Source organism: Aquimarina hainanensis (assembly GCF_042684685.1).
GTDB lineage: Bacteria > Bacteroidota > Bacteroidia > Flavobacteriales > Flavobacteriaceae > Aquimarina > Aquimarina hainanensis.
On record NZ_JBHULX010000001.1, the window covers coordinates 57,672 to 173,014 of the forward strand.

Here is a 115,343-nt window from a genome sequence, read left to right on the forward strand (position 1 = left end):
ATAGATTTTGTTATAGTGAGGTTATCCAATCTATAGGTAGTCGTCATACCTGAAGCATCCCCTCCAATATATCGAAACCCGATAACGATGTCTCCTTCTATACAGCCAATGGGAATTACTCCACTCGATTGATATGCTCCATATGCAGCATAAGGACCTATGGGAATATTGATATTTTGTAGTTTTTTCCAGGCAGTGGTCAGTGGATCCCCAGAATATTGATGGGTAATGAACACCTCTAGTAGCTGTCCTCTGTCATAACCAGCTGCAATATCAAAAAGCAATTGCGCCTTTTCGATTTCTCTAATAGCTATTTTGGGACTAATTAACCAACTGATGATAGGAGTTTCTCCACTTTTAAACCCGGAAATATTAACCCCTCTTGTTCCTTCTTTTCCATATCGGGAGCTTTTAAACAAAGTAGCACCTCCCAGAATGTTTTTTAATTGATACCCGGCATTCTCCAGATCTTCTTGTTTTTTATAAGTATTAAAATCATCCCGGAACAATACCTCCGTTTCATCCGATACCAAATCGCATATAAATGGTTCTGGGTCACAGCGATTTTCTTCTGTGAATAACATAGCAGTAGGGTCATTAATGATCAGATTAAACCGTTCTCCGTAAAAATCTTTACTTATAACACCATCAATAGCACCTCTTTGTAAGGGAAGGGATACTCCATTAAAATCTGCATATACACTGGTACTTAAAATAGCCAGCAGACCGGTTCTACAACTCTCTATGATGCGCTCTCCATTATAGACATCATAAGGTTCTGCAGCAAATGTTTTCCCTTTTTCTTGTTCATGAAACTGTAATTGAGAAATTCGTACATATCTAAGCAAGGTTTCTTGTCCAAATTTTTCTAAAGGGATCTCAAGAGGAGTAATTTCTTCCTTTTTGTTCATTCGTATCAATACTTCATCTTTTAAAAAAGAAGAAATTTTATCTATTTTGTTTTCGGATAGTTGTCCTAAAGTAGGCACCCCATTTTCTATTCCTATGACTAATCCATCTAATCGAACCAGTATTTTTCTGCCTATTTCATAACTGGTATATAAAGGATTCACATCAATAGAAATGACTATTCCTGCAGTGGGGGCTATTGTCTTATCTTGCAAAACAAGTTTTTTAAAAAAATTACCAGATTTATCGGTAGAAATGACATACCCTTCCATATAATTGTTTGTATCTGTAAAGAGAAGGGTAGCTGTTTCTCCTTGGAGAGATTGCTGTTGTGCAAGCATTCCCAGGACTGCTTTAATAGAAATTATATGTCCATCTATCACTGGTGTCGGTATGCTTGTTTCATCAGGGAGCTGGTATGAATTATCGGTAATACATCCCATCAATAGGATAAAGAACAAATTCCAGAAAAATGGAGGGTTTTTATAGCGTATCATGCTGATTTGTTTTTTTTTAAAAGCGTACATATAGGTTGATATAATAAGAAGTGCCATATCCGTAGTAGTATCGATTTCCGTATACCGGGGTAGTTGTTTCTGACGCGTCCAATAGTTGTCTGTAATTTCCTTTTCTAACTTGTTCGAATCCTCCTGTTTTATATAATGTGTTTAGCACATTGTTTATACTAGCAAAGCAACCTAACGTATATTTTCTTTGCCACTTCCATGATTTTCCTCCTATGATATTAACCAGAAAATAACTGCCTAATGTTTCTTGTTGCAACAGTTCTCTGGCGATAAGCGGGTCGTACTCATTAAAAGGCTGTCCATCGGTGTCCTGAATAAAATTAAGTGTCCTGGTAAAGGGACTGCTATTAATTCTTGCATTTGCAAAATAATTGGCAGAAATCCCAGTCCACCAGAATTGAGGATCCCGATAGGAGATTCCCAATTGTGCTGCAATTTCAGGACCAGTAGGGATATGATACCCTTTTAGGAATGATTTTCCCAATGATAGTGTTCCTCCCTGTTTTCTCAAAAAATCCCCAGTTCCGGTAATCATAAGGTTGGGGTTGTTTGTATAAAGAGCACTTCCTATAGAAGCGGCAGTTTTTAGTTCTAAACCAGAAAGGATCTGGCAAGAGGCTCCTATCTCTACTCCCATACTTTTTTGATCAGCATCTACCAGAACTTCGCGAATAAATTCTTGTGCCGTTCCTGCTAATGCTGTTGTATAAAAAGAAGATACGTTTGATGTATGTTGCAGTGTTGAATAAAAAGCAGTCAATTTTGTAGTAATACGATTTCCTCGGTATAAGTATTCTAGCTCAGTCGATAGTATTTGTTCACTTTTGAGAGGTTTTGAAGTAACTTCTTTTACTTGAATATTACTTTCTCTTGGAGAAATAAAAACCTGTCTCCATCCAGGGGCTTCTGTTCCGTACATTCCTGCTAGCCGAAACGAATGTTTCCCATAGATGTGAAAAGAAATTCCCCCTTTGATACCATAATTGACAAAATGTGCTTTATCGCTTTTACCCAGAGAAGCAACACCTTTAAATTTTCCATTTTCATAGGAACCTTCTCGTTGATGTGCAGTAGTGGAAAGCTGTCCTCCCAGATAAATATCTATTGTCTTGGAATTCCAGGAACACTGAGAAAACCCATTGATCGTTTCTGAAAACATAGTATAGTCGTATTTATAAGTATCTCCTTCTGTGACAAGCCTATTAGGTGTTTTTAGGTTGTTCTGGGCATAATGGATTTTTTCTTCATTAGAAAGTTCACTGTTGCTAACAAAAGCATCTACATCTAAAAATTGAGTTCCTCCCAATAGATCTCCGATTATTGCATAATAACGATTGTGTTCTTTTTTATAATTGACAGCCCCATTAAACTTCAGGTTATCTGTTGGTTTTATACGCCATTGACTCGCTCCATTCCATTGTGTTGCTTTTTCAATATCTTCCCGAATAGCATACGTAGCATTTTTTCCTTCTTGCCGCGTGATACTATTCGCTCGAATCAAATTATCCCAGTTAAGTTGTCCGTTTTCCTGAAATCTTTGAGTAGCTAAAAAGGCATTTTTGTAATTATGTCCTTTAGTTGTTTGTAAGTAATAACTTGGTAAATTTGCGGGATGCATGGGATTAGACCATCTGCTATTACCTCCACCACTTATAAATTGTATATTATCGGATATCTGTATGATATCAGTTCCTCCAATATCGATACTACTGTTTGTAGTTTTACCTGTTTGGAACGCAATATTAGTAAACAGTTGTACCTTATCAGATATTTTCCAATCGTGGGAGATGAATGCAATTGGCTTTTCAGTTTTTCTGACAGCAGCATTTCTAAATATTCCGTTTTGATATCCCCAATACGGATTGTAATATCTTCCTTTTAACCGAAAAACTTCTTCTGTAATAGCTGTATATTTTCCTCTTTTTAGAGGTGTATAGATTCCTGCTAATTGCAAGCTGTGTTTTTTCCATTTTTTTTCAGCTGCCAGAAAAAAAGAAATTCCATTATAATAGGTTCCTTCTATTAAACCTTCTTCCGTTTTTCTTTTGCTTAATGAAATGGTATAAGCTGTGTTTTTTGGAGATAGCCCTGTACTATAAGTCGCCATTAACCTGTTGCCAAATGTTCTGTTGGAATTGGCAAATGATATCTTTCCTCCTTTGGGGTGTGAAGAAGCACTCATGTTTATATTGGTTACTCCTCCCAAACTTCCAAACACGTATTCATTCGCAGTAATTCCGGTAGTAAATTCCTGATGCTTTGTAATATCATTTAACCCACCCCAACTACTCCATTGCGGACGATATGTAGCTAGTGAATGCAGGGATAAACCGTTGAGCAACACCTGTGTTTTTTGACTTCCAACGCGGCGATATCGATGAAATGTAGTACTAAAGTCATAAGCTAGTGCACTTAGAAAAGCATCTTTTGTAGCATGTAAAACATCAGGAGCGTCTAAAATATCATAAACAGGAGCTCCTATTTCTTCATCAGAGATGGTGATAGTTCCTATTTCATCATTGTAAAAGACCGCATCATATTCGATAAAAACAATTCCTAATGCAAGTATTTCCTTTGGATGAATAGTAATGGGGTATTTTTTCTTTTTGTACCCTTTTTTATAAAAAATGATGTAATGTTCCCCGATTGGAATCCGGATATTCTTAAGAGAAAAAGCACCCTGATTGTCAGATATGGTTCTGGAGGAAATCCCTTCTATGCTTACTATAACATCTTTTACAGCTTGATGCGTATGTTCATCTCGAACCTGCCCAGAGATACTGGTTACTTGTTGGGCAAATAGCTGTAAGTACATTCCGTATAGCAGCAAAAAAGAAAGTAGCCTTCTTCTAAGCTCAATACAATTCATACTGATATGGTTTTGCTTGAAAAGAAGTCCTTTTCAAGGTTTTAAGAGTCGCTGTTAAAAAGAAATATTCTGGGGAGGTGTACGTTGATATTCGCTATATTTAACTAAAAATCAAGTAAATATAAAAAAATTATGAAAAAACCATATGTTTTTTGCTCTCTTTTTATCATTCCATACTTCTTACTCTGGGGGCAACCCAAAAAAACATATCATATTCATACTCTGGGGTTTTATAATCTCGAGAATTTATTCGATACTATTAATAATCCCAATACGTTTGATGACGATCGTACACCCGATGGAGCAGACCACTGGACCAAGAAACGATATCAAAATAAACTAAAAAATCTATCTAAGGTTATTGCGGATATAGGTATAGACCAGGCTAAAAACACTCCGGTACTTCTGGGAGTAGCTGAAGTTGAAAACCTGTCAGTACTGGAGGAACTTATTGCACAACCTGCTTTGGCAGAAAAAACATACCGCATTATTCATTACGACTCCCCTGATAAAAGGGGAATTGATGTGGGATTATTGTATCAATCACATCATTTCAAACCTACTCATTCGCTTTCTTATGAATTGCTATTATATGAACATACGGACCCTTCGAAACGGGTATATACCAGAGACCAATTAGTAGTAAGTGGGTATCTCGACGGCTCACTTATTTATTTAATAGTCAATCATTGGCCTTCGCGAAGAGGAGGTAAAGAAAAAAGTAGTTATAAACGAAAACAGGCAGCATTATTGAATAAACGAATTACTGATTCCATCTATGGAATTGATCCTTATGCCAAAATTATTACAATGGGTGATTTTAATGATGATCCCGATGACGATAGTATAAAGAAGGTATTGGGAGCAGTATCCTCTCCTGATAAAGCTCCTCCCAAGACCTTTTATAACCCTATGGAACAACTTGCTGCCAAAGGAATCGGTTCTCTTGCTTATAGAGACCATTGGAATCTATTTGACCAAATACTTGTTTCTCCATCTTTGAGCAGACCATCTAATGAGGGATTGTTTTTATATAAAGCAGCGGTTTTTATAAAACCTTATTTATCGGTACAAGAAGGGGCTTATAAAGGATACCCTTATAGAACTTATTCCGGAGGGGTGTATACAGGAGGATATAGTGATCATTACCCTGTTTATATTCACCTGCTATATCCTGTAAAAGAATGAGGTATCAAAGTATTATATATTCGATGATTTATCAAATAATTTAAAATCAGGTATTTATGCGTAGTGTAGGGTTAGGAGGGTCATTGTATCTTATAGTTGCTACTGACCATAGGAAGTGTTTAGAAAAACAATTCTTATGAGATCTACAGTCAGTATAATAAACACGAACTAAATGATACAACTATGAATGAACATGGAATAAGTACCTATGAAGAAACAGAAACAATTTCTAGAGCAGTAGAACAGGTATCCCAAAAGCGATATAAGTATTTTAATATCAATGTCGGGTGGCTCCCGGAGAGAGGTAGTCCTAGCCTGCAAAAATACCTAAACAAGGTATTGACCAAAAAAAGAACGACATTGGCACCCTGTATCCAGGCATTGGACGATTTTATAGAATCTAATCCGGTAATTAAGTATTTGGTAGACAATGCCTGTAAGGAAAATGCTAATATTCTGGCATCCGGATTACCAGAGGTTACATCAGATAAGGTTCCGAGAATCCGGGATAAGGATGATTTACTCCATACATTTAATGCAATTCTTACAGAAGCACCACAATTTATTGATTACGATCTGGTAGGGCTTCCTTTTTCTGCATATGTGGTGGGGATTGATCCGACTCTGAGTGGAAGCACTTTATTTCGATTACCAATGTTCAATCAATATATGGCCAATATTCTCAATGAATGGAATACGTTTCTTGATTCTCCTGCGTCTAATGTAGGATTCAGGCATGAGAATGAGCAATGGCTTTCTACTACAGCAAAGGAGCAGTATGATTTTCCTATCTGGAAAAAAGACTCAGAAACACTTCCGTATTGGAAGTCCTGGAACTCCTTTTTTACCAGAGAGTTCAAGGACAGAAATAAAGAACGTCCGATTAGTGATCCGATGTCTAATCGTACACTGATATGTCCTAATGATGGATCTATGTACCGCTGGAGAGCTAACATTAAGAAGAAGGATGTATTCTGGTTTAAGGATATGCAATATTCCTTATCTGATATTCTTAGTTCTTCTGTTCCGGAACAGCAAGAGCTGATTGATCAACATGATTTGATCAATATTTTTAGTGGCGGGTACATATTCCAGACCTACCTGAATCCATATAATTTTCACCGATGGTGGTGCCCGGCAAACGCAACGGTTTTGTTTACTCCTTTTGTAGTTCCCGGATGCTTCTTTAATAAACTGGTGCTTCCGGATTTTGGAGGGGCTACCACCGCATCATTACCCTATCTGGCAGAGGTTAATGCCCGGGGGATTATCGTTTTCAAAACCAAAGAATATGGACATATTTGCTGTATACCATTAGGAATGAGTGAAGTTTCAACCATCTCATTTGATTCGAATTTAGTAGCAGGAGCTACAGTAACCAAGGGACAGGAAATGGGAATGTTTAATTATGGAGGATCTTCTTTTGCTGTTATTTATGAACGATTACCGGGTAAAAAATTGATTTTTGAAAACAGCGATGGGGTTCCTTATGATCAGGATCCGGTAGTAGCCAGCGGCAGTTCTGGTACAGGAGGAGAAGTCACTCTAATAGGGGCTAAAATAGGTATGTGGAAAACAGTCATTCTCAACCAATCTCTGGATCTTAGTGTTGCTGCCCCAATTCCTACATCACAGCTTTCTATCGCAGGATATACACATGCACAATATAATGAGACCTACGCTACCTGGGCATTGCTGCATAAGGGAGTCATCGATTTCCAATTGTATGTCGATGAACCGGTCTATTTTAACCTAAAAATGTCGGTCTGTGCAGCATTAGTAGATGGGGTTGCCAATGCCCCTGCGACCGTTCGGGTAAATGGAGTTGTAGTATGTAGGATAGCTCCCAAGGATGGAAACTTTAGCACTGCCACTCAGTTAGTAGCGGATTATTTACTGACAACCGGGCAGAATATTATTGCTATTAGTCTGGATGATCAGGCTACGGGACAGTTGTTTATCAATAACATAACCATAGGTGCATAAATCATATGCCTGACACTTGATCGGTGAACATACCTGGTTCTCAATGATCAGCCTTAGATAAGCAGAAATTATAACAATGGCTTTGATTTCTATAAAGAAGGCAAAGCCTGTTTGGACTATGGTTCGTTATACTCTGTTTTGTAGCTACCGGAGAAACCTTAAAACCAATTACAGAGACAATCATAAAAAAATATGTTTATAAAACGCCCTAATTAGAAAGCAAACCACTTTGGGACTGGTCTGCGAGGCATTCGTGGGAAACAAATTTTCAATTTCAAGGCAAGTCTCGGGGTATTGGTCTTTGACAGTGCCGTTGGAACACAAAAAAATACGGCTTTATTCTTAGTGCTACAGAATAAAGCCGTTTTTACTCCTCCATAGCATATTGCTATAAGAAAAATAAATTTGAAAATAATACCCAATCAACGTAGAACCTATGCAGTTACGTCGAATGCAAATATAACCGCTCTTATCATTCGCCGGATACTGCATAACAACAGGATTTTTATGGGTATTGATCTGAGCGTAGTTTTTACTAATATAAAGAGGCTCACTACCCGGATTTTATACGGTATATTTTTTAATTTTCAGATAAGAAATTCAGTGATAAAAAGTAAAATACCTCGGAGTATAATACCCCAAGGTAGTGTTGATAAAACAGCCCTCAATACCCGAGAGCTGTTTTTTATTCGATAATCAATATTTTCCCGTGGAGGTTATTTATTCTTCTTCTTCGACAAATTCTGGATATAGAAAATTGTTATAAGGAAATCGTGTGACATGAATTTCCCGAACTTCTTTATAGACTCTTTTTCTAAAAGTTTCCATGTTCTGTTTATTAATTGCCGAGATAAACAAGGCATTATCCCCGATACGACTCATCCAGGTTTGTTTCCATTCCTCTAAGGTATAATGAGCAGGAGTTCTTTCTGTGGTCAGATCATCTTCATCAATGGTTTCATGCTGATAGGCATCGATCTTATTAAATACCATAATTGTCGGTTTTCCCATACTCTCGATTTCTTTTAGAATACCATTTACCGACTCGATATGATCTTCGAACTGAGGGTGAGAAATATCTACCACATGAAGAAGGAGGTCCGCCTCTCGTACTTCATCCAGGGTACTTTTAAAACTTTCTACTAATTGGGTAGGCAATTTTCTGATAAACCCTACGGTATCACTAAGTAAAAAAGGAAGATTCCCGATCACCACTTTTCTTACGGTGGTATCCAGGGTAGCAAAGAGTTTATTCTCTGCAAATACCTTACTCTTAGCGATGACATTCATCAGGGTAGATTTCCCTACATTGGTATATCCCACCAGTGCAACACGAACGAGTTTCCCCCGGTTTCCGCGCTGAGTTGCCATTTGTTTATCAATAGTGAGTAATTTCTTTTTTAGCAAAGAGATACGATCCCGAACGATACGACGGTCCGTCTCGATTTCTGTTTCTCCAGGACCACGCATTCCAATTCCTCCACGCTGTCTTTCCAAGTGAGTCCACAGCCCGGTTAATCGGGGTAACAAGTATTGATATTGTGCAAGTTCTACCTGAGTTCTGGCATAACTGGTTTGTGCCCGTTGGGCAAAAATATCCAAAATCAAATTCGTACGATCGATAATTTTCGCTTTGAGAATACGTTCGATATTGCGCTGCTGAGCAGGACTGAGTTCATCATCAAAAACCACTGTACCAATATCGTGTTGCTCTACATATGCTTTTACATCTTCCATTTTCCCCGTACCGATAAATGTCTTGGAATTCGGAACATCCATCTTTTGGGTAAATCGCTTAACAACTTCTCCTCCGGCAGTATAGGTTAGAAACGCCAACTCATCCAAAAACTCATTTAGCTTTTCCTCATCTTGATTCTTTGTTATGATACCTATTAAAATTGCTTTTTCATAGGCAATATCCTTCTTTTCTAACATTGATTAACTTTTGTGCTTTCGATACTACGACAGTATATTTATACTACTTAATGTGCAAATGTACAATATTGTCTGCTCATGAATTTGTACTTTCAGTATTTGCATGTAATTTTACTGCTATGGCAACTAAATATTTTAAGAAGAAAGCAACCAATCTCCACACAGTGGCATTTTATAATCTGGAAAACCTGTTTGATACCATTGATGATACTAAAACTCTGGATGATGATTTTCTACCAGATGCAGAAAAAAGATGGAGCATAAAACGATATGAGAAGAAAATTACCAAATTAGGAACCGCTATTTCGAATATCGGATTTGCTTGTTCTGGAAAAGCACCGGTAATTGTTGGAGTAGCAGAAATTGAAAACAGGAAAGTACTGGAGGATCTTGTGGCGTCAAAACACTTAATGAATAAACACTACGGAATTGTACATTATAATTCTCCGGATGAACGAGGGATTGATGTAGGATTACTCTACCAGAAAGAACATTTCGAGCTGTTGCATTCCGAGAGTATAACTGTACTGGTATATAACGATAATGGTGAACGGGATTATACCCGGGATATCTTATGGGTTACCGGACGACTCCATGGCGAAGAAATACATATTTTGGTCAATCATTGGCCTTCCAGAAGAGACGGAGCAGCATCGACGGCTGATAAAAGGATTGTAGCAGCAGAAAAAAATAGAGAAGTAATTGATCGAATTAGAGAAGGTGATCCGGAAGCAAAAATTATCATCATGGGAGATTTTAATGATGACCCTTCCTGTGAGAGTGTAAAAGAACATCTGGTACAAGAAGATCTCTTTAATCCAATGGAGCAATTACTAACTAAGTACAGTGGAAGCCTTAATTATAGAAATCAATGGAACCTTTTTGATCAGATTATTTTTACACATAATTTTCATCGATACGAAAAAGGAAAACACAGTTTTTCCAAAGCAGCAATTTTTGATGATGATTTTCTAAAAATTTATAAAGGAAGGCATAAAGGAAGACCCTTTAGAACCTACTCAGGAAAACGGTATAAAGGGGGATATAGCGACCATTTTCCAGTCTATTTACAGCTAAAGCTTAATTAATTGCAAAAAAAAAGAGAAAAAAACTACTATAAAGTAAGATAAATTCAATCCGAAAGAGCAATAAACCTTTGTCTCATTCGGGTTTTTGTTTATATAATAACAAGGGGATCAGGTAATACTAGTATGGCATAGAAGTACAATTAATATTTTTTTTACAAAATATTAACATTTTCTTTCCTTAAAAGGCATACTTTCCACGCCTTAACAATGACACCTGGTATGACCTGAAATTACAAAACAACAAACACAATTTTATCAAATTATAAAAACGATAAAGAAGGAGTTTTTATCAGATTATGGCATGAAATTACTGAGAAAGGGCGGTTTCATACAGGGATTTTAATGCCTGATGATTTGTAGTGATAATTTCTATTCATACGAGGTATAACAAACACAAATCAGATATGATGAAATTAAAATTACTCGTGATGTCTTTGTTTATTTCTCTGTTAATGAGCAATTACAAAGCATACACGCAAGAGGTATTTATTAATGAAATACACTATGACAATACCAGTACAGATGTACAGGAAGCTATTGAGATTGCCGGACCGGCAGGAACGGATCTGTCAGGATGGAAAATATTGCTATATAACGGGTCTAATGGGACCGTATATAATACAATTACACTGACAGAAACTATAACAGATCAGCAAAACGGCTATGGTACACAGGTACAGATAGTACCAACCAACGGGTTACAAAATGGAGCCCCGGATGGAATAGCGTTAGTAGATAATACGGATCAGGTAATACAGTTTCTTAGTTATGAAGGCGTAATGACAGCCACTGACGGAGCAGCGTCCGGGATGAGTAGTACAGATATAGGAGTATCTGAATCGAGTAGTACTCAGGTCGGTTTCTCTTTGCAATTATCAGGGACAGGTGCTGTGGCAACTGATTTTTCATGGCAGCAACCCCAGGAACACACCTATGGAGCAATCAATACAGCACAGCAATTTATAGCTCCGATTACGACTCCAAGAATTAACGAGTTTGTCTGCAATCATACAGGCTCAGATACCGATGAGTTTGTAGAGGTTTTGGGATTACCAGCTACTGATCTAAGCAATTACTGGCTATTAGAAATTGAAGGGGATAGTAATGCAGCAGGTACTATTGATGAAGTAATTCAATTAGGAATGACAGATGTGCAGGGGTATTATACAACAGCATTTGGGAGCAATACTTTCGAAAATGGAACATTGGCCTTATTGCTGGTTAAGAATTTTACCGGAGCTATGGGTACAGATCTGGATACCAATGACGATGGGGTATTAGATATCACTCCCTGGGAAGCAATTGTCGATGATATAGGAGTGAATGATGGAGGAACAACGGATATCAACTACGCTAGTGTTAGTTTACTAAAATCATATGATGGTATTTCATTTACCGTAGGAGGGGCTTCGAGAATTCCTAATGGGATAGATACCAATACAGTTGCAGATTGGGTGCGAAATGATTTTGATGGAGAAGGACTGCCGAGCTTTCCTACAGCAGAAGCAACTAATGGTGAAGCTTTAAATACTCCGGGGAAAGAAAATAAAGTAGTGACCGGAAGCGATGAGGCACTGGTGTTCATCAATGAGGTAGATGCAGATACAGAAGGAACAGATACACGGGAATTTATAGAGTTATTCGATGGAGGAGTAGGAAACACATCGTTAGATGGGTATGTAATGGTATTGTATAATGGGTCGAATGATGAAAGTTATCAGGTGTATAATCTACAGGGATATACAACTTCTGCTACTGGATATTTTGTTATAGGTAATGCTGCAGTTCCCGGAGTAGGATTGGAAATTCCTAATAATACATTACAGAACGGAGCAGATGCTGTAGCTCTCTATAAGACAACAACTCCGGTTTCTAATGGAGCTGCTATTACAACAGAAGATTTGGTAGATGCAGTTGTATATGATACCAACGATGCAGACGATATTGCCTTGTTGGTATTATTAAACGAAGGACAACCACAGTTAAATGAAGATGACAAAGGAAATAAAAATCAACATTCCGTTCAGCGTTTTCCTAATGGAACAGGAGGAACCAGAAATACAAATACCTATACTCAGGCAATTGCCACTCCGGGAACAGCGAATACCAATGCTACTGAAGTGATTAGCCTTGTAATCAATGAATTGGATGCAGATACAGAAGGGACTGATACAAAGGAATTTGTAGAATTATACGATGGAGGAGCAGGAAATACCTCGCTGGATGGGTTTGTTTTGGTGGCGTATAACGGGAATACAGATCTTAGTTATCAGGCATTTGATTTAGATGGTTATAGTACTGATGCCGCTGGATATTTTGTCATTGGCAATGAAGGGGTCTCCAATGTAGATGTAATTATACCATCGAATTCTTTGCAGAACGGAGCAGATGCAATTGCCCTGTACAGGGGAGAAGCTACAGGCTTTCCTACAGGTTCTGAAATAACAACCAATCAGCTGATAGATGCAGTTGTTTATGATACAGATGATAGTGATGATACGGCTTTGTTACTATTGTTAAATGAAGGGCAGCCACAACTAAACGAGAATGAAAATGGTAAAAAGGATCAGGAGTCATTACAGCGAATACCCAATGGGGCTGGCGGTGCTAGAAATACAATAGCATTTGTACTTCAAACACCTACTCCAGGAGTTGACAATGATGCAATTGTACTTCCGGGAGAGTTGATTTCTATTGCAGAAGCAAGAGCTGCTACAGTTGGGAGTGTGGTAAAAATTACAGGAATATTAACTGCCACAGATCAATTTAGAGGTCCCGCTTTTATCCAGGATACAACCGGAGGAATTGCTGTTTTTGACGAGCAATTATATGCTAGTGAAACATTGAAAATAGGAGACTCTATTACAGTAACTGCGACAAGAGCTGTGTTTAATGATCAGATTCAATTAGGAACTGTGACAGAAGTAATATCTCATGGGAGAGCTCAGGAGGAAATTACACCCAAAGAAATCACTTTAGCCACTTTAGAGGCACATGCCGGACAATTAGTAAAAATTGTAAATCCGACATTTCCTAATCCAGGAGATCTCCTGTTTGGGAATGCGAATTACACATTGACAGATACGAGTAGTACCGGAGCCCTGCGAATTGATAATGATGTAGCAACCATTGTAGGTTTGGCACAGCCAAGTTTCTGCACGGAGGTCATTGGAATAGTCGGTCGCTTTAGAGAATTTTATCAATTGTTACCGAGACAAAAAACAGATATACCTTGTGCAGAAACATATATTCCTCCAGGGGATACTATTGGAATTCCCAAAGAGAGTACTTTTGATGTAGTCACCTGGAATATCGAATGGTTTGGAGATGAAAATAACTCCCCGGTAGGAACCAATCCATTATCAGATCAGATTCAGCGAGATAGTACTGCTTTGGTTTTTAGAAAACTACAGGCAGATGTATATGCTGTACAGGAAATTGCGGATGAGGTTTTACTGGGAGAATTGGTAAGTCAATTACCAGGATATGATTATGTCTTGTCAGATGCAGTATCGTATCCATCTTCTCCTGATGTAAAACAAAAAGTAGGTTTTGTATACAATACAGAAACGGTATCAGTAGTCGAGACCAAAGCGTTATTAAGAACGATACACCCATTATATAATGGAGGGGATTCTTCTGCAATTAGCGATTATCCCGGTGACCCTACCCGCTTTTATGCTAGTGGAAGGCTGCCATTTCTAATGACAGCAGATGTGACAGTAGATGGAGTAACTGAGCGGATTGATTTGATTGCACTTCACGCCCGGGCAAACAGAAGTACTGATGCCCAGAATCGATATGATATGAGAAAGTATGATGTAGAGATACTAAAAGATACACTAGATACGTATTATGCCGATAGAAATGTATTGTTGTTAGGTGATTATAATGATGATGTAGATGAAACAGTGGCAGATATTTCGTCTCCGCTTTCTAGTTTTGATGCCTATGTAAAAGACACTACTAACTATACAATCGTTTCTGCAGCATTGAGTGAAGCAGGACTTCGCTCATATGTTTTTAGAGAAAATATGATTGATCATATTATGATGACTAATGAGTTGGTCGATGCATATGTGGATACCTCCGTATCTGTACATTATGAAGTGTATGATAACGATTATGCCAGAAATACTTCGGACCACCTGCCGGTATCTGCAAGGTTCTTACTAGAACCTGCTATTGTAGATAATGATTGTTTAGGAGGAAACATTGCTGCCTTTAAACAAGGAAGAAGAAAAGATGGACGTCGTGTTCCCCGATATAGAAGTAACCCCAAAAAAGCTTTGGGAAAACCAAGGGAGAACAGATACTTTAATTTTGTGAGTCTCGGATTTGGAGGAGAAATCACTATAGAGTTGACCAATGAAATTTATGATAATAAAGATGCTAATGAATTTGCGGTATATGAATCGACAGGCTTTTTTGGTAATGTACCGTGTCAATATTTTCCAGAAAAAGCAGAGGTATTTGCTTCTGTAGACGGAGAACATTTCGTATCTCTTGGAACAACCTGTCAGGATGGAGAGTTTGATCTGGCAGCAGGAAAACTGCGATCTGCTAAGTTTATCAAAGTAGTAGATATAAGTGACAAGTCCTTGTTTCCATGGTTTGCAGATGGGTATGATCTGGATGCAATTGCATGCCTGGATACTGTACCGGCAAAAAGTAAAGCTGCTCCAATGACACAAACAAAGTCGGAATCATTATTTGCCAGTGAATTGCTGACAGAAGAAATCGCCTTAGAAGAAACGAATGTCACAATGGCTCCGAACCCTGTACAGCATCAGTTGACTCTTTCTTTTAAAACGATAACACAAGCAACAGTAATGGTAGTGATTTCTGACCTTACTGGCAAAGTAATCTACAGCAAAGAAGAGGTGTTGACAAAAGGAACAACAAAGGTGCAGCTTGATACACAAGCGTATGCAACAGGTACCTACATTGTTTCTGTAGTTGATGATAAAAACATATTCTCATATAAAGAGAAATTAATCAAGCGTTAATTTAATTCACGCGATAAAGAGAAAAGGAGAAGCGATATTCGCTTCTCCTTTTTTTGTAAATTATAAAAATAAGTATAGAACTTCTTTCTTATATCAAAGAAACTCGCAGGGTGTTTACCATCCCTTTTTCCGAGATAGGCATGGCTACTAAATTAATAAGCATATCTCCTTTTTGTACAAACCCTTTTTCTTTAGCCAGATTATTTACGTCTTCTACAGTTTCATCTGTAGTTACATATTTATCATAATAGAAAACCTTTACTCCCCATAACAAGCTGAGCTGAGAAAGGATTCTCTTATTACTGGTAAAAACGAGAATCTCTGCATCGGGTCTCCAGGCAGAAATCTGAAAAGCAGTATATCCACTATTGGTCAATGTAGAAATAGCTTTAGCTTCGATATCATTCGCCATATGAGCTGCATGATAGCAGATCGATTTGGTAATAAAACGATTGGTTCTGATATGTGGTGGATTTTGAGGCACCTGAATAAGAGAAGAATTCTCTACACTTCGGATAACCTTAGACATTGTTTCTATTACCTGTACAGGATATTTTCCTACAGAGGTTTCTCCGGATAACATGACAGCATCCGCCCCGTCCATAACAGAGTTAGCGACATCGTTTACCTCGGCTCTGGTAGGCGTTAGGCTATCGATCATCGTTTCCATCATCTGAGTAGCAATTATTACAGGAATTCGGGCTGTTTTTGCTTTAAGAACCAATTTCTTTTGGATTAATGGAACCTCTTCGGCAGGAATTTCTACTCCCAGATCTCCTCGGGCAACCATTAAGCCATCACAGTATGCTACAATTTTATCTATGTTTTCTACTCCCTCAGGTTTCTCGATTTTAGCAATAATCGGAATTTTATAATCTGATTCTTTAGCAATAAGATCCTGAAGTTCCATCAGATCTTGTGCATGCCTTACAAATGATAAAGCGATCCAGTCAACTTCCTGCTTACAAGCAAAAGTGGCATCTTTTACATCTTTTTCGGTTAGTGCTGGCAATGATATATTCGTATTGGGGAGATTCACTCCTTTTTTGGAACGAAGCGGTCCTCCTTGTAATACTTTTGCGGTAACAGTATCTTTTTTATTGGTAGATACAACTTCAAAGATTAGTTTTCCGTCATCCAAGAGAATACGTTCCCCTGTTTTGACATCTTTAGGAAAACTCTCATAATTCATATAGACCTTATCTGCGGTTCCTTCAAAAGGAGTACCGGTTACAAAATCTATAACATCTCCGTTATTGACAATAATATCCCCTTTCATAACACCGACCCGTAGTTTCGGACCTTGTAAATCTCCTAGAATAGCTGCATTGTACCCAAATTTTTCATTGAGTTCACGGATCATTTTTATGCGTTCTTTGATGTCATCATAATTAGCATGAGAAAAGTTTATCCTGAATACATTTACCCCGGCATCCAACATCTGTTTTAAGATCTTCTTACTGCTGGTAGCAGGACCTAGGGTAGCAACTATTTTGGTTCTTTTATGTTTTGACATTATTCGAATATTAAATTGTTCTTTGATTTTAGTTGGGAGTAATCTACTGTATAAGCTGTGATTACCTGTGGTATTTGTATGAGAGATGCAATGATGGATTTTGTATAAAAACTCAAATCCTCAGTCTCTATTTTTAAGAAAAAATCTACCTTCTTTAATTCGGGAATTAATCGTTTTGTGACATAGGTTTCTTCAGTAGTAACAAATAATCCTTCTTGTATCGGAGGTTGTGATACTGTTTTTGTCTTATAGGTGTTACCTAATAAACTATAGGTGCTGTATTGAAAGTGATCTTCGTATTGATACCAGGGAAAACTGGCGGTAATTTTTTCGTATTCGAAGATGATGTCTTCTTTTTTTCTATGCAGCCTGATATTCAGTGTTTTGTTGAGTAAAAAGGCTAAGCGATAAGGAGCAATAGAAGAGTGAATGGCGATTAATTCATAATCCTCATCCTCTATTGTATCTAAAACTAATCGCTGAACAGCCACGCGTCACTTGTTTTCTGAATTAATCCGAAATATACAAAATAAATCTCGCTGCTAACTTTAAATAAATATAAAGTCTTACACGAAAACGATTGAGTTAATATCTTTACTTTTTCGATTATTTATTGAAGAAGAACTGCTTTTTTCAGGAGGATAAAATGCAAGTTATTTTTGAGAGTTAATTTTGGATTGAAGGGCAAAGTATGCTCTTTTAGAGGCTTTTTCTTCTGCTTTCTTTTTAGAGGTTGCCCTTGCTTTGGCAACTACTTTTTCATCAATCCACAGTTTAACTGCAAAATGTCGGATTTCGTCTTTTCCGGTATCTTCGTAAATTTCGTAATTAAAATTATTTTTTTCTTTCTGACACCATTCGATAAGTAAGCTTTTATAGCTGATAATTTGCCCTTCCAGACTTTCGATATCTACATACGGATTAATTACGGATTCTTGTATAAATCGTTCACAATACACAAATCCTCTATCCAGATAGATTGCACCGATTAAAGCTTCGAATAAGTTCCCGTGTATGTTAATTCCAAATTGTGATTTGGGGATATTGGTACGGACAAGCTCGATGAGTTTTAGATCCTTTCCTAATTCATTGAGGTGTTTTCTACTAACTACTTTTGCCCGCATTTTTGTGAGGTACCCTTCGTTTCCTTCGGGAACTTCCTTGAACAGATGTGCAGCGATAACGCTACTGAGCATTGCGTCTCCTAAAAATTCAAGCCGTTCATAATTTATAGCATTTCCCTTTTTGTCTTTTAGATTCAGAGAACGATGTGTAAATGCTTTTTCGTAATTCGCAATGTTTTTGGGCTTGAATCCCAGTATTTTTTGAATTCTGATAAAAAAATTCCCGTTCTTTTCAGAGCGGGAATTTAATATGTTTCGAATAATATTCATGTATTACTCGTCTAGTTTCTTTAATAATACACAAGCATTATGACCACCAAAGCCAAAAGTATTACTCATAGCATACTTAATTTCGCGGTTTTGTGCTTTGTTTAAGGTCAGGTTTAACGAAGAATCTATGTTCTCATCTGCAGTAGTGTGATTGATGGTTGGCGGTACAACCCCGTGTTCCATCGCCAGAATAGAAGCAATTGCTTCAATAGCTCCGGCAGCACCAAGCAGGTGACCTGTCATAGATTTCGTAGAATTGATATTGATGTTCGGAGCGTGATCTCCAAAAACTTTAGTAATTGCTTTTAACTCGGCAACATCTCCTAAAGGAGTTGAAGTTCCGTGAGTGTTAATAGCATCTACTTGTTCTGGGGATACTCCGGCATCTCTTAAACAGTTAAGCATTACGCGTTCAACTCCGATACCTTCGGGATGAGGGGCTGTCATATGATGAGCATCACTAGACATACCACCACCGACCACTTCGGCATAGATTTTAGCGCCACGTGCTTTAGCGTGTTCGTATTCTTCAAGAATAAGTGCTCCACTACCTTCTCCTAGTACAAAACCATCTCTGGTAGCGTCAAAAGGTCTGGAGGCAGTTTCTGGACTGTCATTTCTTGTGGATAGAGCATGCATAGCATTAAACCCTCCCATACCAGCAATGGTTACAGCTGCTTCACTTCCTCCGGTAACAATGATATCACAATGTCCTAAACGAATGTAGTTTAAGGCATCGATTAATGCATTAGCCGAAGAAGCACAAGCTGAAACAGTAGTATAGTTAGGTCCCATAAAACCATTTCTGATAGAAATATGTCCTGGTGCAATATCGGCGATCATCTTAGGGATGAAGAAAGGATTAAAACGCGGTGTTCCATCTCCTTTTGCGTAACCAAGAACTTCTTCCTGAAAAGTTTCTAATCCTCCGATTCCAGCTCCCCAGATCACACCTACTCTAAATTTGTCAACTTTATCCAAGTCGATTGCAGCATCCTGTATTGCTTCTTGAGAAGAAACAATAGCATATTGTGCAAATCTATCTAGTTTACGTGCTTCTTTTCTGTCAAAATAATCTGTTGGGATATAATTTTTGACTTCGCAAGCAAATTTAGTCTTGAATTTTTCGGTATCAAAATAAGTGATAGGAGCGCACCCGCTCTTACCTTCTTTTAAAGCATTCCAATACTCATTAATATTGTTACCGATAGGTGTTAATGCACCTAGTCCTGTGACTACAACTCGCTTAAGATTCATATTCTGTTGTGAGGTTATTATTTTTTTGCGTCTTCAATATAAGATATTGCTTGACCAACTGTTGCAATATTTTCAGCTTGATCGTCTGGAATCTGGATATCAAATTCTTTTTCGAATTCCATAATCAGTTCTACAGTGTCTAATGAATCAGCGCCTAAATCGTTTGTGAAGCTAGCCTCGTTCACTACTTCGTTTTCGTCTACTCCTAGTTTGTCAACGATTATCGCTTTTACTCTTGATGCAATGTCTGACATAATGTTTGATTTTAATTTTTTAATTTGAGTGGCAAAAATAAAAAACTTTATTTTAAAACCCCACAATCGTATAAAAATGTGTTGTATTTTATCAAATATAGGAAAGTATTGCGTTTTTGCTAGTGATTGAATGAATAATAATTATTTTTTTTGTATTTTTTAAATCAATATCATCAACTACTATATGAAGCGTATTATCATTTTTGCTTCCGGATCGGGTTCTAATGCCGAGAATATCATCAAATACTTTGCAAAGAAGAAAAACGCAGAGGTTACTCATGTGTTTTCTAATAACCAACGAGCCAAAGTACTTCAAAGAGCGCACAGGCTTGGCGTAAAAGCCCTGCACTTTGATAGAGATTCATTTTATAACTCGAATGAAGTACTGCGAATCCTGAATGATGCTAAACCTGATATGATTGTTTTAGCCGGATTTTTATGGATTTTTCCTAAGAATATTATTGATGCTTTTACTAATAAAGTGATTAATATTCATCCTGCGCTCTTGCCTAAATATGGAGGAAAAGGAATGTATGGAAGTCATGTACATAAAGCTGTAGTAGATAATAAGGAGCAGGAAACTGGAATTACCATTCATTATGTCAATGAGTTTTATGACGAAGGAGCAATTATATTTCAGGCAACAACTCCGGTACAAGAGGGGGACACTCCAGAAGATGTAGCGATGTCAGTACATCAATTAGAATACAAACATTTTCCCGAAGTGATAGAGAATCTTCTTTTCTCAGTAGAAGCATAAAACAAAATGGCTAAAAAAAAAGAAAAGTTTTATGTGGTCTGGGAAGGGCACCGTCCAGGTATTTATATGACATGGGATGATTGCAAAGCCATGATCAATGGATATGCAAATGCCAAGTATAAATCGTTTGAGTCTTTTGATTTGGCAAAAGAAGCTTATAAAGGTGTTTATGAGGATTATAAAGGAACCAAGACTAAAAAGGTGCTTTCTCAGGATCTTATAGACCGTATAGGAGAACCTGATTTATATTCTATTGCTGTGGATGCAGCGTCTAGTGGCAATCCGGGTAAGATGGAATATAGAGGAGTGGATACACAAACAAAAGAACAGCTTTTTCATCAGGGACCTTTTAATGAGGGGACTAATAATATAGGAGAGTTTCTTGCATTGGTACATGGGCTGGCGTATCTGAAAAAGAAAGGAAGTGATCGTATCTTATATACAGATTCTAAAATAGCAATGGGCTGGGTACGAAAAAAACAATGCAAAACAAGCCTGAAAAGAACATCGAGAAACCAAGAGATGTTTACTTTGGTGGATAGAGCAATTCAATGGTTAAAGACGAATACCTATACAACTACGATTGTAAAATGGGAAACAAAAGTCTGGGGAGAAATTCCGGCAGATTTTGGACGAAAATAACTAGTTGATTTCTGACGTACAATAAAGATAGAAATAAAAAGCTCCGGTGATATGCCGGAGCTTTTTTTATGAATAATAAGATTTTTTAATCTGGCGTATTAAAATAATCCAGATACATGAATGCTTTTTATTAGCTACCACATGCACCAAGGTTATTCCATCCACTAACTGTTCTTTGGTATAGTGTTCCTCTATAGGTTACTTTATCACCTACATTGTATGATCTGTTTCCGTTATACTCTTCTACACCTGCACAAGGATCATTACTCACAGTTCCACATTGACCAAGATTATTCCATCCGCTACTTGTTCTTTGATATAGTGTTCCTCTATAGGTTACTTTATCACCTACATTGTAAGATCTGTTTCCGTTATACTCTTCTACACCATCGCAAATATCTCCTCCAGTATCAGGAAATGGGTATATGCTACCGATAAATGCTTTGTCTGTTTGTGATAGACGAGTATTAGAACCTACGGCTACTCTGTCCAAAGTGTGTTCGGCAGGAATAGGGTAATGCATAATAGATAAAGGATCGTACTGGCTATAGTTACTAATATTTGCTTCATAACGTCTGAAAAGGTTATGATCAACTTGTGCTCTTGACCAGTTGTTTGGTGGTCCCGCATAGTAAGCATATACAGCTTCTTTATCCCAGTTGATTCCTGCAACAGGGTTTTGGTGTTCGTGGATTAATCCAAGTGCATGTCCAAATTCATGAATAGTAGTTCGTCTAAATTCTGTATCAGAAGTAGAGTCATTAAACCATCCAAAATGCATACTGTGCGCATGATCATTAGAGTCAGTTCCTAAATAAGACCAAGAACCGGTTTCGTTAGCAAATTGCCCTTCTCTAAAACCAATTTTAATGTTCGCACTACTATTAGAAGAAACCCATTGAAACTTTAGGTTGGCATATTTCTCCCATTCTACGGCATATTGTCGTACTTTGGACTGAACATAATTGCTTCCATTTAAGAACTTTACACGAATAGTTTGACCAGGTTGCCATTGTTTTGCTTTTACACTGGCTGCTTTCCCGTTTCCAGGAGCATCCCATTTAGCAATACAAACATGAGCATTTTTAGAGCTGTCAATAGAATTATCTTCAAATACAGCTTCTGTATCCTTTTCACAGTTAAAGAATAAAATAGACAGGGAAGTAACTAAAGCTAGTTTAGTTAATTTTAATTTTTTCATAATTATTGAAAGTTTGTGTTCCTACAAATAACGTAAAAATTTTATGAAAAATTTAAGAAAAAAGCATTTTTTTCGTTCAAAAATTAACATTTATGCTTGTTTTTGTCTGATTCTTGTAAGAATTAAATAAGGTAAAACCCTTATAAAACAATGCTTTTAGGGTAAAAAGAAGTTTTAAATTATTTTTTGACTCAAAAAATATATAAAGCGGGAATTTTTGACAAAAAAACTACTTTCGATGCAAGTGTCGAAGAAATTTCAGGTTGATTATTGAGTAGAAAAACTATTCGAAAAGAAAAGAATAATGTCTTTTTTAAAGTAGAATGATTAAAAATAATATAGCATCAGACATCTGAATAGTACACTAAAATGCTAGAGTTGATATTGGTTGATTTTCAAGGGAGGTAAGCTTGTAAGCAAATCGCTTTCCTACTGAAAAGTAAAACGTATATTTGCAAAAAAAATAACGGCTGTTTTTATGAGTAAATTACTTATCGTAGGAAGTGTAGCTTTTGACGCTATCGAAACACCTTTTGGTAAAACCGATAAAATTTTAGGAGGAGCAGGGACTTATATAGGATTGTCTGCCTCTTATTTTAATACTTCTTCTGCAATTGTATCTGTAGTAGGAGAAGACTTTCCAAGTGAATATATAGAGATGTTTCAGAAAAAAGATATTGACACCTCTGCTATTGAAGTAGTAAAAGGGGGAAAAACTTTTTTCTGGAGAGGAAAATATCATAATGATTTAAATTCCAGAGATACGCTGGAAACCCAATTGAATGTATTAGCAGATTTTAATCCGGTTGTTCCTGATACATATAAAGATTCGGAAATTGTCATGTTAGGTAATCTACACCCGTTGGTTCAGTTAAGTGTTTTAGATCAGCTTACTGCAAAGCCAAAGTTAGCGATACTGGACACAATGAATTTTTGGATGGATAATGCATTGGAAGACTTAAAAAAAGTAATTGCCCGAGTTGATGTAATTACAATTAATGATGAAGAAGCGAGACAGTTGAGTGGAGAATATTCTTTAGTAAGAGCAGCAAGAGTAATTGCAGAAATGGGTCCTAAGTATATCGTAATTAAAAAAGGAGAGCATGGAGCATTATTATTCCATAAGGAACAGGTGTTCTTCGCACCGGCATTACCATTAGAAGAAGTGTTTGATCCAACAGGAGCAGGAGATACATTTGCAGGAGGGTTCTCAGGATATTTAGCCAAAACAGAAGATGTTTCTTTTGATAATATGAAAAAAGCAGTGATACACGGATCAAATTTAGCTTCGTTTTGTGTAGAGAAATTCGGAACAGAAAGAATTCAAAACCTCGATAAGGTAGAAGTTTATCAAAGATTGCAGCAATTTAGAGAATTGACGCAGTTCGAAATAGAATTAGCATAATCCCTTATAGAAAGTAAGGAGCAATATAACAAACACAACAACTAGAAATAGGAATACAATGAGTGATGCTTTAAAACACGAATGCGGAATTGCATTAGTTAGACTTCTAAAGCCGTTAGAATACTACAAAGAAAAGTATGGTAGTGCATTTTATGGAGTAAATAAAATGTACCTGATGATGGAAAAACAACATAACCGTGGTCAGGATGGAGCCGGTTTAGCGAGTATCAAATTGGATATGTCCCCGGGAGAGCGCTATATAAGCAGAGTTCGTTCTTGTCAATCAATGCCTATACAGGATATTTTTTCTCAGGTTAATGAACGAATAAACAAAGAGCTTACAGCAAATCCCGAATATACAAATGATGTAGCGCTGCAAAAAAAGAACATTCCATATATAGGAGAAGTGTTTCTTGGACATGTACGATATGGAACTTTTGGGAAAAATAGTGTAGAAAGTGTACACCCGTTTCTGAGGCAGAATAACTGGATGCATAGAAACCTTATTGTAGCCGGGAATTTTAATATGACGAATAATCATGAGCTGTTTAAGAACCTGGTTCGATTAGGTCAGCATCCCAAAGATCATGTGGATACTGTAACGGTGATGGAGAAAATAGGACACTTCCTGGATTCTGAAGTTGCAAAGCTATATAAGAAATTAAAGAAAGAAGGATTTAGCAAAGTAGATGCTTCCCCACAGATAGTAGAGCGTCTTAATGTAGCAAAGATTCTGAAGAAATCTTCCAAAGACTGGGATGGTGGATATGCAATGGCCGGTATGCTTGGGCATGGAGATGCTTTTGTACTAAGAGATCCTTCTGGAATTAGACCAGCATACTATTATAAGGATGATGAAGTGGTAGTAGTCGCTTCAGAACGCCCTGTAATACAGACTGTTTTTAATGTGCCGTTTGAAAAAGTAATAGAGCTGGATCCGGGAAAAGCAATTATTATAAAGAAAAGCGGAGAAACTTCTATAAAGAAGATTATAGAGCCTAGAGAACGAAAAGCCTGTTCCTTTGAGCGAATTTATTTTTCGAGAGGAAGTGATGCCGAAATATATGAAGAGCGTAAAAAACTAGGGAAATTATTGATGCCTCAGGTGTTAAAAGAGATAAATCACGATACGCTTAATACCGTGTTCTCTTTTATCCCTAATACAGCAGAAACTTCTTTTTACGGATTAGTAGAAGCAGCGCAGGATGAATTGAACAAGCAAAAGAACGAGACGATCCTTAAAGAAAAAGAAGGGTTGACGAATGAACGACTCAAAGAAATTCTATCTCATCGACTGAGAACAGAAAAAATAGCAATAAAAGACGCGAAACTCAGAACATTTATTACAGAAGACAGCAGCAGAGATGATCTGGTAGCTCATGTATACGATGTTACCTATGGAGTAGTAAAGTCAGAAGATAATCTGGTAGTTATCGATGATAGTATTGTTAGAGGGACTACACTAAAGAAGAGTATTATTAAGATGCTCGACAGGCTAAATCCAAAAAAAATAATTATAGTTTCTTCTGCTCCACAAATTCGTTATCCGGATTGCTATGGAATTGATATGGCAAGAATGGAAGGGCTGATAGCTTTTAAGGCAGCTATTGAATTATTAAAAGAAAACGGAAACTACGATTTAGTTGAGCAGGTATATGAACAATGTAAAGACCAGGAGAACTTACCAGATGAAGAAGTGAAGAATCATGTGACTAAGATTTACAATTCATTTTCGGATCAGGAAATAAGTGATAAAATCGCTGAAATGTTAAGTGATAGTACGGTAAAAGCCGAAGTAAAGATAATTTTTCAGACGGTAGAGAAGCTTCACGAGGCATGTCCTAAGAATTTAGGAGACTGGTATTTTACCGGAGATTATCCAACCCCAGGAGGAAATAGAGTTGTAAATAAGGCTTTTATAAACTTTTATGAAGGTAAAAATGAAAGAGCTTATTAGAAAAATATAAGTTGATTTGCGCTTAAATTACATAAAATTGTGTAGTTCAACAAGTATTTTAGCCGTTTGTCTAAAATATTTTTTAAGTAGGAAATAACGCTCTATATTAGCAGAGCCATAGCATAAGTAGGTTAAGTTCATGGTAGATTTGGGGCAAAAAAAGGTGGTTCATCCACCTTTTTTTATTTTACAGCGATTTCAAAAAAATAGATATAAAAAAAGAGGAGTATTGCACTCCTCTTTTTTGCTTTATGATATTCAGATATTACTTGTTCTGAGCAAATCTTTTTGATACTTCATTCCAGTCAATTACATTAAAAAATGCAGCGATATAATCTGGTCTTTTATTTTGGTAGTTAAGGTAGTATGCATGTTCCCAAACATCAAGACCTAAAATAGGAGTTCCGCTGCACCCAACATTAGGCATTAATGGATTGTCCTGATTAGGAGTTCCGCAAACTTCTAATTCTCCACCTTCTCTGACACATAACCAAGCCCATCCAGAACCAAATTGTCCTGCAGCAGCTGAAGAGAAAGCATCTTTAAAAGCTTCAAATGAACCAAAAGACTTGTTGATAGCTTCTTCTAACTCACCACTTGGTTTCCCTCCTCCGTTTGGAGACATAATTTTCCAGAATAAACTATGATTGTAATATCCTCCTCCGTTATTTCTTACGGCTCCATTAGACAGGTCTAAATTGATAAGAATGTTTTCAATAGTTTTTCCCTCTAGGTCTGTTCCAGATATAGCAGCGTTTAATTTATTAGTATACCCTGCGTGATGTTTATCATGGTGAATTTCCATCGTACGTGCATCTATATGAGGTTCTAACGCATCAAAAGCGTAGTCTAATTTTGGTAATTCGAATGACATAGTCTATCTTTTTTAGTTAATAAAATGAAAAATGATCCCAAATTTAGGAATTAGCAAGGTTAATAAAAACAAATTGGCGTTATAAATTAATTAAAAGTACTAGATATATATAAATAAGTTTTATTTATAGCTAAAACACTAGATTTGGTGGCGAAACTTTTTTTGTTATACGTTTTAAAAAACACAGATACGTGAATAACCGATATCCTTTTGTAATATATAATGCTGCTGCCGGTGCCGGAAAGACATATACATTGGTAAAAGCGTACTTAATGACATTACTTACCGGAGCATTCAATGATGGTTACAGAAATATTTTAGCGATTACTTTTACGAATAAGGCGGTTGCAGAAATGAAAACCAGAGTATTGGAAAGTTTAATAGGAATTAGTGAACCTACTCCTTCTTCTGATTATCAGTTGCTTTTGGAAGATATAGCAAAAGAAATAAGCAGTTCCCCTAATACCTTGAAGAAAAAAGCACGAAAAATACTAGAGAGTATTCTTCATAATTATGCAGCTTTTGATATTGTAACCATAGATACATTTACACATAGAGTTATCAGAACCTTCTCTCATGATTTGGGGATTCCTATGAATTTTGAAATAGAAATGGATACAGAGGTGTTGATAGAAGAAGCTGTCGATGCTGTAGTTGCTAAAGTAGGGGAAGATAAAGAGTTGACAAAAGTAATAGTAGAGTTTGCTTTTGGGAAAATGGAGGAAGATAAAAGCTGGGATGTAACACTGGAGCTAAACAAAATAGCAAGACTGTTATTTTCAGAAAATGATAGAAAACATCTGCAAAAACTATCTCAAAAGAGTGCTTCGGATTTTGATACGTATAAAAAGGAATTACAAAAAAAATACCTGGAATATAAAGAAGTAATTATTTCGCAGGCAAAAAAAATAAATACCCGTATACAAGACATCGGTTTAGATCAGAAAGATTTTTTAAGAGGATCGGTACCTAAATATTTTGAAAAACTTGCTGCAGGTGATATCTCGCCGGATTTTAATGCTTCCTGGAAACAAACGATAGACACAACTCCTTTTTATGGGGCAAAATTAGATGCGGTAAAAAAAGACTTGATCGATGAGATAAGACCAGAGATAGAACAGTGCTTTTTAGAGACTAAGAATATGATTATTAAAGCAAGTTTGTTTGATAAAATCATAAAAAACCTAACCCCATTATCCGTGTTGAATGCAATTCATAAGGAACTGCAGGAAATAAAAAAAGAAAGACGAATCCTTCTTATTTCAGAATTTAATACTATCATTAGTGAAGCAATTCAGGATCAGCCGGCACCATTTATATATGAACGCTTGGGAGAGCGATATCGGGACTATTTTATAGATGAGTTTCAGGATACTTCAGAAATGCAATGGAACAATCTGATTCCCTTAATCGATAATGCGCTATCTTCAGAAACCCTAGATGGAAAAAGAGGAAGTCTTACAGTGGTAGGGGATGCAAAACAAGCTATATATAGATGGAGAGGAGGGAAAGCAGAACAGTTTATAGAGCTATCTTTGGAGAAGAACCCTTTTTCTATAGAAGAAAAGGAGGTGATGAACCTTCCCAGAAACTACAGAAGTCATAAAGAGGTCATTCTGTTTAATAATAACTTGTTTACCTTCTTGTCAAATGATTTTAGCAACCTGAAACATAAAGAATTGTATCTAACAGGAAATCAACAAGAAGTAAACACAAAAAAAGGAGGGTATGTTAATGTTTCTTTTGTCGAAGCAAAAAATATAGAAGAAGAACATATTGCCTATGCAGAAAGAACATATGCTATCGTAAGTGAACTTGTAGAAAAGGGGTATGCATTAAATGATATTTGTATTTTGACCAGAAGGCAAAAAGAAGGAGTGTCTATAGCAGATTACCTGACCGAAAAAGATATTCCTATCATTTCTTCAGAAACCCTTCTTATTAATAAAGCTACCGAAGTACAGTTTATTGTAAACTTGTTAATATGGTATGTATATCCAAAGGATTTTATAACCAAAACAAAGATCCTTCACTTTATCATATCAGCATATGGGGTATCAAATACACATGCATTTTTAGAAAAACATGTTTTTTCTGATCGTATAAGCTTTAGTAAGGAGCTACAGGGTTTGGGAATTTATTTTGATTTTGAATATATAGGAATAAAACCCCTGTATGAAGCTGTTGAATATATAATAAGGTGTTTCTCGCTAGGAAATAATGCACCGGCATATGTTCAGTTTTTTCTGGATATAGTCTTTAGTTTTACTCAAAAGAATACAGAAGGATTGCTTGGTTTTTTAACCTATTGGGAAGTAAAAAAAGATACAATTAGTATCATAGCTCCAGAGGGAGAAGAAGCTGTAACAATTATGACGATTCATAAATCCAAAGGATTGGAGTTTCCCTGTGTTATCTACCCGTTTGCAAATACAGATTTTTATAGAGAAATAGAGCCTAAAACATGGTTCCCGGTAGAAAAAGAACAAACAGGAGATTTTGATGAGGTGTTGATTAACTATAATAAGGATATTGAAATATATGGAACCACAGGAAAAGAAATAGTGGAAGAAAGAAAATCTCAGCTAGAACTGGATGCATTTAATGTCTTTTATGTAGCGATGACAAGAGCTGAGCAACAATTATATGTCGTTTCCAAACTAGAGCTAAACACAAAAGGAATGCACAATCCCAATAAAATTTCGGGAAAGTTAATTGCCTATTTACAGCATATTGGAGAATGGAATGAAGCACGATTAGAATATGGATTTGGTGTTTTTGAGAAAACAGCATCCAAAGAAGAAGAAAAAACCGATACAGAAAAAGTGACGCTACACGGTTTTGACCCTGTTTTTAAAAAGCATGAAATCTCTATAGTTACCAATGCAGGAAAATTATGGGATACCAGCCAGAAAGAAGCCCAGGAAAAAGGAACGTTATTACATGAATTGATGTCCAGAATACAAACCAAAGAAGATGTAGAAGACGTCATAACGAAAGCATATTTACATGGAGAGATCGGAGAAAAGGAAAAATCAATTATACAGGATGAATTGATAAGGATAATAATGCATCCCGGAGTCTTACCTTATTTCCAAAAAGGAAATACAGTATTAAACGAACGGAGTATTATGTCTGGAGGAAGAGAGTATCGACCCGATAGAGTAGTAATTGATGCGAACAACCGAGCGACAATTATCGATTATAAAACCGGAGGGTTTTATAGTACGCACGCAGAACAAGTATATGAATATGGACAGCTTATAGAAGAATTAGGATACTTTTTATATGAAAGAGTATTGATATATGTTAATGAGTCAATCACCCTAAAATATGTATAAACAACGATTATTTGGGTAATTCCTGGTAGAAAATTAGGTGTAAAAGAGAATTTTGTCTTATAATTGTAGGATTATTAACAAGGATAATAACGATTGGTTTTATCTCTTGGAGCTAAAATTATCAAGTTTACAGGGGTTTAAAAAAACAAATTACCGATATAAAAAAACCTGTAAGCATTGATGAATACTGATATGTTAGGAAAAAATTATTAGTTTTGTCTTTGACAATAGTTTTTAACATATTACATTTGCTCTAATTAACACGTAAAAATTAAATTATTGAATATGAAACATCTTAGCAGATTTTTAGTGGCTTCGTTGTTAGTACTTGGCTTAAGTACAACGAATGCACAAGATCAAAACAACCCTTGGGCAGTATCGATTGGCGTTAATGCTGTCGACATCTTTCCTACAGGAGGAGATTTACCTGTACAAGGTGAAATCTTTGACGAATATTTTAATGCTAATGACCACTGGAATATTCTTCCATCAGTGTCTAAATTATCCGTAGGAAGATACATAGGAAGTGGTTTTAGTTTTACTGCTGAAGGATCAGTTAATAAAATTAGCAACTGGGGAGAACTTAATGGAGAAGATCAAAGTGTAGATGATTTATCTTACTATGCATTAGATGGTAGATTCTCTTATAGCTTCAAAGATGCTTTAAAAGCTAAGTGGTTCGATCCTTACTTAGGTGTAGGTGGTGGATACACTTGGATAGATGAAATAGGAGTAGGAACTGTAAACGGATCTTTAGGGATCAACTTCTGGTTAACAGAAAATTTAGCATTAAACGTACAGTCTACTTATAAGCACGTATTAGAAGACTATGAGGTAAGCAACTATCCTCCTACACACTTCCAGCACTCTGCAGGTCTTACTTTCGCATTCGGAGGTAAAGATACTGATGGTGACGGAGTATATGACAAAGATGATGAGTGTCCAGAAGTTCCTGGTTTAGCTGAGTTCAACGGATGTCCTGATACTGACGGTGACGGAATCGTTGATGGAAAAGATGACTGTCCAGATGTTGCTGGTACAGCTGAGTTCAACGGATGTCCTGATACTGACGGTGACGGAGTTCCAGATCCTAAAGATGACTGTCCTACAGTTTCTGGTTTAGCTAGCCTTAACGGATGTCCTGATGCTGACGGTGATGGAATCACTGATGGTAAAGATGGTTGTCCAAACGAAGCAGGTCCTGCTGCAAACAACGGATGTCCTTACCAAGATAAAGATAATGACGGAGTATTAGATAAAGATGATAACTGTCCTGATGTTCCTGGAACTGTTGCAAACAACGGATGTCCAGAAGTAACTGAAGAAGTACAGGCTACTCTTAACGAATACGCTAAGACTATCTTATTCGATACTGGAAAATCAAGTATCAAGTCTGAGTCTTTCAATGTTCTTCAAGATATCATCAAGATCCTTAAAGAATACCCAAGTGCAAACTTCTCTATCGAAGGACACACTGATTCTCAAGGTAGAGCTACTACAAACCAAAGATTATCTGAGTCTAGAGCAAATTCTGTAAAAGATTTCTTAGTAAACAACGGAATCGATCAGTCTAGATTATCAGCTAAAGGGTATGGAGAAGAAAAGCCAATCGCTACTAACGCGACAAGAGCTGGTAGAAAACAAAACAGACGTGTTGAAATCAACTTAGTAAAATAAGGAGATTCAATAACTGAAAATTATAAGCGAAAACGCTCCGATCTAATCGGAGCGTTTTTTATTTTTATAAAGTGAAAAGTTTTTTAGAAGAAGTATTACTGGATATAAAGGATACAGAAAAAGATATAAGCGAAGTGTCTTTTATTGTACCAAGTAAGCGAGCGGGATTGTTCTTGAAAAAAGAACTTTTAGCATTGTATAAAGACAAAACAGTATTTGCGCCTGAGATTATTAGTATAGAAGAATTTATAGAGGAATTATCAGGATTGAGACAAATCGACAATACAGAAACACTCTTCGAATTCTATGATGCATATTTGCATACACATACTACGTTAGAAAAAGAAAACCTGGATACTTTTTGTGGTTGGGCACAAACATTAATCTATGATTTTAATGAGATTGATAGATACTGTGTAGATTATGTTAGCTTTTTTTCTTACCTGTCGGGAATACAGGATATTAATCATTGGTATTTACAAGAAGAAAAAACACAGTTAATAAAAAACTACATCAGTTTTTGGGAGTGTTTATTAGACTATTATATAGCATTTAGAGATGCGTTAATTCGCAAAGGAGTAGGGTATCAGGGATTATTGTATAGAAGAGCTTCTGAAAATATTCAAACCTATAAAAGCACAACAGAAAGGAACCATGTTTTTGTAGGGTTTAATGCATTAAATAATGCAGAGCAAACAATTATTCAAGAACTTTTAGAAAGTGAGAAAGCACGAGTATTCTGGGATGCAGACTGTTTCTTTATGGAAAATAAATATCATGAAGCATCTTTGTTCTTACGTGGATATCAGAAAAATTGGAGTTTTTATAAAGAAGCACCTTTTGAATGGATTACAGATAAATTTTCGAAGGAAAAAAACATAAAAATAATTGGTGCTCCCAAAAATGTAGGGCAGGCAAAATACGTAGGAGAACTACTGACGACAATTCCAGTAGAGGAGATGGAGAATACCGCGGTTGTTTTAGCGGATGAAAGTTTGCTGTTACCGGTTCTTAATGCATTGCCGGAAACAATTAACTCTTTGAATATTACAATGGGGATGCCTCTAAAAGAAACTCCTATTGCTTCTTTTTTCGAATTGTTGTTTGCAATTCATAAAGTATCAAACCCACAAGGAGTTTATTATAAATCCTTATTAGAACTCCTGAATAATCCCGCTTCCTATTGGTTATTGGGAGATACAGCTAGCAAGGTTATAGAAGTGGTTTCTAAAGAGAATATGGTATTTGTTGCCTATGATCAAATAGAGGATAAAATAGAGCAAGAAAAAAAAACAGCTTTAAAACTATTGTATTCCGGTTGGAAAGATACTCGATCGGCTTTGTTGATTTGTCAACAATTAATAAAACAGTTAAAACAAAATTTAGACAGAGAGCGAAATGCATTAGAGCTCGAATACATTTATCATTTCTATACAATCTTTAATAAGTTAACTATTCTGAATGATTCATATACATATCTAAATACCATACAGTCTCTTCATCAGTTTTATAAAGATATACTGACGACAGATACGCTGGATTTTAGAGGAGAACCTTTTAGAGGATTGCAGTTAATGGGGATGTTAGAGTCCAGATGCCTGGATTTTGAAACAGTGATTATTACATCTGTAAATGAAGGGGTGCTACCGGCAGGTAAAAGTACTAATTCATTTATACCTTATGATTTAAAAAAAGCATTTGATTTACCTACCTATAAAGAAAAGGATGCTATTTATACGTATCATTTTTATCGGTTAATACAAAGAGCTAAAAATATTTATCTGTTATATAATACAGAAAATGATGGTGTTGGCGGAGGAGAAAAAAGTAGGTTTTTAAGACAGCTTGATAAAGACAGAAGACCAGCACATCATATAAAAAAGCAACTGATTTCTTCAGAAGTTCCAAAGATACAAACAGCATTACTAACGGTAGAAAAAACAGAAGCAGTGATAGGCAGATTACAAAAACTTGCCTCGTATGGATTATCTCCATCTGCTCTGACATCCTACATTCGAAATCCAATAGATTTTTATTACAAATATGTTTTGGGAATTAAAGAAAAGGAAGAAGTAGAAGAGACAATTGCAGCTAATACCCTAGGAACAGTTATTCATAATACATTAGAGAATTTTTACAAACCCTTTGAAGGAAAATTTCTTACAGTTACTGATGTCAAAAAAATGATGGATATAATCGATCAGGAAGTTACTTCTGAGTTTAAAAAAGTATATTCCAGTCTGGATATAAAAAGAGGAAAGAACTTTTTAATCTATCAGGTAGCTAAGCGGTATGTATATAATTTCCTGCAATCAGAGAAGAAAATGCTGGAACAAGGAAGAAAGCTTAAAATTTGTCATATCGAGAGTAACTTAAAAGCAAAAGTCGAAATAGATGAACTGGATTTTCCTGTGTTTATCAAGGGAAAGGTGGATCGAATTGATGAGTTGGATGGGGTGTTACGTATTATTGATTACAAGACAGGTAAAGTTGTCAAGAATGACGTTGTTTTATTAGATTGGGAGGTCTTGACGGAAGACTTTAAGAATAGTAAAATAATTCAGGTACTAGCTTATGCGTATATGTATTTTAAAGAAATGGGGAGTGTAGAAACAATGCAGGGAGGAATTATTTCTTTTAAAAACCTGAAAGAAGGCTTTTTGTCATTTGGAAAAAAAGAAACACCAAGAGGAAAAGCAAATATAGAGATCACAGAGGATACGTTTCTCGCATATTTGACTCAATTAAAAAAATTAATCGTAGAAATTTTTGATATGAAACGACCTTTTATAGAAAAAGAAGTATGATACACCAGAATAAAAATATAGTACTGCCTGGAAAACATGGAAGACCCATTGTGGCAGATGTCTGTTTTCCTACATCCGAAATTCAAAAACCAGTAGTAATATTTTGCCATGGCTACAAAGGATTTAAGGATTGGGGGGCATGGAATTTAGTAGGAGAAGCTTTTGCTAATCGAGGTTTTTTCTTTATAAAATTTAATTTCTCATTCAATGGAGGTACTATTGATCAGCCTGTCGATTTTCCTGATTTGAAGGCTTTTGGGAATAATAATTATACCAAGGAAATGGATGATTTAGATCAGGTGCTAAATTGGGTTGTTTCTAAGGAGTTTGAATATAAGGAACATGTAATGACGGATAATATTACGGTTATAGGTCATTCGAGAGGAGGAGGAATTGCAGCGTTGACAGCAGCTGTAGACAGAAGAGTTTCAAGGTTGGTTACCTGGGCTGGGGTTTCGGATTATGAAAAACGGTTTCCAATAGGAGCTCAGCTTTCTGACTGGGAGAAAGAAGGAGTTATGTATATAGAAAATGGTCGAACCAGGCAAAAAATGCCACATTTTTATCAGTTTTATATAAATTTTGTAGAAAACAAAGAGCGGTTAGACATCGCAAAAGCAGTAAAAAAACTCGAAGTGCCTTATTTGATCATCCACGGGGACTCGGATACGACTGTTGTAGTTCAGGAAGCAGCGTTCTTACATTCATTAAATTCGAAAAGTAATTTATACATATTAGAAGGTGCTAATCATGTTTTTGGAGCACAGCACCCCTGGACGGATCGGGAGTTGCCAAAAGACATGAAAACAGTAATACAAAAAACTATTGATTTTTGCAATTAACCGAGGAGTAATTATTCTAAATAGTTAAAAAACTAATATTTTTTTTGTTTATTTGCCACCATGAATGTACATAAACATATCATAACCCCCCTATTGTTATTGCTGTTCGGAGCGATGCAACTTGGGGAATTACACGTCTTGGATCATGCGAGTGATGATTCGGATTGTATGGTATGTGAATATGTTTCCGGGCAAAATCATAATGATTTTTTTGTTTTAGCAGAAGAAGTATCTGTACCAGAAACAATGGATATTCCTGCAGAGTCAGCAGTATATATATCGTTAAATACTACTGTTAAAACAATTACATTCAGTAAACTACACAATAAAGCGCCGCCTGTAGCGTAATCATTTAGAGCATTTATTTTTCTTGGTGTTTTTTATAAAACACACTGATACTTATTATTTTATAATGAAAAGATACACTTGGATACTTGTGTTTCTTTTAGGGATTGGGCAATTAATAGCTCAGGATTGTAATAAATCAATTACCGGATATGTAATTGACTTTCACGATGGGGAAGCCTTAAAAGGAGCAATAATACGATTTAATGATCGCTCAATTCAAACGGATGAAACGGGGCAGTATACGATAGAAGGACTATGCGAAGTTTCTTATGCTTTTACTGTATCTCATGAAAAATGTGAAACAAAGGTGGTGACACTGGATGTTTCGGAAATAGCTTCACATACTTTTTATTTGGAACACCACCTTAATGAATTAGATGAAGTAGAAATAACAGGAGAAAAAAAGAAAACAAATTCGTCACAGGAGGAAACGCTTGGTTCTTCAGTTCTCGAAGAAAATAGTAGTGGAGCTTTAGGAGACGCCTTGCGAAAGATTACAGGGGTTTCTTCTTTAAATACAGGATCTACAATTGTTAAGCCCGTAATACAAGGACTTAATGGAAGTAGAGTATTGCTGATGAATAACGGCGTGCGAATGCAGGATATGGAATGGGGAGATGAACATGCTCCCAATGTGGATGTTAATACAGCAGGTAAAATAACAGTGGTAAAAGGAGCTTCTGCACTTCAATATGGAGGAGATGCAATAGGAGGTGTCATTATCGTAGAACCGGAAAAAGTAGCTTCAAAAGATACATTATATGGAAAAACAATTGTTACCGGTGCAACTAATGGAAGAGGAGGTTCGTTATCTACTAAGATGATAAAAGGTTATGAAAGTGGATTTTTTATTAAGGCGCAGGGAACTCTAAAAAGATTTGGAGATGTCGAAGCTCCAGACTATATACTATCAAATACAGGCGTTTTTGAAAAAGGAGGCTCTCTGTCGATAGGAATGAATAAATTTTCTTATGGATGGGATGCTTTTTATTCATTTTATAATAATGAAATTGGGGTGCTGGCCAGTTCACATATTGGAAATGTAGACGATCTTATTGATGCGATTAATAGCAGAGAACCATCTATAATAAGAGATTTTACCTATGATATAAAAAACCCAAAACAAGATGTAACACATCATTTGGGGAGGTTGCGATTTTTTAAACGGTACGAAGAATTAGGAAAGTGGACCATGCAATATGATTTTCAAAAAAATCATCGTATGGAATTTGATATTCGACGCTCTGACGATCTTGATGAAATACCGAGTATTGATCTGGAATTGACAACTCATACAATTACTTCTGATTTTAAATACGATGCAAAATATGATTACTCATGGAATGCAGGGGTATTATTGAGGTATCAGGAAAACTTTGCAGACCCTTCTACACAGGTAAGAAGGTTAATCCCGGACTATGAAAAATACGATGCAGGAATATTTTTTACAGGAGAATACGATATTAGTAGTGAAGCGATCATTGATGCCGGGGTTCGATATGATTTTAATAGGATAGATGCCAAGAAGTTTTATTTAAAAAGCAGATGGGAAGAACGTGGATATGATCGTGATTTCTCAGATATTGTTTTAGAAGACTTTGGAACACAGATTCTAACAAATCCGGTTTTTGATTATCATAGTATTTCTGCAACAGTTGGGGTGCAATACACCTATAAAGATGCATATGAGTTACGATTTAATTATGCGTTAGGGCAACGAGCTCCTAACCCATCAGAGTTGTTTAGTGATGGATTACATCACTCGGCAGCAAGAATAGAACTGGGAGATTTGAGAATGGATCAGGAAATGGCACATAAATTTTCTTTGTCGATAGAAAGAGATTATAAAAATTGGGGATGGGAAATTGCTCCTTATGCGAACTATATTAATAATTATATACTACTGGAGCCAGAAGGAGTAGAGCTTACGATTAGGGGAGCTTTCCCGGTATGGGGGTATAGACAGGCAGACGCCAGGCTATTAGGGGTAGATGCTAAGATGTATGCCAATTGGCATCAGAACTGGCAGACAACACATAATTTTTCTTTAGTAAAAGGAAAAGAAACAAAAAATGATGTTCCTCTGATTAATATGCCGGTACCAAATATTAATAATGCAATTATTTACCAAAATAAAAAGTGGAAAGGGTTTAAAGCTTCTTTAGAAAGTCAATATTTTTTCGAACAGAATGAATATCCGGCAAATATAGAGGTCTATTCTTTGAGGCAAAATGAAAATGTCGAATTAGAAATTAACACCCCTCCTCCTGCATATCACCTATTACAGGCCGATATGGAAATGGAATTTCCTTTAGGAGAACACAATTTATTAAAAATGGGACTTACAGTTAATAATGTCCTTAATACGAATTATAGAAATTACATGAATCGGCAACGGTACTTTTCGGACGATTTAGGACGAAATTTCCTGTTGCGCCTTATTATCAATTATTAAATATTTATCAAAATGAACACACGTAAATTTTTATCAGCAATGGCAATTGGATCAATTTTACTAACATCTTGCTCTAATGATGATGACAGTCCAGCGCCAATTAATGAAGAAGAAGTAATTACTACCATGACAATAACATTGCAAAATGGTCCAGAGACTGTTACGCTGCAAGTAAAAGATGAAGATGGAGGAGACGGACCTAAGGAGCCGGTAATAACAGTATCTGGAGATCTTAAAGCAAATACAGAATATGCTGGTACAGTAGTTCTGCTAAATGAGACAGAAACTCCTGCAGGAAATATTAATGAAGAAATCGAAGAAGAAGCAGATGCACATCAATTCTTTTACGAAGTTGAGGACAAGTTAGGAATAACGGTAACTTATAATGATAAAGAATCAGATTATATTACTAACGGAGGAGAAGATCCTGTAGGATTAAAATTTGTAGTTAAGACAACTGCAGCCGCAGAAGGAACATTTACGGCTACATTAAAACATGAGCCAAAAAAGCCTAACAATGGGACAGTTACAGACGCAGGTGGAGAAACTGATATAGCGCAAGCTTTTAGTATCAAAGTAGTAGAATAATACAAAAAAGATAGTTTTTTATTACTGACTATTGTCATAAGAATTTAAAAAGTCGTGCTATATATTTGTGTGAAATTAAAAAAACACGAATATTGGCACGATTTTTGTATATTAGTGTTTTCGAATATAGGTTATACAATGCATTAAGGGAGGGGCGTTATATATATGAGTTATAACCGTACTATAAGAACAAAAAGGCAATATTTAGTCTTTTTTAAGAGCTTTAAAGGATTGTTCTTTAGTATTTTATATTTTTTTTGTTTATTTAATGTTATAGTGGTGTTAAATGTTAAAATTTCTATAGGAGATAGATAGATAATAGAATAATAGCTCTTATATTTGGGGCATATTTAGAAAAAAGGAAAAACAAAGATATAGCAAAGTTGAAACGTTCATAATTATATATAAGTTGAGTTTGTGTTAAATATAATTAAGTTTCAATTCAGACCCTCAGGAGTAGTTAACCTGAGGGTTGTTTTTTTATATACCTACAAAATAGGAATCTCCGTTTCGATAATTAAAATTATATGTTCTTCTTTTTTGACCTCTTTTTATCTTATAAGTATTTAAAGTCTTTTTTATTCAATCTATAATTGAAAGGTGTGAATTGGAAAATTCTATAGTTGCAGCAAAAAAGGTTATTATTGAGCTTTTCTAAAGTACTTAAATAGTAATTTCGTTCAAAACAAAATTACTTTTATGAAATTCTATTTTAAAACGAAAAGCGCCTAAAATGTTTAGGAATGTTGATCTTGAAAAAGAAATGTATTCACCTATTATAGATGATATTTCATGTTTTTTGAAAGAAGAGTTAAGTATTGATGAATTTCCAGAGAATCTACTATTTAAAACCATCTCGAATATTAGCAAAGAGTGGATAGCTTTAGGAGATTTTACATTTTATAATGGTTTGTTTTTGGATGAGTTTTATACTAGGTGATTTATGAAAAAAAGTATTTTCCTTGTAGCTTCCTTTTTTTGTTTTTTTCAGATTTATAGTCAGTCGTTTATAGGGAAATGGGTGCTCATTGTAGATGATGATACATACGCAATACCGGTGTGTTCAATGATTCATCTTACAGAAAGAAATTGAAAACGTATAGTTTTGATAGCTTATATAGTGAACATACAATAAGAGTGGATACGGTTAATCGGATGATTAAACAAGGAATAGGAAAAAAGGAAATACGTTATAATTACCTTGTGAAGGATAGTTTAACACTGGAGTTTTATTACACAGTTTTTGATGAAGAAAAATCAGAAAATAAAATGGTAACGTGGAGGTATAAAAAACTAATACCAACACAAATTAATTATTCTGTGGCGAAATTCAGAAAAAAGCGATTTCATCATTTTTATTCTTCCTCATTTACTAGACCATCTAATGAAATAAAGTTAAGTGGGTTAGTGTGTTCGAGTGAAGTTGAAAAAATTAGAGGAAAAGAAAGCTGTCAACGCTACAGGTTAGAAAAAATAGACAAAACTTATTTTGTTGTTTATTATTGGAAAGAAAATAACAAACAATGGATGTTTCCAGTTGCAGAAATAAACGAAGATCATATGTTAATTTATGGGGTTCCAGAAAAAAATGAATTTGTTAGATTAAATGAAATAAAATAAAGGACAAACAGGTAGTTAATTTTTTCCTTGTTATAAAAGGATGCTATATAGCTAGTAAAATGCCAAATAAACAACCCTCTTCTATATCCTAAATAGAAGAGGGTTTTTAAGTGGAGCATATCGGAGTCGAACCGATGACCTCTACGCTGCCAGCGTAGCGCTCTAGCCAGCTGAGCTAATGCCCCAGAATAAGCATCAAAAATACTATTTTTTTAATTTAGAAAAAAGAAAGAGCCCGAATAGAATTCGTCCCAATGTATTTTTTACTTCTTCCATAATATAAAGAAAGTCTATCAAAACTGTTTGTAAGGAAAGAAAATAAAGTTGTTATTTTGTGCTGCTATATACAATACAAAGAAAAAACATTAATACCCTTACATATTTAAGTGTTTGCTCGTGAATACAGAAATTAGTTTCCGGAAAATAAATCAATTAGCAATTCCTGCTATTATAGCTGGTATTGCAGAACCTTTATTATCAATAACAGATACGGCAATTGTAGGGAATATTCCGGTTCATGGAAAAGAGTCTTTGGCTGCAGTTGGTATTGTGGGATCTTTTTTATCAGCTTTGATTTGGGTTTTAGGGCAAACAAGAAGTGCCATATCTGCAATTATTTCTCAGTATTTGGGAGCTGGAAAAATTAAAGAAGTAGAAACCCTTCCTGCTCAGGCGATCTTTTTTAATGTGAGTTTGAGCTTGATCGTATTGCTATCTACTGTGTTTTTTGTAGAAGAGATTTTCGAGCTATATAATGCTACTGGTTTAGTGTTGGAATACAGTGTAACGTATTATAATATTCGGGTGTGGGGGTTTCCTTTAACCCTTTTTACATTTGCTATTTTTGGAATCTTCAGAGGACTTCAAAATACCTTTTGGCCTATGGTAATTGCTATTACTGGAGCAGTCACTAATATTGTGCTGGATTTTATTCTTGTATATGGAATAGATGGTATTCTTGAGCCAATGTTATTAAGAGGAGCAGCATGGGCAAGTCTTATATCTCAGATTCTGATGGCTGTTATGGCATTCTTTTTTCTGTTGTTTAAAACAGATGTGAGTCTGCGATTGCGTTTCCCATTAAACAAAGAATTGAAACGACTGATTTCTATGAGTTTGAATCTTTTTGTGAGATCCATAGCATTAAATACAGCAATTTATTTTGCAAATGCCAGAGCTACTAGCTACGGAGATGAATATATAGCCGCGTTTACAATTTCTATGAATATCTGGTTGTTTACAGCATTTTTTATTGATGGGTATGGAGCTGCAGGGAATATTTTGAGTGGAAAACTTTTAGGAGCAAAACAATATGCTTCTTTAGTAGCCTTAAGTAAGAAAGTTACGCTATACGGGGTAGGAGTAAGTATTTTTCTCGCGATTTTAGGAGGGCTTTTCTATAGTAAAATAGGGGAATTATTTATTAGTGAAGAAGATGTTTTGTTGATTTTCAACAGTATCTTTTTTATTGTATTAATTACACAACCAATTGGAGGGATCGCTTTTGTTTTTGATGGTATGTTCAAAGGGCTTGGTGAAATGAAATATCTGAGAAATGTATTATTTGGAGCTACTTTTTTTGCTTTTTTGCCAACATTATATATATGTGATCGTTTAGATTTTAAGCTTTATGGTGTTTGGATCGCATTTATTGTTTGGGTGTTATTCAGAGCAATAGCCTTAGTTATTAAATTCCGGAAGAAGTTTCTTCCTCTTGCATAAAAAGAGTACTTTTAACAAAACCTAATAGATTATGGCAACCAACAGAAAAGACGGTAGTTTATATACAAAAATAGAAGGAAAGATCGCGCATATAGAATTTGGACACCCAAGCAGTAATTCTTTTCCTTCAGTTTTATTAGATCGATTAGAGCGTGCGATAAACGAACTGTCAGTAAACGAAGAAGTCTCTGTAATTGTGCTGAAATCCGAAGGAGAAAAAGCATTTTGTGCCGGGGCGTCATTTGATGAGTTATTAGCCATAAAAAATATAGAAGAAGGAACTGTTTTTTTCTCAGGCTTCGCTAAGGTGTTAAATGCTATGCGAAAATGCTCTAAGCTCATTATAGGAAGAGTACAAGGAAAAGTTGTAGGAGGAGGAGTAGGACTTGTGGCTGCATGTGATTATTCATTGGCAACAGAAGCAGCATCTATTAAACTGAGTGAACTGGCGATTGGTATTGGTCCTTTTGTAATTGAACCGGCAGTTTCCAGAAAAATTGGAACAACAGCATTTGGAGAATTAGCGTTGGACCCTACTCAGTGGAAAAATGCGTACTGGGCAAAAGAACAAGGGTTGTATGCAAGAGTTTTTGAAAATATAAGCGAATTAGATAAGGAGTTAGAATTGTTTACAGAAAAAATGGCAAATTATAACCCGGCGAGTATAAAAGAAATAAAAAAAATCCTTTGGAAAGGAACAGAGGAATGGGATGATTTATTAGTAGAAAGAGCAGCAATTTCAGGAGAATTGGTATTGTCAGCATTCACTAAAAATGCATTGCAAAAATTTAAAAAGAATTGATGGAAATATTGAATTTTTTAGGAGGTAACGGACTGTTTTTAATCTTAGGAATTGCACTAGTTGTGATTTACATAGTAAATCGTAAAAAGAGAAGATAATCTTCATTAACTTTGCAAAAAAGTAGTTAGGAATAATATATGAGTAAGATTCGAATTACCAAACAATTTTCTTTTGAGACAGGTCATGCACTGTATGGGTATGACGGAAAATGTAAAAATGTACATGGACACAGTTATAAATTAAGTGTTACTGTGATTGGGAGCCCAATTACAGATAAAACACATACAAAACTGGGAATGGTAATTGACTTTGGAGATTTAAAGAAAATAGTAAAGGAAGAAATTGAAGATGTTTTTGATCATGCGACTGTTTTTAATAAAAATACGCCGCATTTAGAATTAGCAAATGAACTAAAAACTCGTGGTCATAATGTAATTTTAGTAGATTATCAACCTACCAGTGAAAATATGGTAATTGATTTTGCAAAAAAAATAAAGACCAGATTGCCAAAAGGAATTTCATTACATTCATTGAAACTTAAGGAAACAGAAACCTCTTATGCAGAGTGGTTTGCCAGTGATAATGTATAGATTCTCTATATAGTTGCTAAAGAAATGTTATAGTGATAGGTATAAAGATGACTTTTTAATGTTAAAAAAGTGTGGTTTTTGTACTGTTTTCGGGCTTTTATGTTATTTTTTTATAAAAAAAAGATAAAATAAAACTAATTAAAATGATTCTAAACAACTGATAAGTAGTGGATTATGTGTTGTAACCCATTACTATGACGTTTGATAATATGAATACCCCCTAAAAAAATGATAATGATTTCTTATCCTCTCATATAAAAATAGTGTTAGTACGGTTTTGTATCTTTTCTTTTACAGCTTAGATTTGTTTTGTAGCGACTTATGTATAACACAAATCACTAACCATGGAAAATTACGATGAGAAATTAACATTGCTAAATGAAGAATTGTATTCTTATGAAGAAACAGTAGTTAAGCTTTTTTCTGCACAAGGAATAAAAGTAAACAAGAACTACGACTCATTTTCTTTTAAAGAAGAATAACCAAAAAAGTACAGACCACTTGTAGTACTTACATTTTATTACACACGACGAGAAGCATCTCTTTTTTCTAATTAAGCAAAATATTCATGTCGAACAAATACATACTTGTATTTGGATTTTTGTTTAGTTCAAAAAGAGATGTTTTGTTTTTTTCTGAAAACACTTTTATGAAGAAGGGAATATACTGCCAATAGTGAGATTAACCTTAGAATTATTTATATCTTTACCCCAATAAATAGGTACTATGAATCTTCCTGAAGGGAAAAAAGTTTATTTCGCTAGTGATAACCACTTAGGGGCTCCGACCAATAAGAAAAGTTTTCCAAGAGAACAGAAATTTGTCAGATGGTTAGACCAGGTAAAGGAAGATGCTGCAGCTATTTTTTTACTGGGAGACTTATTCGATTTTTGGTTTGAATATAAAACGGTAGTACCTAAGGGATTCACAAGAACTTTAGGGAAATTAGCCGAAATAACAGACGCAGGAATTCCTGTATACTTCTTTGTAGGAAATCACGACCTTTGGATGGACGATTATTTCGAACAAGAATTAAATATTCCAGTATATCATTCCCCTAAGGAATTCACGTTTAACAATAGTACATTTTTAGTAGGACATGGAGATGGTTTAGGCCCAGGAGATCTCGGGTATAAAAGAATGAAAAAAGTTTTTACAAACTCGTTTTCCAAATGGCTTTTTAGGTGGCTTCATCCGGATATTGGAGTTCGTTTGGGACAATATTTATCTGTAAAAAATAAATTGATATCAGGAGATGAAGATGTCGTATTTTTGGGAGAAGAAAACGAGTGGTTAGTACAGTATTGCAAACGAAAGCTAGAAACAAAACACAGGGATCATTTTGTATTTGGTCACCGGCATTTGCCTATGGAAATAGCACTGAACGAAACTTCAAAATATACAAATCTAGGGGATTGGATCCATTATTATACCTATGGAGTTTTTGATGGGAAAGAAATGATCTTAAAGACCTTCGAAAAAGAATAACCCCCTCTTACCATATCTCTATATAAAAGGGGGAGTGAGTTGTGTTAAAAAAATTATATGGGATATTATATGCTTCTGTAATATTTATCTCTTTTTATAAATTTTCTGGTCTCTTCAGGAGAGACTTCTCTTCCCTGTGCAGGAAATAGTTTTATCGTTATTTCATCATCGTATCTTTTGTGGTTTTTTAATACTCTGGTTCTTTTTTTATAGTATTTCATTTTGTGTATATTAAATAAGTGATTAATACTCTTTTTAGGAAGTAAGTTTATTTAGGAGTATACACGTATTCTAATGTTCCCTAATGCATTATTAGATAAACATTATATAAAATAGTAACTTGTTATGGGGTATAAGTTCTTTTAATTAAGTGAAAAAGAAGTACATATAAGTAGCGCTGTTTTTTTGGCAAAGGAAGCGCTGACGAATATAGATAAGAAACTTTCACTATATGTGTAATTGAGTTTTGTTTTCTTTTTATGAAATTCAAAACGTAAAATATTACAAATAATAGAAAGAATGGTTTTAAGAGTTACTTTCATTATTACGTGATTTTAATTTAGAGAGTCGTATAAATAATTTTAATTTTTTTCTGTTTTTTCAGAATTGGAAAGTAAAATTCTTAATAAATAGTCAGAAAAATCTTTAACTAGTTAAAGAAATATATAAAAGTATTGTATTAATTAATATTACGGGAATACAACAGTGCAAGAGATTGTCGAGGGAATACACTTTTGAATTGTTTTAAAAAAGAAATGAGGAGTTTAAGTAGCTGCTCTGGATAAAAGAAGATCCTCAGGGATTGTAATGTATATTTTTTCTCCAGGAGGAAGAAAGGTATGGTGCTCTATAAATAAAATAGAAGTGCCATTTAATACAGATTCTATAAGGAAGTGATTGCCTTTGAAATAAGATTTTCTCACCAGAACACTAATAGAGGATTTAGAAACTATTGTTATTTCGTGGGGGTATACTAATGCAGATGAATGATCAGCTGAAGTGATAAGGTCAGAAATTACAATGTTGTTAATCTCTCCAAAAAGTGATGCTATGTATAGATTTTTTGGATGTCGGTATAGTTCAATTGTGTTTTTATGAGCGATGACCTCTCCTTTTTGTATTACAATAGTCTCATCTGTAAAAGAAAGAATATCTGTTTTATCATGGGTGGCTGTAATACTGGTAATTTTATTTCTTTTCAGATAATTAAATAGGTTTCTGCGCAGAGAGCTTCTTCTGAAATTGTCGATATTCCCAAAAGGCTCATCCAGTAATAATAATTCAGGTTTTTTAGCTAAGGCTCTAGCCAATGCGACACGTTGTTTTTGTCCTCCGCTTAAGTTTTCTACTTTTGTTGCTGCAAATTCCTCTAATTCTACAATTTCTAATAATTCTTTAACACGTCCTTTTTTTAATTCAGGTTCAAAATTTGAGAGGTATTGTCCGATGTTTTCTGATACTGTTCGATATGCAGTTAGTTCAAATCCCTGTGAGAGATATTTCATATATTCCTCTCCCGGAACCAGATGATAGTTAGGGCCTAAAATTTCATTATCGTCCCAGTATAACCTTCCCTCAGCAACCTGAAGAAGGCCATAAATAATTTTGAGTAGAGTACTCTTCCCACATCCACTTGCCCCAACCAAAGCAATATGTTGTCCTTTGTTGATGGTAAAACTAACATTCTTGATAACAGGAGCCGTTTGATACGCGAAAGAAATATTCTGGACTTTTAGCATATTCAAAGATATTGAACTTGTCTTTTTTTTTGAAAAATAAGGGTAAAAAAAATCCGCTTTTTTAATAAGCGGATTTTTTATGATAAAGTTAAGGTGTTTACCCTTTTACTTCTTTAGTAACTTTTTCTGGAAGTACATTATACCCCATGTTGTATAGTGTAAAACCAAAGATATCGGCATATTGCTCGATAGTTTTAGAAACCGGAGTTCCTGCTCCGTGCCCTGCATTGGTTTCGATTCTGATCAAGGTTGGGTTGCTTCCTGTTTGCTTGTCTTGTAGTTCTGCAGCAAACTTAAAAGAGTGTGCAGGAACAACTCTGTCATCATGATCCCCTGTCGTAACCAGTGTAGCAGGATATTCTACTCCTTCTTTTACATTATGCACTGGAGAATATTTTTTTAAGTATTCAAACATCTCCTTGTTGTCCTCAGCAGTACCATAATCATATGCCCATCCTGCTCCGGCAGTGAATGTGTGATAACGCAACATATCTAGAACTCCTACGGCAGGAAGTGCTACTTTCATTAGATCTGGGCGCTGTGTCATAGTCGCCCCTACTAATAATCCTCCATTAGAACCTCCTCGGATTGCTAAGTAATCACTTGAGGTGTATTTATTGTTAATCAGGTATTCAGCAGCAGCAATGAAATCATCAAATACATTTTGTTTTTGCTTCTTAGTCCCTGCATCATGCCATTTTTTTCCGTACTCTCCTCCTCCTCTGAGGTTTGGTACAGCGTATATACCTCCTTGCTCCATCCATACTGCATTAGCAATACTAAAAGAAGGAGTCAGACTGACGTTAAATCCACCATACCCATATAATATTGTCGGGTTTTTACCATTTAGCTCTAGTCCTTTTTTATGGGTGATAATCATCGGAACCTTTGTCCCGTCTTTAGAAGTATAAAAAACCTGCTTACTTTCGTAGTTATCAGAAGCGAAATCTATCTTAGGTTTTTTATAAAGTTCAGAAGTCCCATCTTCAATAGTGTATTTATAGATGCTTCCTGGGGTTACATAGTTAGTAAAAGAATAGTACAATTCTTTTTCTTCTTTTTTAGCTCCAAAACCACCGGCACTTCCTATTCCAGGAAGTTTGATCTCCCGAACTAACTTTCCGTTGTAGTCGTATTGTTGTACTTTGGAGACAGCATCAACCATATATTCAGCAAAGAAGTATCCTCCACCAGTACTTGAGGATAATACATTTTCTGTTTCAGGAATAAAATCTTTCCAGGTATCAGGAGTAGGCTTGCTGGCATCAGTAGTGACGATTTTTTTGTTAGGAGCGTCAAGGTTAGTAACGATAAATAATTTTGATTTATCATTTTCAATAACAAAACTGTCACTGTCAGTATGATCTAAGATCGTAATTAGCTTGCTGTCTTTTTTAGATAGATCTTTTAAGAATAGTTTGTTTCCAGAAGTAGAAACTTTAGCGTAAATAATTAGATAGCGATCATCATCTGTTACATTTCCACCTACATATCGGTGTTTTTCTTCTGGAGTTCCTCCGTAAATTAACTCGTCATCTTTTTGAGCAGTCCCCAATTTATGGTAGTAAAGTTTATGCTGATCGGTCTTGGCAGAAAGCTCACTTCCTTTAGGTTTGTCATAACTGGAATAGTAAAATCCTTCATTTCCTTTCCATGAAAGCCCTGAAAACTTAATATCGATAAGAGTGTCTTCTATTATTTCTTTGGTTTCTACATTTTTGATAATTACTTTTCTCCAGTCACTTCCTCCTTCAGAGATAGAATAAGCTAATATTTTTCCATTTTTAGAAAAACTAAGCCCCCCGAGAGAAGTAGTTCCATCTTCACTAAATTTATTAGGATCTAAGAAGACTTCCGGTTCATCCCCTTCTTTTTTGAAACGGTATAAAACACTTTGATTTTGTAAGCCGTCATTTTTATAGAAATACGTGTATTCTCCTTCTTTGAAAGGTGCACTTACTTTTTCATAATTCCATAAAGAAGACAAACGATCTTTTAATTCGTTTTTAAAAGGGATACTGTCTAAATAAGAGAAGGTTACCTTGTTTTGTGACTTTACCCAGTCTTCTGTTTCTTTGCTTCGATCATCTTCTAGCCATCTGTAGGGGTCTTTTACCGCTACACCGAAGTATGTGTCTACTGTATCTGCTTTTTTAGTTTCGGGATAGTTCAATGTACGTTGAATTTTAGCAGTTTCTTGTTTTGTTTCATTTTTGCATCCTATCATGAGAGTAACGATAGATAATGCGAAAACAGCTTTTTTCATAAGAAAATTTGTTTTTCGTTTGACACAAATCTATTAAAAGTAGGAAGATGATTTCATAAAATAATTATAAAAAAAGAAAGCTCTCTTTAATGAATTAATAAGAAAATGAGCTTCTTATCATGTTACTTTGGGGTTTAGTAACCGTTATTTTCATCAAATGAGAGCTATCAGGTTTTTATGAGGATTGTATTAGAACAACCCTTTGTAATGGTCCCATTTTCTGTAAATTAAATAAGCATTAAGAGCAAACACAACAATAGCTGGTGTAATATTAGCAGGGTCTAGTGTGATATGAAATAAAACAATATTAATAGAGATAGGGACTATAAGAAGTAGCGCAAAAGGAACAGATTTATTGATCAGTAATAAAATTCCAGCGATGATCTCTGTTAGTGCTACTGTTTTTAATACATAACTATTGGCTAATGCTCCAAAAAAAACTCCTGCTTCTGGGTTAGCAAATTCAAAATTGGGAAGAAACCCAATGAATTTATTACTACCGAATACAAGGAGTAATATTCCTAATAAAATTCTTAAACCTAAAGTTATTTTGATATTCATTACATTGTGATTTTATGATTAATATACTGTATTAGAGTGTATAAACATAAAAACCTTACAAGGAAGAATGTTCGTAAAAAAAGAAAACCTCTTCCTGTTTTCAAATAGGAAGAGGTCAATATAATAGTAAATTATTTTTTCTAAAAAAGGATAAGGAGTTATCCGATTAGTTTTTCCTGTACCAGATATTCTCCGATCTGTACAGCATTTGTAGCAGCTCCTTTTCTTAGGTTGTCAGCTACAATCCACATGTTTAATGCATTCTCTCTGGAATGATCTCTTCGTATTCTTCCTACAAAAACGTCATTCTTCCCTTCTGCATAAATAGGCATAGGGTAGGTATTGGTATCCGGGTTGTCTTGAACCGTTACCCCCGAGGTGTCACTTAGAATTTTTCTAACATCTGTTTCTGTGTATTCTTTTTCGAATTCTAGGTTAACACTTTCACTATGACCTCCAACTACAGGAATTCTAATAGCAGTAGCAGTAACGGCAATAGTTCGATCATCAAGGATTTTCTGCGTTTCATTAACCAATTTCATTTCTTCTTTGGTATATCCGTTTGCTTCAAAAACATCGCAATGTGGAATGGCATTTCTATGGATAGGATATGGATATGCCATTTCTCCTTTTTCTCCAATATATTCGTTTTCTAATTGTTGAACCGCTTTTACTCCAGTTCCTGTAATAGATTGATATGTAGAAACAATAACACGTTTGATTTTATATTGCTCGTGTAGTGGACCAAGTGCGAGAACCATCTGAATTGTTGAGCAATTTGGGTTGGCGATAATTTTGTCTTCTTTTGTTAGGGAAGTAGCATTGATCTCCGGAACTACAAGTTTTTTAGTAGGATCCATTCTCCATGCAGAAGAATTATCTACAACTGTTGTTCCTGCTTCTGCGAATTTTGGAGCCCATTCTAAAGAAGTGCTTCCTCCGGCAGAAAATAACGCTAAGTCCGGTTTCATTTCTACTGCTGTTTCAAGACCTACAACACTATACTCTGTCCCTTTGTAAGAAAGTTTTTTTCCTACTGATCTCTCTGAAGCGACAGGAATCAATTCTGTTATAGGAAAGTTTCTCTCTGCTAGGACTTCTAGCATTACTGTTCCGACTAAGCCAGTGGCTCCTACTACAGCTACTCTCATAATATATTATTTTATAAATTTCAAAGGAATTCATTGTTGGTTTCTGAATCCCTAAAGGTTATTGTCATTGATTTCCATACAAATGTCTGGAATATTTCTAATTATCCAAGTGATTCTTCGTAAAATATCAAAATTTATATAATCTGTTATATATATAACAAGCTGTAAAAAAGAACCGCTCTGATAAAAGAGCGGTTTAATGGTTAGAATATATAGTATAGCGGTAGCTATAATGTATTTCTTGTTACAAAAAGAACTTATTATTTTTTAAGCAAATCTCTGATTTCTGTCAATAATTCTTCTTGTGTAGGTCCTGCAGGAGCAGCTGGTGCTTCCTCTTCTTTCTTTTTAGATTTTTCATATGCTTTTAAGACAAGAAAAATAAAAAGACCTACAATAATAAAGTTAATAATTGCCTGGATCAGATTTCCATAAGTGATAATTGCAGCGCCTGCTTCTTTAGCGGCAGCCAGATTTTCATAATCATTACCATCCAGTGCTATGAATTTTTGTGTAAAGTCCGTTCCTCCGGAAAGAACTCCTACAATTGGCATGATCACATCTGCTACAGCTGAACCTACAATTTTATTAAAGGCTCCTCCAATAACTACAGCAGTGGCAAGATTTACGATATCACCTTTCAATAAGAAAGATTTAAAATCTTTAAAAAATCCCATTTTTTTTAATTTTAGAAGTTAGTGAAGCTCTAATATACAGAAAAAAGATGGGCTTAAAATCATTAAAAATTAAAAAAAGGGGTTTTCAAATCGATGAAAATCAAATTTCATCGATGACTTTACGTTTTACCCGTGGTGCAATTGCGGTAAGTAGCTCGTAAGAAATAGTGCCAGCATGCTCAGCCATATTATTGGCTCCGGTATGTGCATCAAAAAAAATCACCTCATCTCCTTCTTTACAGGGGATGTCGGTAATATCAATCATTAGCATATCCATACACACATTTCCGGTAATATAGGCACGTTTTCCATGCACCAGAACAAATCCTTTTCTCATACCATATTGTCTGCTGATACCATCTGCATGCCCAATAGGAATGGTTGCAGTAATTGTTTTTTTTGTGGCTTTAAAAGCTCTGTTATAACCAAGTGTTTCTCCGGGAGCTAATTCATGTATTTGAGAGATAACCGATTTGAGTGTGGCTACAGGTTTGAGATTGACGTCATAAGTGGTATCATTTCCGTATCCATATAAACCAATTCCTGATCTGACCATTGAGAAATGAGCATCAGGATAATTTAGAATACCAGATGTATTGCATTGGTGTACGATAGGAGTATACCCAAGTGTAGCAGAAAAGGTAGCAGTTATTTTTTTGAATACCTCAATTTGTTGTCGAGTGAAATCCCGTTCTTTATGATCTTCACTAGCTGCTAAATGAGATAAAATAGATTGTACAGAAAGAACCTTATGAGTGTTCAGTTGTTGTACGATATACGCTATGTCATCAGCAATAAATCCAAGGCGATTAAGCCCGGTGTTGAATTTTATATGAATTGGATATTCCTGTACATTATGTGAGTGCGCAGCTTCGGTAAAGCACTCAAGGATTCTTTTGCTATAGATATTGGGTTCTAATCGGTATTCTATACAGGCAGCAAAATTTACAGGTTGCGGGTGTAATACCAAGATAGGAGTGGTTATCCCTGCATTTCTCAGGACAATTCCTTCTGATACATATGCTACAGCAAAATAATCCGTACCGAGTTTCTCCAGGTGTTTAGCCAATGGAACAACATCACTACCATATCCAGAAGCTTTCACTACAGAAAGGAATTTGACTTCGGGGTGTAATTTACTTTTTAAATACTTAAAATTATGAGAAAGATGAGCTAGATTAATTTCTAGTACGGTCTCTTTGAAGTTACTCATCAGTTTTATCTTCTTTTTTGGATACTATTTTGGGGTCGTTAACGGGCATTTCATGCACCTTGTCTTTAAGCATCGCTTTGTAATAAGCGGCTCTGCTCAAAGGTTCATATTCTTCGGTTTCTCCAAGGACGACTAAATCATCTTTTTTAGATTTTCGATAGCTATATTGAGCAAGATTTCCGGTACGGGTACATACAGCATGTACTTTTGTTACATATTCTGCAGTAGCCATTAATGCAGGCATAGGACCAAAGGGATTGCCTTTAAAATCCATATCTAGACCTGCAACAATTACCCGAATTCCTTTATTAGCCAGGTCATTACATACGGAGATGATTTCATCGTCAAAGAATTGTGCCTCATCAATACCGATAACATCGCAAGTATCAGCCAGAATACGAATATTGGCAGCAGCAGGTACAGGAGTAGAACGAATTTCATTAGCATCATGAGAAACTACCATTTCATCATCATATCTGCGATCTACAGATGGTTTGAAAATTTCTACTTTTTGTTTTGCAAACTGGGCACGTTTTAGCCTGCGGATAAGTTCTTCTGTCTTACCAGAGAACATTGAACCACAGATAACTTCAATCCACCCAAATTGCTCTTTATGATTTACTGTATTTTCAAGAAACATTTTGTATTTTTCAGCGTCAATTAGAGAAATCCCTTTCTTTGTTTTAAAGACGAGGTAAATTTATTAAAAATCAACTAGGATTAGCAGTATTCTATAGAAAGTTATGAAACACTTCCAAATTATACAAGAGAGGAGTGTGAGAATACAATCAATTAAAATAGGGGCGTTAAAAATGAATAGTCAAGGATGAAAAAGAAATTGGAAGCAGAATTAATAAGTATCGCACATCGGGTATTGCAATTAAAAGGAAAGTCGGATTTGATTCAGCTTCAGGAAGAAGCAAGACAATTGTACGAGAAATTGACCATATTGTCCTTTGCAGAGCATCATTTTTCCGGTCCACAACCAACCATAGGACAGATACGGGAGGTACTGGCTGAAAAAAGCATTGAACAGACAATAACAGAAGAAAAAATTGTAGAAGAGAAACCTCTGCTACAGACACCAATCCTGACTATCGAAGAAGAAGAAGAAAAAGAAGAGGAGAAGGCAGAAACATTATTCGAATTGGAAGATGTATCTCCTATTGAAAAGCCTGATCTCCCTCAAAAAGAGGAAGAAATCGTTAATGAGGTAAAAGACGAGAGACCAGAGATTGTAATTGAGAAAATAAATGCCAGAGTTACAGAAGATCTTTTTGTTCCCGTTTCAGATAAGCAGGAAGAAGTTATTTCTTTGGAAGAAAAAGAGGATGACTATAAAAAAAATGACAAGGCATTTACAACTCCTGATCTGGAATCAGTAGCAGCTGTAGCTCCCGATGAAGACAAACAACCCTCATTAAACGATCAATTAAAAAGGGGAATTCATATAGGGTTAAATGATCGACTGGCTTTTATAAAGCATCTTTTTGAAGGAAGTTCTACAGATTATAACAGAGTACTATCTCAATTAAATACACTACATACAAAAAACGGTGCAAGACAATTTATCGATAATATGGTGAAACCCGATTATAATAATTGGGAAGGGAAAGAAGAATATGAACAGCGATTTATGGAGATAGTTACCAGTAGGTACGAATATTAAACAATGGCATGCATAAAAACAGTACATATCTAAAAATCATTTACTGGATTGCGACACTGCTTCTGAGTGGTATTATGTTATTTTCTGCTCAGATGTATTTTAGAAAGACAGAGATGGTAGAAGGTTTTTTTAGAAGCTTTCACTACCCGGATTATTTGGTAATCCCTCTGGCGATTTTAAAAATTACAGGTGTTGCAGTGATTCTAATCAATAAAATAAAGTGGTTAAAAGAATGGGCGTATGCAGGAATCTTCTTGGATTTAGTACTGGCAAGTGTAGCACATCACAAAGCAGCGCATCCTATAGGATTGTCAGTATACGCACTTGTTATTTTTGTAGTTTCCTATGTGACAGGAAAAAAAGTTAGACCATAAATTATGTCAAAATTATATCTTGTGCCGACTCCGATAGGAAATCTGGAGGATATGACCTTTCGGGCAATTCGCATATTAAAAGAAGTAGACTTAATTCTGGCAGAAGACACCAGAACGAGTGGAAAATTATTAAAACATTTCGAAATTGTGACTCCGATGCAGAGTCACCATATGCATAATGAACATAAAACAATAGATGCAATTATAAACAAGCTACAGAAGGGAGAGACGATAGCATTAATTAGCGATGCGGGAACTCCTGCAATTAGTGATCCTGGTTTTTTATTGAGCAGAGCCTGTATTAATCATGATATACCAGTAGAATGTTTGCCTGGAGCTACGGCCTTTGTGCCGGCATTAGTTAATAGCGGACTCCCTAATGATAAGTTTGTCTTTGAAGGCTTCCTGCCTGTAAAAAAAGGAAGGCAAACTCGTTTAAAATTATTGGCAGAAGAAACCAGAACTATGATTTTCTACGAATCCCCGCATAAACTAGTTAAGACATTATCGCATTTTCAGGAGTACTTTGGAGAAGATCGTCGTGTATCAGTTTCCCGGGAGTTGACAAAGATGTATGAAGAAACGATTCGGGGAACTGTAGAAGAGGTTGTTAGGCATTATGAAAATAAGCCGCCAAAGGGAGAGATTGTTATTATTGTAGAAGGAAAAAAATAAACATAAAAAAGAAACGATGGAGTTAACATCATTTATAGAAAAACTAAAAACCTCACCTGAGAAAATTACTTTTCAGGAAACGATGGATGTAGTAGAAGCTTATTATACATTTGAACCGACTGCTTTTACCAATGGAAGTGTACACAATGAACAAGGACAAAATTCTGGATCGTGTAAATTGTTCGCATTTGCAAAAGAGAATGAGTTTTCAGAAGAAGAAACACTTTCTTGTTTTGGAGCTTATTATAGAGATGATGTATTACAACATCCGGAAGGGGATGATCATCAGAATATTCGGAATTTTATTAAAACAGGCTGGGAAGGTGTGAAATTTGAGCAACAAGCCCTTCAAAAAAAATAATTCATAAAAAACACTTCTAATTATATAATTTTACTGACGGCCGTTATTGCTTATGCATTATGGCAACTTCCGTACTTTGGTTGGATACAGTACCCGTTTCTGTTATTAGGAACCTGGTTTCACGAAATGGGACACGGATTGACTGCGGTATTAATTGGTGGAGATTTTCAGTATTTAGAGATTTTTGAAAGTGGAGGAGGTGTTGCTTATTTCAGTCTGGAAGACAGCTACCTGCCGTATAAAACAGGATTGGCATTAACTGCTGCTGGGGGATTGTTAGGTCCCGCAATATCGGGAGCCGTACTGATTGCTTCGGCAAAAAAACAACGAAGTGCAGCAATTATGCTGAGAATATTAATCGGCATGATGATCTTGTCAGTATTCATTTGGATTCGTTCTTTTTGGGGATTGGTGGTAATGACTGCTTTTATTGTTTTTTTATTAGTTATTGTCTGGCTTAAAAACAGAAAACTGGAAGTAATTACTACTTTGTTCTTAGGAATACAGTGTGTCCTTAGTACATATCTACAATTAGACTATTTGTTTACCAAAGAATTCGAACGAGACCGGGATCTACAGATATCAGACACCGAAATGATTGCTCAAAATACTTTTGGAACTTATTGGTTTTGGGCTATTCTGATTATAATTATTACTGTATTTCTTTTCTATAAAAGCTATAGGTATTATATAAAAAAATAGATAAAAAGAATAAAAACGAATAGATATGCCACATTTTGTTATCGATTGTTCAAAAAATATATTGAAGAGTCAGGAAGAAGAAACTGTTTTGAAAGAAGTATATCAGGTGACAAAGGATTCTGGTTTATTTGATGCGAATGATATCAAAGTAAGAATGCGACCTTTTGATACTTTTTCCGTTGGAGGAATCAATACAGATTTTATCCATGTTTTTGCGGATATTATGGAAGGAAGATCAACGGAACAAAAAGCAGCGCTTTCTAAAGCCGTGGTCAAAAAACTAAAACAATTGTTTCCTGAAGTTTCTTTTATTGCAATGAATATAAGGGATTTTGAAAAAGCAACCTATTGCAATTTGGGGATGATTTAAAAAAAAACGGTTTGGAAAAAAATAGCCCAAACCGTTTTTTATCTTTTAGATGTGTTTTCCTTTTTCCCATCCGTGTTTTCCCAGATATTTTTCTCCGGACTCTACAGCACCATCTTCAATGCTTGTTCCCATTGAATCATTCCATCGGTTTAGATAACCAAATAAAGAAATTACTCCCAGCATCTCTACAATTTCTCCTTCATCCCAATATTTGTGAAGTTCTTCTTTTATTTTTTGATCAACAGCGTTAGGAACAATAGAAGCAGCTAAAGAGAAATCCAGTGCTGCTCTTTCAGCATCGCTAAATGCAGGATGTGTTTTGTAATCCCAGATATTATCCAGTTGCTCCTGCTCTGCTCCGTAGCGTTCAGCTGCTCGGATAGCATGTGCCTGACAATATCGGCATCCAGTCGCATTACTACTTACCCAAGCAATCATTCGCTTTAAGGCAGAAGTAACCCTCCCTTCATTCGCCATAACTGCTTTGTTGAGGTTGATAAAAGCTTTGGATATAGCAGGTCTTCTTTGCATTGTCAATACAGAATTTGGACAGAACCCCAAGGTTTCGTTAAAAAATTCGGCAAGTTCTTTTGTTTCTATATCGTGATCTGGTGATAATGGTGTTACTAATGGCATTTTGGTTATATTTTAATAAAGAGTTTTATAATTTTTTTAAAAGTACCTAATTTATAAAAGTCTGCCGATATAGACGGTATAAGAGATGATTTTTTGTACTTTGTGTCTCTGTAATAGCTCGAATTCACGCAATACATGAGATGGACAATCGCTCCGGCACCTGATAGAGAAAAAGTTACCGAACTGGCACATGCTTTGAATGTTAGTTCAGTTATAGCATCCTTACTGGTGCAACGAGGAATTGATTCCTTTGAAAAAGCAAAACAATTTTTCAGACCTTCTTTAGAAGACCTTCATGATCCTTTTTTAATGAAGGATATGGAATTAGCTGTTCACAGAATAGAAAAAGCAATTGAGGAAGGAGAAAATATATTGGTATATGGAGATTATGATGTAGATGGAACAACATCTGTAGCCTTAATGTCTTCGTACTTAGAAACCGTGTCTGATCGGATAGCGACCTATATTCCGGATCGCTATTCAGAAGGGTATGGAGTTTCTTATCAGGGAATTGATTATGCTTCGGATAATGATATAAACCTCATTATCGCGTTGGACTGCGGTATAAAAGCAATTGATAAAATTGCCTATGCTAATGAAAAAGGAATTGATTTTATCATTTGTGATCATCATAGACCGGGGCATGAAATACCAGAGGCAGTAGCTGTTTTAGATCCCAAAAGAGAAGATTGTAATTACCCTTATAAAGAACTCTGTGGTTGCGGAGTCGGGTTTAAATTAATTCAGGCATTGTCGGTAAGAAGAGGAGCTTCTATAGAGACTGTAACTCCTTATCTGGATTTAGTTGCTACGGCTATTGGAGCTGATATTGTTCCTATTACAGGGGAGAACAGGATTTTGGCATTTTATGGACTTCAGGTAATTAACACGGCGCCAAGAGCTGGGTTTAGAGCAATGTTATCTCAGGTAAAAAAAGAAACCTTAACCATTACAGATGTAGTATTTACATTAGCTCCTAGGATTAATGCGGCAGGAAGAATGAAACATGGGCTGTATGCAGTGTATTTACTAAAGGAAAAAGAATATGATACCGCATTGCAGTTTGCATCAGAAATAGAAGTTTACAATAGTGAACGAAAAGCGACAGATCATTCCATTACAGAAGAAGCACTTCTTCAAATTGATAAGAATTCAGAAAAAGATCGATTTACCACTGTTGTCTATGATGAGCACTGGCATAAGGGAGTAATTGGAATTGTAGCTTCCAGATTAATTGAAACTTATTACAGACCTACATTGGTTTTTACCAAAAGTGGAGAGAAGCTTGCGGCATCTGCCAGATCTGTAAAAGGGTTTGATGTTTATAATGCTTTGGAAAATTGTACAGATCATATTGAGCAATTCGGAGGTCATAAATACGCAGCAGGTCTGACACTAAAGGAAGAAAAATACGAAGCTTTTAAAGCAAAATTTGAAGAAGTAGTTGCTACTACCATTGATAAGCAATTGCTAATCCCGGAAGTATCGATCGATATGCCATTGGATATAGAAGAAATAACCCCAAAAATGTATCGTATTCTAAGACAGTTTGCTCCTTTTGGTCCAGGTAATATGGCACCGGTTTTTATGACTAATGATGTGATAGATACCGGGTATGGAAAGCCAGTTGGCGCAGATGAAAAACACCTCAAATGTACTATTGCTAAAAATGGCAAACAATTTGGAGCTATTGGTTTTGGACTAGGAAAACATCATGAAATTATTAAAAATAGACAACGATTTAAAGTGGCTTATACATTGGATGAGAATGAATGGAATGGCAATGTATCGCTACAATTAAAGCTGAAGGATATAAAATAATCTGTTTTTATTTAGATTTATTATAAATAGTTGTTATTTTTGGTTCAAAATTTATGAATTGGAATGAGCGCGATTGATAAGATATACAGTAACAATTTTGGAATGTCTTTTTATTGGAAAAAAGAAATGGAAACATCAATACCCAAAATTCAATTGATATTCAGGGATATAGGTTTTCTTCTTACGCTCAATGAATTAAAAGACTTCTCTCATTTTTGCGAAAAAACAGTAGCCTCTCATTGTTGTAGTCAGTGCCCGGGGCAGGAACATTGTAGATCTTTATTACTTAGAACACCTTCTAATAAAATAGATTTAGCTGTTAGTAAATCTGAAATTCATCAAATTCATGAATTAATCAATGGAACTATTTTTAGAGTAGAGCTCAAAACCTGGGTAAAAAACCTGAGCCTTAATTAAAAGCTCTATAGTTGATTTGCCTTCAGAAAACGTGTGATTGCTACACTGATTTTTTCAGCTTTTGTCTCCTGAATAAAATGCTTTTCATTGAGTAACTTAATATTTTCCGGGGCAACCTTCAGATGATTTATGATCTTTTCCTTTTGTGGTTCCCATTGTAGCATGGAATCATTTTTACCCCAAATAACAGCCACGGGGATAGAAATTTTTTGAAAAACAGCTGTATAATCAGGCAGGTCATTGCAGGTTTTTGAAAAGAAATAGTACATTCCTTTTGTTTTTCCTTCTAATAAGGGAGTTTTGTACCCTTCAATATCTTTTTTGGTTAAGGTATTGTTTTCAATTCCAGCTTTGAATAAACCGTTGAGTAGCATATTAGTGGTAATACCATTGCGATAAGACCACATCGCGGTTTTAGCCAGGAAACCGGGTTTCATCCGTATAGGAGGAGTGAACCCTTCTTCAAAAACGATCGTATTCAGTAAAATTAATCTATTAATGCGTTGTGGAGCTTGTGCTAAAAGCTCCCAGGTCCACAACCCTCCTGCATCATGCATGACATGTGCCCAGTTATCAATTTTCAGAAAATCCATAAGTGCTAGTAATCGCTGACTGTGATGCTTACTGCTATAAAGTTCATAACCTGTTGGAGAATCACTAGCCCCAAAGCCCAGCATATCCGGGACGATTACTCTATATCCATTCTTCACTAATGGAGTAATCATTTTTCGATATAACCACCCCGAAGAAGGAACTCCGTGAAGAAGTAAAATAACCGGACCACTACCTTGATCAATATATTTAATAAGACCATCTGCAGAGGGATAGGATTTTTGTAGTTGTCTAAAAGAAGAATAGGTCATTGGCTGTGTTGTTGTTTTCGTAGTACTACTATAAGGTTTACAACTGATTATCAGAATTCCTATAAGAAGCAAAAAGAAGCTGTTTTTCATAATATGAGTTGCTTTTTTATATACAAGATACGATACATCAACTGTATATCTTTGATTTTCTGTCGTGTAAAAAACAGCAACATTACTTTTTAGCATTGTTTTTGACTTCGATCAGCATTTGATCCAGCTTTTTTCTATCAAGTCAGGTTTCTTGAGGCACAACTGTATGAATTGTTAGATACCCCCAATCTCTACTAAAGCTTTTGTTATAAAGGATGATAAAAAGCTAATTTTTTTCATTTATAATAAAAGGTCACAGGGTTTTTGTAATTGTGATTGTTTTTTGATTAAAGGTAATTAGGTCTCCGGCTTGTTTTCCGATAAGTAATTTTCCAATAGGCGTATCAGGAGCAATTGCATAAAACTGCTCATTTTCTAATTGTAGGACTCCGGCAGATATACTGATATAATAATTAGCCTGCGTTGTATACACAACACTTCCAAGACGAATATTCACGGTGTCAGAAGTGGTACTTACTTTTGCTAGGATCTGTTGTAGTTTTTGTATTTCGGCAAGTTGATGACCTGCTTTTTCCCGTTCTAACTGGAGCATAGCTCTCCCGGTTTCGTGTTTATCTCCAGCAGTACTTTTTGTTTCGGAAGTGAGAGATTCCTGAATGTCAGCTATTTTATTTTTTATACGAGAGACTCTTTCATCAATATATTGCTGACAACGAGCCAGTAGCTCTTTTTTAATAGATTCAGGTATCATATTTATTCATTTGGTAATACGAAGGTACCATAATTAGCCATCTGCCGGGCAATCCATTGTTGTCTTTTTTGGATGTAGGGAGAAGCGGGAAATGCAATGTACTTTCTTGGATTAGGGAGAATGGCTGCAATGGCAGTAGCTTCTTTTTTAGATAGTGCTGATGCCGGTTTGTTAAACCAAAATAAAGCAGCAGCTTGTGCTCCATATACCTCATTTCCCATTTCAATACTATTTAGGTATACTTCCAGAATGCGTTCTTTATCCCATAGGAGTTCGATCAGGAAAGTAAAATAAGTTTCTAACCCCTTTCGAATCCAGCTTCGATCAGACCATAAAAATACATTTTTGGCGGTTTGCTGTGAAATGGTACTGGCACCTCTCATTCTTTTTTTGCCCTGATTATTTTCGATTACTTTTCGTATTGCAGCGGTATCAAAACCTGTATGGGATATAAATTTTTGATCCTCACTACAGATTACTGCTAATTGTAGGTTTTTAGAAATTTTATCCAGCGGTACCCATTGGTGTCGTATCGTTTTGCTGTCAGAGTTGATATATCGGATTATCATTAGTGGGGTTATAGGGACAGCAACCCATTTATATAAAGAAACCCAAGCAACACTAAGAACAAGGAAGTAAAAAAGAATGCGATATATAAAACGTGCAATTTTTTTCAAGGTGGAGTATGGTTTATTGGCGTCGCCAAAGAGGATGATACCTCAAGGCTTGCCTTGAAATTGAAAATTTGTTTCTAACGAATGCCTCGTGGATTTGCCTCAAGGTATTTTACTAAATCGGAAAATTACATAATTATTTGATGAGATTCATTCCCCGTTTATGCGAATGTAAGTTTTTATATCAGGTCTGCTAACTCTTTTCCTACCAAACTACCGATAGCAACTCCCATTCCTCCCAGACGGACACCGCAGTACACTCGATCAGATAAAGGGTGTACTATTGACTTTTTTTGATCTCCAACCCCCATAATACCACTCCAGGAATGTGCTATTTCTGTAGTATATTCTGGTAAGATAGTATGGTGTAGTAATTCGGAAAGTGCATTGATAATAGTAGATGTAACCTCCATATTGGTAGTCTCTTCTCCCTTAAAATCGAGATTTCTTCCTCCTCCTAGAAGGATTCGATTATCTATATTTCTAAAGTAGTAATATCCTTTATCCAAATGAAAGGTCCCTTTAATCTTTAGATTGGGAATAGGTTTGCTGATAATAACTTGCGCTCTGGCAGGCTTTACATTCGGAATGTCGAATGACGAAGCAAATCCATTTGTAGCAATACACAGTTTTTTTGTTTTGAATTCAAAATTGGGGGTATAGACAGAAACATGTTCTTGCGATTCCTGATAATGAGATACGGAAGAAGATGTGAGCAGTAAGATATGAGCTTCATGGGCTTTTTTTAGCAAGGCTCTCATCATGCTGCCTGTATTGATCTGTCCTTCAAATTTATTATAGATATAGGATGGTTGAATGTTTTTAAAACCAAAAACATTATCAGTAACAGAAAAAACGTCTTCTTTAAAAATTTCCTTTAAGAGCGTGTTTATATATGATAGTTTGGATTGGCACTCTTCATACAAAGACTCATCATTATGGGTAAAGAGTTCATAGCCTCCATAGGAGCGGTATTCTATAGCAGTATCCCCCAGGGTATTCCTCAAAATTTGTAATCCGTGATTTCTTTTGTAAACCAATTGAAGTACTTCTTCTTCTGAATGTGTTTTGAGATCATCTAAGAGTTCAGAAATACTTCCAAAGCAGGCAAAACCGGCATTTTTAGTACTGGCGCCATTTGGCAGCACTCCTTTTTCTAATACGAGAATTTTGGCTGTCGGGTATTTTTCTCTCAGTTGAAGGGCGCAATTTAACCCTACAATCCCACTTCCTATAATGGTATAATCAATATCAGTTAACCATGTTTTTGTCTCCCAATAACTTAGTTGCATTCTTTTTTAAAAGTTGTGTAAGTGCATTTATTTCTTTGTTATTAAAAGTAATCATTCCATCGATATAGAGGCGATTATCGCTCACTTTTTTTCCTATAAGATGGATTTTTTCTATAGATGCTCCATAGGATTGTACTGGGTTTGGTAATTCATGGATCAATGGAGGAAGATGGATATATAATTTCAGGAATGCTGTAGATGCAATTCTTTTATCAATGGGTTTTTTGAAGGTTTTTGTGGTGCTAATGACAAAATCTTTTTCTGTTTGCTGCGCATAGAAATGATACATGGGGGCATCTGCAATACGATGATCCTTAGTGAGGAGCTGTTGATTTTTTAGATATGATAGCACGTTATTATTGTTTTTTATAGGGATATCTATCTGCAGGGAAGGAACTTTTTTTTCCTGTAGGCTAACCTTTGCTGTTTTTTCAAAATTATCATTGTATTCGTAGCGAATGATACTATCTTGTTGTGTAGTGAAGCCATGCATTCTCAGAAATAAGTGATGCTGTAATGAGGTGAGCAGAGAATCTTGTGAAACAAAGTGGTTCTTCCAGGAAATTTGAGTGTCTTTTTCCTTTTTTTTAAGGTGTGCAGCCAGAAATAATTGTATTGGAGTGGTCCTGTCAAATTCGGGGATTTCGGTAGTGGTACTATATTCAATATCCGGATGCGGAGGGAAAGTACCATTTAGTGCTATTTGCCCTTTGGTAGCATCCAGCGAAAAATATCCGCCTGCCAGGGATGCGAATTGGAGATGATGTTCTTTTTCTTTTAGTTTTTTAAATAAGGGAGCATTGGGAGTTAGGTAATGTCCTTCAGTAAGAATCTGACTGAATATGGAAGTGATATCTTCTTTTTGAAAAGAGTATGCTAGTACTATGGTATTGTGTAAATAAGCCATGGATATGGTTCTTTTCTCATTGGTTTTTAGGAAAAAAGAAGTCGATTCAGACTGAATATTTATTTGTAGTTTTTGACTTAAAAAAGAAACAGCCTCTTCGATATTAACAGCTTTTAAGGTGCAAAAAATCGTTTTTGGAGCTTTGGGAACTGTATAAAAAAAGATATTTGCAGGAATTCGTAGTCCATTGGATGTAGTACTTATTCTAATGGTGTTACCTTCTTCAGTATCTTTTTTGGAGTATTGTACATCATCTATTAGCAATGTTTTTGCGACTTCGCAAACATCTACTTTGACAATCCTATTGGCATCGGCATGTACAACAAATTTATAGGATCTCGATTGCCAGTTTTTATACAAGATAACAAACACTACTCCAAGAAGGAGTAGTGCAATAAAAAGGTGTGTTTTATATCTTTTCACAGAGATTTAACTTACTGTTGATTAAAATATTGTGTGATATAAGTTGTTTGTTGGTATTCTTTTTAAGGAATCAATATTTGGTCATTTCCTCCAGAAACCTGAACAAATATTGCAGACCGTTTTTGTCTGCTTTAGGGACCGTTGTTTTGAGCTCCAGTGTTACAGCATTATTACGAATTTTTGATGAGGTAAGAATAAGGTTTTCGACATTGTCATACAGGTATTGATACTTCTTTTTTCTTTGCTCATTGTTTTCAATGCTACTCATTAGGTTTATCATTTTTTTGCTATCAACGAAAACAGAGAGATTGTTGTTTTTTAATATTTTTTTATGCGTATTCGATATTGAAACTGTCGTAGGAAGTACCCTTTCTAGTGAGCTTCCAACAGCGATGACCCCGTTTTTGATCGTTATATAGATATCGAATGGAAGTTTTTTATTCTTGATGATGTATGCTCCATTTTTATAGGTTACATACTCTTTCTTTTTTCCTAAGTCTAATAATTTGTGAAGTAGCTTTGTGTCTTCTGAAGAAAAAAGAAATTGAAAATCAGGAACTTGTTCGGATCGTTTTTTTACAGTTTCTATTCGATTAAAATTATCATCATACTCATATGAAGTATGATCAACTTGTTTTTCTAATGTATCATATAATACTAAAAGGATATCGCCTTTAATGACTTTGTCAACGGCTTCTTCGTCTAATACAAGGGCAATTAGTTCTATAAAAAAGGACATTTCTTGTAAATAAGAACCTAAGAGAGGTCGATTAATGATTTTAGGGTACTCTTTTAGTACTGCTTGAGTGTTAATTGCATAGGATAAATATGCAGTCATCTCTTGTTCGTTTATGTACTTAAAAAAACGACTGTTGATTTTTCGATTACTCATTTTTTTAAAACTTTTCCCCATTTCGTCTCCCATATGAGTTGTAGCTGTAATTTTTATTTCTGAATCCTCTAGGTATAAATTTGCAGCAAAACTTTGTCTATCATAAACAGAAAAGCTCAATTGTTTCAATAATATATCGTAATGAGATCTGGGCGCATCTTTAAGTATATGTGATTGATACAGGTTTTGGTAATCAGAAACCCATACAGATACTTCTGCTTTTTTAATGTAATTTTTCTGATATTCTTTGTTGGCTACAATGGATTTTTCCAGGCTATTATTAGAAAAGATGGTTTTTGCCTTATTGAGAATAAAAGCATATTCGATTTCTTTCTTATGATCATAATTCTTAAAAGGATAGTAAACACGGTCTTTGTAATGATACTCTTCTTTTGGTTTAGTTAATAGACCATTTCGTTCTTTGACAGCCTGTTGATCGAAGTATTTGTTAGTTAATTTCCCTTCAATATATAATACCATGGAGTCGTCCCAAAGAAATACTGGTTTTTCAAATTTATACCATGCATGTAGGTTTCCAATTTTTTTTACTTTTTGTGGATTAGTAAAATGTGCTTCGAATTTTTTGACATCCTTTAATGGGATTAAAGAACAATGATATGTAATACTATCAGTTACCTGATAGAAATAGTAAGCACTAGCAGCAAAATCGATTCCTAATTCTGAGATGGAAGATGTCTGTAATTTACTTTTTCTAGAAATCTCTTTTAGTAGTTTTTTTCCAGGTTTCGTATTGTCGAATTCATGGATGCTTAGGAGGTCTGTTATGTTTTTTCCTTTTATAGTGGCAACAATATTTGCAGTTTTAGGGATTTTAGTAGCCAAGTCCTGTGCTTGTATCCCTAAAAAAACAAGACAAAGGATAAAAGTGATATAGTAATTATTCATCAGAAAAAATAAATTAGAGTTGTATAGTGTTGTTTATTATGGCAGTTCCGTTGATCAGTTCTGTTATGGTATTTCGCAACATAATCGCTTTGCCTGTTTTGGATACCCGAGCTTTTTTATTCGTAAAAGAGGTAATCTTTTTTGGAAACCGATAAATCGAAGTATAGATGGCATCTGTAAATACTTCCTGGTTATCCTGAGATAATTTTTTGTATTGATTGTGTATTTCCGGGTCGTAGTTAAATTTTTTTGTAAACCGATTGTCACTAGAGGAATATGCGTATGTTAAGTTGACATTGGAGATCGTTTTTTGTCTTTTTAATGCCTCTCTGGTGATAGTACTGATGGTCGCAATATTGTCAAAAGAACAATGTATGGAGAATATGTAATTGTCGAAATCTTCTTTTTTCCGGACATTGGTAATACCGGGAGTTTTTTTGATGTATGTTTCAATTTCTGAAATACCTTTTTGAATATCGGACTTAGAAGGAACTTTATAACTATTGATACTGTCCAATAGCATTATGGAAGTTATTTTAGTTTTGCTCTGACTTAGATTTACGGTTAGGGTGTATTCTCCTGTACCATCTTCATGGATGTTGGCTTCTTCCAGAACTTCAAAACAAGAAGTTAGGGTTAATAACAGACATAATAGCCCCGTATAATATATTCTTTGTCGCATCGATAGAGGGTGTTTGTGATGAGATTCGGAAGGTGTGCTTCTTACCGAGAAATCATCGGTACAAATTTCTGAGGAAAAAAATGTACAAGGAACACGTTTTATGGTATTTCCACACCCCCTGTTTTCAGGGAATTTTATCGGAAGGGAAAGAAGTAAAGAAAAGAGAGAAATAAAAAAGGTTGATCAGTATGATCAACCTTTTATTTAGTTTTATGAAGCTTCCATTTCAAAATCTTCCATAAACTTGGTGGTATAGTTCCCTGCTACATAATCAGGGTTCTCCATTAGTTGTCTATGGAAAGGAATGGTAGTTTTAATTCCTTCGATGATAAATTCATCTAAGGCACGTTTCATTTTATTAATTGCTTCTTCTCTTGTTTGAGCAGTTGTAATTAATTTAGCAATCATCGAGTCGTAGTTTGGTGGGATAATATAACCACTATATACATGTGTATCTACTCGTACTCCATGACCTCCCGGAATGTGCAGGTTTGTTATTTTCCCTGGTGACGGGCGAAAATCTTTATGAGGATCTTCGGCATTAATTCTACATTCTATTGAGTGCAATTGAGGATAGTAATTCTTTCCAGAAATCGGTACTCCTGCAGCAACGAGAATTTGCTCACGGATTAAATCGTAATCTACTACTTGCTCAGTAATAGGATGTTCTACCTGAATACGGGTATTCATCTCCATAAAGTAGAAATTACGATGTTTGTCTACCAAGAACTCTACGGTTCCTGCACCTTCGTATTTAATATATTCAGCAGCTTTTACCGCAGCTTCCCCCATTTGATCTCTTAATTCATTTGTCATGAATGGAGAAGGGGTTTCTTCTGTAAGCTTTTGATGTCTTCGTTGCACAGAGCAATCTCTTTCGGATAGATGACATGCTTTTCCGTTGCTGTCTCCTACAACCTGGATCTCTATATGTCTTGGTTCTTCAATGAGTTTTTCCATGTACATGCCGTCGTTACCAAAGGCAGCTCCGGCTTCTTGTCGGGCACTATCCCAAGATTTTTTCAAATCTTCTTTAGCCCATACGGCACGCATTCCTTTTCCACCACCTCCGGCAGTAGCTTTTAGCATTACAGGATATCCCATTTCATCAGCGAGTTTTTCTGTTTCTTCATAAGAGTCCAGAATCCCTTCACTTCCTGGAATGGTAGGTACTCCAGCAGCTTTCATTGTTGCTTTGGCAGAAGCTTTGTCTCCCATTCGGTCGATCATTTCTGCACTGGCACCAATAAATTTTATGTCGTGTTCCTGGCAAATTTTAGAAAACTTAGCGTTTTCTGATAAAAACCCGTATCCCGGGTGAATAGCATCAGCATTTGTGATTTCTGCTGCGGCTATGATATTTGCCATTTTTAGGTAAGATTCATTACTGGGAGCAGGTCCGATACAAACCGCTTCATCAGCAAAACGTACATGAAGACTATCCTTGTCTGCAGTAGAGTATACCGCTACAGTTTTGATCCCCATTTCTTTGCAGGTTCGAATGACACGCATGGCAATCTCACCTCTGTTTGCAATTAGAATTTTTTTAAACATAACTTTTGAAAATTACAACATCCAAAAAACAAATTCAGATACCAGGACGAAACAAGGTATCGATTTGGGATTTGAAATTTTAATATTAATTATGATGGATCAATTAAGAATAATGGTTGATCGAATTCTACTGGTGAAGAATCATCTGCTAATACTTTAACGATTTTTCCAGATACTTCACTCTCTATTTCATTGAATAACTTCATTGCCTCAATGATACAAAGTACATCTCCTTCTTTTATTGTGTCTCCTACTTCTACAAATGTAGGTTTGTCTGGAGAAGGTTTTCTGTATAAAGTACCAATGATTGGAGACTTTATAGTAATGTACTTAGAATCATCCTCTGCAGTTTCTTCTTTAGCTGCTGCTGGTGCAGCCGCAGGAGTACTTGGTGCAGCAGGAGTTGCTGGTTGTGCATGTGGTAATGGTTGAGCTGCCAATTGTCCTCCTACAGGAAGGTGTTGTACAATGGTTGTCTCTTTAGCATCTTCTGATCCTGTTTTGATGGTGATTTTAACATCGTCCATCTCTAGCTTTACTTCACTAGCTCCTGATTTAGCAACGAATTTTATTAAATTCTGAATTTCTTTTAAATCCATAATACTGGGTATTGTGTTTTTAGTTGTTTAGTTAGGAATTATAGGCCCATTTAAGATAAATAGCACCCCATGTAAAACCTCCACCAAATGAGGCGAATATTAGGTTGTCTCCTTTTTTTAATTGTTTTTCGAAATCACTTAATAATAATGGTAATGTCGCTGAAGTCGTATTACCATACTTATGTATGTTTACGAGAACTTTGTCCTCATTTAGTCCCATTCTTTTGGCAGTAGCATCAATTATGCGCTTATTTGCTTGATGCGCTATTAACCAATTTACGTCATCCCCGGTAAGGTTATTACGTTTTAAGATCTCCTCACCAGCGCCAGCCATATTGGATACAGCATATTTAAATACTGTTTTCCCGTCCTGCTTTACGAAGTGTTGTCTGTTTTTTATCGTTTCTTCAGAAGGAGGAAGGATAGACCCTCCGGCTTCTATTTTAAGAAATTCTCTACCGATACCATCTGATCGTAGGTATTCATCCTGTAATCCTAAATTCTCTTCATTAGGTTCAAAAAGAGCAGCTCCTCCTCCATCTCCAAAAATAATACAGGTTGCGCGATCCGTATAATCTATAATGGAAGACATTTTATCGGCTCCGATGAGAAGAACCTTTTTGTATCTTCCGGATTCGATATAGCGACTGGCAGTAGACATTCCATAAAGGAAGCTAGAACAAGCGGCTTGTAAGTCATAAGAGAAGGCGTTGGTTGCGCCGATTTGAGAAGCTACATAAGCAGCTGTCGATGCTACAGGAAGGTCGGGAGTGGCAGTAGCTACGATTACCATATCAATCTCTTTTGGATCAAGATTCTTTTTATTGATAAGGTCTTCAGCAGCTTTAATTGCTAAAAAAGAAGTTCCTTGTTCTTCTTCTTTTAGGATTCTGCGTTCTTTTATACCTGTACGAGTGGTAATCCATTCGTCGTTGGTGTCAACCATTGTTTCCAAGATCTGATTGGTTAACACATATTCAGGTGCAAAGGCACCTACAGCTGTGATAGCGGCTGTGATTTTACTCATATCTTAATTTTAGTTCCACAAAACTAAAGCATTGCATGCTTAAAAAGTCGTTGAAATTACTAAATTGTATTGTAAATATGGCGCAAAATAAATGGATTTTGACACATATTCAACTAAAAACAAAAAAACTCTCACATTTGTGAGAGCTTTAATTGATTTTTTAACAGTCTACATTACGCCACTGCCTCTTCAGTATTATCAATAATCACCTGTCCTCGGTAATATAATTTACCTTCAAACCAGTGAGCTCTGTGGTATAAGTGTGCTTCTCCTGTTGTAGGATCAGTAGCAATTTGTGGTACAGTAGCTTTATAGTGCGTTCTTCTTTTATCTCTTCTTGTTTTGGAGATTTTTCTCTTAGGATGTGCCATTGCTTAGCTATTATTTATCGTTTAATAAGTTTTTTAATTTATCCCAACGAGGATCTATCTCCTCATTATCTTTTTTTAATGTCTCTTTTTTTGGACTTAATTCTTCTAATTTATCAAGTATGTCAGAATCTAATGTTCCGTCTTCAACTCCTGGATGTACCCTTTTTTGAGGTAATCCTAATACAACTAATTCATATATGTATTGCTGAACATTTACTTCGTATTCTCCATGTGGGAGAATCAGTAATTCTTCATTTTCGTCATTGTATGCTGTGCCAAATTTGATCACTAAGAATAAATCATTTTCTATTGGTAGATCAAAAGGCTCATTTGTGACGTCGCAATTTATATTAACTGTTCCTCTAGCATAAAACTTAAGTTCGAATAATGTACTTTTTTTATTGAACTCTAATTGTATGCTAATGTTTGAACTGTTAAATTCGTCATAATCAAAATGTTCGAAGAACGTATTGTCTATCTCATACTCGAACTGATGTATTCCTAGCTTCAGTCCAACAAAAGGAATATTAAACTCTTTTAGTTGTTTCGTATTCATAATTCAGTTTCGAAAGCCTTCATATCCAATAAGGCGGGTGCAAAGATAAAAAAAAATAGTTATAAACACTTTTTTGTGAACAAAATTATGAGTATCAAAAAATAAAAACTCGCTTTTTCTTTAAAAAGCTGGTGTTCTGAGTGTTTGTCTATTGGTTAAAAAAAAGAGCACTCCACTTGCTTTATTCCTCTTCGTTGCTTCTTTGTTTTATAAAAGGTGCTTTTTTTTCTTTTTGAGCATCCGGATGATTGGATTCCTGTTTGTTTTTTTGTTGTGGTTTTCTAGGTTGCTTTTTTAATGGGTTTTTAGTGAGTTCTTTATATTCTTTTCTGTTCTTATATATTTTTAGAGCTGCAAAAACGGCTTCTTTAAAGGAGCTGTGATCTGCTTTATTTTTACCTGCAATTTCAAAGGCAGTACCGTGATCCGGAGAGGTTCTTATTTTATCGAGCCCTGCGGTATAGTTTACACCCATGCCAAAGGAAAGGGTTTTAAAAGGAATTAACCCCTGATCATGGTAGGAAGCAATAATCGCATCAAAAGATTTGTAATTGTTTGATCCAAAGAAACTATCAGCTGCATAAGGACCATACACTAACATCCCCTGATCATTAATCTTCTTGATCGTTGGTTTTAGAACATTTTCATCTTCCATACCAATAACTCCATTGTCTCCGCTATGAGGATTAATTCCCAGAACAGCTATTTTGGGTTTGGAGACACCAAAATCCTGTTTGAGAGTATGATGGATTGTCTGTATTTTTTGAGTGACTAATTCAGGAGTAATTGTCTCCGCAATGTCTTTAATAGCTACATGGTCAGTTAGTAAACCTACTTTGAGTTCATCTGTAACCATAAACATTAGACTGTTCCCTCTTAGTTCTTTATTCAAATAATCAGTATGTCCAGGGAAGTTAAACTCTTTGGATTGGATACTATGTTTGTTGATAGGAGCTGTTACCAGAACATCTACTTCATTATTCTTTAAAGCATGTGTAGCCGCTTTTAGTGATTTTATGGCATACTGACCAATCTTACTGTCTTCTTTTCCGAAATTGATATCTACCGGTTCTTTCCAGGTGTTGAGTACATTGACTTTCCCGTCGGTAATCTGGGAGGCTTCATCAATTCCATGCAGGTTAATGTTTGTTTTGTGATATTTTTTTAGATACGAAACAATTTTTATGGATGCAAAGATAACCGGAGTGCAAAAATCAAGCATTCTGCCATCTTCGAATGTTTTGAGGATCACCTCACTACCTATTCCGTTGAGATCCCCTATCGAAATTCCTAATCTTATTTTTTCCGCTTTCTTCATTTATAACCTACTTTATGAGTATTTTTGAAGTATAAAATACTTCCGAATTAAAGGACACAAATTTAACTAAATAATTCGCATTTATGTTTACAGGTATCATTGAAGAGCAAGGAAAGGTCATTTCATTAAAAAAAGACAGAGATAATTTGGATATTGTTATGCAGGCTGATTTTACACCAGAATTAAAGATAGACCAGAGTGTTGCGCATAATGGAGTATGTCTTACGGTCGTTGCTATTGATGGAGATACGTATAGAGTCACTGCTATCAAGGAAAGCCTGGATAAAACGAATTTAAATAACCTTTCAGAAGGAGATGTGGTTAATCTGGAACGTGGAATGAAATTAGGAGATCGATTGGATGGTCATATCGTTCAGGGGCATGTAGATCAAACAGCAATTTGTACTGGTATTGTAGCGGAAGAAGGGAGCTGGCGCTATACGTTTTCCTATGATCCTTCTTTAAATAATATAACCATCGAAAAAGGTTCTGTAACAGTTAATGGAGTAAGTCTTACAGTGGTGGATTCTGAAAAACAAGCCTTTAGTGTAGCGATAATTCCATTTACACATGAACATACAAATTTTAATACATTCTCTGTAGGGACGGTTGTTAATTTAGAATTTGATGTTATAGGAAAGTATGTGAAAAGAATTACTGAATTACAATAGTTATTATAAAGTATTCATTTCGATAGTGAGGTTTATTCGAGGAAAATATCTCCTGAGTGGATGTAGAGAATAAACTGACGATATATATTATTTCTCAAGGGGTTTATTATTAGAAAGATAATTTTGATGAAGTCATTTGGTATGTTTTTTGTTATTGTCTAACCAGGGGGACATAGTTAGAAAAGAAGATTTTAAAAATCCAAAAAAAAATTCTGCTTTAATTTCTGTATTATTGTAATACCCTATATAAGATTTGCAATTAATTAATGAAGACGAGTTATGATAGCAATTTTCAAGAATCTGTTTGGTAATCAATCAATAGCATCGGCTACTGCGTATCCTAAAATTTATACCAGGTGTAAAAAACTGGTAGAAGACTACACGGAAGAGCAATTAATTAGAATGTACGGAAAAGAAAAAACGGCTTTTATTCAGAATAATCCTGAGGAGTGGGTTTAGTATAGTTTTTTTGTGCAATTTAGAACGCTGATATTTATTGTGTTAGGGGCTAACACAATAATTCAGTATTGCTTTTTGACTCGAAAGGGGTTGTGCTCTTGTGAGTGATTATTATTATTTTCTAAAACAGTATAAAAGCCTGAATTTATATTGTTATTTCTTCCTAGATAAGCTTTTTGATATATCTGCTTCCTTGCAGGTGTTATAGAGTGAATAGTTCCTGTTTTTTGGGGAGAGCTTTCCGATTTTTTTTCTTTTAGTGTTGTATAAAGTGTTAAGTTAATTCTTGTGATTTGAAGCTGTATTATAGTAATGAATGTTAATGTTTTGTTACAAATAAATAAGTAAAACTATCAAGTTTGATAGTTTTGTTTATATAAGTTTCAGTATAGTAGCAGGTTGTTGTATTCTTTGATTAAGGTTTATGGGGAGAGGCTGTTGGTAGGTGATAAAGGATATTAAAATATCGAATATCTTTATAAGGGAATATGTCTGTAATATATTAATGAGGAGGTTTTATGTTTTTAGGATGTAAAAAAACATATTTTTTAGGAGCGTTTTGTTTTAGGAATAACAAAATAACACATAAGTATATGGAACAATTAAGAATAGGTGTTATATTTTGGTTTTTGTCGCTTTCAGTTATTGGACAAACCACTTATCTGATAAATGATTTTTCTGATGTTTATAAAGGGAAGCTGATTATTGATCAGGGATATGAAGAAGAAGTGTTTAAAAAAGGAACAGTGATCATTCTAGAAAAACTATCCGAAAAGGAGGTGGTTGCAATATCTTCAGAAGAACTTACTTTTTCGCTGAATGAAGAGGGAGAGGTTGAAACAGGGGTGGTGTCATTGCCGTATGGGGAACAAAGTATCATTATTAGTGAAGATGTTAATTTTGATGGAGTCAAAGATATAGTGGTTATGGATGGGCAATATAGTTGTTATCATGGTCCTTCTTATCAGGTATATCTTCATAGAGAAGGACAGTTGATTCACAGTCCTTCATTTACCAGGTTGGCTCAGGAGTATTGTGGGATGTTTCAAACGAACAATGAGACCAAGACAATTGAAACAATGACTAAGAGTGGCTGTTGCTGGCATCAGTTTTCTCAATTTGAGGTAGTGAATAATGTTCCTGTACCGATAGAAGTGGTTGAAGAAGAGTATCAATATTTATATCATATCACACGAACTAAGACCTGGAGAGGAGGGCGAGCCATTGAAAAAACAGAACGCCGAATGAATAAGGAGGGGGTAGCGATAGAGGTTTTGATGAGTTTTCGTTTATTTAAAAATCAGAAAAAGGTTTTGCTTTTCGCTTCGGAAGGGCGATTGAATTATGTATTGTTGAAATCAGAGGGAGAGCTAGTGGAATTTTCTTTTCCTGCTGATAATCTGATAGATGCAGGTAGGTTTACAATAGATGCTTCAAAAAGTAAATTAATTTTTAAAAATAAAGAAGCTATTTATGAAATCTATGAAAAACGAAAACAAGATAAAGTTATGGCTGTGGGGATTTATGTATATGTTAATGGGAAAAAATACCACTTATCTGGGGATTTGAGTACATTACAAGGGGCAATGCAAGGTGTTAGTAGTGAGAAGCTTGTTAATGTAGATGGATAAACGATATAGTATTTTTAATAATAAATTATAGCTATAAAAAATATGAAGTTTGGATATGTGATTCTGTATGTAGAACAGGTGGTAGATAGCCTGACGTTTTATACCAAAGCATTTGGATTTCCACGGCGAATGATTACTCCGGAGAAAGATTATGGAGAGTTGCAGTCAGGAGAAACTGTTATTGCTTTTGCTTCGATAACTCTGGGAGATATGAATTTTAAAAAAGGATTTCAAGCAAGTACATTGGCAGAACGCCCATATGGAATGACGTTAACATTTGTTACTGAATCTATACGGGAAGATTTTGAAAAAGCCATTGCCGCAGGAGCCAAACAAGAAGTAGCGTTAGCGGAAAAACCTTGGGGGCAAACGGTCGGGTATTTGAGAGATCCGAATGGATTTTTAATCGAAATATGTACTCCGATACCTAATACAACAGTATGAAACGAGTAATTCATCCGCAACGATTATTTTTATTAGATGCAGCTGGAGCTTTGTGTACTGCTTTTATGCTTGGATTTGTATTGATTCGTTTTGAAGAGTATATTAGGTTGCCATCAGATATATTGGTCAATTTAGCTGCAATTGCAGGGAGTTATGCTGTGTATTCATTCGTAAATGGTCTGTTGTTTGCTCAGCATTCTTTTTGGCGTTTAGCGATGCGATTTTTAGCAGTGCTGAATTTTGGATATTGTTGTGTGACATCTGGGATAATACTTTATTATTGTAAAATGATGACACCTTTGGGGATAGGGTATTTTCTTCTGGAGATTTTGGTAATTCTTGTGTTGGTAGTTATGGAGTGGCGTGCTGCGGCTTTGTATGATAAGTAAAAAAGGCTTTGCAGTTGATAAAAATGTGTTAACCTCTGATTAGGAGTATAGAGTAAGATGCCAAACGATGCATATGATAAAATTAAGCGTATTTTTACAACGTCTGTAAATTTAAAATAACAATTTGGAGCGGAGTAAAATAAAATGGATAAAGCGAATTAAAAGAATCTTGATTCTTTTTCTTTGTTTGATGTTGATCCCGGTGTTGTATTTGCTGATTTCATTGATTTGTACGGCTATTACAGTAAATAAGACTCCTGATGAAAGTGAAAAGACAGCCACGATCTACCTAAGTACTAATGGGGTTCATCTGGATGTTATTTTTGAAAAAAAGACGATGGATTCTACCTTGCTGAAAGGGATACCTAATCTGGAAAGAACTCGTTATCTTTCTTTTGGGTGGGGAGATGAGAGTTTTTATAAAGATACACCGACCTGGGGAGACCTGACATTTCAGAACGCATTTTCTGCACTGTTTTTACAAAGTACTACATTATTGCATGTGACACGCTATCAACAGAGGCAAGTATCTTGGGTGCCTGTTAAAGCATCTGTATCAAGAATAATACAATTGCAAAAATACATACTGCAGACCTTTGAGTTGGATGAATATAAAGAAAAACAACTACTTCCAGGAATAGGGTATACTGATACAGATGATTTTTTTAAGGCAAAAGGAAGTTATTCTTGCTTTAAAACCTGTAATTCCTGGGTGAATATGGGTTTTAAGGATAGTGGATTAAGGGCATGTTATTGGACTCCTTTTGATTTTGGGCTTCTGAACAAGTACACAAGAATAAGAGAAAAGGAAGAGAAAGCTGGTGTTGATTAAAAATAAAAAAAAAGCCTCATCGTAACAGATAAGGCTTTTAAGTTTTATAAGGTGGTCCCACTTGGGCTCGAACCAAGGACCCCCTGATTATGAGTTGTTTTTTTGTGTTTGATTGTTTTTGAGATATAAGTTTAAGGCGTATACCATATTCTTTTATCCAATAGAAGAAAAAATATTTGTAGTACGTATTCTAAGAAACAATATAAGTTTTATAAAACACTTAAAACCTAAAAATAATCTTCCCATCCATTAGGTTTGTAACCAGGACAATTTCATTTAAAAAATCATAATTGTTTTTGACAGATGTTCTGAAAATAATTGTAAGATTTTTATGTAAAAATTAACCTCAAAAGCGATTTTGCTAGAGCATTTTGTCAATAACATTGATTTTTTGCACACAAAGTAGAGGTAATTGGACTATAAAAAGTCAAATGAAATTGCCCTGGTTTGTAACTCTGTTTATAAAGTTTATTGTATTTTTTTATTATAGTACTGCTGCTTTTATCCAAATTTTAAATACCAAATATTTTTCTTTTTAGCTTGGTAAGGTATTTAAAATTCGTTTAGTGAACGAATCTTCAAAAGTTAATGCTTCAAGAAACATTTGAGGAATAAGTTTATTTTCTATATTTTCATGTGAATAATTAGAAATAAAAGCATTCCAGTCACTATTGTTTTTAAGTGACCTTAATCCAATTTCGTACCATTTAATAATATTAGATTGCCAAGCAGTTTGCATAAATACTGGACAAGAAGAGGGTATATTCCAGTTATCTCCTCTTCCTAAATGAACAGAAGTTGCTGAATTCCTTTGAGATGCCATAAATGTTGCGCAAGGAAAACAAGAAGATACTTTTGTGGTATTTTCGCTACAAGCTATTTCAAAAAGAAATGAATTCGTGTCGATAGAACTTGCATATTTACTCATAGCTACAATCATTCCATGGAAGCTTTTAAATACTTGTCCACTACTAAAATTACTTGTAACTTTAGGATTGATATCTTTTACAGAGATTCTTACACCTCCTATTACTACACCTCCAGAAATTGATTTATTATAGTCATTTAATAAATCTATTACTTTATTTGAATACTCTTTTGCATTATCAAATGCTTTTTTTACATTACTATCATCAGCTCCTCTAAATTTAGGAGTATATAATTCTAAATCTGATGCTCCTACTAGCTCTATTTTACTTGGGTCTGAATATCCTCCTATATATGCACCATACAAGGGACCCAAATTCATTTTGGTTAATCTAGCATCTAATTGTTTTGCAAGCTTGGTTTCAGTCTCTGCTGTTAACATTGCTTGCTCAGTACTACTAATTCTACTATTTTTTGCAACTATTAGCGGAAATTTTGCTTTTGGTATAGACTGACTTATATCAATTGTCACATACTGCTTTAATCTATCTTGAACCTTTTGATGTGTTGCAAAATCTTTAGGCGACTCGTATTGAAATATCGCATTTTTGCCTGTAGATGATAAAATATCTTTTGCATACCCTATGACTACCATTGTAGCGAGTGCATCTGCCGCTTCTTTTGTCATTACTTTATGAAGCTTGTTTTTAGTGAGATGTTCCCCTTCTTCTTGTTCAATGGTAGCGTGTTCATGGGAATGATTTGTCTCACTTTCAAAACCTTCTTTATCACAACTTATAAAAAACGTGGAGATAAGAAGAAATGTTATTAATCTGTAAAATTTAAAAATTGTTGTCATATAATATTAATATAAATTGGTTAAATACTCCCGCAAAACTAATTAACGTGAATCGGAACAGGTATTAATTTTATGTTATAAGAATTAATTTTACGTTAAACAATAAAACACTTATGTTTAAAATCATTTAATGTGCATATTTTCAGGATTTTATGTTTGTTTTAAAACATTCAGTCGTATTACCTGTTCATATCTAAAGAGGTTGTAGATCGGGTTAATTAGTTGGATTATAGCTGTTACTTTTCTTACTATTTCCTAATGGGACAATTTTTTTATTTTCCATGAGGCACTGAACAAAATATCGGAGGTATATTTTTTTGTGAACCCATACCAGTCTTTTTTTTATCAATTCTCTGGTTGAAAAATTTGACTTTTCCTTCATTCGTTAAGTCGTCAAAGACTTCCTTGATTTCATGTTTTTAGGTTATAAAATATCTGGAGTTAGTAGTTTAGTGCAGTTAATGTAAAGGAGTGATGATTTCCTGTTGCAAGAGGTTGCTTATTGGATTTAGTAGCTATTTTAGATTCTTTTTCATCTGGTTCTGCATAAAATGAAGTACGCATTAATTTTTGTACGTGTGGTTTTACTTTGTTTGAAATGAGAACATCATCATATTGAAGTAAAATAAGCTCTATAAATTCTCTGAATTCTTCTGTGTTTTTTTAGGTTATATCAAAAGGATAATCTAAAAAAACTTTGAGGTGTTTTAAGTCAGTATCATATTGACGGAGCTTTAAAGCGAACCAATAATCGAAATCAGGATTTTCCATTTCAATAATAATAGTTTGACCATATTGGTATAAATCATCTCTGGAAGCAAAATAATCTAGAGAAATCAGTGCTTCCAGATAAGCAGTAGCATTAAGAAACTTCCTGGTTTTTTTGTAGTAGCGACTCATGTCTGTGGAATGTAATGATCCTTTATAAGTAGCAAAAGGTCTTCCTTTTTCAATAGTGGTGGTTTGAATTTTTTCTAAAGAGGGTTCTAGTAATTTATCATTGCTTTTGTGTTAAAAAGCGATCAGCTTTTAAAATTCCATATATCTCGTACATCAATAAGGAAATAGCAAAAACCACGCTTAGTTATATCTAAAATACAAATTAATTGAAGGTAGATAATCAAGTAGGGGAGTATCAATAAAAATAAAAATCAAAGAATCATCCTTGAAATTCTTTGTGAAAATACTGTTAACAGATATACAAACTGTATGCAAATAAAAAAGCCTCATCGTAACAGATAAGGCTTTTAAGTTTTATAAGGTGGTCCCACTTGGGCTCGAACCAAGGACCCCCTGATTATGAGTCAGGTGCTCTAACCAGCTGAGCTATGGGACCTAAAACGGTTGGCAAATTTAAGTAAATGAAACAAACACACCAAACATTTTTTTACTATTTTTTAGGCTTCAGCTGTTTGTAAGAGATAAGTTGCTTACCGTGAGTGTTTTTTATTCCTTGGTGCGTTCCTGGCAGAGTTCCACGAGAACCCCATTGGTCGTTTTAGGATGAATAAAAGCAACTAGTTTATTGTCTGCTCCGGGTTTTGGGGTTTTATTGATGAGCTGAAATCCTTCTTTTTCTAATCGTGTGAGCTCAGCTTCTATATCATCAACATCAAATGCAACATGATGAATTCCTTCTCCTTTTTTAGCGATAAATTTTCCGATAGGTCCCTCTTCATTTGTACTGGCTAAAAGTTCTATTTTACTCTCTCCTACCTTAAAGAAAGATGTGATAACGGACTCGCTACTGACTTCCTCTTGCTTATAAGGAGGCACGCCAAGAAGCTTTTCGTATAGAGCATTCGCCTGTTTGATATCTTTGACAGCAATACCTAAATGTTCTATTTTTTTGATGTGATCCATGTTGTTTGTTTTAATATGGATAAAAATACATACTTCTGTCTTGTAATAACCTGTTGAGATTCATTTTTTGGAGAAACAGGTGGAGAAATAGGGTTTTTGGACGGTAAATGGGGCTTAGCTTTCTTATGGAAACTTGCCGGAAATGTGTATTTTTGCAGCCATGGAAACAAATAGACAGAAAAAGATAGCAGGAGTATTACAGCGAGATATCGCTGATATTGTGCAGCAGGCATTAAGGGAAGCAGGAGTGCAGGGGATTTTAGTTTCTGTAACCAAAGTAAGTGTAACTACAGATTTGTCACAGGCAAAAGTGTATCTGAGTGTTTTTCCAAGTAAAGAAGGAGAAAACGTACTAAAAGAAATTCAGGCAGTAAAATCCCAGATTAAACATCAAGTAGCTCAACGAACGAAACATCAGTTACGTCGAACCCCCGAATTGCTATTTTTTATTGATGATTCTCTGGAGTATATTGCTTCCATAGAACGAGCAGTTAAGGGGTTGGATAATCCATTGGAAAACCCAGAGCAGTTAGAGCGAAGACAAAAGAAATAAATCCTGTTATTTTCTATACTTTATTAGAAAATAACAAGTCATTTCTTATCTTAGTCACATATAAAGCAAATTAAAGGGGGCTCCCTTTTTTAATTCTACATGAGATTTGAACTTTCCCTTCTACATCGCAAAACGATATTTGTTTTCATCAGGAAGTAGTAATGCCATTAATATTATTACAGGCATTGCAGCAGCTGGGGTGATTATTGGTGCTATGTCCTTATTCATTGTGCTTTCTGGTTTTGCAGGACTCAAGGATTTTAGTTTGCAATTTTCTACTTTTTTTGATCCGGATCTTACCCTCTTTCCCGGAAAGGGAAAAAGCATCGAATTAACAGCAGAGAAGAAAGAAGCACTTGTAGCTATGGAAGATATTGCTGTTTTTTCTGAAGTAGTAGAAGAAAGGGTATATCTGGAATATGATAATAAGCGAAAAATGGCTTATATAAAAGGAGTAGGGGCTAATTATGACCAGATTATAGAAACCGATAAAATCCTTATCGAGGGGGAGTGGCTGACTGGAAATGATTATCAGGTGGTGGTTGGAGAAAGAATTCGGGCAGAACTAGGAATGTGGACAGGGAATGCTTATGCTAAATTGCTAAGTATGTACGTCCCGAAACCAGGAAAAGGAATTTCCAGAGATTTATCCAAATCTTTTAGAAAAGAGACTGGAGTGCATATAGGAACCTATAGTGTTAATGAAGAGTTGAATAAAAAGTATGTTTTTAGTACGGTGGGGTTGGCCAGGAAATTATTGGGTTTAGAAAAAGAGGAAGTAACAAATATTGAAATAAAGCTTGTTCCTGATGCGGATGAGGCAGTAGTAATAAAGAAGCTGAAAGGAATATTTGGCGATCAGATAGAAATTAAAAACAGAACACAGCTTAATGATACGCTGTATAAGATGCTAAATACAGAAAACCTGGTCTCCTATCTGGTAATTACATTAATAGCTGTTATAGCATTGTTTAATGTGGCAGGGGCTATTATTATGATGATTATTGATAAAAAAGGAAATATCAAAACCTTGTTTAATATGGGGGCTACACTGGGAGATATCCGGAATATATTTCTTATGCAGGGTGCTTTGATGACGGTTTTAGGAACGCTATTAGGATTGTTTTTAGGCTTTGTGCTGATTGTATTACAACAACAGTTTGGATTCCTGATGATCACTCCTACGATGCAATATCCAACCCGCATTACTGGAATGAGTTTTCTGATTGTATTTTTTACAATTACAATAATAGGGACTATTGCAGCCCTTTTGGCATCGAGTAGGATTAACCCAAAGTTAGTTGCTTAGCTTGTTTGATAAGAAATGTAATTCTAGGTAAACTGAAATCCGGAAAATTTCTCTTGTACTTCTCCGAATACAGCAAACACATCTTCAGAATGATCACTGGTCACCATTTTGGTCCTGTATTCTTTGAAGTGAGGAATACCTTTAAAATAGTTAGTGTAATGTCTTCGGGTTTCGAATACTCCTAGTTTTTCTCCTTTCCAGTCAATTGCCATTTGCAAATGTCTTCTGGCAGCCTCTACACGTTCTTCCAGTGTAGGAGGAGGAAGGTGAGTTCCTGTTTTGAAAAAATGCTTAACCTCTCTAAAAAACCAAGGATGCCCAATAGTAGCACGTCCGATCATAGCACCGTCCAAGCCATAGACATCTCTCATTTCTACAGCTCTTTCCGGGGAGTTGACATCACCATTTCCAAAAACAGGGATATGCATTCTGGGGTTGTTTTTTACTTCGGCAATAGGGCGCCAGTCAGCATTCCCTTTATACATTTGAGCTCGGGTTCTACCGTGAATGGCAATGGCTTTGGCTCCTACATCCTGTAGTCGTTCAGCAACTTCTACAATTCGTATAGATTCGTGATCCCATCCCAATCGTGTTTTGACAGTAACCGGAAGTTTGGTGTGCTTAACCATCGCTTCGGTAAGAGAGACCATTAGATCGATGTCTTTCAGAATTCCTGCTCCAGCCCCTTTACTAACGACTTTTTTTACAGGACAACCAAAGTTTATATCGATAATATCAGGATTTGAAGCCTCTACAATTTCGATGGATTTTAGCATAGAATCCAGGTTAGCTCCAAATATCTGAATACCTACCGGACGTTCTTTTTCATAGATGTCCAGTTTGATAACACTTTTTGCAGCATCCCTTATGAGCCCTTCACTGGAAATAAATTCAGTGTATACTACATCTGCTCCTTGTTCCTTGCACAGTGCCCTGAATGGGGGGTCACTTACATCTTCCATTGGGGCTAGTAACAATGGAAATTCCCCTACATCAATGTCTCCTATTTTTGCCAAAGCGTACTTTTTTGTGCAAAAATACAAATTATACCTCTTATGATCTGAAATTACAGAAATAGAAAATGGTCTAGCCGTTGTAACTTAGAATTTAGGAGATGAATAAAAATATTAGGATGGATTCTATAAACCTTTTAAATTCGCCTATATTTGCAAGTCATTATAGTAGCGAAAATTGAAGAACACTATAATGTAACCAGAGGAGTATAGATATGCAGAAAAATATTGTATTATCTTCATTCTTACAGGGAGTTGCTTTTGAGCAAAAACAGCTTGTTTCTAGAAAAGAAGGTTGTTTCTTGTTACAAAGTATTTTAAAAATGAGCAAATGCAGGTGATTTGATAAGAGGCACCGTATAAATTTTAGGAGTATGAAACGAATCTTGGCAAGAATTTATAATATTGTTAAGCACGTGTCATGCGACGTCTAAAAACAGTATTATAGACACATGAAACACATTAGGAATTTCTGTATTATTGCGCATATTGACCATGGAAAAAGTACCTTGGCAGATCGCTTATTGGACTTTACAGGGTCTGTAACTGCCCGAGAAGCGCAGGCGCAATTACTGGATAATATGGACCTGGAAAGAGAACGAGGGATTACAATTAAGAGTCATGCAATCCAGATGGAGTATACATATAAAGGAGAAGAATACATTCTGAACCTTATTGATACGCCAGGACACGTAGATTTCTCTTATGAAGTATCTCGTTCTATTGCAGCATGTGAAGGTGCATTACTTGTAGTAGATGCTGCGCAGAGTATACAAGCACAGACAATTTCTAATTTATACCTGGCGCTGGAAAATGATCTGGAAATTATTCCGGTATTAAACAAAGTAGATCTGCCTAGTGCAAATCCAGAAGAGGTGACGGATGATATTGTAGATCTGTTAGGTTGTACAGCAGAAGAGGTAATTCCTGCAAGTGCTAAAACAGGAATAGGAATAGAAGAAATTTTAGAAGCTATTATAGAACGAGTACCGGCTCCAGAAGGAAACCCGGAAGAGCCGTTACAGGCATTAGTGTTTGATTCGGTATATAATCCGTTTAGAGGAGTAGAAACCTATTTTAGAATTATCAATGGCGAGATTACGAAAGGACAGCAAATTAAATTCGTAGCAACAGGTAAGAATTATTTTGCAGATGAAATTGGAACTCTAAAACTAAATCAAGTACCTAAAAAAGTAATCAAAACAGGGGATGTTGGCTACCTGATTACTGGAATTAAAGATGCTAGAGAAGTAAAAGTAGGAGATACGATAACAGATGCGAAACATCCTACAGAAAATGCAATTGAAGGATTCGAAGATGTAAAACCAATGGTATTTGCAGGGATTTATCCGGTAGATACCGAAGATTATGAAGAGCTGAGAGCATCGATGGAGAAATTACAGTTAAATGATGCTTCTCTTGTCTTTGTGCCAGAGAGTTCGGCTGCTCTAGGTTTTGGATTCCGATGTGGATTCCTGGGGATGTTGCATATGGAGATCATTCAAGAGCGTTTGGAACGTGAATTTAACATGACGGTTATTACTACGGTACCTAACGTATCTTACCATGCATTTACAAATAAGGAGCCAGATACTGTTATTATTGTTAATAATCCGTCTGATTTGCCGGATCCATCAACGATGAATAGAGTAGAGGAACCGTTTATCAAAGCATCTATCATTACAAAAGCAGATTTTGTAGGACCAGTTATGTCATTGTGTATAGAAAAAAGAGGGCAGATTACCAATCAGACCTATTTGACACCCGAGCGGGTGGAGCTTAATTTTGATATGCCATTAGCGGAGATTGTTTTTGATTTTTATGATCGATTAAAAACAGTATCCAAAGGATATGCTTCTTTCGATTATGCGCCTATAGGAATGCGTTCTTCTAACCTGGTAAAGGTGGATGTACTACTTAATGGGAACACAGTAGATGCTCTCTCTGCACTATTGCATAAGGATAATGCTTATGACATCGGAAAGAAAATGTGCGAGAAGTTGAAAGAGCTTATTCCTCGTCAGCAATTCGATATTCCTATACAGGCAGCTATAGGAGCCAAGATTATTGCCAGAGAAACAGTAAAAGCATTGCGTAAGGATGTAACGGCGAAATGTTATGGAGGAGATATCTCTCGTAAGCGTAAGCTATTGGAAAAACAGAAAAAAGGAAAGAAAAGAATGCGACAAGTAGGAAATGTAGAAATTCCTCAAGAAGCGTTTATGGCTGTGTTAAAGCTTAATGATTAAAATATTAAAAAACCTCGGAGCAACATCCGAGGTTTTTTCTATAATATAGTTTACAGAAGTACTTTCTGTTTAGCCTCGATGACTTTTTCCAGGATGTATTCAACCCCTTGCTCATCATTGCTTTTGGTCATGTATTTTGCTGTTGATTTTACAGAAGGAAGCGCATTTTTCATGGCGAAACTATACTGTGCGCTTTTCAGCATTTCCAGGTCATTATTGTAATCCCCAAAAACTAAAGTCTCTTCTGGTAGAATGTTTAGCTTTTTTTGTAATTGCTCAATGGCATGCCCTTTATGCGCCAGTGGATGTGATAAATCCAGCCAGATATCACCGGATACTTTTACTTTTAACCTGTCTTCGAGGTGCTTTAAAGCAGGGTATAAATGTGCTTCAGCTCCTTCTTGATGGCAGATAGCAATTTTTAGAAACTCATCATCTGTGATGGTTGCTAAATCTTCGACAATTTCATATTTCCCATAATATTCCTGAAGCATAGAGGTGAATTCATCTCCGTAATCTTCTATATATCCTTTTTTTCTTCCGCATAGAATTACCTGAGAACCGGGAAGTTTTTTAGTGATATCAAGTAATTCCAGATAGGTGTCCTGATCGATAGGGGTACTTTGAAGTTCTTCCTCTCGCTGCACTGTTAAGGCTCCATTTTCTGCGACAACAATAATATCGTCTTTTATCGGGGATAATTTATGAATAATGCTATAGTATTGTCGACCACTGGCAGCGACAAAAGTGATCCCTAATTGTTTTAAGGAATCGAATAATTGATAAAAATGACGACTGACCTCCCCTTTGGAGTTAAGAAGTGTTCCGTCCATATCTGTAGCGATAAGTTTTATTTGAGATAAGTCCATAATCAGATGCTATTAAATAACAAAGGTATGGGAGTTCTGGAATAACACTAAAGAATATGTTGTAAATTTTGTATTAAATTATATCATTGGATAAATAAAGGTGATCTTTACAGGCTTACAGTTTATAGGCGTCTAAATGTTTAAAAAGAAATAGAAACACATGAAATTTTATCAAAAAGAAATTATTTTGAGACCATTTCCCAGAGGGTTTCATTTAGTAACGGCAGAAATTTTGGAGCTTTTCCCGGAAATTAAGGAAATGTCAAAGGGATTTTTGCAGTTGTTTATTAAGCACACTTCTGCTAGTTTGACGATTAATGAAAATGCAGACCCAACAGTAAGGAAGGATTTTGAACGACATATGAATGTAATGGTGCCGGAAAATCAACCATATTATACACATACCTATGAGGGAACCGATGATATGCCGGCACATATTAAATCTTCATTAATGGGAAGTAATCTTCAGATTCCCGTTACAGAAGGGAAGTTGAATATGGGAACCTGGCAGGGAATTTATCTTTGTGAGCATAGGGATTATGGAGGGGGAAGAAAAATAGTCCTTACAGCATATGGGGTGTAATGATAAAAAATAAAAAAGCCTTTTTTAGGAAGGTAAAAAAGGCTTTTGAAGAAAAAGAATAATACGATCCTAAAACCAGTTGCTCCATGGAATCATATATAACATGGCTAAAAATGCAATAGCATAAAAAATAGCCAGTGTTTTGAATTTAGGAGTTGAGGTTAATTTCTTTTTGTGTTTAGAGTATCCGATGGTAATCAGGGTGATGACCAGAATCATAGTAAAAGGATGCTCTACATTGTATAATCGCAGCATAGGATCTTTCATGATTTCTCCTACTTTATGGGTTCCTGAGAACCAAACAACAAGTGGAGAGACAAAAAAAGTAATGATTCCTAATACCAATTGTAGGTGTGTTACGATTAAGGCAAATAAAGAAATTCTAAAATCTTTTGGTTGATACTCTCTTTTGCTAAAAAAACCAGAGAGCGCATTTATAGTTGCTAGTGTTACGATAATAACTACTAGGTATGCCCAGTAAGAATGGGCACTTTGAATTACGCCGTACATATTTTATAATTTATAGTAAAATAAGTATCAAAGATAGGTATTATACATAAAACAAGCCCCACTTCTATCAGAAGTGAGGCTTGTTTATTTTTATTCTTTATTAGAATTAAAACTTATATTTCAAAGAACCGTTAAAAGTAACACCGTTCGTGTTAATGAAACCAAAATTGTCGGTTTGCTGAATTCTAACTTCGTCAAATACGTTGTAAACATTTCCGCGGAAAGTCAATTGACTATTATCGAAATTAAAGTCATATGTCAATCCTAGATCTGTTAGAGAAAATGGCTTTATTTTTCCAATATTTTCTGTCTGTAAATTAGCGTCATTGAAATCAATGTCATTCATATAATGCTCTGCATAATAGTTGATATTTGCATCAAAAGACATTCCTTTAACTAGCTTAATTTTTGTTCCAAGTCCTGCAGTAAACTGAGGAGCGGTAGTAACTTTTACTCCTGTAATATCAACATCAGATTGTGTAGATATCAATTCGTTTGTATCGTCATTGTACATATCTCTGGTTACTTTTCCATCAAATTTCCAAGATGCTCCGGAGATGTATCCTCTTAGGTTCATCCAGCTGGTAGCTTTGTAATTAAGGTCTACCTCTACTCCGGAGTGTATCTGTGTGATTCCTCTATCAAAGAAGTTTACGTTCACATCATCAGAGTTGTTATCAGGAGTGTTGTTAGGATCGATAGTACCACTAGAGAGAATTACTCGATTATCCCATTTTGTGTAGTATGCATTGAAGTTGATCTGTAAGTTTGCTACTTTTATTTTATATCCAGATTCGATTCCAATGATATCTTCGTTATCTACTTCTGGTTGTACTAAATCATTAGACCTTCTGATGTTTTGGAAAACATTGTCTAAGAAAGGTTGTCTAGAGTAGAAACCAGTATTAAGGTAGATAGTATGTCCATCAACAATGCTGTATCCAAGCCCTCCTTTAAGGTTATATCCGATTTTGTTTAAACCTTCAGAATTCCCAACAGCTGTAAATCTACCTTCTCTTTTGTATGATTGATTAGATACTGATGCTTGTAAGAAAGAGCTGAACTTATCTCCTGCATATTCTATTTGAGAGAATAATCCTTGGTAATTGATGTTTTCAGAATAGTCGTAATCGATTCTTTGGTCTTCTTTGGCAAAATTAAATAAGGCTGCCCATGGGTCTGCTTTGTATGTTTCTGTTACTACAGCACCATCAGGGCGGTCGTTACCCCATCCATTTAATCCATATAAGTCTACTACCTGACGGAAGTGATCTCCTCTGTATAATCTGAAGTCTACTCCGACATTCCAAGAAACTTTATCAGATAGGTCAGTAGTAAAGTTAGAGATTAACCCATACCATTGGTGATTGTTTACAGAAGCTCTTCTGATATAGTTTCCTTCTTCTTCTCCTCCGTCTAAGATAAAATAATCACCAGAGTTTCCGATTCCATCAGGGTCTAATGCATTTTGTTGCTCGATTGCATAGTAATTTAATTGACCAGCATCTGTTCTGACTCTTCCGTCTCCTCTTGGACCAGTTCCTCCTCCTCTACCCCAAGAAGCATATAGTACAGAAGATAAAGAGGAATTGTCAGTAATGTTCCAATCCCAACTTAAGTTTGTTACAGGTTTGTGGTAGAAGTTTCTTCTTTCAGAATCAATATTAGAAGAATACTCATTGTTAGCAAGTCCTTCTGTGAATCCCCAGTGCTGGTTAAACTTTGGATTTTCTTCTAGCGTACTTCTTCGCTGAGACCATCTTTGTCCGTGAGCTTGTGGAGCTCCTGTGATTAAGAAGTTGAATGAGTGGTTGTCATTTGGTTTGTATCCGGCAGAGAAGTAATAGTTTTGTCCTTGTCCGAAGGTTCCTTCTGCCCATTTTCTATGAGATTGCCAGTAATCTAATAAGACAGAAAAAGCCCAACCATTATCACTTAGACCGGTATCATATCCGATAGTCCCTTTGAAATAACTGTCATTTCCTCCTAGGAATCTAGCAAAACCACCTTTGGTTCTGTCAGCGGCTTTCATTACTATATTCACAGTACCTCCTACAGAAGAGATTGCTAATTTAGAAGATCCAAGACCTCGTTGTACCTGTACTGCATTGGCAATATCAGTAAGACCAGACCAGTTACTCCAGTATACACGACCATCTTCCATACCATTGATGGGCTGTCCGTTTAGAAGGATGGCAGTATTTGTATCGTCGAAACCTCTTATATATAAGGAACCATCACCAAAACCAGTCTGGTTGGATACGAATACAGAAGGCGTACTTTTTATAATTTCTGGTAATTCAACATTTCCGACAGCTTTTTCTTGAATCTCTTGCTCTGTTACTGTAGAAACTGCAATAGGAGTTTTTCTGTCTTCTGCAAGGTCAATAATTCCTGTGCTAACGATGATAACCTCGTCTAATGAGTTATCAGGAGATATTTTTATAATTCCTAAATCAACATTTCCGTTAGATACATCAAATGTGATGTTTGTGGAAGCAAATCCCACATAAGAAATGTTTAATGTACCTGTTGAATTCGTAGGTTTGATAGAGAATTTACCGTCAAAATCAGTAGAGGCTCCATTGGAAGTTCTTACTTCCAGTATATTGGCTCCCGGTAGTGGCGCATTTGTAGATGCGTCGTGTACTATTCCTGTAATTGTACCTTGTGCGAACATCCCGATGACAGGGGACAGGAGAATTACAAAAAATAAAAAAGTAACTTTTTTCATTAGTATAAAATTGATGTGAATTGTTTGTAGCAAAAAAACAAATCTTTGATCGGCTCTGTTTTATCAAAACGTTAAGAAATATGCTGTATTCTTTTACGGTTTTAGAGTAATACAGAAAGGTGATGTACGGATTTTATTTTTTTGCCTGGATTTATTGAATGTTTGTTAAATGTATCCTTAATTTATATATTCAGTTAGTAGGTTTGTAGTAGATTGGTCGTGCTTATTAACTGTTTTTGTGTTGATTTCTTGTTCTATTCTTATAGCCAATTGTTTGCCTAACTCTACGCCCCATTGGTCGTAGCTGTAAATGTTCCATATAATACCTTGTGCAAAGATACGATGTTCATACAAAGATACCAATGCTCCAATGCTTTTTGGAGTCAATTTGTTGATTAATATGCTTGTAGAAGGCTTGTTTCCTTTGAAAATTTTATAGGGGATTAATTTCGCTATCTGTTCTTCAGGTAAGGTTGTCGTATTTAGTTCTGAAGAAACTTCTTCTGTACTTTTTCCATTCATTAAAGCTTCTGTCTGAGCAAAAAAATTAGCAATTAGTTTATCTTGATGCTTTTCTTCCTGAAATAGAGATTCTTTAAATGCGATAAACTCAGTAGGAATTAATTTTGTTCCTTGATGAATCAGTTGGAAAAAAGCATGTTGCGCATTCGTTCCTGTTGCCCCCCAGATTATAGATCCTGTTTGGTAGCTTATAGGATTTCCATCTCTGTCTATGCTTTTACCATTACTTTCCATAAATGCTTGTTGCAGATATGCAGGGAGTTTATGAAGGTATTGTGAATATGGAATAATTGCTTCTGTTTCTGCTTTAAAAAAGTTGTTGTACCATATACTGATCAAAGCTAAGATCACCGGGATGTTTTCGTCAAAAGGACTTTCTTTGAAATGAGTATCCATCTCAAAAGCACCTTCTAGTAAAGCATTGAAATGGTGATATCCTATAGATAGGCTTATTGATAGTCCAGCGGAGCTCCATAAAGAGAATCGTCCGCCAACCCAATCCCACATTGGGAAAATATAATGCTGGTTTATACCAAAAGAAGTGGTGTTTTCTGTATTGCAAGAGACAGCCACAAAGTGGTGAGAAATATCCTCTGTAGATGATTTTTGTAAAAACCATTCTTTGCAGGTTTGTGCGTTGGTGAGGGTTTCCTGAGTGCTAAATGTTTTGGAAACAACAACAAATAAGGTAGTCTCAGGGTTGAGTTTCTTTAGTGTTTGTTGTACATGGTCTCCGTCTACATTGGATATAAAATGAGAAGTTAGGTGATTCTGATAAAATGCTAATGCTTCAGTAATCATATGAGGTCCCAAATCAGATCCTCCAATTCCGATATTTACAATATCTGTAAAAGCTTTTCCAGAATAGCCAGTGTTTTTACCAGAAATAATGGCTTCAGTAAATTCTTTGATTTGTGATTTTACTTTTTTTATTTCTTGTGTAATGTTTTTTCCATCAACATGTATTGTTTTATTTGCAGGAGTTCTGAGGGCTGTATGTAATACAGCTCTTTTTTCTGTTTGATTTATAGGTGCTCCACTGAAATAGAGGTTGATGGCTTCTTTTAATTTTGTTTCTTCAGCGAGTTGAAGGAGTAGTTTTTTTGTAGTAGCATCTATTCTGTTTTTAGAATAATCGACGAAGAAATCATTCCATTTAATGGAGAGTTCGTTAGCTCTGTTTTTATTTTCTTTAAAGAAGGTAGTAAGATGTGTATCTTTTATGTTGTCAAGATGTTTCTGTAACGCTTTCCAGGCAGAAGTTTTTGTTGGGTCGATTGAAGCTAATGACATTTGATACGGTTATAAGATTTCTTCTTCATCAAAGGTAAGGCTATCTAATTTATTTTTGAAGGGTTCTATGTGTTTAAAAAAAGCAGGGCGTTGTGCTTCGGGAAGAGGTTTAGAGGTAGGAAGTTCTTCTCGTAGCGGATCGACCTGTTTCCCGTTTTTCCAAAAGCGATAGCAAACATGAGGTCCAGAAGTATTTCCGGTCATTCCTATATATCCAATGACGTCTCCTTGTCGTACATAGTCTCCGACTTTTACTGCTTGTCTACTCATGTGTAGGTATTGAGTGTCATAAGTGGCATTGTGTCGTATTTTGACATATTTTCCGTTTCCTCCTTTGCGCTCTGATTTGGTGACGATTCCGTCTGCAGTGGCTAAAATAGGAGTCCCTATTGGGGCAGCAAAATCTGTCCCTCGATGTGGTCTTATTTTATTTCCGTAGAATTTGATTCTTCTCTTAAGATTAAATCGAGAGGAAATTCGGCTGAATTTTACAGGAGCTTTTAAAAAAGCCCGACGTAAGTTTTCTGCCTTCTGATCAAAATAATCGGCGGTGTTATGAATCGTGTCGTCTACAAACTGATAGGCATAGATAGGTTTGCTTCTATGTTCGAAATAAGCAGCTTTTATTTCCCCAATTCCTGCAGGAATGGTATCGTCTATAAATTTTTCGGTATAGATTACTTTAAAACGATCCCCTGCCTGTAATCGAGTAAAATCAATAGTCCAGGCATAGATGTCAGCCATTTTATAAGCGACTAAAATACTTAGGTCTTTATCGTCAAAAGTTTTTGAGAGATTACTCTCAATAACTCCTGAGGCTGTTCTCTCTACTACGGATACCGGTTTTTCTTTCTTCTGAGCAATAATACTATCAGTAAAATCGACCACAGTATATTCTATTTTTGAGTTTTGATAAATGAATACCTGTGCTTTTTCTGTTGTGTCTTTAGATTTTAGTAGGGTGTAAGGTTTTCCTGCTCTTATTTTAGTGACATTAAAGGTGTCTTTAATAGCATTGGTAATCTGAAATACACGTCCTCTTCCTATACCGTGACTATCCAGAATGGCTCCGAAACTATCTCCAGACTTTATAGTGTCTCTAACAACTGTGTAGTCGTTTAAATTATATCCGAATTCTTTTATGATTCGGGGAGCTGTGGCAACAGTTGCAGGAGGGGTTATTTTTTCTTCCTTTTTTTCTTTTTGACACGATGAACATATAACTGCTATAAGCAGTAAAAGGCAACCTAATCTATTCAAATTACTATTTTTTTTGGGGGTTAAACCTGTGGGTTACCCACTGTTTACCCCAATTCTCTTTTTCCTCTTGGGTCCAAAGATCGGGAAAAAACATAATTCTTTGAAAACTCGGAGGTAAAAAACTTTTCCAATTGGTTCCTCCGGTAGCGATTAGTTCTCCTTTGTTTTTATTCAGATATCGATAAGCAGCTCCTATATGCATTAGACACCATTCTATATTCGCATTGACATCATATTTTTTTAATTCTTTTATAAGAAGAGGGTTGTTTCTCTCTTTTTCGGGGAGTTGAAGGTATTTATGGTATACAGTGTTCCCCTGAACCTGATGTGCAATTCTCATCATTCTGGGAGTATATCTGTATTCGAACTGTTTTAACGTTAGGGTCTTTTCTCCTGTTTCGGAATCAGTGGCTCCGGATTTCCAATACAGGTGTTCGTATAACTCTTCTAAGGAATCTTCTGATGAGAGTTGTTCTCTTTTATTCGTATTTACCAGATGGAGTAAAGGAGCAGAGTAAATTTCAATAAGTCTGAATTGTACCGATTGGAATCCGCTGGCAGGAAGTAGTGACATTCGGTATTTTAAAAATTGCTCTTTGTCCATTCCCTTAATCATTATATCAAAGGAGTTGATCAGCACTCTGAAGTATCTGTTAATTCGTTCTAGTTTTGTGGTGAAAAACTTAGCTGTCTGAAGTTTATCATCAATAATTTGTTTGAGTTCGTGAATGATTAGCTTAAAATGAAGCTCTGTTATTTGATGGTAGGTGATAAAAATTTCTTCGTCCGGGAAATGAGTTCTGGGAATTTGTAAGCTTAGTAATGTGTCCAGATGGATGTAATCCCAGTATGTGAGATATCTGTCATAAAGAAGACCATCAAGGTAAGAGCCCAGATCTTGTCCGGAGTTTCTGAATTTTTTTTCGAGCTGATGTATTTTTTCAGCAATTTCGGGTTTTACAGATTCATTCATTTAATCTACAACTATTTTGAAAGGGTGTTTGAGACCTTTAAAAGCATCAAGGTCTGCTTGTATAGATCCTACTAAAATGTCTGCTTTGATTTTTACAGGCATTCTGTTATCGTCGTCACTTATCCATACAGTTAAGCTCTCTTCTTCTTTGAAAACTCTTTCTGCCTGGACATAGGGTCTGAATTTAAGACATTTTATTTTGCCCATTTTGGTTTTGATGGTCTCTCGACCTAGAAACTTGAGCTTAAACTTGTAATTTTCATTATCAAAAAACATATTGACATACTTCTCGTCTCCTTTTTTTAGAGAAGTAATATCAATGTTATTTCTCAGATAATAAAAAGAAGACATCATATCCTGAATATTTGATTTGGTATGAAATGTTTTTTTGGTGTTGTATTTTTTGTCAAAAACGAAAGCCTCATTTTTGGTGTGATCAAAATTGATTTCTATATCTTTTGTATGACCTCCTTCATTGATTTTTCGAATAAATCGGTAAGGAGATACTTTATTGCGGTCAATATAGGTTTCGTAATAGTCCTCTACTTTGAAAAAAAGACTTAAAACTCCAGAGGACTTTCCTGTTCCTACAACATGGTATACCGGTTTACTGTTCAGGGTTTCTGCTTTTACTTCCAGTGTAGCGTAGCTGGCAGTGAATATTCCATAATGTATTCTGAATCGAAACCATTCACCGGCATCAAACGATTTGTGTACTTCTTGTGCATGAGAGAAGTTGGAAGCGAGTATAAGGAGTATGATAACTATTTTTTTCATAATCATTAGAGGTCTTGATTAATTAATCGTTATGTGTTTGACTACCTGTTTGCAATATCTATTCCAAAAGTAATGTTTAATCCTTGTGATAAGAAAGTAATTCGGTGTTAAATGTATTAAAAAATAAACAAAAAAAGAGAGCCACCACAGCTCTCTTCTGTTTTTATTAACCAACTAAAAACTTAAATTATGAGAATAATTGTTGTTTTTGTATAAATGGTAACCAATCCACTTACATTTGCAAAATTCAACTTTTTTTAAATATTTATCAATCGAAAACGTTTTTTTATTTCAATTTTAACAAAAAATTAAGCCAAATTCGACAATTCAACAATATTCACAATGCTTTAACAAAAATGCTTCGAATATAAAATCATTCGATGCATAGGGTTGTTTAAAGTGTTCCTCTGCTTTCTTGTTCTCTTTCTATAGCTTCGAATAGCGCTTTAAAGTTTCCTTTTCCGAAAGACTGTGCTCCTTTTCTTTGGATTATTTCGAAGAACATTGTTGGGCGATCCAATACAGGTTTTGTAAATATTTGTAACAGATATCCTTCATCGTCTCTGTCAATAAGAATTCCCAGATCTTTTAATGGTTGTAAGTCTTCGTCGATTTCTCCAACTCTGTCTAGTACAGTATCATAATAAGTAGCAGGAACAGTAAGGAAATCAATTCCTCTTTGTTGTAATTGAGTTACAGTTTCTATGATATTATCAGTTGCTACAGCAATATGTTGTACTCCAGCACCATTATAAAAATCGATGTATTCTTCGATTTGAGATTTTTTTCTTCCTTCAGCAGGTTCGTTAATAGGGAATTTGATACGTCCGTTCCCGTTACTCATAACCTTACTCATCAATGCAGTGTACTCTGTAGAGATATCTTTATCATCGAAAGACACAAGTTGAGCAAACCCCATAACATTAGCATAAAATTCACACCAGGTGTTCATCTCATTCCATCCTACATTTCCTACCATATGGTCGATATATTTTAACCCGGTATCTTGTGTTTTGTATGGTTTATCCCAGGCTTTGAATCCAGGAAGAAATGCTCCTTTATAATTCTTTCTTTCGATGAAAATATGGACGGTTTCCCCATACGTGTGGATTCCTGATCGTACTACTTTTCCGTGTTCGTCTTCTTCGGTAACAGGTTCTAAGAAAGGCTTGGCTCCACGTTTTACAGTTTCTTCGAAACTCTTAGTCGCATCGTCTACCCATAGGGCTACCACTTTTACTCCGTCTCCATGATCATTAATGTGCTTGTTTATAGGACCGTCTTGTTTTAAAGGAGAGGTTAGTACAAGGCGAATTTTTCCTTGCTGTACTACATAGGAAGTACTGTCCTGATTTCCTGTTTCTAATCCCGAATAAGCAACGGGTTGAAATCCCCATGCAGTTTGATAATAATAAGCAGACTGCTTTGCATTGCCTACGTAAAGTTCTACATAATCTGTTCCTAAAAGAGGTAAGAAATCTTCTGCCTCTGATACTATTTTTTCTAAATCCTGTGGTGTTTTATTTGTTGACATGTTTGTTGCTTTTATTTTGTTTTTATGAGTAATTATAATACGGTGCAGTATTCATTGATTGTATTTATGAATACATTGTTGATCTAAAAACCTACCACATAGCTCTTAGATGCGGATAAATATGTATGTCGATATTAAACATAGGTATATAAATTACTCTAACCAAGATTTATAGTATTTTTCATCTGCAATACCCATGGCTTCTTTCGTAACCATTAAGGGTTTGAAGGTGTCTACCATTACTGCCAGCTCGTCAGTTTTGGTTTTTCCAATACTTCTTTCTGCTGCTCCCGGATGTGGACCGTGGGGAATTCCTGCAGGGTGTAAGGATATGTGACCAGCATCAATATCATTTCTACTCATAAAATCACCATCTACATAATAGAGAACTTCGTCACTATCTATATTGCTGTGATTATAGGGAGCAGGAATGCTTTCGGGATGATAGTCGTATAGTCTTGGTACAAAAGAACAGACAACAAAAGTATCTGTTTCGAATGTTTGGTGTACTGGTGGTGGTTGATGAATTCTTCCTGTTATAGGCTCGAAATCATGAATAGAAAAAGCATACGGGAAATTATATCCATCATATCCAACAACATCAAAGGGATGTGTCGCATATATCATATCAAAAATTTCATCTTGCTTTTTAACTTTTATTAAAAAATCTCCTTTTTCATCATAGTTTTCTAATTCATAGGGCGCTCTGATATCTCTTTCGCAAAAAGGAGAATGTTCCAATAACTGTCCAAACCAGTTTCTATATCGTTTCGGAGTGTAAATAGGACTTCTGGATTCTACAATAAATAGACGGTTATCGGTAGTGTCAAAGTCTAGTTTATAAATAGTACCTCTGGGAATAAGGATATAATCTCCATATTTGAAATCGAGATTCCCAAGGTGACTTCTGAATTTACCACTTCCTTTATGAATAAATAATAATTCATCAGCATCTGTATTTTTGTAGAAATAAGATGTTGTTGATTGTTTGGGTGCCGATAAAGAAATGTGCACATCACTATTGGTCAATACAATTTTACGACTTTCCAGATAATCATTTTCTGGAGCGATCTTAAAACCGTGTAAACGGTATGATTGAATATTGTTTTTTATAGCAATTTCAGGAGCGACATTGTAGCTTCCTGATATTTCTTTTACTTGTGTTGGGCGATGATGGTGGTACATATTTGTAGCCATTCCATCAAAACCAATTGTTCCAAAAAGTTGTTCGTAATAAAGGTTTCCGTCAGGTTTTTTGAATATGATATGACGTTTATGAGGGATGTTCCCTAATTTGTGGTAAAAAGGCATGATATAAAAGTTTACAAGTTTAACTAACTATTTGTTTTAAATACAGGAAATAAAACAATGCCTCACTCAGGGTTTCTTTTGATGAGGTAGTGCAGTAGAAGTAGTAAATTTTGCCAACTTGATTTCATGGTGTTACAAATATATAAATATTTTACAAACTATACTCAAAACCAAAAACCTACGCTAAAATACCATTGGCTTTCTTTTAATTCAGGTGAATATGAATGTTTTACCTGTACGGGACCGGCAAAGGTGTCTATCCCATATCCAATAGCAAAACCAGAATAATCGATAGGTAAAGAAAAGACTTCTTTAGCACTACTGAATATTTTATCTCCTACATTGGCAGCATTTACAGAAAAATTCAAATGATTTTTTTTAGCAAATTCATAATCTAATGTTAGGAGTCCCTTTAGGAAACTTTTGGTTGTAAAAGAGATATAATCATATCCGTATAAAGGAATAAGATTATTAATTGTCTGCGCACCAAATCCTCCAAGAGCAAAATCAAGAGAAGAGATGTCGGTACTTCCTATGAATGATCCTGCTTCTACTTGCACATTCATAGAGAGTTTGGAAAAAAGAGGAGTGGCATACCCAAATTTGCTTTTTAAAATAGAATAGGGTTTAAAATCCTTTAAGAATAAAAAGTCTACATCAGAGACAAATAGGTATGTATGGATATCTGAGTCGAATAAGAGCCCTTTTGAAGGGAAGTATTTATTGTTGTACGTGTCTAATTTTAGATAACTAAACAAGCTCCAGTAATTTGTATTGTCAAAAACGGTTCTTGGGAGTTGGTTCTCGTCAGTTCCAATGGTCTCGGATACAATTACAAGTCGTTTAGCCTCTCCTCCGATTCCCAAAGAGAGGTTTTGATTAAGAAGTGTTTCTGCATATACTTGAGTATTGAAATCTGTATAGTCAATATCCACGGTGTTGATCCCGATTCCTGATATATCAGTATATTCTTTAATAAAATCAAAAGGAACCGTTTTTTTTAAGGTGTTAAAACGGTGTTTGATTCCTACACTCCAGTAAAAACCATTATCAATATAGTAATCGAGATTATACCGAATATTGTCTCCTAATGCCAGGTCAAAAGAAAGTACATCATTATTGAAGAGTATTTTTTTTCTGGTTACATTAATAAGAGCTGCAGTTTTGTATAGGTTGTCATAATGTACAGCAAAGCGCAACAGCATTTTGTTTTCACTTTCTTTTAGATCTAAAGATAGGGTGTTGTCTGTCAGTTTATGGTTGATTCTGTCAAAATTCCCCGTGGCAGATAGGTTATTGAACCCCTGATTAAGTTTGTTGAATGTAGTAGTAGAGGGAGTTTTTAATTTCAATTTTCCTTTTATATAAGCTCGGGTATATTGTTTATTCCCTGTTATAGCTAAGTTTTCTATTCTCAGGGAATCGGTTCCTTTGGGAATGCTTATGCTAGGCTTTTTTTTGCGACGTTGTTGTTGTTTTATTTGTTTTAGTTGCTCTAATTTTCGCAATGCAGCTTTTTCTCCATTGGCGATAATAGCATCGCGCTGATCAAAAGATAAAATAGAGAATTGTTGTACATCGGGCTTAATGTATATATCAGTAGAAGATACTTTGCCTTTCATATCTTTGATGGTTCTGAAGTTGCTGATTTGCAGCATGATATTAGCTACAGAGTTAAGGTTTTTTCTGGACATGAGGCTGTCTTGCACATCTACTCCAATAACAACTTGAGCTCCTTTTTTCTTAATTTCTTTTATGGGATAATTATTCGCAACCCCTCCATCTGTCATCAGGATACCATTTAATTCTACAGGGTCGTAAACAGAGGGAAGTGCTCCACTAGCAGAAACGGCGTCAGGGAGGTATCCTTTATCCAAAAGCACTTGTTCTCCCGTTTCTAAATTAGCAGCCATACAGAAAAAAGGAACCGGGAGTTTGTCAAAATCTGTAATATGACTAACGTGAGAAGTAAGTTGTGCAAATTGATTGTATAAGTTTTGTCCTTTAGATAAACTTTTTGGGAGACCAATTTTAAACCGATCAAAAGGAAGAGAAATTGCATATTTTTCGGCATCTTCTTTTTCATAAAAAGTTTTGGCTTCCCGGGGAATATTATCCTGAATCAGCATATCAAAATCCACAGATCGAAAAATAGAATCGAGTTCTTTGGCATTATACCCTGCAGCGTATAGAGAGCCGACAATAGCTCCCATACTGGTGCCTCCTATGTAGTCGATTCGTATACCAGCGTCTTCTATGATTTTTAAAGCACCAATATGAGCTAGTCCTTTTGCTCCCCCTCCACTGAGGACAACACCGACTTTTAGATCGTTTTCTGTCTGAGTACTGTCATTGGGTATGTTTAATGAGAGATCTTCTTGTGAGAAGCTTAAAAAAGGGACTACTAGTAGAACAATCCAAATAAGTGCTGATAGTGTTGTTTTTAGTAGTGACATTAGTACGGTTTATTCTTTTTTTGAAAGATAATAATTATAAACTTTTAGGGCTTTGGAATTTCCGATTACTTCGGAAAGTTCTTCTTTAGATGCTTTTTTAATGACGGCTAATGACCTAAAATGTTTCAGTAGTTCCACGACTGTTTTTTCTCCGATGCCGGGAATGTTTTCTAATTCAGTGTTAAGAGCAGCTTTACTTCTTTTTTGTCTATGGAAAGTAATTCCAAAACGATGGGCCTCATTCCTCAAGTGTTGGATTACTTTAAGACTTTCTGATTTTTTATCCAGATATAACGGAATAGAATCTCCTGGGTAATAGATTTCTTCCAGGCGCTTGGCAATTCCGATAATGGTAATTTTTCCTCGAAGGCCTAATGTTTCTAAAGCTTTTAGTCCAGAAGAAAGTTGTCCTTTTCCTCCGTCTACAATGATTAACTGAGGCAAGGGCTGTTCTTCATCCAGTAATCTTTTGTATCTGCGATATACAACCTCTTCCATAGAAGCAAAATCATTAGGACCTTCCACGGTTTTTATATTGAATTTTCGATAGTCTTTTTTACTAGGCTTAGCATTTTTAAAAACCACGCAGGCAGCTACTGGGTTTGTTCCTTGTATATTCGAGTTGTCAAAGCATTCTATGTGTGTAGGAGTAACCGGAAGTCGTAAATCCTTTTTGATCTGTGCTAATAATCGATTTACATGTCGATCAGGATCCGTTATTTTTATTTGTTTAAAACGTTCCTGACGGTAATATTTTGCATTTCTAACAGAGAGGTCTACTATTTTCTTTTTATCACCTAGTTGAGGAACAGTTACTTTTATGGTATCCCCTACATTGACCTTAATGGATGAAAAAATCTCTTTGGACCTGGAGTTAAACCGTTGTCTGATTTCAATAATAGAAAGCTCCAGAAGCTCTTTATCGCTTTCACTGAGCTTTTTCTTTATCTCCATGGTATGAGATCTGATAATTGAACCATGTGAGAGTTGGAGAAAATTGACATACCCATAAGATTCATCGGATATGATAGAGAACACATCTACATTATTAATTTTTGGATTGACAATGGTAGAACGTGCCTGGTAATTTTTTAGAACGTCTATTTTCTCTTTGATTTGCTGAGCTTCTTCGAACTCCATATTTTCGGAGTGAAGCATCATTTGTTTCCAAAACTGATGTAAGGATTCTTTGAAGTTTCCTTTGATAATCTGTCGAATCGCTTCTATGTTATTGATATAGGCTTCTTCACTTTGCATATCCTCGCAGGGGCCTAAGCAGTTCCCCAAATGATACTCCAGGCAAACTTTATATTTACCATTTTGAATTTTATGAGGTGATAAATCGTAATTGCAGGTCCTTATAGGGTATAATCCTTTTATCAATTCTAATAAAGTGTGAACAGTTTTTACGCTGGTATAAGGACCAAAATATTCAGAGCCATCCTTTATGAGATTTCTGGTTAGGAATACTCTTGGGAATCGTTCTTTTTTGATGCAAATCCATGGGTAGGTTTTGTCATCTTTCAACATGACATTGAATCGAGGTTGGTGTTTTTTTATAAGATTATTTTCTAGTAGTAAGGCATCTGTTTCTGTTTCGACTACTATGTGTTTTATGGTGTTAATCTTTTTGACCAGTACATTGATTCTGTAGCTATCATGGTGTTTAGTGAAATAAGAAGATACCCTTTTCTTTAGGTTTTTTGCTTTACCAATATATAGGAGTTTGTTATCCTTATCATAATATTGATATACTCCGGGACTAGAGGGTAATGTTTTAATTTGTATGTCTAAAGAAGGTGTATCCATATTTCTAGGGTAAAAATAATGTTTTGACGTTATTTTGTAGTTATGAATACTTGTTTTTTGAATAAAAAGATACGAATATCTAATTAAGCGGGAAGCAAGCTAAATAAGGTGTTTGAAGCGTTGTGTTTTTTTTTATTTTAGTAATTTATAATTTGAATGTTTTTGGAGAATAAAAAAATTATAATAGGAAGAACAGATAAAGCAGATTTTCCGCTGTTGGAATTGTACGGCATTGATATAAAGATTGATACCGGAGCATATACCTCTTCTATTCATTGTTTACACATAAAAGAAAAGAAGAAAGAGCTCCAGTGTTGTTTTTTGGATCAGAGTTATCCGGAGTATAACGGGAAGCAATTTGTTTTTAAAAATTATGATATTACCGCTGTCAAGAGCAGTAATGGCGAAATAGAAGAACGCTATGTGGTAAAAACAAAAATATGTTTATTTAAAAAGGTTAATCCAATAACACTCACATTATCTTCACGCAGAGATATGCGTTTTCCGGTTTTATTAGGGCGTAAATTTCTCAGTGGTAAGTATATTGTTGATACAGCATTAGAGGATCAATCATATAATTTCTGTACGAATGAATATTAAAATTCTATCGCGAAATGCGAGTTTATACTCTACGGATGTATTAGTGCAGGCGGCGATAAAACGAAAGCACAATGTTCAGGTAATTGATCCGCTGAATTGTGATTTGGTAATGGAGAAAAAAAAGCCGGAGATCTATTACAGAGGTAAAAAACTAGATCATGTAGATGCGATCATTCCCAGAATAGGTTCTTCTATAACCTATTATGGAACAGCGGTAGTGCGACAATTCGAAATGATGAATGTATTTACAACTGTAGAATCTCAAGCGCTGATCCGTTCCCGGGATAAATTAAGAAGTTTGCAGATACTGTCTAAAGCAGGGCTGGGACTTCCTAAAACGGTATTTACCAACTATTCCAGGGATATTGATGGGGTGATTGCACATGTAGGAGGAGCTCCATTGATTATTAAGTTACTAGAAGGAACTCAGGGGTTAGGAGTAGTGCTTGCAGAGACAAAAAATGCAGCAGAATCCGTAATTGAAGCATTCAATGGATTGCAGGCACGTGTGATTGTGCAAGAGTATATCAAAGAAGCAAAAGGCGCAGATATCCGTGCTTTTGTTGTCGATGGTCAGGTGGTAGGAGCAATGAAACGACAGGGGAAAGAAGGAGAGTTTCGATCCAATCTACACAGAGGAGGAACAGCTTCTGTAATTGAATTAACAGATGAAGAAGAGGTAATGGCGATTAAAGCAGCTAAGGCTATGAAATTAGGAGTTGCTGGAGTAGATATGTTACAAAGTGAAAGAGGGCCTCTTATCTTAGAGGTAAATTCTTCTCCTGGCTTGGAAGGAATAGAAAGAGCCACAGGGAAGGATATAGCAAAAACAATAATTCGTTATATAGAACGAAGCGTATAAATCATATGAATAAAGAAGAAGATGTTCTTAATATCTTAGGTGAGCAAATAAAATTAGGGGTTAGTAAAACTATTAATTTTAATATTGCGAATCTGTTTACCTCTACAAAGGTCGAAATTCCGATTATCATAGAACGATCAAAAAATCCAGGTCCCACAGTTTTGATAACAGGAGGGATTCATGGAGATGAGATTAATGGGGTTGAAGTTGTGCGACAGGTAATAGCCAAAAAAATAAATAAACCAAAAAAAGGGACGATCATTTGTGTTCCCGTATTAAATGTATTTGGTTTTTTGAATATGAATCGATTCTTTCCGGATGGAAGAGATCTTAATAGAATATTTCCAGGAAAGAAAAATGGTTCTTTAGCAAGTAGGTTTGCCTATCAGTTTGTAAATGAGATTCTCCCGGTTGCGGATATCTGTCTGGATTTCCACACAGGAGGAGGTAGTCGTTTTAATGCACCCCATATACGTGTGGCGCCAGGAGATGATCAGCTAATCGCTTTATCTAAAGTGTTTAATGCTCCCTTTACCTTATTGTCTAAAAACCTTAAGGGTTCTTATCGGAATACCTGTACAAAGATGGGGAAAGATATTTTGTTGTTTGAAGGAGGAAAATCAATGAGCAGTAATAAGGATATTGCCAGAGAAGGAGTGTATGGTACGATTAGGGTATTGGATTACTTAGGGATGCTGGATACGAATTTTAAAATATCAGAAATAAGAAGAGAGACAATTGTAATAAAGAAGAGTACCTGGGTGAGAGCAAAATATAGTGGACTTTTACATGTGAAAATTCCTTATGGAAAAAAAGTGGTAAAAGATGAGGTATTAGCAACAATTACAGATCCGTATGGAAAAAAGAGATATGAAGTAAAAGCCCCTAATGAAGGGTATATTATTAATGTGAATGAAGCTCCAATAGTATATAAAGGAGATGCGATTCTTCATATAACCACAGAACTTTTAGAAAGTAAAAATGACGAAACAAGAATTACGAGTTAAATATAAATTACTTAGAGCAGCTATAGATGAAGAAGAATTGGAAGAGATGAGTATGGAAATTGCCAACAGATTATTGCAATTACCCATCTGGCAATTATCGACCTATCATCTTTTTTTATCCATTAAAAAACAGAAAGAAATCAACACAGAATTTATTCTCCATATTTTACAGGGTAAGGATAAGAACGTGGTCATTTCAAAAAGCGATTTTGAGCTACATACCCTTTCCCATATCTTACTCACTGATAATACTGTGATGAAAGTCAATAAATGGGGCATACCCGAGCCGGTAGATGGAATCAAAATGGATGAAAGACAATTAGAAGTAGTATTTGTACCACTATTAGTATTTGATGAACAAGGAAATCGAATTGGTTATGGCAAAGGGTTCTATGATCGGTTTTTAGCAAGTTGTAACTCCGAAACAATAAAGATAGGATTGTCTGTGTTTCCTGCTGAAGAAATAATAGAAGGAGTATTGCCTACAGATATCCGCTTGGATTATTGTGTTACTCCGGAAAAAATATATCAGTTCGAAAAATAAGAACTATGATCTTTCGGTAGCTGTGTAAACTTATTATGCCTCTTTTTTAGGGAATGCCTTTTTGTTGAAGATAATGAGAAGAAAAACACCAATGCTAATAGCTGAATCAGCAATATTAAATACAGGATCAAAAAAGGAAAAGTGAGTGCCTCCTATAAATGGGATCCATTCAGGCAGGATGTCATTGTACAATGGAAACTGGATCATGTCGACAACCTTCCCATAGAAAAGAGTTTCATACCCTCCACCTTCAGGAAGGAACTGTGCAACTTGTACAGCAGTACTTTCATTGAATAATAAACCGTAAAAAAGAGAGTCTACAATATTTCCAAAAGCACCGGCAAAAATCAATGCAATACAAAAGGTAAGGATTGGAGCACTATTTTTGCGAATAGAGTCGTATAACCAATAGGCAATACCTGTAATAGCAACAAGCCTGAATAATGTCAGGATTAGTTTCCCGTAATTACCAGGGAGCTCTACTCCCCATGCCATTCCTTTGTTTTCTACAAAAATAATTCTGAACCAGTCAAAAACTTTTACTTCTTCATGCAGTGTAAAAGTAGTTTTGATGTAAATCTTGGAGATTTGATCTATTAACAGAACCAAAATTATAACTAAAATAGACTTCTTTAATGACATATATACTTTTGATTTAGACAAGTCAATAATTTGATGACGAACAAAAATAGTGTTTTATTTTATTTTGTGAATATTTATATTGCCACTTATGGATTTTAACCGGATTTGATGTTGTCCAAAAATAGGTTCTGAAGAGATATTCCCGGTAACAGAGCGGGAGGAGATCGTTGCATTTTTAGTGTATAGGGTAATGTCTCCTCTATAAGTATTAATAATAGCGTCTCCTACAAAAGATGTAAGGATGCAGGAACCACTATTCAGTTCAGTGAATAGGTGCTTAAAAGAGCCTTCTGTAGCAAGTGTGGCTGTTGTTGATTTTGTAGTAACATAAAGATGTGATGGAAGTCGGATGCGGGTTTTTAACGAAAAGATTTTATGAGCACTTAACTTGTCATCTTCTATAGAGAGAAATGGTTGTAATACCTCAGTAACGTATAGCGTTTTATTTTTTTGCTCGATTCGTAATAATACATTGTTTTTATACTCTCCGTCTGCCATTGTTTCGATGTGCATTTTTACTTCTTGCGTATTTTCTATATGAATACTGTGGCTGTAATTCATGATGAATACAATGCTGTCAATACCGTTAAGAGCCTGCTCTTTTTCAGACCTGTATTGTCCCAGAAGTAAGGAAGAGTTTAGCAATAACAAGATGGAGAGCAGTAGTTTCACAAGTATATAGTAGAAAAGGAAGGGATATAAAAAAGTGTTTTCTAATAATCATATCAGAAAACACTTTTGTATAAAATTATTCAGTAGCTGTTTTTACGCTGAGGTAGCTTACTTCTGCATATTTTTTGCCTCAATGCTTAGTGTAGCATGAGGAACTAACTTCAGACGTTCTGGATTAATTAATTTTCCAGTTACTCTACAGACACCATACGTTTTGTTTTCGATTCGTAATAAGGCGTTTTTTAAATCTCGTACAAATTTTTCCTGACGGATTGCTAACTGCGTATTCGCTTCTTTAGACATTGTCTCACTTCCTTCTTCAAAGGCTTTGAAAGTAGGTGAGGTATCATCTGTTCCGTTGTTACCATCATTTTTGTATGAGCTTTGTAGTAATTCCAGATCTTTTTTGGCTTTTTCCATTTTTTCGAGAATGATTTCCTTAAACATTGCCAGATCTGAATCACTGTACCTTGCTTTTATGTCTCCTGCCATGCTCTTAATGTTTTTTAATTAACAATTGGGTTGCGATGTCATCAAACGCAATTTCTGTACCATTTATTATATCTTCCGCAAAATCAATTGTTTTGGTTAAAGTTTCATTTTTAATGTACGCTTCATTAGTACTGATAGCGTCTCTGATGATTTCATTTTCCTGGAAAACGATTTCTATCTTATCTGTCACTTCAAAGCCACTATCCTTACGAATGTTTTGTATTCTGTTGATAAGCTCTCTGGCGATACCTTCCTTTTTTAGTTCCGGTGTAATCGTTACGTCCAGTGCAACGGTCAATGGACCAGAATTAGCAACCAGCCAACCTTCGATATCTTGTGAGCTAATCTCAACATCACTTGTCTCTAAGGTAATAATTTTATCATTAATTTCTATGTCAAAACGACCAGTTTGTTCTAGGGTTTTGATACTTTTTTGATCTAATTTTTGTATTTCACTGGCAATCAGCTTCATGTCTTTTCCGAAACGAGGTCCTAATGCTTTAAAATTAGGTTTTATTTGCTTAACGAGGATTCCCGAAGCATCGTCTATAAGTTCAATGTCTTTTACATTTACCTCATTTTTAATTAAATCAGCGATTTGCGAAATTTCGTCTCTTTCTTCATTTGTAAGGATCGGAATCATAATACGCTGAAGTGGTTGACGTACTTTTATTTTTTCTTTTTGACGTAGTGAAAGCACTAGGGATGATATAATCTGTGCCTTTTGCATTTTGCGTTCTAAAGCCTTGTCTACAAATTTTTCATCAAATTCAGGGAATGTAGACAGATGCACACTCTCATGCGATTCTTTATTGGTGTATTTTGTCAAATCTTTATAAAGGCGATCCATAAAGAAAGGGGCTACAGGAGCTCCTAATTTGGCAACAGTGAGCATACAGGTGTATAAGGTCTGATATGCAGAAATTTTATCCTGTTGGTAATCTCCTTTCCAGTATCTTCTTCTGCTTAATCGAACAAACCAGTTGCTTAAGTTTTCCTGTACAAAGTCTGAAATGGCTCTGGTGGCTTTTGTTGGTTCGTAATCGTTGTAATACGCATCTACATTTTTGATCAGCGAATGAAGTTCACTTAAAATCCATCGGTCTATCTCTGGTCGTTCTGCTAATGGGACATCTTCTTCATTATAGGTAAAGTTATCGATGTTGGCATACAAACTAAAAAAAGAATACGTATTGTATAGCGTACCAAAGAATTTACGACGTACTTCAGCAATTCCTTCTGAATCAAATTTTAGGTTATCCCAGGGATTTGCATTACTAATCATATACCATCTGGTAGCATCAGGTCCGTATGTTTTTAATGTTTCAAAAGGATCGACCGCATTCCCTAGTCGTTTTGACATTTTCTGACCATTTTTGTCGAGTACTAGCCCGTTTGAAACGACATTTTTATAGGCAACATCATCGAAGATCATTGTTCCGATGGCATGTAGCGTGTAGAACCAACCTCGTGTCTGGTCTACTCCTTCTGCTATAAAATCGGCTTTTCTGTCTCCGGATTCTACTTTTTCTTTGTTTTCGAATGGGTAATGCCATTGTGCATATGGCATCGCTCCAGAATCAAACCAAACATCAATAAGGTCGCTTTCTCTCTTCATTGGTTTTCCTGAATCAGAAACCAGCGTTATATTGTCTACTACATTTTTATGAAGATCTATTTTATCATAGTTCTCTTCGCTCATATCTCCTACGACAAAGTCTGCAAAAAGATCACGATCCAATACTCCTGCTTTTACAGCCTTTTCCATTTCAGCTTTTAATTCCTCTACAGAACCAATGATGATTTCTTCTTTTCTGTCTTCAGTTCTCCAGATCGGTAATGGAATTCCCCAAAAACGAGAACGGGATAAGTTCCAGTCATTAGCATTGGCAAGCCAGTTTCCGAATCGTCCTTCTCCTGTAGCTTTAGGTTTCCAGTTGATTCCCAGGTTTAATTCGTGCATACGATCTTTAAAGTCCGTGACCTTTATAAACCAAGAGTCTAATGGATAGTATAGTATAGGCTTGTCAGTTCTCCAGCAATTAGGGTAACTGTGCACGTATTTTTCAACCTTGAAGGCCTTATTTTCTATTTTTAATTTGATTGCGATCTCTACATCGACTGATTTTTCCGGAGCCTCTCCCTCATTGTAGTATTCATTCTTTACATATTTTCCGGCAAACTCTCCAACGTGTTTTGTAAACTTACCTTGCAGGTCTACAAGTGGTACCAGGTTTCCGTTGTCATCTTTTACTAACATTGGAGGAACCTCAGGAGTTGCTTGTTTGGCAACCAGGGCATCGTCTGCACCAAAGGTAGGAGCTGTGTGAACAATTCCTGTTCCATCTTCTGTAGTGACAAAATCTCCTGTAATTACTCGAAAAGCATTTTCAGGAGTATCGTTTGGTAATACAAAATCTAAAAGTTGTTCATATCTGATTTCTGCTAAATCTGCTCCTTTACATTCTTTGGTGATAATGTAAGGGATTTTCTTATCTCCTTGTTTAAAATTAGTAAGAGCTTCTTCTGATTCGGCAAGGACAAACTTTCCTGAAAATTGTTTTCCAACCAGGTTTTTAGCCAAGATTACCTGAATAGGTTCAAAAGTATATTGATTATAAGTTTTTACAAGCACATAATCAATTTTTGGTCCTACGGTAAGGGCTGTATTAGAGGGAAGTGTCCAGGGAGTCGTGGTCCAGGCAAGGAAATGAATGTCTCCTTCTACATCTGCAAATAGCGAAGGAAGTGTTTCTTTTTTTGCTTTGAACTGAGCGACAACAGTAGTGTCTGTTACATCCTGATATGTTCCGGGTTGATTAAGTTCATGAGAACTTAATCCTGTCCCTGCTTTTGGAGAATACGGTTGTATTGTATATCCTTTATACAGTAGTCCTTTTTTGTATATCTGAGAAAGAAGCCACCACACACTCTCCATATATTTGGACTTATAGGTAATATATGGGTCTTCCATATCAACCCAATATCCTATTTTTTCTGTGAGATCATTCCAGATGTCGGTATAACGCATTACCGCTTTTTTACAAGCTTCGTTATATTCTTCTATACTGATTTTTTTGCCGATATCTTCTTTGGTGATTCCTAATTCCTTTTCTACACCAAGTTCTACAGGAAGACCATGTGTGTCCCATCCAGCTTTTCGCTTTACCTGATATCCTTTTTGTGTTTTGTATCTACAGAAAATATCTTTAATCGCACGAGCCATAACGTGGTGAATACCAGGAAGTCCATTTGCTGATGGCGGTCCTTCAAAAAACACAAAAGGTGCTGCGTTTTCCCGTTCGGTGATACTCTTTTCGAAAATATTATTTTTCTGCCAAAAATCAAGTATGTCTTCTGCCACTTTTGGCAAGTCAAGTCCTTTGTATTCAGTAAACTTAGTGCTCATGGAATCTTTCATTCTGTTAAGGTTGCGAAAATAAGGATTTTCTTGAAAAATGTCGAGGGATTATTGATAATACATGTGCTCAATTAAAATCCTTGAGAATAATAAAAGATTAAGTATCTTTCTCGGAGAAAATCATTAGTGTTGTTTTTATATGAATAATATACTTCATCTTGCGTTATTTCAAAGTCACTTAGCATGGGAGAATCCAGTTCAAAACAGGGCAGTTTTAGGTAAAAAAATACATGCTGTAAATGAAGGAATAGATATTGTCGTCCTTCCAGAAATGTTTACTTCTGGATTTACGATGAATCCATATGAAGTAGCAGAAGCCCCAGAAGGAGAAACTATTAAATGGATGAAGCAGTTAGCTGGAGAAAAGAAGATAGCTATTTGCGGAAGTTTAACCGTTATAGAGGAGGGAGCGTATTACAATCGTTTTGTATTTGTAGAGCCCAGTGGAAAAATGCATACATATAATAAACGACAATTATTTACGCTGGCAAAAGAACATCAGGTATATAAAGCCGGATCGGATCAGTTAGTAATAATGTATAAAGGGTGGCGAATACGACCATTGATTTGTTATGATCTAAGATTTCCGGTATGGGCGAGAAATACTCAGGAATATGATGTGCTGCTATATGTGGCAAGTTGGCCTAAAATCAGAATTGAAGCCTGGGATGCTTTATTAAAAGCCAGAGCAATTGAGAATATGTCATATTGCATCGGGGTTAATAGGGTCGGACTCGATGGGAATGGATATGAATATAATGGGCATTCCCGGGTATTTGATATGCTTGGGAAAGAGTTGTCAGATGCCAGTTTGCTGGAAAAAGAAAGTGTAATTTACACATCTCTTGATAAAAACCATCTCGATAAGACTCGAAAAAAATTCCCGTTTCTGGAAGATGCTGATCGTTTTACGATTCATCTTTAAATGCTTTGTAGTCTTTTATTCGTCTTCGTTTTGTATAGTAAATATTTGTTTTAGCTCCCAGTTAGCTCGTACATCGATCACCTCCGGATAATGGTGTACCTTTTCTGGTTGTAGTTGCTTCAGGAAGTTACCAGTATCCCATTTTTCATTTTTATTCTCATCAATAATAACCCGGATATTGTATTTATTCGGTAACAGGTTTTCGAAGACAATAGTCTTATCATCAGAAGCTACTTGTTCTTTATAAACAATCCCTTTTTCGTCTGTCAGTTGTACCAAAACAGGATATTGCTGTACTTCTTTTAGTGTTAGAAAGATTTTTCCGTAGTCAGAATATTTTTTTGTTCGAATGGCGAATGTCAAAGTATCATTGACATTGCCAATAAAATCGGATACAGCTTCTGGTAGTAAGGTAATTGTATAAAAATCGTTTTCAGCTTTTTCAAAAGTAAGGGATGCATTGTTGGATATGCTGTCCAAATGTGCTTTAAAGGGAACAGAAGTGGTATCTTTATCTGTAATTGTAATTCGTTCTTTGTCTATTGATGTCAAGGGGGTATTGGCAGAAAAAGAAAAATGTTTGTCAAAGGGAATATGTCCCTGAATATCACTTTTTACCATTAAAGAATCCTTGTACTGGTCTTTGAACCGGGTAAGTAAAGTATCTTTGTAATGAGGAGCATTCGTAACCTGAAATTTCAAAGAATCCGTTTCAAAAAAAGGAGTAAACCAATATTGCACGGTGTCTTTATCTTTTACAGGGATTACTTTGCTTACAAAATCTTCGGGAGTTTCCGATAGTAGTTTGATTTGTAAACTATCTGCTGCTCCTTCATAACCAAAAATAAAGGCGTTTTTAGAAATCTGTTTCGGTTTTAATGCTTTGAAATCAAGGATTTCCTTGAAAATATTGATGTTAAAGGCTGTACTTGTGTCTGCAGGAAGGGAAATATTTTCTTGATAAAAACCAATCATATCTTCCTTGGGCTGATATGTGTAATTTGAAGATTTATCTTTTAAAGCAACCAGCTTGTATGTTCCTTCCTTTAGGTTGTCGAATTTAAACCCTGTGCTGTCCAGTGTATTGGTAATATATCGCGGAACCTCATTATAGACAAGGGAGTCTGTATAATTTTCATCAACAGGGTATAACGCTACTGTAACAAAAGAAGTTGTTTTTTTCTGTAAGGCATCAGTAATAGTCCCTTGTAGCGATAGTGAATCTAAGGTTTTTCCGGTAGAGAATACATATCTAAAATACGGTAGAGGATTTCCTTCGTTGTTATCTACAATGCTTTGTCCGAAATTAATGCTATACGTAGTATTGGGAATTAAAGAATCCTGAAATTTAATTCGGATATACTTGCTGGCAGTGCCCAAAGGAGTAATGATAGGTTTGGTGTTCATAGGAGGAGAAATAACAATCTGTTTTTGATAATCTTTTAATTTGATATATTCATCAAAATAGATTCGGATTTCTCGTTTGTCAAAAGACGTACTGTAATTTGCCGGTAGTGCTTTTATAAATTCTGGGGGAGTTACATCTTTTTCTCCTCCCGAAATAGATCCTTTTTTAGCACAATTTGCTAAAAATAATAAACACAATACAGCTATATATAATAGAGTAGGTCTTTTAAACATAACACCTTTACAATTTTGAGACACAAAGAAACAACTATTTGGAACAAAGAAAAAACTATTCTGCAATTGCAATTGTAGCGATACTTATTTTAATTCCCTCGATGGATTTGAGTTTATTAATACAAGCTTCTATTGTTGAACCTGTTGTTACAATATCATCGACTAATAATATATGTTGGTTTTTTAATAAAGACTCTTTTTGGATATGAAATGTTTCAGCGGTATTTCGCCATCTGTATAGTCTTCCTTTTTTTGATTGTTTCGGAGTGTAGGAACTTTTTTTTAAGACCGTATCAATATAGGTAGCATCAAGTTTTTTTGCGATTTCTTTTCCGAATTTTTCTACTTGGTTATAACCTCTTTGTCGGAATCTTTTTTTGTGCAAAGGTACAGGGATAATGGCTGTAATGGTTTGATAAGAAGGGATATGTCGTAGTTCTTCTCCCAGCCATTTTCCTAGCTCTTTTCCGATAGATTCTCTTCCTCGGTATTTTAAATTATGCAGCAAATTCTGGACCAAACCTCCTTTGTGAAAAATGAATAAAGAAGTTGCGTTTTCAATTTTAACACGTCCGTAGAATACTTTTTCTATACTTTTGGCGTTTACGTTATGGAAATTGCCCAGCGGGAGTATATGGCGACAAGAGGTACACAATACCCTTTCGTTTTTATGAAGAGGTGTATCGCAAGCAGCACAATATATAGGATAAAAAAGATACGCTAGATCGCTTAGCATAGCATAATAGAATTAGCATTAATTACTAAATTTAATTTATATTTACTTTTTATCGTAACCATCAAAATTAAGAAATTATTATGACGAACCAGAACAATAACCTGACCCTCAAAATTCTAATAGGAGTTTTAGGAGGATTGCTATTAATTTTAGGGATTTTTACGTACAAGTTTTACAATGAAGAAAAACGAAATAAAGCCATCCTACAGCAAGAAAAAGACCTTATAGAAAGCGAATTGGGCGAATTAATAACCAAATATGATAATGCAATTGCTCTTAATGAGGTAATGGATGACCACCTGCTAAAAGCAAAGGAGAGAATTGTAGTTTTGTTGGATAGCGTAAAAGACAATGAAGCAAACCTAGCTTTGATTTCCAGATATAGAAGAGAAGTTGGAAAATTGAAGAAAGAGAGAGAACGCCTGTTTAAATTAGCAGATAGCTTGACAGCAGCGAATACTCAGCTGGCAACTGATCTTGATAGTACTTCTACTGCATTGAATGAGCGAATCATTCTGGCAGACTCTCTTCAGTCTCAAAACACAAAATTAGCAGAGATTGTAGAAAGAGGTTCGACTCTAACGGCTGCGAATATCAAAGTAGAAGGAGTTAAAGTTCGTAATAGTGGTAAAATTGTGAGTACTTCCAGAGCTTCTAGAGCTGAGAAAGTAAGAGTATGTTTTACATTAGCACCGAATAAACTGTCTAAGAAAGGAGATAAAGACTTATTTGTACAGGTAATTAACCCTCAAAACAATCTGATTGGAGATAAAATCTCAGTTAATTTTGATGATGCAGTTCTTACATATAGTGGAAAGAACAAAGTGTTCTATGAGAATTCTGCACTGGATGTTTGTATCCTTGTTGATACAGCAGAAGGAGAAATTACAGAAGGAAACTATGTAGTGAATTTATTCTCTGGACCAAAAATGATTGCAAATACGAAATTTGAACTTAGATAGTTCAGTATATAACGTATCAAGATATAATAAAAACCACCTAGATAGGTGGTTTTTTTAATTCTCTTTTTTAGAATACATCAAGGTGTTTATTAATTAAATAATTTCATTTTTAATTCATGTAAATTCGATTATTTTTGTGTCATGGCAAATCAAGAAGATAAATTTAAAAAGGTTATTGCCCACGCTAAAGAGTATGGGTATATTTTTGGTTCTAGTGAGATTTATGACGGGCTTAGTGCTATTTATGACTATGGACAGAACGGAATCGAACTAAAAAAGAATATACGAGAGTATTGGTGGAAGAGTATGGTGTATATGCACCAGAATATTGTAGGGTTGGACGCTGCAATATTTATGCATCCTACCACCTGGAAAGCATCCGGTCACGTAGATGCATTTAATGACCCTCTGATTGACAATAAAGACTCTAAAAAGAGATATAGGGCTGATGTTTTGGTTGAGGACTATGCAGAGAAATTAAATCAAAAGGCTCAGAAAGAAATTAAAAAAGCACAAAAGA

At 35.5% G+C, this 115,343-nt stretch carries 101 protein-coding genes and 2 tRNA genes (2 of these 103 cut by a window edge); 47 read left to right on the plus strand and 56 right to left on the minus strand.

What is annotated here, in order from left to right; translation table 11 throughout:
* Together ACFSTE_RS00275 and ACFSTE_RS00280 are read right to left on the minus strand one after the other, a co-directional pair.
* Window positions 1-1,406, minus strand: partial view of a DUF5689 domain-containing protein gene (locus ACFSTE_RS00275; protein ID WP_378257841.1) — the 5' portion only. Its footprint begins 10 nt before the window's first position; only the first 1,406 of its 1,416 coding nucleotides appear in the window; it begins with the start codon at window positions 1,404-1,406; its stop codon lies beyond the left edge, outside the window.
* Between the two features lie 16 nt (window positions 1,407-1,422).
* The gene (locus ACFSTE_RS00280) at window positions 1,423-4,305 is read right to left on the minus strand and encodes a carboxypeptidase-like regulatory domain-containing protein (protein ID WP_378257843.1); all 2,883 of its coding nucleotides are present in this window, start codon (window positions 4,303-4,305) and stop codon (window positions 1,423-1,425) included.
* A gap of 132 nt (window positions 4,306-4,437) precedes the next feature.
* Between ACFSTE_RS00280 and ACFSTE_RS00285 the strand changes: the two genes are divergently transcribed.
* Together ACFSTE_RS00285 and ACFSTE_RS00290 are read left to right on the plus strand one after the other, a co-directional pair.
* A complete protein-coding gene (locus tag ACFSTE_RS00285) occupies window positions 4,438-5,493 on the plus strand; it encodes an endonuclease/exonuclease/phosphatase family protein (RefSeq protein ID WP_378257845.1) in 1,056 nt (351 codons plus the stop codon).
* A 183-nt stretch (window positions 5,494-5,676) separates the two neighbouring features.
* Window positions 5,677-7,479: a phophatidylserine decarboxylase associated domain-containing protein gene (locus ACFSTE_RS00290; protein ID WP_378257847.1), complete on the plus strand. Its 1,803-nt coding sequence runs from the start codon at window positions 5,677-5,679 to the stop codon at window positions 7,477-7,479.
* A gap of 720 nt (window positions 7,480-8,199) precedes the next feature.
* On the opposite strand, the gene hflX is transcribed toward ACFSTE_RS00290, so the two are convergent.
* Window positions 8,200-9,414, minus strand: coding sequence for a GTPase HflX (gene hflX / locus ACFSTE_RS00295; protein ID WP_176028127.1), 1,215 nt, complete (start codon window positions 9,412-9,414; stop codon window positions 8,200-8,202).
* Window positions 9,415-9,533: 119 nt separating this feature from the next.
* Between hflX and ACFSTE_RS00300 the strand changes: the two genes are divergently transcribed.
* Together ACFSTE_RS00300 and ACFSTE_RS00305 are read left to right on the plus strand one after the other, a co-directional pair.
* Window positions 9,534-10,502, plus strand: coding sequence for an endonuclease/exonuclease/phosphatase family protein (locus ACFSTE_RS00300; RefSeq protein ID WP_176028126.1), 969 nt, complete (start codon window positions 9,534-9,536; stop codon window positions 10,500-10,502).
* A 404-nt stretch (window positions 10,503-10,906) separates the two neighbouring features.
* Window positions 10,907-15,511 carry a DUF5689 domain-containing protein gene (locus tag ACFSTE_RS00305; protein WP_378257851.1) on the plus strand — a complete coding sequence of 1,535 codons (4,605 nt, stop codon included), beginning with the start codon at window positions 10,907-10,909 and terminating at the stop codon, window positions 15,509-15,511.
* 88 nt (window positions 15,512-15,599) lie between these two features.
* Here ACFSTE_RS00305 and pyk read toward each other — a convergent pair whose 3' ends face one another.
* The 5 genes from pyk to ACFSTE_RS00330 form a co-directional block, all read right to left on the minus strand.
* Entirely contained in the window at window positions 15,600-17,027 is a 1,428-nt protein-coding gene (pyk, locus tag ACFSTE_RS00310; protein WP_176028124.1) for a pyruvate kinase, read from the minus strand.
* Entirely contained in the window at window positions 17,027-17,518 is a 492-nt protein-coding gene (locus ACFSTE_RS00315; RefSeq protein ID WP_378257853.1) for an IPExxxVDY family protein, read from the minus strand. Before ACFSTE_RS00315 ends, pyk begins: the two co-directional genes overlap by 1 nt.
* A 162-nt stretch (window positions 17,519-17,680) precedes the next feature.
* The gene (gene rnc / locus ACFSTE_RS00320; protein ID WP_176028122.1) at window positions 17,681-18,421 is read right to left on the minus strand and encodes a ribonuclease III; all 741 of its coding nucleotides are present in this window, start codon (window positions 18,419-18,421) and stop codon (window positions 17,681-17,683) included.
* 3 nt (window positions 18,422-18,424) lie between these two features.
* Window positions 18,425-19,678 carry a beta-ketoacyl-ACP synthase II gene (gene fabF / locus ACFSTE_RS00325; RefSeq protein ID WP_176028121.1) on the minus strand — a complete coding sequence of 418 codons (1,254 nt, stop codon included), beginning with the start codon at window positions 19,676-19,678 and terminating at the stop codon, window positions 18,425-18,427.
* A gap of 17 nt (window positions 19,679-19,695) precedes the next feature.
* On the minus strand, window positions 19,696-19,932 hold the full coding sequence (locus ACFSTE_RS00330; protein ID WP_013069791.1) for an acyl carrier protein: 237 nt from the start codon (window positions 19,930-19,932) through the stop codon (window positions 19,696-19,698).
* 184 nt (window positions 19,933-20,116) lie between these two features.
* On the opposite strand from ACFSTE_RS00330, the gene purN reads away from it, so the two are divergent.
* Window positions 20,117-20,692, plus strand: coding sequence for a phosphoribosylglycinamide formyltransferase (gene purN, locus ACFSTE_RS00335; RefSeq protein WP_176028120.1), 576 nt, complete (start codon window positions 20,117-20,119; stop codon window positions 20,690-20,692).
* Between the two features lie 6 nt (window positions 20,693-20,698).
* Window positions 20,699-21,334, plus strand: a complete 636-nt coding sequence (locus ACFSTE_RS00340; RefSeq protein WP_176028119.1) for a ribonuclease H1 domain-containing protein — start codon at window positions 20,699-20,701, stop codon at window positions 21,332-21,334.
* Between the two features lie 130 nt (window positions 21,335-21,464).
* Here the strand turns inward: ACFSTE_RS00340 and ACFSTE_RS00345 are convergent, their stop codons facing one another.
* A complete protein-coding gene (locus tag ACFSTE_RS00345; protein ID WP_176028118.1) occupies window positions 21,465-22,535 on the minus strand; it encodes a matrixin family metalloprotease in 1,071 nt (356 codons plus the stop codon).
* Between the two features lie 478 nt (window positions 22,536-23,013).
* Here ACFSTE_RS00345 and ACFSTE_RS00350 point away from each other — a divergent pair, with 478 nt between their 5' ends.
* Both ACFSTE_RS00350 and ACFSTE_RS00355 read left to right on the plus strand, forming a co-directional pair.
* Window positions 23,014-23,940, plus strand: coding sequence for a PfkB family carbohydrate kinase (locus ACFSTE_RS00350; protein ID WP_176028117.1), 927 nt, complete (start codon window positions 23,014-23,016; stop codon window positions 23,938-23,940).
* Between the two features lie 58 nt (window positions 23,941-23,998).
* On the plus strand, window positions 23,999-25,897 hold the full coding sequence (locus ACFSTE_RS00355) for an amidophosphoribosyltransferase (RefSeq protein WP_378257858.1): 1,899 nt from the start codon (window positions 23,999-24,001) through the stop codon (window positions 25,895-25,897).
* Window positions 25,898-26,162: 265 nt separating this feature from the next.
* Here the strand turns inward: ACFSTE_RS00355 and ACFSTE_RS00360 are convergent, their stop codons facing one another.
* On the minus strand, window positions 26,163-26,771 hold the full coding sequence (locus tag ACFSTE_RS00360) for a superoxide dismutase (RefSeq protein WP_176028115.1): 609 nt from the start codon (window positions 26,769-26,771) through the stop codon (window positions 26,163-26,165).
* Window positions 26,772-26,962: 191 nt separating this feature from the next.
* On the opposite strand from ACFSTE_RS00360, the gene ACFSTE_RS00365 reads away from it, so the two are divergent.
* The 9 genes from ACFSTE_RS00365 to ACFSTE_RS00405 all read left to right on the plus strand — a co-directional run bounded on the left by ACFSTE_RS00365 (window position 26,963) and on the right by ACFSTE_RS00405 (window position 40,449).
* Window positions 26,963-30,112, plus strand: coding sequence for a UvrD-helicase domain-containing protein (locus ACFSTE_RS00365; RefSeq protein WP_378257860.1), 3,150 nt, complete (start codon window positions 26,963-26,965; stop codon window positions 30,110-30,112).
* Window positions 30,113-30,397: 285 nt separating this feature from the next.
* Window positions 30,398-31,789 carry an OmpA family protein gene (locus ACFSTE_RS00370; RefSeq protein WP_176028113.1) on the plus strand — a complete coding sequence of 464 codons (1,392 nt, stop codon included), beginning with the start codon at window positions 30,398-30,400 and terminating at the stop codon, window positions 31,787-31,789.
* Between the two features lie 71 nt (window positions 31,790-31,860).
* On the plus strand, window positions 31,861-34,596 hold the full coding sequence (locus ACFSTE_RS00375) for a PD-(D/E)XK nuclease family protein (RefSeq protein ID WP_378257862.1): 2,736 nt from the start codon (window positions 31,861-31,863) through the stop codon (window positions 34,594-34,596).
* Window positions 34,593-35,438, plus strand: coding sequence for an alpha/beta hydrolase family protein (locus ACFSTE_RS00380; protein ID WP_378257864.1), 846 nt, complete (start codon window positions 34,593-34,595; stop codon window positions 35,436-35,438). Before ACFSTE_RS00375 ends, ACFSTE_RS00380 begins: the two co-directional genes overlap by 4 nt.
* A 60-nt stretch (window positions 35,439-35,498) precedes the next feature.
* Window positions 35,499-35,786, plus strand: coding sequence for a hypothetical protein (locus tag ACFSTE_RS00385; protein WP_378257866.1), 288 nt, complete (start codon window positions 35,499-35,501; stop codon window positions 35,784-35,786).
* A 64-nt stretch (window positions 35,787-35,850) separates the two neighbouring features.
* Window positions 35,851-38,241, plus strand: a complete 2,391-nt coding sequence (locus ACFSTE_RS00390; protein WP_378257868.1) for a TonB-dependent receptor — start codon at window positions 35,851-35,853, stop codon at window positions 38,239-38,241.
* A 12-nt stretch (window positions 38,242-38,253) separates the two neighbouring features.
* Window positions 38,254-38,829 carry a type 1 periplasmic binding fold superfamily protein gene (locus ACFSTE_RS00395; protein ID WP_378257870.1) on the plus strand — a complete coding sequence of 192 codons (576 nt, stop codon included), beginning with the start codon at window positions 38,254-38,256 and terminating at the stop codon, window positions 38,827-38,829.
* A gap of 733 nt (window positions 38,830-39,562) precedes the next feature.
* The gene (locus ACFSTE_RS00400; RefSeq protein WP_378257871.1) at window positions 39,563-39,769 is read left to right on the plus strand and encodes a hypothetical protein; all 207 of its coding nucleotides are present in this window, start codon (window positions 39,563-39,565) and stop codon (window positions 39,767-39,769) included.
* A gap of 215 nt (window positions 39,770-39,984) precedes the next feature.
* Window positions 39,985-40,449, plus strand: a complete 465-nt coding sequence (locus ACFSTE_RS00405; protein WP_378297914.1) for a hypothetical protein — start codon at window positions 39,985-39,987, stop codon at window positions 40,447-40,449.
* Between the two features lie 111 nt (window positions 40,450-40,560).
* Here ACFSTE_RS00405 and ACFSTE_RS00410 read toward each other — a convergent pair.
* Window positions 40,561-40,634 (minus strand) — tRNA-Ala (locus ACFSTE_RS00410).
* A 211-nt stretch (window positions 40,635-40,845) separates the two neighbouring features.
* On the opposite strand from ACFSTE_RS00410, the gene ACFSTE_RS00415 reads away from it, so the two are divergent.
* The 5 genes from ACFSTE_RS00415 (at window position 40,846) to ACFSTE_RS00435 (ending at window position 45,051) form a co-directional block, all read left to right on the plus strand.
* Window positions 40,846-42,171: an MATE family efflux transporter gene (locus tag ACFSTE_RS00415; RefSeq protein ID WP_176028105.1), complete on the plus strand. Its 1,326-nt coding sequence runs from the start codon at window positions 40,846-40,848 to the stop codon at window positions 42,169-42,171.
* Between the two features lie 31 nt (window positions 42,172-42,202).
* Window positions 42,203-42,973 carry an enoyl-CoA hydratase/isomerase family protein gene (locus ACFSTE_RS00420; RefSeq protein WP_378257877.1) on the plus strand — a complete coding sequence of 257 codons (771 nt, stop codon included), beginning with the start codon at window positions 42,203-42,205 and terminating at the stop codon, window positions 42,971-42,973.
* Between the two features lie 137 nt (window positions 42,974-43,110).
* Window positions 43,111-43,563 (plus strand): 6-pyruvoyl trahydropterin synthase family protein, encoded by a 453-nt coding sequence (locus tag ACFSTE_RS00425; RefSeq protein WP_176028103.1) that lies wholly within the window; start codon window positions 43,111-43,113, stop codon window positions 43,561-43,563.
* Window positions 43,564-43,907: 344 nt separating this feature from the next.
* Window positions 43,908-44,045, plus strand: a complete 138-nt coding sequence (locus tag ACFSTE_RS00430) for a hypothetical protein (RefSeq protein ID WP_176028102.1) — start codon at window positions 43,908-43,910, stop codon at window positions 44,043-44,045.
* Between the two features lie 244 nt (window positions 44,046-44,289).
* Window positions 44,290-45,051: a UDP-2,3-diacylglucosamine diphosphatase gene (locus tag ACFSTE_RS00435; RefSeq protein ID WP_176028101.1), complete on the plus strand. Its 762-nt coding sequence runs from the start codon at window positions 44,290-44,292 to the stop codon at window positions 45,049-45,051.
* Window positions 45,052-45,116: 65 nt separating this feature from the next.
* On the opposite strand, the gene ACFSTE_RS00440 is transcribed toward ACFSTE_RS00435, so the two are convergent.
* The 8 genes from ACFSTE_RS00440 to ACFSTE_RS00475 form a co-directional block, all read right to left on the minus strand.
* Window positions 45,117-45,272: a hypothetical protein gene (locus ACFSTE_RS00440; RefSeq protein ID WP_378257880.1), complete on the minus strand. Its 156-nt coding sequence runs from the start codon at window positions 45,270-45,272 to the stop codon at window positions 45,117-45,119.
* A gap of 543 nt (window positions 45,273-45,815) precedes the next feature.
* Complete coding sequence (locus ACFSTE_RS00445; protein WP_378257884.1) at window positions 45,816-46,790, minus strand: ABC transporter ATP-binding protein; 975 nt, start codon at window positions 46,788-46,790, stop codon at window positions 45,816-45,818.
* Between the two features lie 97 nt (window positions 46,791-46,887).
* The gene (locus ACFSTE_RS00450; protein ID WP_378257885.1) at window positions 46,888-49,056 is read right to left on the minus strand and encodes a prolyl oligopeptidase family serine peptidase; all 2,169 of its coding nucleotides are present in this window, start codon (window positions 49,054-49,056) and stop codon (window positions 46,888-46,890) included.
* Window positions 49,057-49,245: 189 nt separating this feature from the next.
* A complete protein-coding gene (locus tag ACFSTE_RS00455) occupies window positions 49,246-49,617 on the minus strand; it encodes a DoxX family membrane protein (protein WP_378257887.1) in 372 nt (123 codons plus the stop codon).
* 158 nt (window positions 49,618-49,775) lie between these two features.
* On the minus strand, window positions 49,776-50,768 hold the full coding sequence (locus ACFSTE_RS00460; RefSeq protein ID WP_378257889.1) for an aspartate-semialdehyde dehydrogenase: 993 nt from the start codon (window positions 50,766-50,768) through the stop codon (window positions 49,776-49,778).
* A 260-nt stretch (window positions 50,769-51,028) separates the two neighbouring features.
* Window positions 51,029-51,445 (minus strand): large conductance mechanosensitive channel protein MscL, encoded by a 417-nt coding sequence (gene mscL / locus ACFSTE_RS00465; RefSeq protein ID WP_176028095.1) that lies wholly within the window; start codon window positions 51,443-51,445, stop codon window positions 51,029-51,031.
* Window positions 51,446-51,545: 100 nt separating this feature from the next.
* Window positions 51,546-52,658 carry an alanine racemase gene (gene alr, locus ACFSTE_RS00470; RefSeq protein WP_378257891.1) on the minus strand — a complete coding sequence of 371 codons (1,113 nt, stop codon included), beginning with the start codon at window positions 52,656-52,658 and terminating at the stop codon, window positions 51,546-51,548.
* Window positions 52,651-53,298, minus strand: coding sequence for a thymidine kinase (locus ACFSTE_RS00475; RefSeq protein ID WP_176028093.1), 648 nt, complete (start codon window positions 53,296-53,298; stop codon window positions 52,651-52,653). Before ACFSTE_RS00475 ends, alr begins: the two co-directional genes overlap by 8 nt.
* Window positions 53,299-53,484: 186 nt before the next feature.
* On the opposite strand from ACFSTE_RS00475, the gene ACFSTE_RS00480 reads away from it, so the two are divergent.
* Genes ACFSTE_RS00480 through ACFSTE_RS00505 form a run of 6 tightly spaced genes read left to right on the plus strand, consistent with a single transcriptional unit; the run spans window position 53,485 to window position 56,809 of the window.
* Window positions 53,485-54,327, plus strand: coding sequence for a hypothetical protein (locus tag ACFSTE_RS00480; protein WP_378257893.1), 843 nt, complete (start codon window positions 53,485-53,487; stop codon window positions 54,325-54,327).
* Between the two features lie 8 nt (window positions 54,328-54,335).
* Window positions 54,336-54,701, plus strand: coding sequence for a DoxX family protein (locus ACFSTE_RS00485; RefSeq protein ID WP_176028091.1), 366 nt, complete (start codon window positions 54,336-54,338; stop codon window positions 54,699-54,701).
* Window positions 54,702-54,704: 3 nt separating this feature from the next.
* Entirely contained in the window at window positions 54,705-55,376 is a 672-nt protein-coding gene (rsmI, locus tag ACFSTE_RS00490; protein WP_378257896.1) for a 16S rRNA (cytidine(1402)-2'-O)-methyltransferase, read from the plus strand.
* A gap of 16 nt (window positions 55,377-55,392) precedes the next feature.
* Window positions 55,393-55,737 (plus strand): HopJ type III effector protein, encoded by a 345-nt coding sequence (locus ACFSTE_RS00495; RefSeq protein ID WP_176028089.1) that lies wholly within the window; start codon window positions 55,393-55,395, stop codon window positions 55,735-55,737.
* 45 nt (window positions 55,738-55,782) lie between these two features.
* Window positions 55,783-56,439 carry a M50 family metallopeptidase gene (locus tag ACFSTE_RS00500; protein ID WP_378258958.1) on the plus strand — a complete coding sequence of 219 codons (657 nt, stop codon included), beginning with the start codon at window positions 55,783-55,785 and terminating at the stop codon, window positions 56,437-56,439.
* A 25-nt stretch (window positions 56,440-56,464) separates the two neighbouring features.
* Window positions 56,465-56,809: a 5-carboxymethyl-2-hydroxymuconate Delta-isomerase gene (locus ACFSTE_RS00505; protein WP_378257898.1), complete on the plus strand. Its 345-nt coding sequence runs from the start codon at window positions 56,465-56,467 to the stop codon at window positions 56,807-56,809.
* Between the two features lie 45 nt (window positions 56,810-56,854).
* Here ACFSTE_RS00505 and ACFSTE_RS00510 read toward each other — a convergent pair whose 3' ends face one another.
* Window positions 56,855-57,445: a carboxymuconolactone decarboxylase family protein gene (locus tag ACFSTE_RS00510; protein ID WP_176028087.1), complete on the minus strand. Its 591-nt coding sequence runs from the start codon at window positions 57,443-57,445 to the stop codon at window positions 56,855-56,857.
* 135 nt (window positions 57,446-57,580) lie between these two features.
* On the opposite strand from ACFSTE_RS00510, the gene recJ reads away from it, so the two are divergent.
* The gene (gene recJ / locus ACFSTE_RS00515; protein ID WP_378257900.1) at window positions 57,581-59,266 is read left to right on the plus strand and encodes a single-stranded-DNA-specific exonuclease RecJ; all 1,686 of its coding nucleotides are present in this window, start codon (window positions 57,581-57,583) and stop codon (window positions 59,264-59,266) included.
* Window positions 59,267-59,329: 63 nt separating this feature from the next.
* Complete coding sequence (locus ACFSTE_RS00520; protein ID WP_176028085.1) at window positions 59,330-59,683, plus strand: hypothetical protein; 354 nt, start codon at window positions 59,330-59,332, stop codon at window positions 59,681-59,683.
* 5 nt (window positions 59,684-59,688) lie between these two features.
* Here the strand turns inward: ACFSTE_RS00520 and ACFSTE_RS00525 are convergent, their stop codons facing one another.
* The 13 genes from ACFSTE_RS00525 to pdxA all read right to left on the minus strand — a co-directional run bounded on the left by ACFSTE_RS00525 (window position 59,689) and on the right by pdxA (window position 72,549).
* Window positions 59,689-60,732, minus strand: a complete 1,044-nt coding sequence (locus tag ACFSTE_RS00525; protein ID WP_378257903.1) for an alpha/beta fold hydrolase — start codon at window positions 60,730-60,732, stop codon at window positions 59,689-59,691.
* 157 nt (window positions 60,733-60,889) lie between these two features.
* Window positions 60,890-61,348: a 3-oxoacyl-ACP synthase gene (locus tag ACFSTE_RS00530; protein WP_176028084.1), complete on the minus strand. Its 459-nt coding sequence runs from the start codon at window positions 61,346-61,348 to the stop codon at window positions 60,890-60,892.
* A 2-nt stretch (window positions 61,349-61,350) separates the two neighbouring features.
* On the minus strand, window positions 61,351-62,025 hold the full coding sequence (gene mtgA / locus ACFSTE_RS00535) for a monofunctional biosynthetic peptidoglycan transglycosylase (protein WP_378257905.1): 675 nt from the start codon (window positions 62,023-62,025) through the stop codon (window positions 61,351-61,353).
* Window positions 62,026-62,201: 176 nt separating this feature from the next.
* Window positions 62,202-63,314, minus strand: coding sequence for an NAD(P)/FAD-dependent oxidoreductase (locus tag ACFSTE_RS00540; RefSeq protein WP_176028082.1), 1,113 nt, complete (start codon window positions 63,312-63,314; stop codon window positions 62,202-62,204).
* Entirely contained in the window at window positions 63,274-64,644 is a 1,371-nt protein-coding gene (locus tag ACFSTE_RS00545) for a hypothetical protein (RefSeq protein ID WP_378257907.1), read from the minus strand. The genes ACFSTE_RS00540 and ACFSTE_RS00545 overlap by 41 nt, the downstream gene beginning before the upstream one ends.
* A 70-nt stretch (window positions 64,645-64,714) precedes the next feature.
* Window positions 64,715-66,442 carry a hypothetical protein gene (locus ACFSTE_RS00550; protein ID WP_378257909.1) on the minus strand — a complete coding sequence of 576 codons (1,728 nt, stop codon included), beginning with the start codon at window positions 66,440-66,442 and terminating at the stop codon, window positions 64,715-64,717.
* A gap of 13 nt (window positions 66,443-66,455) precedes the next feature.
* Window positions 66,456-67,124, minus strand: coding sequence for a hypothetical protein (locus tag ACFSTE_RS00555; RefSeq protein WP_378257911.1), 669 nt, complete (start codon window positions 67,122-67,124; stop codon window positions 66,456-66,458).
* Window positions 67,125-67,334: 210 nt separating this feature from the next.
* A complete protein-coding gene (gene accC, locus ACFSTE_RS00560; protein ID WP_176028078.1) occupies window positions 67,335-68,678 on the minus strand; it encodes an acetyl-CoA carboxylase biotin carboxylase subunit in 1,344 nt (447 codons plus the stop codon).
* Between the two features lie 89 nt (window positions 68,679-68,767).
* Window positions 68,768-69,277, minus strand: coding sequence for an acetyl-CoA carboxylase biotin carboxyl carrier protein (gene accB, locus ACFSTE_RS00565; protein WP_176028077.1), 510 nt, complete (start codon window positions 69,275-69,277; stop codon window positions 68,768-68,770).
* Between the two features lie 31 nt (window positions 69,278-69,308).
* Window positions 69,309-70,304: a beta-ketoacyl-ACP synthase III gene (locus ACFSTE_RS00570; protein WP_176028076.1), complete on the minus strand. Its 996-nt coding sequence runs from the start codon at window positions 70,302-70,304 to the stop codon at window positions 69,309-69,311.
* Between the two features lie 173 nt (window positions 70,305-70,477).
* The gene (gene rpmF, locus ACFSTE_RS00575) at window positions 70,478-70,675 is read right to left on the minus strand and encodes a 50S ribosomal protein L32 (protein WP_176028075.1); all 198 of its coding nucleotides are present in this window, start codon (window positions 70,673-70,675) and stop codon (window positions 70,478-70,480) included.
* A gap of 10 nt (window positions 70,676-70,685) precedes the next feature.
* A complete protein-coding gene (locus tag ACFSTE_RS00580) occupies window positions 70,686-71,231 on the minus strand; it encodes a YceD family protein (protein ID WP_176028074.1) in 546 nt (181 codons plus the stop codon).
* Between the two features lie 181 nt (window positions 71,232-71,412).
* Window positions 71,413-72,549: a 4-hydroxythreonine-4-phosphate dehydrogenase PdxA gene (gene pdxA, locus ACFSTE_RS00585; RefSeq protein WP_176028073.1), complete on the minus strand. Its 1,137-nt coding sequence runs from the start codon at window positions 72,547-72,549 to the stop codon at window positions 71,413-71,415.
* Window positions 72,550-72,632: 83 nt separating this feature from the next.
* On the opposite strand from pdxA, the gene ACFSTE_RS00590 reads away from it, so the two are divergent.
* The 6 genes from ACFSTE_RS00590 to ACFSTE_RS00615 all read left to right on the plus strand — a co-directional run bounded on the left by ACFSTE_RS00590 (window position 72,633) and on the right by ACFSTE_RS00615 (window position 76,975).
* Window positions 72,633-73,220, plus strand: a complete 588-nt coding sequence (locus ACFSTE_RS00590; RefSeq protein ID WP_176028072.1) for a riboflavin synthase — start codon at window positions 72,633-72,635, stop codon at window positions 73,218-73,220.
* A gap of 279 nt (window positions 73,221-73,499) precedes the next feature.
* Entirely contained in the window at window positions 73,500-73,679 is a 180-nt protein-coding gene (locus ACFSTE_RS00595) for a hypothetical protein (RefSeq protein WP_176028071.1), read from the plus strand.
* Window positions 73,680-74,272: 593 nt separating this feature from the next.
* Window positions 74,273-75,310, plus strand: a complete 1,038-nt coding sequence (locus ACFSTE_RS00600; RefSeq protein ID WP_378257917.1) for an XAC2610-related protein — start codon at window positions 74,273-74,275, stop codon at window positions 75,308-75,310.
* A 42-nt stretch (window positions 75,311-75,352) separates the two neighbouring features.
* Window positions 75,353-75,754 (plus strand): VOC family protein, encoded by a 402-nt coding sequence (locus ACFSTE_RS00605; protein ID WP_378257919.1) that lies wholly within the window; start codon window positions 75,353-75,355, stop codon window positions 75,752-75,754.
* Window positions 75,751-76,143: a hypothetical protein gene (locus ACFSTE_RS00610; RefSeq protein WP_378257921.1), complete on the plus strand. Its 393-nt coding sequence runs from the start codon at window positions 75,751-75,753 to the stop codon at window positions 76,141-76,143. The genes ACFSTE_RS00605 and ACFSTE_RS00610 overlap by 4 nt, the downstream gene beginning before the upstream one ends.
* 124 nt (window positions 76,144-76,267) lie before the next feature.
* Window positions 76,268-76,975, plus strand: a complete 708-nt coding sequence (locus ACFSTE_RS00615; RefSeq protein WP_378257923.1) for a DUF2459 domain-containing protein — start codon at window positions 76,268-76,270, stop codon at window positions 76,973-76,975.
* A 535-nt stretch (window positions 76,976-77,510) separates the two neighbouring features.
* Here ACFSTE_RS00615 and ACFSTE_RS00620 read toward each other — a convergent pair.
* From ACFSTE_RS00620 to mce, 5 genes are all read right to left on the minus strand, one after another.
* Entirely contained in the window at window positions 77,511-78,701 is a 1,191-nt protein-coding gene (locus tag ACFSTE_RS00620; protein WP_378257925.1) for a hypothetical protein, read from the minus strand.
* Window positions 78,702-79,142: 441 nt separating this feature from the next.
* Window positions 79,143-79,265, minus strand: coding sequence for a hypothetical protein (locus ACFSTE_RS00625; protein WP_303246389.1), 123 nt, complete (start codon window positions 79,263-79,265; stop codon window positions 79,143-79,145).
* A gap of 99 nt (window positions 79,266-79,364) precedes the next feature.
* The gene (locus ACFSTE_RS00630) at window positions 79,365-79,601 is read right to left on the minus strand and encodes a hypothetical protein (RefSeq protein ID WP_176028066.1); all 237 of its coding nucleotides are present in this window, start codon (window positions 79,599-79,601) and stop codon (window positions 79,365-79,367) included.
* Window positions 79,602-79,963: 362 nt separating this feature from the next.
* Window positions 79,964-80,037: transfer RNA gene (locus tag ACFSTE_RS00635), tRNA-Ile, on the minus strand.
* A 110-nt stretch (window positions 80,038-80,147) separates the two neighbouring features.
* Complete coding sequence (mce, locus tag ACFSTE_RS00640; protein WP_176031049.1) at window positions 80,148-80,555, minus strand: methylmalonyl-CoA epimerase; 408 nt, start codon at window positions 80,553-80,555, stop codon at window positions 80,148-80,150.
* 169 nt (window positions 80,556-80,724) lie between these two features.
* On the opposite strand from mce, the gene rbfA reads away from it, so the two are divergent.
* Together rbfA and ACFSTE_RS00650 are read left to right on the plus strand one after the other, a co-directional pair.
* Window positions 80,725-81,117: a 30S ribosome-binding factor RbfA gene (gene rbfA, locus ACFSTE_RS00645; RefSeq protein ID WP_176031048.1), complete on the plus strand. Its 393-nt coding sequence runs from the start codon at window positions 80,725-80,727 to the stop codon at window positions 81,115-81,117.
* Window positions 81,118-81,223: 106 nt separating this feature from the next.
* Window positions 81,224-82,426 (plus strand): ABC transporter permease, encoded by a 1,203-nt coding sequence (locus ACFSTE_RS00650; protein WP_176028065.1) that lies wholly within the window; start codon window positions 81,224-81,226, stop codon window positions 82,424-82,426.
* A 23-nt stretch (window positions 82,427-82,449) separates the two neighbouring features.
* Here the strand turns inward: ACFSTE_RS00650 and dusB are convergent, their stop codons facing one another.
* Window positions 82,450-83,442: a tRNA dihydrouridine synthase DusB gene (gene dusB / locus ACFSTE_RS00655; protein ID WP_378257929.1), complete on the minus strand. Its 993-nt coding sequence runs from the start codon at window positions 83,440-83,442 to the stop codon at window positions 82,450-82,452.
* Window positions 83,443-83,891: 449 nt separating this feature from the next.
* Between dusB and lepA the strand changes: the two genes are divergently transcribed.
* Window positions 83,892-85,688 (plus strand): translation elongation factor 4, encoded by a 1,797-nt coding sequence (gene lepA / locus ACFSTE_RS00660; RefSeq protein ID WP_176028063.1) that lies wholly within the window; start codon window positions 83,892-83,894, stop codon window positions 85,686-85,688.
* 50 nt (window positions 85,689-85,738) lie between these two features.
* Here the strand turns inward: lepA and ACFSTE_RS00665 are convergent, their stop codons facing one another.
* The gene (locus tag ACFSTE_RS00665; RefSeq protein WP_176028062.1) at window positions 85,739-86,557 is read right to left on the minus strand and encodes a Cof-type HAD-IIB family hydrolase; all 819 of its coding nucleotides are present in this window, start codon (window positions 86,555-86,557) and stop codon (window positions 85,739-85,741) included.
* Between the two features lie 160 nt (window positions 86,558-86,717).
* Here ACFSTE_RS00665 and ACFSTE_RS00670 point away from each other — a divergent pair, with 160 nt between their 5' ends.
* Window positions 86,718-87,140 carry a secondary thiamine-phosphate synthase enzyme YjbQ gene (locus ACFSTE_RS00670; protein WP_176028061.1) on the plus strand — a complete coding sequence of 141 codons (423 nt, stop codon included), beginning with the start codon at window positions 86,718-86,720 and terminating at the stop codon, window positions 87,138-87,140.
* 69 nt (window positions 87,141-87,209) lie between these two features.
* Here the strand turns inward: ACFSTE_RS00670 and ACFSTE_RS00675 are convergent, their stop codons facing one another.
* The 10 genes from ACFSTE_RS00675 to uvrC form a co-directional block, all read right to left on the minus strand.
* Window positions 87,210-87,650: a hypothetical protein gene (locus tag ACFSTE_RS00675; protein ID WP_176028060.1), complete on the minus strand. Its 441-nt coding sequence runs from the start codon at window positions 87,648-87,650 to the stop codon at window positions 87,210-87,212.
* A 106-nt stretch (window positions 87,651-87,756) separates the two neighbouring features.
* Window positions 87,757-90,384 carry a TonB-dependent receptor gene (locus ACFSTE_RS00680; RefSeq protein WP_176028059.1) on the minus strand — a complete coding sequence of 876 codons (2,628 nt, stop codon included), beginning with the start codon at window positions 90,382-90,384 and terminating at the stop codon, window positions 87,757-87,759.
* A gap of 177 nt (window positions 90,385-90,561) precedes the next feature.
* Complete coding sequence (gene pgi / locus ACFSTE_RS00685; RefSeq protein WP_378257933.1) at window positions 90,562-92,199, minus strand: glucose-6-phosphate isomerase; 1,638 nt, start codon at window positions 92,197-92,199, stop codon at window positions 90,562-90,564.
* Between the two features lie 9 nt (window positions 92,200-92,208).
* Window positions 92,209-93,459 (minus strand): M23 family metallopeptidase, encoded by a 1,251-nt coding sequence (locus ACFSTE_RS00690; protein WP_176028057.1) that lies wholly within the window; start codon window positions 93,457-93,459, stop codon window positions 92,209-92,211.
* 4 nt (window positions 93,460-93,463) lie between these two features.
* Window positions 93,464-94,432, minus strand: coding sequence for a tryptophan 2,3-dioxygenase family protein (locus tag ACFSTE_RS00695; RefSeq protein ID WP_176028056.1), 969 nt, complete (start codon window positions 94,430-94,432; stop codon window positions 93,464-93,466).
* On the minus strand, window positions 94,433-95,209 hold the full coding sequence (locus tag ACFSTE_RS00700) for a DUF3108 domain-containing protein (RefSeq protein WP_176028055.1): 777 nt from the start codon (window positions 95,207-95,209) through the stop codon (window positions 94,433-94,435).
* 394 nt (window positions 95,210-95,603) lie between these two features.
* A complete protein-coding gene (hppD, locus tag ACFSTE_RS00705; protein WP_378257936.1) occupies window positions 95,604-96,743 on the minus strand; it encodes a 4-hydroxyphenylpyruvate dioxygenase in 1,140 nt (379 codons plus the stop codon).
* A gap of 153 nt (window positions 96,744-96,896) precedes the next feature.
* On the minus strand, window positions 96,897-98,054 hold the full coding sequence (locus tag ACFSTE_RS00710; protein ID WP_176028053.1) for a homogentisate 1,2-dioxygenase: 1,158 nt from the start codon (window positions 98,052-98,054) through the stop codon (window positions 96,897-96,899).
* Window positions 98,055-98,218: 164 nt separating this feature from the next.
* The gene (locus ACFSTE_RS00715) at window positions 98,219-100,510 is read right to left on the minus strand and encodes a patatin-like phospholipase family protein (protein WP_176028052.1); all 2,292 of its coding nucleotides are present in this window, start codon (window positions 100,508-100,510) and stop codon (window positions 98,219-98,221) included.
* 9 nt (window positions 100,511-100,519) lie between these two features.
* Complete coding sequence (uvrC, locus tag ACFSTE_RS00720; protein WP_176028051.1) at window positions 100,520-102,319, minus strand: excinuclease ABC subunit UvrC; 1,800 nt, start codon at window positions 102,317-102,319, stop codon at window positions 100,520-100,522.
* A 162-nt stretch (window positions 102,320-102,481) separates the two neighbouring features.
* Here uvrC and ACFSTE_RS00725 point away from each other — a divergent pair, with 162 nt between their 5' ends.
* The 4 genes from ACFSTE_RS00725 to ACFSTE_RS00740 are packed head-to-tail and all read left to right on the plus strand — an operon-like array spanning window position 102,482 to window position 105,332.
* Window positions 102,482-102,919 carry an ATP-dependent zinc protease family protein gene (locus ACFSTE_RS00725; RefSeq protein ID WP_254884109.1) on the plus strand — a complete coding sequence of 146 codons (438 nt, stop codon included), beginning with the start codon at window positions 102,482-102,484 and terminating at the stop codon, window positions 102,917-102,919.
* Window positions 102,909-103,781, plus strand: coding sequence for a 30S ribosomal protein S6--L-glutamate ligase (gene rimK / locus ACFSTE_RS00730; RefSeq protein WP_176028049.1), 873 nt, complete (start codon window positions 102,909-102,911; stop codon window positions 103,779-103,781). Before ACFSTE_RS00725 ends, rimK begins: the two co-directional genes overlap by 11 nt.
* Window positions 103,782-103,786: 5 nt before the next feature.
* Window positions 103,787-104,788, plus strand: a complete 1,002-nt coding sequence (locus ACFSTE_RS00735) for a succinylglutamate desuccinylase/aspartoacylase family protein (RefSeq protein WP_176028048.1) — start codon at window positions 103,787-103,789, stop codon at window positions 104,786-104,788.
* Entirely contained in the window at window positions 104,763-105,332 is a 570-nt protein-coding gene (locus ACFSTE_RS00740) for a 5-formyltetrahydrofolate cyclo-ligase (RefSeq protein WP_378257940.1), read from the plus strand. Before ACFSTE_RS00735 ends, ACFSTE_RS00740 begins: the two co-directional genes overlap by 26 nt.
* Window positions 105,333-105,365: 33 nt before the next feature.
* Here ACFSTE_RS00740 and ACFSTE_RS00745 read toward each other — a convergent pair whose 3' ends face one another.
* The 4 genes from ACFSTE_RS00745 to ileS all read right to left on the minus strand — a co-directional run bounded on the left by ACFSTE_RS00745 (window position 105,366) and on the right by ileS (window position 110,547).
* Window positions 105,366-105,974 (minus strand): lipoprotein signal peptidase, encoded by a 609-nt coding sequence (locus ACFSTE_RS00745; protein WP_176028046.1) that lies wholly within the window; start codon window positions 105,972-105,974, stop codon window positions 105,366-105,368.
* Between the two features lie 54 nt (window positions 105,975-106,028).
* Window positions 106,029-106,646 (minus strand): hypothetical protein, encoded by a 618-nt coding sequence (locus ACFSTE_RS00750; protein WP_378257943.1) that lies wholly within the window; start codon window positions 106,644-106,646, stop codon window positions 106,029-106,031.
* Window positions 106,647-106,754: 108 nt separating this feature from the next.
* Complete coding sequence (locus tag ACFSTE_RS00755) at window positions 106,755-107,138, minus strand: TraR/DksA family transcriptional regulator (RefSeq protein ID WP_176028044.1); 384 nt, start codon at window positions 107,136-107,138, stop codon at window positions 106,755-106,757.
* 4 nt (window positions 107,139-107,142) lie between these two features.
* Window positions 107,143-110,547, minus strand: a complete 3,405-nt coding sequence (gene ileS, locus ACFSTE_RS00760; RefSeq protein WP_176031047.1) for an isoleucine--tRNA ligase — start codon at window positions 110,545-110,547, stop codon at window positions 107,143-107,145.
* A gap of 151 nt (window positions 110,548-110,698) precedes the next feature.
* Here ileS and ACFSTE_RS00765 point away from each other — a divergent pair, with 151 nt between their 5' ends.
* Complete coding sequence (locus ACFSTE_RS00765) at window positions 110,699-111,484, plus strand: amidohydrolase (protein ID WP_378257945.1); 786 nt, start codon at window positions 110,699-110,701, stop codon at window positions 111,482-111,484.
* 15 nt (window positions 111,485-111,499) lie between these two features.
* Here the strand turns inward: ACFSTE_RS00765 and ACFSTE_RS00770 are convergent, their stop codons facing one another.
* Both ACFSTE_RS00770 and ACFSTE_RS00775 read right to left on the minus strand, forming a co-directional pair.
* The gene (locus ACFSTE_RS00770; RefSeq protein WP_378257947.1) at window positions 111,500-113,125 is read right to left on the minus strand and encodes an Ig-like domain-containing protein; all 1,626 of its coding nucleotides are present in this window, start codon (window positions 113,123-113,125) and stop codon (window positions 111,500-111,502) included.
* A 55-nt stretch (window positions 113,126-113,180) separates the two neighbouring features.
* On the minus strand, window positions 113,181-113,861 hold the full coding sequence (locus ACFSTE_RS00775; RefSeq protein WP_378257949.1) for a ComF family protein: 681 nt from the start codon (window positions 113,859-113,861) through the stop codon (window positions 113,181-113,183).
* Between the two features lie 80 nt (window positions 113,862-113,941).
* Between ACFSTE_RS00775 and ACFSTE_RS00780 the strand changes: the two genes are divergently transcribed.
* A complete protein-coding gene (locus tag ACFSTE_RS00780; protein WP_176028040.1) occupies window positions 113,942-114,823 on the plus strand; it encodes a hypothetical protein in 882 nt (293 codons plus the stop codon).
* Window positions 114,824-114,964: 141 nt separating this feature from the next.
* Window positions 114,965-115,343, plus strand: partial view of a glycine--tRNA ligase gene (locus ACFSTE_RS00785; protein ID WP_176028039.1) — the 5' portion only. Its footprint extends 1,157 nt past the window's final position; the window shows 379 of its 1,536 coding nt (coding positions 1-379); the start codon lies at window positions 114,965-114,967; the stop codon falls past the right edge of the window.

Coding starts and splice junctions, on each gene's coding strand:
- ACFSTE_RS00280 (WP_378257843.1), bottom strand. CDS start 4,305: ATGAATTGTATTGAGCTTAGAAGAAGGCTACTTTCTTTTTTGCTGCTA.
- ACFSTE_RS00285 (WP_378257845.1), top strand. CDS start 4,438: ATGAAAAAACCATATGTTTTTTGCTCTCTTTTTATCATTCCATACTTC.
- ACFSTE_RS00290 (WP_378257847.1), top strand. CDS start 5,677: ATGAATGAACATGGAATAAGTACCTATGAAGAAACAGAAACAATTTCT.
- hflX (WP_176028127.1), bottom strand. CDS start 9,414: ATGTTAGAAAAGAAGGATATTGCCTATGAAAAAGCAATTTTAATAGGT.
- ACFSTE_RS00300 (WP_176028126.1), top strand. CDS start 9,534: ATGGCAACTAAATATTTTAAGAAGAAAGCAACCAATCTCCACACAGTG.
- ACFSTE_RS00305 (WP_378257851.1), top strand. CDS start 10,907: ATGATGAAATTAAAATTACTCGTGATGTCTTTGTTTATTTCTCTGTTA.
- pyk (WP_176028124.1), bottom strand. CDS start 17,027: ATGTCAAAACATAAAAGAACCAAAATAGTTGCTACCCTAGGTCCTGCT.
- rnc (WP_176028122.1), bottom strand. CDS start 18,421: ATGAATATTATTCGAAACATATTAAATTCCCGCTCTGAAAAGAACGGG.
- fabF (WP_176028121.1), bottom strand. CDS start 19,678: ATGAATCTTAAGCGAGTTGTAGTCACAGGACTAGGTGCATTAACACCT.
- ACFSTE_RS00330 (WP_013069791.1), bottom strand. CDS start 19,932: ATGTCAGACATTGCATCAAGAGTAAAAGCGATAATCGTTGACAAACTA.
- purN (WP_176028120.1), top strand. CDS start 20,117: ATGAAGCGTATTATCATTTTTGCTTCCGGATCGGGTTCTAATGCCGAG.
- ACFSTE_RS00340 (WP_176028119.1), top strand. CDS start 20,699: ATGGCTAAAAAAAAAGAAAAGTTTTATGTGGTCTGGGAAGGGCACCGT.
- ACFSTE_RS00345 (WP_176028118.1), bottom strand. CDS start 22,535: ATGAAAAAATTAAAATTAACTAAACTAGCTTTAGTTACTTCCCTGTCT.
- ACFSTE_RS00350 (WP_176028117.1), top strand. CDS start 23,014: ATGAGTAAATTACTTATCGTAGGAAGTGTAGCTTTTGACGCTATCGAA.
- ACFSTE_RS00355 (WP_378257858.1), top strand. CDS start 23,999: ATGAGTGATGCTTTAAAACACGAATGCGGAATTGCATTAGTTAGACTT.
- ACFSTE_RS00360 (WP_176028115.1), bottom strand. CDS start 26,771: ATGTCATTCGAATTACCAAAATTAGACTACGCTTTTGATGCGTTAGAA.
- ACFSTE_RS00370 (WP_176028113.1), top strand. CDS start 30,398: ATGAAACATCTTAGCAGATTTTTAGTGGCTTCGTTGTTAGTACTTGGC.
- ACFSTE_RS00380 (WP_378257864.1), top strand. CDS start 34,593: ATGATACACCAGAATAAAAATATAGTACTGCCTGGAAAACATGGAAGA.
- ACFSTE_RS00385 (WP_378257866.1), top strand. CDS start 35,499: ATGAATGTACATAAACATATCATAACCCCCCTATTGTTATTGCTGTTC.
- ACFSTE_RS00390 (WP_378257868.1), top strand. CDS start 35,851: ATGAAAAGATACACTTGGATACTTGTGTTTCTTTTAGGGATTGGGCAA.
- ACFSTE_RS00395 (WP_378257870.1), top strand. CDS start 38,254: ATGAACACACGTAAATTTTTATCAGCAATGGCAATTGGATCAATTTTA.
- ACFSTE_RS00400 (WP_378257871.1), top strand. CDS start 39,563: ATGTTTAGGAATGTTGATCTTGAAAAAGAAATGTATTCACCTATTATA.
- ACFSTE_RS00405 (WP_378297914.1), top strand. CDS start 39,985: ATGATTAAACAAGGAATAGGAAAAAAGGAAATACGTTATAATTACCTT.
- ACFSTE_RS00420 (WP_378257877.1), top strand. CDS start 42,203: ATGGCAACCAACAGAAAAGACGGTAGTTTATATACAAAAATAGAAGGA.
- ACFSTE_RS00425 (WP_176028103.1), top strand. CDS start 43,111: ATGAGTAAGATTCGAATTACCAAACAATTTTCTTTTGAGACAGGTCAT.
- ACFSTE_RS00430 (WP_176028102.1), top strand. CDS start 43,908: ATGGAAAATTACGATGAGAAATTAACATTGCTAAATGAAGAATTGTAT.
- ACFSTE_RS00435 (WP_176028101.1), top strand. CDS start 44,290: ATGAATCTTCCTGAAGGGAAAAAAGTTTATTTCGCTAGTGATAACCAC.
- ACFSTE_RS00440 (WP_378257880.1), bottom strand. CDS start 45,272: ATGAAATACTATAAAAAAAGAACCAGAGTATTAAAAAACCACAAAAGA.
- ACFSTE_RS00445 (WP_378257884.1), bottom strand. CDS start 46,790: ATGCTAAAAGTCCAGAATATTTCTTTCGCGTATCAAACGGCTCCTGTT.
- ACFSTE_RS00450 (WP_378257885.1), bottom strand. CDS start 49,056: ATGAAAAAAGCTGTTTTCGCATTATCTATCGTTACTCTCATGATAGGA.
- ACFSTE_RS00455 (WP_378257887.1), bottom strand. CDS start 49,617: ATGAATATCAAAATAACTTTAGGTTTAAGAATTTTATTAGGAATATTA.
- ACFSTE_RS00460 (WP_378257889.1), bottom strand. CDS start 50,768: ATGAGAGTAGCTGTAGTAGGAGCCACTGGCTTAGTCGGAACAGTAATG.
- mscL (WP_176028095.1), bottom strand. CDS start 51,445: ATGGGATTTTTTAAAGATTTTAAATCTTTCTTATTGAAAGGTGATATC.
- alr (WP_378257891.1), bottom strand. CDS start 52,658: ATGAGTAACTTCAAAGAGACCGTACTAGAAATTAATCTAGCTCATCTT.
- ACFSTE_RS00475 (WP_176028093.1), bottom strand. CDS start 53,298: ATGTTTCTTGAAAATACAGTAAATCATAAAGAGCAATTTGGGTGGATT.
- ACFSTE_RS00480 (WP_378257893.1), top strand. CDS start 53,485: ATGAAAAAGAAATTGGAAGCAGAATTAATAAGTATCGCACATCGGGTA.
- ACFSTE_RS00485 (WP_176028091.1), top strand. CDS start 54,336: ATGCATAAAAACAGTACATATCTAAAAATCATTTACTGGATTGCGACA.
- rsmI (WP_378257896.1), top strand. CDS start 54,705: ATGTCAAAATTATATCTTGTGCCGACTCCGATAGGAAATCTGGAGGAT.
- ACFSTE_RS00495 (WP_176028089.1), top strand. CDS start 55,393: ATGGAGTTAACATCATTTATAGAAAAACTAAAAACCTCACCTGAGAAA.
- ACFSTE_RS00505 (WP_378257898.1), top strand. CDS start 56,465: ATGCCACATTTTGTTATCGATTGTTCAAAAAATATATTGAAGAGTCAG.
- ACFSTE_RS00510 (WP_176028087.1), bottom strand. CDS start 57,445: ATGCCATTAGTAACACCATTATCACCAGATCACGATATAGAAACAAAA.
- recJ (WP_378257900.1), top strand. CDS start 57,581: ATGAGATGGACAATCGCTCCGGCACCTGATAGAGAAAAAGTTACCGAA.
- ACFSTE_RS00520 (WP_176028085.1), top strand. CDS start 59,330: ATGAGCGCGATTGATAAGATATACAGTAACAATTTTGGAATGTCTTTT.
- ACFSTE_RS00525 (WP_378257903.1), bottom strand. CDS start 60,732: ATGCTAAAAAGTAATGTTGCTGTTTTTTACACGACAGAAAATCAAAGA.
- ACFSTE_RS00530 (WP_176028084.1), bottom strand. CDS start 61,348: ATGATACCTGAATCTATTAAAAAAGAGCTACTGGCTCGTTGTCAGCAA.
- ACFSTE_RS00540 (WP_176028082.1), bottom strand. CDS start 63,314: ATGCAACTAAGTTATTGGGAGACAAAAACATGGTTAACTGATATTGAT.
- ACFSTE_RS00550 (WP_378257909.1), bottom strand. CDS start 66,442: ATGAATAATTACTATATCACTTTTATCCTTTGTCTTGTTTTTTTAGGG.
- ACFSTE_RS00555 (WP_378257911.1), bottom strand. CDS start 67,124: ATGCGACAAAGAATATATTATACGGGGCTATTATGTCTGTTATTAACC.
- accC (WP_176028078.1), bottom strand. CDS start 68,678: ATGTTTAAAAAAATTCTAATTGCAAACAGAGGTGAGATTGCCATGCGT.
- accB (WP_176028077.1), bottom strand. CDS start 69,277: ATGGATTTAAAAGAAATTCAGAATTTAATAAAATTCGTTGCTAAATCA.
- ACFSTE_RS00570 (WP_176028076.1), bottom strand. CDS start 70,304: ATGAGTAAAATCACAGCCGCTATCACAGCTGTAGGTGCCTTTGCACCT.
- rpmF (WP_176028075.1), bottom strand. CDS start 70,675: ATGGCACATCCTAAGAGAAAAATCTCCAAAACAAGAAGAGATAAAAGA.
- ACFSTE_RS00580 (WP_176028074.1), bottom strand. CDS start 71,231: ATGAATACGAAACAACTAAAAGAGTTTAATATTCCTTTTGTTGGACTG.
- pdxA (WP_176028073.1), bottom strand. CDS start 72,549: ATGAAGAAAGCGGAAAAAATAAGATTAGGAATTTCGATAGGGGATCTC.
- ACFSTE_RS00590 (WP_176028072.1), top strand. CDS start 72,633: ATGTTTACAGGTATCATTGAAGAGCAAGGAAAGGTCATTTCATTAAAA.
- ACFSTE_RS00595 (WP_176028071.1), top strand. CDS start 73,500: ATGATAGCAATTTTCAAGAATCTGTTTGGTAATCAATCAATAGCATCG.
- ACFSTE_RS00600 (WP_378257917.1), top strand. CDS start 74,273: ATGGAACAATTAAGAATAGGTGTTATATTTTGGTTTTTGTCGCTTTCA.
- ACFSTE_RS00605 (WP_378257919.1), top strand. CDS start 75,353: ATGAAGTTTGGATATGTGATTCTGTATGTAGAACAGGTGGTAGATAGC.
- ACFSTE_RS00610 (WP_378257921.1), top strand. CDS start 75,751: ATGAAACGAGTAATTCATCCGCAACGATTATTTTTATTAGATGCAGCT.
- ACFSTE_RS00620 (WP_378257925.1), bottom strand. CDS start 78,701: ATGACAACAATTTTTAAATTTTACAGATTAATAACATTTCTTCTTATC.
- ACFSTE_RS00625 (WP_303246389.1), bottom strand. CDS start 79,265: ATGCGTACTTCATTTTATGCAGAACCAGATGAAAAAGAATCTAAAATA.
- ACFSTE_RS00630 (WP_176028066.1), bottom strand. CDS start 79,601: ATGAGTCGCTACTACAAAAAAACCAGGAAGTTTCTTAATGCTACTGCT.
- rbfA (WP_176031048.1), top strand. CDS start 80,725: ATGGAAACAAATAGACAGAAAAAGATAGCAGGAGTATTACAGCGAGAT.
- lepA (WP_176028063.1), top strand. CDS start 83,892: ATGAAACACATTAGGAATTTCTGTATTATTGCGCATATTGACCATGGA.
- ACFSTE_RS00665 (WP_176028062.1), bottom strand. CDS start 86,557: ATGGACTTATCTCAAATAAAACTTATCGCTACAGATATGGACGGAACA.
- ACFSTE_RS00670 (WP_176028061.1), top strand. CDS start 86,718: ATGAAATTTTATCAAAAAGAAATTATTTTGAGACCATTTCCCAGAGGG.
- ACFSTE_RS00675 (WP_176028060.1), bottom strand. CDS start 87,650: ATGTACGGCGTAATTCAAAGTGCCCATTCTTACTGGGCATACCTAGTA.
- ACFSTE_RS00680 (WP_176028059.1), bottom strand. CDS start 90,384: ATGAAAAAAGTTACTTTTTTATTTTTTGTAATTCTCCTGTCCCCTGTC.
- pgi (WP_378257933.1), bottom strand. CDS start 92,199: ATGTCATTAGCTTCAATCGACCCAACAAAAACTTCTGCCTGGAAAGCG.
- ACFSTE_RS00695 (WP_176028056.1), bottom strand. CDS start 94,432: ATGAATGAATCTGTAAAACCCGAAATTGCTGAAAAAATACATCAGCTC.
- ACFSTE_RS00700 (WP_176028055.1), bottom strand. CDS start 95,209: ATGAAAAAAATAGTTATCATACTCCTTATACTCGCTTCCAACTTCTCT.
- hppD (WP_378257936.1), bottom strand. CDS start 96,743: ATGTCAACAAATAAAACACCACAGGATTTAGAAAAAATAGTATCAGAG.
- ACFSTE_RS00710 (WP_176028053.1), bottom strand. CDS start 98,054: ATGCCTTTTTACCACAAATTAGGGAACATCCCTCATAAACGTCATATC.
- ACFSTE_RS00715 (WP_176028052.1), bottom strand. CDS start 100,510: ATGTCACTACTAAAAACAACACTATCAGCACTTATTTGGATTGTTCTA.
- uvrC (WP_176028051.1), bottom strand. CDS start 102,319: ATGGATACACCTTCTTTAGACATACAAATTAAAACATTACCCTCTAGT.
- rimK (WP_176028049.1), top strand. CDS start 102,909: ATGAATATTAAAATTCTATCGCGAAATGCGAGTTTATACTCTACGGAT.
- ACFSTE_RS00735 (WP_176028048.1), top strand. CDS start 103,787: ATGAATAAAGAAGAAGATGTTCTTAATATCTTAGGTGAGCAAATAAAA.
- ACFSTE_RS00740 (WP_378257940.1), top strand. CDS start 104,763: ATGACGAAACAAGAATTACGAGTTAAATATAAATTACTTAGAGCAGCT.
- ACFSTE_RS00745 (WP_176028046.1), bottom strand. CDS start 105,974: ATGTCATTAAAGAAGTCTATTTTAGTTATAATTTTGGTTCTGTTAATA.
- ACFSTE_RS00755 (WP_176028044.1), bottom strand. CDS start 107,138: ATGGCAGGAGACATAAAAGCAAGGTACAGTGATTCAGATCTGGCAATG.
- ileS (WP_176031047.1), bottom strand. CDS start 110,547: ATGAGCACTAAGTTTACTGAATACAAAGGACTTGACTTGCCAAAAGTG.
- ACFSTE_RS00765 (WP_378257945.1), top strand. CDS start 110,699: ATGAATAATATACTTCATCTTGCGTTATTTCAAAGTCACTTAGCATGG.
- ACFSTE_RS00770 (WP_378257947.1), bottom strand. CDS start 113,125: ATGTTTAAAAGACCTACTCTATTATATATAGCTGTATTGTGTTTATTA.
- ACFSTE_RS00775 (WP_378257949.1), bottom strand. CDS start 113,861: ATGCTAAGCGATCTAGCGTATCTTTTTTATCCTATATATTGTGCTGCT.
- ACFSTE_RS00780 (WP_176028040.1), top strand. CDS start 113,942: ATGACGAACCAGAACAATAACCTGACCCTCAAAATTCTAATAGGAGTT.